Source organism: Salmonirosea aquatica (assembly GCF_009296315.1).
GTDB lineage: Bacteria > Bacteroidota > Bacteroidia > Cytophagales > Spirosomataceae > Salmonirosea > Salmonirosea aquatica.
Genome location: NZ_WHLY01000002.1, coordinates 5,672,643 through 5,787,985, shown reverse-complemented (window position 1 = coordinate 5,787,985; position 115,343 = coordinate 5,672,643). Strand labels below are relative to the sequence as shown.

The 115,343-nt window shown below is 47.3% G+C and carries 95 protein-coding genes, 4 tRNA genes and 4 pseudogenes (2 of these 103 cut by a window edge); 44 read left to right on the top strand and 59 right to left on the bottom strand.

The window, feature by feature from the left end:
• The 11 genes from dnaK to GBK04_RS24865 all read right to left on the bottom strand — a co-directional run.
• A protein-coding gene (gene dnaK / locus GBK04_RS24915; RefSeq protein WP_152764429.1) for a molecular chaperone DnaK crosses the window boundary here: on the bottom strand, positions 1–767 show its beginning. 1,144 nt of this gene lie to the left of the window's left edge; the window shows 767 of its 1,911 coding nt (coding positions 1–767); the start codon lies at positions 765–767; its stop codon lies off the left edge, out of view.
• Positions 768–1,120: 353 nt separating this feature from the next.
• Positions 1,121–1,645 carry a DUF937 domain-containing protein gene (locus GBK04_RS24910; RefSeq protein WP_152764427.1) on the bottom strand — a complete coding sequence of 175 codons (525 nt, stop codon included), beginning with the start codon at positions 1,643–1,645 and terminating at the stop codon, positions 1,121–1,123.
• 124 nt (positions 1,646–1,769) lie between these two features.
• Positions 1,770–2,114, bottom strand: a complete 345-nt coding sequence (gene rplT, locus GBK04_RS24905) for a 50S ribosomal protein L20 (RefSeq protein WP_152764425.1) — start codon at positions 2,112–2,114, stop codon at positions 1,770–1,772.
• Positions 2,115–2,205: 91 nt separating this feature from the next.
• Positions 2,206–2,403 carry a 50S ribosomal protein L35 gene (rpmI, locus tag GBK04_RS24900; protein WP_152764423.1) on the bottom strand — a complete coding sequence of 66 codons (198 nt, stop codon included), beginning with the start codon at positions 2,401–2,403 and terminating at the stop codon, positions 2,206–2,208.
• 132 nt (positions 2,404–2,535) lie between these two features.
• Positions 2,536–3,087 (bottom strand): translation initiation factor IF-3, encoded by a 552-nt coding sequence (gene infC / locus GBK04_RS24895; RefSeq protein WP_373331486.1) that lies wholly within the window; start codon positions 3,085–3,087, stop codon positions 2,536–2,538.
• A gap of 105 nt (positions 3,088–3,192) precedes the next feature.
• Positions 3,193–5,151 (bottom strand): threonine--tRNA ligase, encoded by a 1,959-nt coding sequence (gene thrS / locus GBK04_RS24890; protein ID WP_152764418.1) that lies wholly within the window; start codon positions 5,149–5,151, stop codon positions 3,193–3,195.
• A gap of 33 nt (positions 5,152–5,184) precedes the next feature.
• A complete protein-coding gene (locus GBK04_RS24885) occupies positions 5,185–6,408 on the bottom strand; it encodes a tetratricopeptide repeat protein (RefSeq protein WP_152764416.1) in 1,224 nt (407 codons plus the stop codon).
• Between the two features lie 65 nt (positions 6,409–6,473).
• Positions 6,474–7,361, bottom strand: a complete 888-nt coding sequence (locus GBK04_RS24880) for an RsmD family RNA methyltransferase (RefSeq protein WP_152764414.1) — start codon at positions 7,359–7,361, stop codon at positions 6,474–6,476.
• A gap of 2 nt (positions 7,362–7,363) precedes the next feature.
• Positions 7,364–8,935 carry a hypothetical protein gene (locus GBK04_RS24875; RefSeq protein WP_373331321.1) on the bottom strand — a complete coding sequence of 524 codons (1,572 nt, stop codon included), beginning with the start codon at positions 8,933–8,935 and terminating at the stop codon, positions 7,364–7,366.
• Positions 8,936–8,945: 10 nt separating this feature from the next.
• Positions 8,946–9,380 carry an EVE domain-containing protein gene (locus GBK04_RS24870; RefSeq protein WP_152764412.1) on the bottom strand — a complete coding sequence of 145 codons (435 nt, stop codon included), beginning with the start codon at positions 9,378–9,380 and terminating at the stop codon, positions 8,946–8,948.
• Positions 9,373–9,822, bottom strand: coding sequence for a DUF2452 domain-containing protein (locus GBK04_RS24865; protein WP_152764410.1), 450 nt, complete (start codon positions 9,820–9,822; stop codon positions 9,373–9,375). The genes GBK04_RS24870 and GBK04_RS24865 overlap by 8 nt, the downstream gene beginning before the upstream one ends.
• 85 nt (positions 9,823–9,907) lie before the next feature.
• On the opposite strand from GBK04_RS24865, the gene GBK04_RS24860 reads away from it, so the two are divergent.
• Both GBK04_RS24860 and GBK04_RS24855 read left to right on the top strand, forming a co-directional pair.
• Complete coding sequence (locus GBK04_RS24860) at positions 9,908–10,987, top strand: AMP-binding protein (protein ID WP_152764408.1); 1,080 nt, start codon at positions 9,908–9,910, stop codon at positions 10,985–10,987.
• Positions 10,980–11,765 (top strand): hypothetical protein, encoded by a 786-nt coding sequence (locus tag GBK04_RS24855; protein WP_152764405.1) that lies wholly within the window; start codon positions 10,980–10,982, stop codon positions 11,763–11,765. The genes GBK04_RS24860 and GBK04_RS24855 overlap by 8 nt, the downstream gene beginning before the upstream one ends.
• Here the strand turns inward: GBK04_RS24855 and GBK04_RS24850 are convergent.
• The 5 genes from GBK04_RS24850 to topA form a co-directional block, all read right to left on the bottom strand.
• Positions 11,742–12,752, bottom strand: a complete 1,011-nt coding sequence (locus GBK04_RS24850; protein WP_152764403.1) for a helix-turn-helix domain-containing protein — start codon at positions 12,750–12,752, stop codon at positions 11,742–11,744. The genes GBK04_RS24855 and GBK04_RS24850 overlap by 24 nt on opposite strands.
• 178 nt (positions 12,753–12,930) lie before the next feature.
• Positions 12,931–13,812: a bifunctional methylenetetrahydrofolate dehydrogenase/methenyltetrahydrofolate cyclohydrolase FolD gene (gene folD / locus GBK04_RS24845; protein ID WP_152764401.1), complete on the bottom strand. Its 882-nt coding sequence runs from the start codon at positions 13,810–13,812 to the stop codon at positions 12,931–12,933.
• 71 nt (positions 13,813–13,883) lie between these two features.
• On the bottom strand, positions 13,884–14,699 hold the full coding sequence (locus GBK04_RS24840; RefSeq protein ID WP_373331320.1) for an aldo/keto reductase: 816 nt from the start codon (positions 14,697–14,699) through the stop codon (positions 13,884–13,886).
• Positions 14,700–14,705: 6 nt separating this feature from the next.
• Complete coding sequence (locus GBK04_RS24835) at positions 14,706–15,398, bottom strand: SIR2 family NAD-dependent protein deacylase (protein ID WP_152764399.1); 693 nt, start codon at positions 15,396–15,398, stop codon at positions 14,706–14,708.
• 81 nt (positions 15,399–15,479) lie between these two features.
• Entirely contained in the window at positions 15,480–17,828 is a 2,349-nt protein-coding gene (topA, locus tag GBK04_RS24830; RefSeq protein WP_152764397.1) for a type I DNA topoisomerase, read from the bottom strand.
• Between the two features lie 321 nt (positions 17,829–18,149).
• Here topA and GBK04_RS24825 point away from each other — a divergent pair, with 321 nt between their 5' ends.
• Together GBK04_RS24825 and GBK04_RS24820 are read left to right on the top strand one after the other, a co-directional pair.
• A complete protein-coding gene (locus tag GBK04_RS24825; RefSeq protein WP_152764395.1) occupies positions 18,150–20,417 on the top strand; it encodes an aconitate hydratase in 2,268 nt (755 codons plus the stop codon).
• A gap of 124 nt (positions 20,418–20,541) precedes the next feature.
• Complete coding sequence (locus GBK04_RS24820) at positions 20,542–22,590, top strand: TonB-dependent receptor (protein WP_152764393.1); 2,049 nt, start codon at positions 20,542–20,544, stop codon at positions 22,588–22,590.
• Positions 22,591–22,609: 19 nt separating this feature from the next.
• On the opposite strand, the gene GBK04_RS24815 is transcribed toward GBK04_RS24820, so the two are convergent.
• Genes GBK04_RS24815 through GBK04_RS24805 form a run of 3 tightly spaced genes read right to left on the bottom strand, consistent with a single transcriptional unit; the run spans position 22,610 to position 30,102 of the window.
• On the bottom strand, positions 22,610–23,782 hold the full coding sequence (locus GBK04_RS24815; protein ID WP_152764391.1) for an Nramp family divalent metal transporter: 1,173 nt from the start codon (positions 23,780–23,782) through the stop codon (positions 22,610–22,612).
• A 9-nt stretch (positions 23,783–23,791) separates the two neighbouring features.
• The gene (locus GBK04_RS24810; protein ID WP_373331319.1) at positions 23,792–27,562 is read right to left on the bottom strand and encodes a hydantoinase B/oxoprolinase family protein; all 3,771 of its coding nucleotides are present in this window, start codon (positions 27,560–27,562) and stop codon (positions 23,792–23,794) included.
• A gap of 44 nt (positions 27,563–27,606) precedes the next feature.
• Positions 27,607–30,102, bottom strand: a complete 2,496-nt coding sequence (locus GBK04_RS24805) for a PIG-L family deacetylase (protein WP_152764388.1) — start codon at positions 30,100–30,102, stop codon at positions 27,607–27,609.
• 188 nt (positions 30,103–30,290) lie between these two features.
• Between GBK04_RS24805 and GBK04_RS24800 the strand changes: the two genes are divergently transcribed.
• The gene (locus GBK04_RS24800) at positions 30,291–32,930 is read left to right on the top strand and encodes a sodium-translocating pyrophosphatase (protein ID WP_152764386.1); all 2,640 of its coding nucleotides are present in this window, start codon (positions 30,291–30,293) and stop codon (positions 32,928–32,930) included.
• A gap of 57 nt (positions 32,931–32,987) precedes the next feature.
• Here GBK04_RS24800 and GBK04_RS24795 read toward each other — a convergent pair whose 3' ends face one another.
• The 5 genes and pseudogenes from GBK04_RS24795 to trpS form a co-directional block, all read right to left on the bottom strand.
• A complete protein-coding gene (locus GBK04_RS24795) occupies positions 32,988–33,752 on the bottom strand; it encodes an SDR family NAD(P)-dependent oxidoreductase (RefSeq protein WP_152764384.1) in 765 nt (254 codons plus the stop codon).
• A 109-nt stretch (positions 33,753–33,861) separates the two neighbouring features.
• Positions 33,862–34,428 carry a 50S ribosomal protein L25/general stress protein Ctc gene (locus GBK04_RS24790; RefSeq protein ID WP_152764382.1) on the bottom strand — a complete coding sequence of 189 codons (567 nt, stop codon included), beginning with the start codon at positions 34,426–34,428 and terminating at the stop codon, positions 33,862–33,864.
• A 36-nt stretch (positions 34,429–34,464) separates the two neighbouring features.
• Positions 34,465–35,409 (bottom strand): ribose-phosphate pyrophosphokinase, encoded by a 945-nt coding sequence (locus tag GBK04_RS24785; protein WP_152764380.1) that lies wholly within the window; start codon positions 35,407–35,409, stop codon positions 34,465–34,467.
• Between the two features lie 72 nt (positions 35,410–35,481).
• The gene (locus tag GBK04_RS24780; RefSeq protein WP_152764378.1) at positions 35,482–36,063 is read right to left on the bottom strand and encodes a phosphatase PAP2 family protein; all 582 of its coding nucleotides are present in this window, start codon (positions 36,061–36,063) and stop codon (positions 35,482–35,484) included.
• Positions 36,060–37,033 (bottom strand): annotated as a pseudogene (trpS, locus tag GBK04_RS24775) (tryptophan--tRNA ligase). The gene GBK04_RS24780 and the pseudogene trpS overlap by 4 nt, the downstream one beginning before the upstream one ends.
• Before the next feature lie 223 nt (positions 37,034–37,256).
• On the opposite strand from trpS, the gene GBK04_RS24770 reads away from it, so the two are divergent.
• From GBK04_RS24770 to trxA, 3 genes are all read left to right on the top strand, one after another.
• Positions 37,257–37,943, top strand: a complete 687-nt coding sequence (locus tag GBK04_RS24770) for a DUF2461 domain-containing protein (protein ID WP_152764376.1) — start codon at positions 37,257–37,259, stop codon at positions 37,941–37,943.
• A 28-nt stretch (positions 37,944–37,971) separates the two neighbouring features.
• Positions 37,972–41,622, top strand: coding sequence for a DNA polymerase III subunit alpha (gene dnaE, locus GBK04_RS24765; RefSeq protein WP_373331318.1), 3,651 nt, complete (start codon positions 37,972–37,974; stop codon positions 41,620–41,622).
• Between the two features lie 86 nt (positions 41,623–41,708).
• Positions 41,709–42,041 carry a thioredoxin gene (trxA, locus tag GBK04_RS24760; protein WP_152764374.1) on the top strand — a complete coding sequence of 111 codons (333 nt, stop codon included), beginning with the start codon at positions 41,709–41,711 and terminating at the stop codon, positions 42,039–42,041.
• A gap of 289 nt (positions 42,042–42,330) precedes the next feature.
• On the opposite strand, the gene GBK04_RS24755 is transcribed toward trxA, so the two are convergent.
• The 6 genes from GBK04_RS24755 to GBK04_RS24730 are packed head-to-tail and all read right to left on the bottom strand — an operon-like array spanning position 42,331 to position 48,638.
• Positions 42,331–43,539, bottom strand: a complete 1,209-nt coding sequence (locus GBK04_RS24755; RefSeq protein ID WP_152764372.1) for an aspartate aminotransferase family protein — start codon at positions 43,537–43,539, stop codon at positions 42,331–42,333.
• A 3-nt stretch (positions 43,540–43,542) separates the two neighbouring features.
• Entirely contained in the window at positions 43,543–44,736 is a 1,194-nt protein-coding gene (locus tag GBK04_RS24750; RefSeq protein ID WP_152764370.1) for a hypothetical protein, read from the bottom strand.
• A gap of 28 nt (positions 44,737–44,764) precedes the next feature.
• Complete coding sequence (locus GBK04_RS24745; RefSeq protein WP_152764368.1) at positions 44,765–45,604, bottom strand: type 1 glutamine amidotransferase; 840 nt, start codon at positions 45,602–45,604, stop codon at positions 44,765–44,767.
• 45 nt (positions 45,605–45,649) lie between these two features.
• Positions 45,650–46,756, bottom strand: a complete 1,107-nt coding sequence (locus GBK04_RS24740) for a carboxylate-amine ligase (protein ID WP_152764366.1) — start codon at positions 46,754–46,756, stop codon at positions 45,650–45,652.
• Positions 46,757–46,811: 55 nt separating this feature from the next.
• Positions 46,812–47,876 carry an ATP-grasp domain-containing protein gene (locus GBK04_RS24735; RefSeq protein ID WP_152764364.1) on the bottom strand — a complete coding sequence of 355 codons (1,065 nt, stop codon included), beginning with the start codon at positions 47,874–47,876 and terminating at the stop codon, positions 46,812–46,814.
• Positions 47,877–47,930: 54 nt separating this feature from the next.
• On the bottom strand, positions 47,931–48,638 hold the full coding sequence (locus GBK04_RS24730) for an esterase family protein (protein WP_152764361.1): 708 nt from the start codon (positions 48,636–48,638) through the stop codon (positions 47,931–47,933).
• Between the two features lie 147 nt (positions 48,639–48,785).
• Here GBK04_RS24730 and GBK04_RS24725 point away from each other — a divergent pair, with 147 nt between their 5' ends.
• The 3 genes from GBK04_RS24725 (at position 48,786) to GBK04_RS24715 (ending at position 52,238) form a co-directional block, all read left to right on the top strand.
• Complete coding sequence (locus GBK04_RS24725) at positions 48,786–49,613, top strand: alpha/beta hydrolase (RefSeq protein WP_373331317.1); 828 nt, start codon at positions 48,786–48,788, stop codon at positions 49,611–49,613.
• 28 nt (positions 49,614–49,641) lie between these two features.
• Positions 49,642–51,369, top strand: a complete 1,728-nt coding sequence (locus GBK04_RS24720; protein WP_152764359.1) for an alpha/beta hydrolase — start codon at positions 49,642–49,644, stop codon at positions 51,367–51,369.
• 338 nt (positions 51,370–51,707) lie between these two features.
• Entirely contained in the window at positions 51,708–52,238 is a 531-nt protein-coding gene (locus GBK04_RS24715) for a DUF4142 domain-containing protein (protein ID WP_152764358.1), read from the top strand.
• Between the two features lie 216 nt (positions 52,239–52,454).
• On the opposite strand, the gene GBK04_RS24710 is transcribed toward GBK04_RS24715, so the two are convergent.
• Entirely contained in the window at positions 52,455–53,474 is a 1,020-nt protein-coding gene (locus tag GBK04_RS24710) for an acyl-CoA reductase (RefSeq protein ID WP_152764356.1), read from the bottom strand.
• 131 nt (positions 53,475–53,605) lie between these two features.
• Here GBK04_RS24710 and GBK04_RS24705 point away from each other — a divergent pair, with 131 nt between their 5' ends.
• The 3 genes from GBK04_RS24705 (at position 53,606) to GBK04_RS24695 (ending at position 56,933) form a co-directional block, all read left to right on the top strand.
• Complete coding sequence (locus GBK04_RS24705; protein ID WP_152764354.1) at positions 53,606–53,953, top strand: 4Fe-4S binding protein; 348 nt, start codon at positions 53,606–53,608, stop codon at positions 53,951–53,953.
• Positions 53,954–54,305: 352 nt separating this feature from the next.
• Complete coding sequence (locus GBK04_RS24700; protein ID WP_152764352.1) at positions 54,306–55,529, top strand: porin; 1,224 nt, start codon at positions 54,306–54,308, stop codon at positions 55,527–55,529.
• Between the two features lie 75 nt (positions 55,530–55,604).
• On the top strand, positions 55,605–56,933 hold the full coding sequence (locus GBK04_RS24695; RefSeq protein WP_152764350.1) for an ammonium transporter: 1,329 nt from the start codon (positions 55,605–55,607) through the stop codon (positions 56,931–56,933).
• Between the two features lie 144 nt (positions 56,934–57,077).
• Here the strand turns inward: GBK04_RS24695 and mtaB are convergent, their stop codons facing one another.
• Both mtaB and GBK04_RS24685 read right to left on the bottom strand, forming a co-directional pair.
• Positions 57,078–58,418, bottom strand: a complete 1,341-nt coding sequence (gene mtaB, locus GBK04_RS24690) for a tRNA (N(6)-L-threonylcarbamoyladenosine(37)-C(2))-methylthiotransferase MtaB (RefSeq protein ID WP_152764348.1) — start codon at positions 58,416–58,418, stop codon at positions 57,078–57,080.
• A 25-nt stretch (positions 58,419–58,443) separates the two neighbouring features.
• Positions 58,444–60,306, bottom strand: a complete 1,863-nt coding sequence (locus tag GBK04_RS24685) for an LTA synthase family protein (protein ID WP_152764345.1) — start codon at positions 60,304–60,306, stop codon at positions 58,444–58,446.
• Between the two features lie 82 nt (positions 60,307–60,388).
• Between GBK04_RS24685 and GBK04_RS24680 the strand changes: the two genes are divergently transcribed.
• The gene (locus GBK04_RS24680; protein ID WP_152764343.1) at positions 60,389–62,575 is read left to right on the top strand and encodes a glutamine synthetase III family protein; all 2,187 of its coding nucleotides are present in this window, start codon (positions 60,389–60,391) and stop codon (positions 62,573–62,575) included.
• 265 nt (positions 62,576–62,840) lie between these two features.
• Positions 62,841–63,401 carry a hypothetical protein gene (locus tag GBK04_RS24675; RefSeq protein WP_152764342.1) on the top strand — a complete coding sequence of 187 codons (561 nt, stop codon included), beginning with the start codon at positions 62,841–62,843 and terminating at the stop codon, positions 63,399–63,401.
• Positions 63,402–63,493: 92 nt separating this feature from the next.
• On the opposite strand, the gene GBK04_RS24670 is transcribed toward GBK04_RS24675, so the two are convergent.
• Positions 63,494–64,507: a glutamine synthetase beta-grasp domain-containing protein gene (locus GBK04_RS24670; RefSeq protein WP_152764340.1), complete on the bottom strand. Its 1,014-nt coding sequence runs from the start codon at positions 64,505–64,507 to the stop codon at positions 63,494–63,496.
• A gap of 396 nt (positions 64,508–64,903) precedes the next feature.
• Between GBK04_RS24670 and GBK04_RS24665 the strand changes: the two genes are divergently transcribed.
• The 3 genes from GBK04_RS24665 to GBK04_RS24655 all read left to right on the top strand — a co-directional run bounded on the left by GBK04_RS24665 (position 64,904) and on the right by GBK04_RS24655 (position 67,150).
• Positions 64,904–65,614, top strand: coding sequence for an RsmE family RNA methyltransferase (locus tag GBK04_RS24665; RefSeq protein WP_152764338.1), 711 nt, complete (start codon positions 64,904–64,906; stop codon positions 65,612–65,614).
• Between the two features lie 40 nt (positions 65,615–65,654).
• Positions 65,655–66,323 carry a DUF4159 domain-containing protein gene (locus tag GBK04_RS24660; protein ID WP_152764336.1) on the top strand — a complete coding sequence of 223 codons (669 nt, stop codon included), beginning with the start codon at positions 65,655–65,657 and terminating at the stop codon, positions 66,321–66,323.
• Positions 66,324–66,403: 80 nt separating this feature from the next.
• Entirely contained in the window at positions 66,404–67,150 is a 747-nt protein-coding gene (locus GBK04_RS24655) for an acyl-CoA desaturase (protein WP_152764334.1), read from the top strand.
• Between the two features lie 247 nt (positions 67,151–67,397).
• Here GBK04_RS24655 and GBK04_RS24650 read toward each other — a convergent pair whose 3' ends face one another.
• The 5 genes from GBK04_RS24650 to GBK04_RS24630 are packed head-to-tail and all read right to left on the bottom strand — an operon-like array spanning position 67,398 to position 72,658.
• Positions 67,398–68,765: a sensor histidine kinase gene (locus tag GBK04_RS24650; RefSeq protein WP_152764332.1), complete on the bottom strand. Its 1,368-nt coding sequence runs from the start codon at positions 68,763–68,765 to the stop codon at positions 67,398–67,400.
• A gap of 3 nt (positions 68,766–68,768) precedes the next feature.
• Complete coding sequence (locus tag GBK04_RS24645; RefSeq protein ID WP_152764330.1) at positions 68,769–69,446, bottom strand: response regulator; 678 nt, start codon at positions 69,444–69,446, stop codon at positions 68,769–68,771.
• Positions 69,443–69,979: a 5' nucleotidase, NT5C type gene (locus GBK04_RS24640; RefSeq protein ID WP_373331316.1), complete on the bottom strand. Its 537-nt coding sequence runs from the start codon at positions 69,977–69,979 to the stop codon at positions 69,443–69,445. The genes GBK04_RS24645 and GBK04_RS24640 overlap by 4 nt, the downstream gene beginning before the upstream one ends.
• Positions 69,976–71,364 carry a dihydrolipoamide acetyltransferase family protein gene (locus tag GBK04_RS24635; protein WP_152764328.1) on the bottom strand — a complete coding sequence of 463 codons (1,389 nt, stop codon included), beginning with the start codon at positions 71,362–71,364 and terminating at the stop codon, positions 69,976–69,978. Before GBK04_RS24635 ends, GBK04_RS24640 begins: the two co-directional genes overlap by 4 nt.
• 31 nt (positions 71,365–71,395) lie before the next feature.
• Positions 71,396–72,658: a competence/damage-inducible protein A gene (locus GBK04_RS24630; RefSeq protein WP_152764327.1), complete on the bottom strand. Its 1,263-nt coding sequence runs from the start codon at positions 72,656–72,658 to the stop codon at positions 71,396–71,398.
• A 109-nt stretch (positions 72,659–72,767) separates the two neighbouring features.
• Between GBK04_RS24630 and GBK04_RS24625 the strand changes: the two genes are divergently transcribed.
• The 3 genes from GBK04_RS24625 to GBK04_RS24615 all read left to right on the top strand — a co-directional run bounded on the left by GBK04_RS24625 (position 72,768) and on the right by GBK04_RS24615 (position 75,091).
• Positions 72,768–73,502: a DUF4197 domain-containing protein gene (locus GBK04_RS24625; RefSeq protein ID WP_152764325.1), complete on the top strand. Its 735-nt coding sequence runs from the start codon at positions 72,768–72,770 to the stop codon at positions 73,500–73,502.
• Positions 73,503–73,538: 36 nt separating this feature from the next.
• Positions 73,539–73,880 (top strand): gliding motility protein GldC, encoded by a 342-nt coding sequence (gldC, locus tag GBK04_RS24620; RefSeq protein ID WP_152764323.1) that lies wholly within the window; start codon positions 73,539–73,541, stop codon positions 73,878–73,880.
• A 155-nt stretch (positions 73,881–74,035) separates the two neighbouring features.
• Positions 74,036–75,091 carry a DUF255 domain-containing protein gene (locus tag GBK04_RS24615; protein WP_373331315.1) on the top strand — a complete coding sequence of 352 codons (1,056 nt, stop codon included), beginning with the start codon at positions 74,036–74,038 and terminating at the stop codon, positions 75,089–75,091.
• Between the two features lie 37 nt (positions 75,092–75,128).
• On the opposite strand, the gene GBK04_RS24610 is transcribed toward GBK04_RS24615, so the two are convergent.
• The 6 genes and pseudogenes from GBK04_RS24610 to GBK04_RS24585 all read right to left on the bottom strand — a co-directional run bounded on the left by GBK04_RS24610 (position 75,129) and on the right by GBK04_RS24585 (position 80,997).
• Positions 75,129–75,680 (bottom strand): tetratricopeptide repeat protein, encoded by a 552-nt coding sequence (locus tag GBK04_RS24610; RefSeq protein ID WP_152764319.1) that lies wholly within the window; start codon positions 75,678–75,680, stop codon positions 75,129–75,131.
• 15 nt (positions 75,681–75,695) lie between these two features.
• On the bottom strand, positions 75,696–76,055 hold the full coding sequence (locus tag GBK04_RS24605) for an MmcQ/YjbR family DNA-binding protein (RefSeq protein ID WP_152764317.1): 360 nt from the start codon (positions 76,053–76,055) through the stop codon (positions 75,696–75,698).
• On the bottom strand, positions 76,052–76,240 hold the full coding sequence (locus GBK04_RS24600) for a DUF6728 family protein (protein ID WP_152764315.1): 189 nt from the start codon (positions 76,238–76,240) through the stop codon (positions 76,052–76,054). The genes GBK04_RS24605 and GBK04_RS24600 overlap by 4 nt, the downstream gene beginning before the upstream one ends.
• A gap of 89 nt (positions 76,241–76,329) precedes the next feature.
• On the bottom strand, positions 76,330–78,357 hold the full coding sequence (gene ispG / locus GBK04_RS24595; protein ID WP_152764314.1) for a (E)-4-hydroxy-3-methylbut-2-enyl-diphosphate synthase: 2,028 nt from the start codon (positions 78,355–78,357) through the stop codon (positions 76,330–76,332).
• 148 nt (positions 78,358–78,505) lie between these two features.
• Complete coding sequence (locus GBK04_RS24590) at positions 78,506–79,735, bottom strand: sugar MFS transporter (RefSeq protein WP_152764312.1); 1,230 nt, start codon at positions 79,733–79,735, stop codon at positions 78,506–78,508.
• 66 nt (positions 79,736–79,801) lie between these two features.
• Positions 79,802–80,997, bottom strand: a pseudogene (locus GBK04_RS24585) (Gfo/Idh/MocA family protein).
• A 459-nt stretch (positions 80,998–81,456) separates the two neighbouring features.
• On the opposite strand from GBK04_RS24585, the gene GBK04_RS24580 reads away from it, so the two are divergent.
• From GBK04_RS24580 to GBK04_RS24570, 3 genes and pseudogenes are all read left to right on the top strand, one after another.
• Positions 81,457–81,882 carry a 6-pyruvoyl trahydropterin synthase family protein gene (locus GBK04_RS24580; protein ID WP_152764310.1) on the top strand — a complete coding sequence of 142 codons (426 nt, stop codon included), beginning with the start codon at positions 81,457–81,459 and terminating at the stop codon, positions 81,880–81,882.
• Positions 81,857–82,542: pseudogene (folE, locus tag GBK04_RS24575) on the top strand (GTP cyclohydrolase I FolE). The gene GBK04_RS24580 and the pseudogene folE overlap by 26 nt, the downstream one beginning before the upstream one ends.
• Positions 82,543–82,562: 20 nt before the next feature.
• Positions 82,563–83,270 (top strand): SDR family NAD(P)-dependent oxidoreductase, encoded by a 708-nt coding sequence (locus GBK04_RS24570; protein ID WP_152764308.1) that lies wholly within the window; start codon positions 82,563–82,565, stop codon positions 83,268–83,270.
• A 76-nt stretch (positions 83,271–83,346) separates the two neighbouring features.
• On the opposite strand, the gene GBK04_RS24565 is transcribed toward GBK04_RS24570, so the two are convergent.
• The 3 genes from GBK04_RS24565 to GBK04_RS24555 all read right to left on the bottom strand — a co-directional run bounded on the left by GBK04_RS24565 (position 83,347) and on the right by GBK04_RS24555 (position 86,310).
• Entirely contained in the window at positions 83,347–84,153 is an 807-nt protein-coding gene (locus GBK04_RS24565) for a transposase (RefSeq protein ID WP_152764306.1), read from the bottom strand.
• Positions 84,154–84,299: 146 nt separating this feature from the next.
• Positions 84,300–85,232 (bottom strand): sugar phosphate isomerase/epimerase family protein, encoded by a 933-nt coding sequence (locus GBK04_RS24560; RefSeq protein WP_152764304.1) that lies wholly within the window; start codon positions 85,230–85,232, stop codon positions 84,300–84,302.
• 55 nt (positions 85,233–85,287) lie between these two features.
• Complete coding sequence (locus GBK04_RS24555; protein ID WP_152764302.1) at positions 85,288–86,310, bottom strand: cation diffusion facilitator family transporter; 1,023 nt, start codon at positions 86,308–86,310, stop codon at positions 85,288–85,290.
• Between the two features lie 48 nt (positions 86,311–86,358).
• Between GBK04_RS24555 and GBK04_RS24550 the strand changes: the two genes are divergently transcribed.
• Positions 86,359–86,904, top strand: coding sequence for an NUDIX domain-containing protein (locus GBK04_RS24550; RefSeq protein WP_152764300.1), 546 nt, complete (start codon positions 86,359–86,361; stop codon positions 86,902–86,904).
• 1 nt (position 86,905) lies between these two features.
• Positions 86,906–87,520: a LysE family translocator gene (locus GBK04_RS24545; RefSeq protein WP_152764298.1), complete on the top strand. Its 615-nt coding sequence runs from the start codon at positions 86,906–86,908 to the stop codon at positions 87,518–87,520.
• Between the two features lie 59 nt (positions 87,521–87,579).
• Here the strand turns inward: GBK04_RS24545 and GBK04_RS24540 are convergent, their stop codons facing one another.
• The 3 genes from GBK04_RS24540 to trhO all read right to left on the bottom strand — a co-directional run bounded on the left by GBK04_RS24540 (position 87,580) and on the right by trhO (position 91,022).
• On the bottom strand, positions 87,580–89,136 hold the full coding sequence (locus tag GBK04_RS24540) for a GH3 family acyl-acid amido synthetase (protein ID WP_152764296.1): 1,557 nt from the start codon (positions 89,134–89,136) through the stop codon (positions 87,580–87,582).
• A gap of 78 nt (positions 89,137–89,214) precedes the next feature.
• A complete protein-coding gene (surE, locus tag GBK04_RS24535) occupies positions 89,215–90,015 on the bottom strand; it encodes a 5'/3'-nucleotidase SurE (RefSeq protein WP_152764294.1) in 801 nt (266 codons plus the stop codon).
• 11 nt (positions 90,016–90,026) lie between these two features.
• Complete coding sequence (gene trhO / locus GBK04_RS24530; RefSeq protein WP_152764292.1) at positions 90,027–91,022, bottom strand: oxygen-dependent tRNA uridine(34) hydroxylase TrhO; 996 nt, start codon at positions 91,020–91,022, stop codon at positions 90,027–90,029.
• Between the two features lie 192 nt (positions 91,023–91,214).
• Between trhO and GBK04_RS24525 the strand changes: the two genes are divergently transcribed.
• The gene (locus GBK04_RS24525) at positions 91,215–91,829 is read left to right on the top strand and encodes a deoxynucleoside kinase (protein ID WP_152764290.1); all 615 of its coding nucleotides are present in this window, start codon (positions 91,215–91,217) and stop codon (positions 91,827–91,829) included.
• A gap of 46 nt (positions 91,830–91,875) precedes the next feature.
• Here the strand turns inward: GBK04_RS24525 and GBK04_RS24520 are convergent.
• The 3 genes from GBK04_RS24520 to GBK04_RS24510 all read right to left on the bottom strand — a co-directional run bounded on the left by GBK04_RS24520 (position 91,876) and on the right by GBK04_RS24510 (position 92,219).
• Positions 91,876–91,959 (bottom strand) — tRNA-Leu (locus tag GBK04_RS24520).
• Between the two features lie 41 nt (positions 91,960–92,000).
• Positions 92,001–92,073: transfer RNA gene (locus GBK04_RS24515), tRNA-Lys, on the bottom strand.
• Positions 92,074–92,143: 70 nt separating this feature from the next.
• Positions 92,144–92,219 (bottom strand) — tRNA-Lys (locus GBK04_RS24510).
• A 373-nt stretch (positions 92,220–92,592) separates the two neighbouring features.
• On the opposite strand from GBK04_RS24510, the gene GBK04_RS24505 reads away from it, so the two are divergent.
• Both GBK04_RS24505 and GBK04_RS24500 read left to right on the top strand, forming a co-directional pair.
• Positions 92,593–93,024 carry an SH3 domain-containing protein gene (locus GBK04_RS24505; protein ID WP_152764288.1) on the top strand — a complete coding sequence of 144 codons (432 nt, stop codon included), beginning with the start codon at positions 92,593–92,595 and terminating at the stop codon, positions 93,022–93,024.
• 138 nt (positions 93,025–93,162) lie between these two features.
• Positions 93,163–93,624: a CHRD domain-containing protein gene (locus GBK04_RS24500; protein WP_152764286.1), complete on the top strand. Its 462-nt coding sequence runs from the start codon at positions 93,163–93,165 to the stop codon at positions 93,622–93,624.
• A gap of 69 nt (positions 93,625–93,693) precedes the next feature.
• Here GBK04_RS24500 and GBK04_RS24495 read toward each other — a convergent pair whose 3' ends face one another.
• Positions 93,694–95,907, bottom strand: a complete 2,214-nt coding sequence (locus tag GBK04_RS24495) for a T9SS type B sorting domain-containing protein (protein WP_152764284.1) — start codon at positions 95,905–95,907, stop codon at positions 93,694–93,696.
• Positions 95,908–95,957: 50 nt separating this feature from the next.
• Here GBK04_RS24495 and rlmD point away from each other — a divergent pair, with 50 nt between their 5' ends.
• Positions 95,958–97,358, top strand: a complete 1,401-nt coding sequence (gene rlmD / locus GBK04_RS24490) for a 23S rRNA (uracil(1939)-C(5))-methyltransferase RlmD (RefSeq protein WP_152764282.1) — start codon at positions 95,958–95,960, stop codon at positions 97,356–97,358.
• A 46-nt stretch (positions 97,359–97,404) separates the two neighbouring features.
• On the opposite strand, the gene dnaB is transcribed toward rlmD, so the two are convergent.
• Positions 97,405–98,886, bottom strand: a complete 1,482-nt coding sequence (dnaB, locus tag GBK04_RS24485; protein WP_152764280.1) for a replicative DNA helicase — start codon at positions 98,884–98,886, stop codon at positions 97,405–97,407.
• Between the two features lie 374 nt (positions 98,887–99,260).
• On the opposite strand from dnaB, the gene GBK04_RS24480 reads away from it, so the two are divergent.
• The 5 genes from GBK04_RS24480 to GBK04_RS24460 all read left to right on the top strand — a co-directional run bounded on the left by GBK04_RS24480 (position 99,261) and on the right by GBK04_RS24460 (position 105,617).
• Positions 99,261–100,217 (top strand): PhoH family protein, encoded by a 957-nt coding sequence (locus GBK04_RS24480; RefSeq protein WP_152764278.1) that lies wholly within the window; start codon positions 99,261–99,263, stop codon positions 100,215–100,217.
• On the top strand, positions 100,198–101,523 hold the full coding sequence (locus tag GBK04_RS24475; RefSeq protein WP_373331314.1) for a M43 family zinc metalloprotease: 1,326 nt from the start codon (positions 100,198–100,200) through the stop codon (positions 101,521–101,523). Before GBK04_RS24480 ends, GBK04_RS24475 begins: the two co-directional genes overlap by 20 nt.
• Before the next feature lie 10 nt (positions 101,524–101,533).
• On the top strand, positions 101,534–103,588 hold the full coding sequence (locus GBK04_RS24470) for a ComEC/Rec2 family competence protein (protein WP_152764273.1): 2,055 nt from the start codon (positions 101,534–101,536) through the stop codon (positions 103,586–103,588).
• Positions 103,589–103,653: 65 nt separating this feature from the next.
• Entirely contained in the window at positions 103,654–104,292 is a 639-nt protein-coding gene (locus GBK04_RS24465; RefSeq protein ID WP_152764271.1) for a TetR/AcrR family transcriptional regulator, read from the top strand.
• Positions 104,289–105,617, top strand: coding sequence for an ABC1 kinase family protein (locus tag GBK04_RS24460; protein WP_152764269.1), 1,329 nt, complete (start codon positions 104,289–104,291; stop codon positions 105,615–105,617). Before GBK04_RS24465 ends, GBK04_RS24460 begins: the two co-directional genes overlap by 4 nt.
• Before the next feature lie 69 nt (positions 105,618–105,686).
• Here the strand turns inward: GBK04_RS24460 and GBK04_RS24455 are convergent, their stop codons facing one another.
• A complete protein-coding gene (locus GBK04_RS24455) occupies positions 105,687–106,805 on the bottom strand; it encodes a DUF922 domain-containing protein (protein WP_152764267.1) in 1,119 nt (372 codons plus the stop codon).
• A 45-nt stretch (positions 106,806–106,850) separates the two neighbouring features.
• On the opposite strand from GBK04_RS24455, the gene GBK04_RS24450 reads away from it, so the two are divergent.
• Positions 106,851–107,339: a deoxycytidylate deaminase gene (locus tag GBK04_RS24450; RefSeq protein ID WP_152764265.1), complete on the top strand. Its 489-nt coding sequence runs from the start codon at positions 106,851–106,853 to the stop codon at positions 107,337–107,339.
• Between the two features lie 92 nt (positions 107,340–107,431).
• Here the strand turns inward: GBK04_RS24450 and GBK04_RS24445 are convergent, their stop codons facing one another.
• Positions 107,432–107,944, bottom strand: a complete 513-nt coding sequence (locus GBK04_RS24445; RefSeq protein ID WP_152764263.1) for an FKBP-type peptidyl-prolyl cis-trans isomerase — start codon at positions 107,942–107,944, stop codon at positions 107,432–107,434.
• Between the two features lie 107 nt (positions 107,945–108,051).
• On the opposite strand from GBK04_RS24445, the gene GBK04_RS24440 reads away from it, so the two are divergent.
• Together GBK04_RS24440 and holA are read left to right on the top strand one after the other, a co-directional pair.
• Positions 108,052–108,654 carry an acyl carrier protein phosphodiesterase gene (locus GBK04_RS24440; protein WP_152764261.1) on the top strand — a complete coding sequence of 201 codons (603 nt, stop codon included), beginning with the start codon at positions 108,052–108,054 and terminating at the stop codon, positions 108,652–108,654.
• A 54-nt stretch (positions 108,655–108,708) separates the two neighbouring features.
• The gene (gene holA / locus GBK04_RS24435) at positions 108,709–109,728 is read left to right on the top strand and encodes a DNA polymerase III subunit delta (RefSeq protein ID WP_152764259.1); all 1,020 of its coding nucleotides are present in this window, start codon (positions 108,709–108,711) and stop codon (positions 109,726–109,728) included.
• A 40-nt stretch (positions 109,729–109,768) separates the two neighbouring features.
• Here holA and GBK04_RS24430 read toward each other — a convergent pair.
• Positions 109,769–109,842, bottom strand: a tRNA-Met gene (locus GBK04_RS24430).
• A gap of 216 nt (positions 109,843–110,058) precedes the next feature.
• Here GBK04_RS24430 and GBK04_RS24425 point away from each other — a divergent pair.
• The 5 genes and pseudogenes from GBK04_RS24425 to GBK04_RS24405 all read left to right on the top strand — a co-directional run.
• On the top strand, positions 110,059–110,451 hold the full coding sequence (locus tag GBK04_RS24425) for an START-like domain-containing protein (protein ID WP_152764257.1): 393 nt from the start codon (positions 110,059–110,061) through the stop codon (positions 110,449–110,451).
• Positions 110,452–111,951 (top strand): LptF/LptG family permease, encoded by a 1,500-nt coding sequence (locus GBK04_RS24420; protein ID WP_152764255.1) that lies wholly within the window; start codon positions 110,452–110,454, stop codon positions 111,949–111,951.
• 137 nt (positions 111,952–112,088) lie between these two features.
• Positions 112,089–112,364 (top strand): 30S ribosomal protein S15, encoded by a 276-nt coding sequence (rpsO, locus tag GBK04_RS24415; protein WP_152764253.1) that lies wholly within the window; start codon positions 112,089–112,091, stop codon positions 112,362–112,364.
• A 215-nt stretch (positions 112,365–112,579) separates the two neighbouring features.
• Positions 112,580–114,714, top strand: a pseudogene (pnp, locus tag GBK04_RS24410) (polyribonucleotide nucleotidyltransferase).
• 74 nt (positions 114,715–114,788) lie between these two features.
• Positions 114,789–115,343, top strand: partial view of a sigma-70 family RNA polymerase sigma factor gene (locus GBK04_RS24405; RefSeq protein ID WP_132116133.1) — the 5' portion only. The gene runs 309 nt beyond the window's last position; only the first 555 of its 864 coding nucleotides appear in the window; its start codon is at positions 114,789–114,791; the stop codon falls past the right edge of the window.

Genomic DNA, 115,343 nt, shown 5'->3' with positions numbered 1-115,343 from the left:
TGCAAAGCCATTGGGTCCTGCGTCAGGTCAATACCTTCATCTTTTTTAAATTCTTCAGCCAACCAGTTGATAATAACCTGATCGAAGTCGTCACCACCCAGATGAGTATCACCGTCGGTAGCTTTTACTTCAAAAACGCCATCACCCAGTTCCAGGATCGAGATATCAAAGGTACCCCCACCCAAGTCGAATACAGCGATTTTCATATCGTGGTCCTGCTTGTCGAGTCCGTAAGCCAGCGCAGCTGCGGTAGGCTCATTGATGATGCGTTTCACATCCAGTCCCGCAATCTGACCAGCCTCTTTGGTAGCCTGACGCTCGGCGTCGTTAAAATAAGCAGGTACCGTAATAACCGCCTCCTTAACTTCCTGACCAAGGTAATCCTCGGCCGTTTGCTTCATCTTTTGCAGAATCAGCGCCGAGATTTCTTGCGGAGTATACTGCCGATCGCCAATCCGCACCCGAGGCGTATTATTAGGGCCCTTCTCTACATCGTAGGCCACGGTTTTCATTTCATTCGAGACCTCAGCGAAGCGCTTACCCATGAAACGCTTGATGGAGCTAATGGTGTGCTTGGGATTCGTAATCGCCTGACGTTTGGCCGGGGCTCCTACTTTACGTTCGCCGTTGCCATTGTCCATAAACGCCACCACAGAGGGAGTGGTACGCGCGCCCTCGCTGTTCGCAATCACAACGGGCTCATTGCCCTCCATGACAGCTACACAGGAATTGGTTGTTCCTAGGTCTATGCCAATAATTTTTCCCATTTTTATTTATAGTTTACTGTTACGATTTAATTCTGTTCAATAAGCCTAAAAGCTTATACCAAACTGTTTGATTGGACAGGACTCTGACAAATTGACAGAAAGGGTTTCCTTAACAGTATCGGCATTGTGAGAAGTTAAGCTTGACGGTCTTGTTAAGTCGAGCGATAAAAAAAGGGAACCTATCGGATGGATAGGTTCCCTGACCAGCTACTCGATGGGTAGCGGAGTTCTGAAATTACAAGGTATTTACCAGAAGAATCATTTGTTATTGCCAAACAGACCTCCCAGCAAACCTCCCAAATCAAGACCTTCTTGTTGCTTTGGAGTAGTGGAGGAGTGTGTACTACCTCCCATCATACTACCCCCATGCGCATTAAATCGCTCATATCCAGTTTGCCATCGGCCAAAGCGTACCCTAACTGATTGAAATCAAAACCGCTGCTTTGGGGACTGCCCGTAGTAGTACCTCCCAGGAGGCTACCCAGGATGCTATTGAAGTCGAGACTATTATCGGTAGGATTACTGGTTTTGTTGATGAAACTACTGAGTACGGAGGGAAGTACACTGGCAACGATGCTACTGGCAGTTGAATTGGACATGCCAAATTTTTCCATAATGCTTTGAATGGCATTTCTAGCAATGCCCGCCACTATCGGGTTATTCATCAGACCCGAACTACCGGGTTGAGCAGCTTTTCCTGACAATAGCCCCATCAGGCCACTGATATTGCCACTCTGAGCTTCCTGTTGCATACCTCCCATGATAGATCCCATGAGTGTTTGCATAACATCGCTGTTATGCTGATTAGGAATGGCGGGGTTGTTGACAATGGCGTCCTGGGAGTGGTCTTGAATGAGACCCATTAGTTGTTCGAGCATGAGCAGTTGGGAATAGAGATGAATACGTACTTACCTAGCTATACGACCCCACTATGTGAAATAGGTAACGGTTTTTCGGAAGGGTACTAAAAATAAACCCCCGCTGGGGCGGGGGTTGCTGTTATCACTTTACTTTATCAACAATAGCCTTGAAGGCTTCCGGATGGTTCATTGCCAGGTCCGCAAGTACCTTACGGTTCAACTCAATGCCTCCGGCGTGGAGCTTACCCATGAAGACGGAGTAAGACATGCCATACTGCCGGGTACCTGCGTTGATCCGCTGAATCCAGAGCGCGCGGAAATTACGCTTCTTCTGCTTGCGGCCAATGTATGCGTAGCCCATAGCCTTTTCAACGGCATTCTTGGCTACGGTCCATACGTTTTTACGACGTCCAAAGTACCCTTTGGCCATCTTTAAGACTTTCTTGCGTCTTGCACGCGACGCGACGTGATTTACTGAACGAGGCATAATTGTGTTGTTTTTTGAAGGCCGGTGCTTGGTTGATTAAGACTTAGTTACCGGCAATCGGGTTGAAACTAAAACCAAAAAATGGGCTGAACTATTTCAGCGCCAGTAACAGGAGCGTGCGCTTGTGGTTGGTTTCATCCACCAGCGTCGATTTTACCAGATTCCGCTTCCGCTTAGTCGACTTCTTGGTCAGAATGTGGCTGTGGAAAGCGTGTTTCCGCTTGATTTTTCCAGTGCCCGTCAGCTTGAACCGCTTCTTGGCGCCAGAATTTGTTTTCATTTTAGGCATAATACATTGATTAGTAAGGGTGATAAAATTTTAACAGCCCGCAAAAATACGAGGATTTTATCTAAAACAAAAGTCCGAACGGGACATACATCCCATTCGGACTTCCATCCAATCGCCCTTTGTCGGCAGTATCTATTTTTTAGGAGGTAATGGCGCCAGAATAATAGTCATGCGCTTACCTTCCAACTTGGGTTCCATTTCTACCTTACCGTATTCAGACAAGGCATCCGAGAATCGGTTTAGCAGATCTACACCTCTCTCTTTAAAGACAATCGTACGTCCCACAAAATGCACGTAGGCTTTTACCTTTGAACCCTCTTTCAGAAAATTCATGGCGTGCTTCAGCTTGAAATCGAAATCGTGATCATCAGTATTGGGACCAAATCGAATTTCCTTAATGACCACTTTCTGGGCCTTTGCCTTGATCTCCTTTTGTTTCTTCTTCTGTTCGTATTTGAACTTGGAGTAATCCACTATTTTGCAGACTGGCGGGGTGGCAGTAGGGGCGATCTCAACCAGGTCGAGGCTCTGGGCCTCGGCCATGGCCCGTGCTTTGCCAATTTCAAATACGCCGGGTTCTACATTATCACCTACCAAGCGTACTTCCCGCGCAGTGATGCGCTCATTAATTTTATAAGGTTCTTCGGGTACTCTAAATCTGCCGCGTGCGCGGGGGGTCTTAATGCCATAGGGTATTATTGAGTAAAAAAATGTATTTAAGGCTGAAAAACTAGTACTTGAAACATAACAGGTTTAAAAATAGTGCCAGCAGGCCGGAATAATAAGGAATTATGAAAAATTCGCCAAATTATTTCGGATTTCTTTCTGGAAAAAATCCGAAAACTCATCCAAGCTCATCGATCCCAGATCTCCTTCTCCTTTACGGCGCACCGAAACCATCCGATCATTCTGCTCCTTTTCACCGACGATCAGCATAAAGGGTACCTTGGTAACTTCGGCATCCCGGATTTTGCGGCCGATTTTTTCATCACGATGGTCCACAAAACCCCGGATGTCGGCATCCTGTAGAGTGAGAAAAACCTCATCCGCATAGTCAGAATATTTCTCAGAAATGGGCAAAATCGCAATTTGCTCAGGCGAAAGCCACAGTGGGAACTGCCCGGCCGTATTTTCGATAAGAATGGCAATGAACCGTTCCATGGAACCGAAAGGCGCGCGGTGAATCATCACAGGCTGGTACCTTTGGTTGTCTGAACCAATATATTCCAGGCCAAACCGCTGAGGCATCTGATAATCTACCTGAATGGTACCCAACTGCCACTTACGGCCAAGAGCATCGCGAACCATAAAATCAAGTTTGGGACCATAAAAGGCCGCTTCCCCCAGCTCAGTTACGGTTTGCAGATTCCGCTCCGCAGAGGCTTCGATGATCGCCCGCTCGGCTTTTTCCCAGTCTTCGTCGCTTCCGATGTACTTCGCTTTGTTGTTTGGGTCCCGCAGGGAGATCTGCGCGCTATATTCATCGAAACCCAACGTTTTGAAAACGTAAAGTACCAGGTCGATGACCCGCAAAAATTCTTCTTTCACCTGATCGGTCCGGCAGAAAATGTGAGCATCATCCTGCGTAAATCCCCGCACACGGGTTAACCCGTGAAGTTCGCCACTTTGCTCATAGCGGTACACGGTACCAAATTCGGCAAAACGTAGGGGAAGGTCACGGTAGGAGCGGGGGCGGGCTTTATAAATTTCACAATGATGAGGGCAATTCATGGGTTTGAGCATGAATTCCTCATCGGAATCAGGGGTTCGGATCGGTTGAAACGAATCCTTTCCGTATTTCTCCCAGTGTCCCGATGTTTCGTAGAGGGCTTTGCTTCCAATATGAGGCGTAACCACCGGCTGGTAGCCCGCCCTCAATTGAGCTTTGCGTAGGAAACTCTCCAAACGCTCGCGTAGCATGGCGCCCTTAGGTAGCCACAAAGGTAGCCCTTGACCTACCTTCTCCGAAAAAGTGAACAGGTCGAGCTCTTTGCCTAATTTTCGGTGGTCACGCTTTTTGGCTTCTTCAACCTGGAATAGGTACTCATCCAATTCCTTCTGCTTAGGAAATGTAATACCATAGATTCGAGTCAATTGCTTGTTATCCTGATTGTTACGCCAATAGGCACCCGCAATATTGGTGAGTTTCACCGCTTTAATGCTACCAGTATTGGGTAGGTGCGGACCACGGCACAAGTCAGTAAAATTCCCTTGGGTATACAGAGTGATCTGGCCGTCCTGCAGGCCATCGATGAGTTCAAGTTTGTACTCATCGCCCTTCTGAGTGAAATAATCGTGAGCTTCGGCCTTGCTGATTGGTTTGCGGACGAATTCATTCTTTTGCCGGGCCAGTTCCTGCATTTTGGCTTCAATGGCGGCGAAGTCTTCATTCGACAGCGATTTATCGCCCAGATCCACATCATAGTAGAATCCTTTTTCAATAGCTGGCCCCGTGCCAAATTTTACGCCGGGATAGAGTGCTTCAAGAGCTTCTGCCAATAAGTGGGCTGAGGAATGCCAGAAGGTTGCCTTTCCTTCGGCATCATTCCAGGTCAACAGTTTGACTTGGGCGTCACTTTCAATTGGACGGTTGGCATCCCATACTTCACCATTCACTTGGGCCGACAAAACGTTGCGGGCCAGACCTTCGCTTATGCTGGATGCAATGCCATAGCCGGAAGTTCCTTTGGGATAATCCCGAACTGACCCATCGGGTAGGGTAATTTTTATTATTTCTTGGTCACTCATGCAATGAAAGCGATAATAGCCTGTTTTGTAAGATTATTTTATGGTCATTTTCAAGGTCGTGTCTCGACCCAGGTCGAGTGTTCGCCGTGGCTCGATGGTAGTGATTTTTATGCGGGACGAATCAAGCGTCCTAGGAACCGGGAGCCGGGGTACCTTGGAATCAGGCTGGCTGGTAAATAGCCCGGCCGGATCGTATTTTCTCATTTTCCGGTTCTGTATGCGGGCGATTCCTGCGGCCGCCAGGGCATCGTCAGGGTTACGACTGATTTCCAAAGTGTAATATTCAGCTGCTTTATCGTCATTGCCCAGCCGTTCGTAACAAATCCCCATCAGGTAACTGGCTTCCGGAAAATTCTCCCGGTACTTAAGTACATTTTCGTAAGCCCTGATCGCCGCCGGATAACTCTTCCATTTAAGCCAAATGTTTCCAGTAAGAAAGTGGGCCCGAACCAGCGAAGAATCACGCCGGGTTGCTTGCTGATAACTGAATAAGGCGCTGTCAAGCTGATATTTATTCTGGTATATCTCGCCGCGTTCTAGATGAAGGACGGCATTGCCCGGGAAGCGTTTAAGCGCCAGGGTATTATATTGGAGTGCCAGATCGTGATTGCCTAGCCGTGTATTGAGCAAACTGATCTGTTGGTAAGTCCTCAGCATCCGGGGATTAAGTGCCAACGCGTGTTTGAGACTTGCCAAAGCGGCCAGGGTATCGGCCATTTTACTCTGAAGCATTCCTTTAACATAATACGCATTGCCCTGGTATGGAGCCATTTGCATGGCGGTTGCCAGATAGCGTTGCGAATCGCGGTACTGTTTTTTCTCCTGCATCAGATCGGCCAGCAAAACATACAATTCGGGTAGGTCCTGTTGCAGTACCTCGGCTCGCTGGGCGTCTTCCAGGGCTTTTTCGGTCTGTCCCATTTCACGGTGCACTTTCCCGCGTAACATATAGTATTCCCCGACATTTTCCTTAAGACTAATGGCCTGACTTACATCGGCAGCAGCCTCGGGGTATTTTTCCTGGTCAAAGTAAATTCTGGCCCGTTTGAAGTAGCTCTGGTCCAAGTCGATCCGACGGGCAATCAATCGGGATAGTGCATCAACAGCATCTTTCTGCCAATTCGTTTTCACCAGGGATGAAGGAATTGGTGGGATACGTGTGTTGTTGCGGGCATCACTTTGGCAGGCACTCAGTGTCATCAGTAACGCCGGCAAACAAAACAGAAGTCGGATGTAAGATACTTGGGAAATGGGCATTCTAGTCAGAAAGGTTGTTTACTACTGCCTTTCTAAAACACAAAATTGGGGATAATATCGCTATTTTACACAGAAATATCTGAAAAACGGGAAAATACGCCCAGAGGTAATTTTTTAGCAAAGGAATCCTGCAGGTAAAGCTCGCCGGACTGGTAGTTCATGATTTTTCCAAAGTGACTTTCCACCAGATTGTCCAGGATGAGGGCAGAAAACCCCAGAGAATACAGATTGATGACAAAAAAGTAGTTGTCTTTTTCAAGAAGTAAAGCACACAAGCCCAGCAATTCATTAATCTGTTCTTCTAAGAGCCATTTTTCTCCATCGGGGCCCCGGCCGTACGCGGGCGGATCAAGAATCAGCCCATTGTATTTTTTTCCCCGGCGTACCTCACGCTTTACAAATTTCAAAGCGTCCTCAACTACCCAACGGATTCCATCCAGACCACTAAGCTCCATATTTTCCCGCGACCAGGTGATAACTGGTTTCACTGCATCCACATGCGTGACATCCGCACCGTGGGATTTCGCAGCCAGCGATGCCAGCCCCGTATAGGCAAAAAGATTGAGCACGGTAGGTTTATCAACGGACATGGTCCGTGTGATATCGGCGATATAATCCCAGTTGACAGCTTGCTCGGGAAAAATACCTACATGCTTGAAAGAGGACAAAGCCAGTTTTGCTTTTAAAGCAAGTAATGGGGTAGCGTATGAAAAGGTCCAGCGTTCGGGCATTTTGGCCTGCAGCCGCCAGTTCCCTTTCTCCTGAGACCCCTTGTCACGACTAAAGATGGCGTGCGCCTGATCATTCCATTGAGCGTCAGTAAGCGATTTGTCCCAAACGGCCTGAGGTTCGGGACGTGCTAAAACGTAAGAACCGAATCGTTCGAGTTTTTCAAAATTACCGCAATCCAGCAGTTCGTAGTCGGTGTGTAGGGTAGGGGTGAGTAGGATCAAAGTCAGAAGGAGATTTTATTCAGGTAATATACATTGCGGCGTCCCCGAGTCTGCACATCCCCGGCCGGATTTACGATGCGCTGCACTCCCCAGGCAAGATAATAGTTACCAAACCAGTATTCTACATCATCAGTAGTGGTTTTACGGACCTTGTCTCCCTCTACTCCGGTGGGTAGTTCCACTTTTTTCCCTCCGTCGATCACTTCATCGGCTTTTATTATCTTACTGGTAATGGCGCCATCCTTGCTATAGACCAGTTGCGTGCGTCCCTGGTCGGATACCTGTATGTTTACTTTCTCTTTCAATTCCATGCTTTTGACATGATCGAAGCTAATACTATTGTCCCAGATGAGTTTGCCGTTCTTATCAAAATCGGCCACAATGGCGTGTGTATAGACGAATCCGTCAAAAATCTGATTAGAGTACCCCCCGCGCGATCCGTACATGGGATTCCAAAGGTAGGGGTTGTAGAGGCCCGATCCGAAGGGTGAGCCATATAGCCAGGGGTTTCCGTAGAACGAGTTCATGCCCATTAGGTTGTTGGTATTGCTTCGGTATTCAGGGTAGAAAACCTCCGAAACCAAAATGAACTGGTCGTCTTTCTGCACAATATCGTGCACCAGTAAACGGTAGTTGAGTTTCAAATCGCTGCCGCCATCTTTCTTTTTTTTGATCCGTCGCTCCATCTTCTCCTGCTGACGATCATTCATGAATGAGAAGAAATTGCTGAAATCGGTAAAACTGTGATAACGGGTAAAAACGACTTCGTCCTCAACGATTTTTGTAATAAACAATCCCTGTGAAGCCGCATTATTGGCACTCTGCATATTGCGGTATCCATAGGTACCGATCATCAACTTCACGGAATCATTCAGGACCTGTAGGCGGCCATTCAAAAACGAATAGTCGTCATCGGGCTGCACGACTACCTGACTGTACAACTGACCCGTTTCGTAATAAGACCGGGCCACAATTTGAATCTGTTTACGGTTTTTAACGGCAAAACTCACGTTGACCAGACGATGAGTAGTGTCTATTTCAATGGACTGAATGGCATTGGAGCCTTTAATGGCCGTGGGAAGTACCTTGGTCTGGAGAGTGGTGAGATCGGTATGGATCAGGATAGGCTCATCCCGTACGGTACCCGCCATGAAAAGACCATAACCCATCGTTTTAAAATCGGTAATCTGAAAACGGTCCAGCGTATTGATCGTAAAAGTCTCTACGAAACCGGGACCGATATTGACTTTGACGATTTGGTAAATGGAACTACGGTAGCGGCTGAACAGCAAAAACACCGACCCGCCATCGTAAGTAGAGGTCACGTAATCGAGGTTGTTCTCAATAGTACCATCGATTGACCAAAGCCGTTCCAGATTGGTGTCAAACCGCTGCACATTATAAGAATTACGGCCCGGCTGTGAAATCAAAAGTACTCCCTTCTCGCCCAGCGGTACGGTCTGGTACGCTTCATTACTGGTGGGTAGGGGTAGTTCGATACGCTTGATTTCCTGAGCTTCAAGCCGCCCAAAAGAAACAACGAGACATGCCAATAAGATCAAGGCACGTGCCATTCCAATGTGATTATTCATAGGCAATACCAACGAGTATGTCAAATTCCGCACGGTGCAGGGGTAGAACGGAAAGGCGCGACTGCCGCACCAGGGAAAGTTCCTGTAGGCGCGAATCGGCTTTAATTCGGGCCAAAGGTACGGTTTTAGGAAAACGTTCGACGGGTTCCAAATCCACTACAACCCAGCGTGAATCGTCCGTAGTAGGATCGGGATAGTGTTCCCGCACGACCCGCGCCAGACCAACAATCTCTTTGCCTTCATTACTATGGTAAAAAAGCACCAGATCGTTTAGGTGCATGGCCATCAAATTATTCCTGGCCTGATAGTTCCTTACCCCTTCCCATACACTTCGCTTTTCATTAACGAAGTCATCCCACGAATATTTGAAAGGCTCGGATTTGACAATCCAGTATTTTAAAGTGGGTTCAACCGAGGGTTCATCCATGGACAGACGTTGAATTTTCTTGTGAAAAATGCACATCCCAGGTGTGGTCGGCAAGAAGAGTGGCTGAGGCTACAAAAGCTCTGAAGGGCTGGGAACGACGCCATTCCTGAGGTGCGATGATCGAAAGGGCGTCCTGACCATCTTTTTGTTCGTACAGATAGTAAATGTTACCAACCAGGGGCTCGAAGTTCATCCGGGCGGCGTAGATACGTTCAGAAATTTCAACGCGTTGACTGATGAGCCTGGCCTGATCGGCCAAAAGCTGCATTTGTTGGTAAAGTTGGGCCAGTTGGATGTCCGTCTGTTGCCGCATGGCCAGCAGTGAACGGCTTTTGACCTTCCCCATATCCTCGGGTCGGATCACGGCTCCCCCCACGGTATGAGCATATCCGAGCAGTCCGGGGTTCAGGGCTATCTTTTCGTTGGTGTCTTCCGAATCCATGCTGTTTTCTTGATATGGGCAAAATTACGGATAGTTTGCCGTAGCTTCAAAACCTATTGCCGAACTTTGCCCTTAAAGTACCCGTATGAATAGCTGGATCACCGATCGTCACCGCCTTATCAAGGAGCCGCCTCCGACCATACCCTACTTTCGGGAGGCTTACAACTTTGCCCTGGCCTGGATGCAAGGGGAAACGGATTTTGTGATGAATACATCAGGCTCTACCGGGGTACCTAAGCCAATCAGGGTAAAAAGGACCCAAATGGAGGCCTCGGCTACCATGACGGGGGCTGCGCTGGATCTTCCTGCCCGTACCCGAGCCCTGGTTTGCCTCAACACCGATTACATCGCAGGCCGAATGATGCTGGTACGCGCCATGGTGCTGGACTGGGAGATCGTGGTGATAGAGCCTGTCGCTAACCCCTTGGCTGCCTTGGGTTCAGGCATTCCCATTGACTTTGTAGCTATGGTACCCATGCAATTGGCCACTTGCTTGCAGGAAAATTCAACTCGATTTCAGGTGGATCGATGCGGCAAAATTCTATTGGGGGGCGCGCCAATTTCCCTGACATTGGAATCTGAAATCCAGCAATTGCAGGTACCTGTATACCAAAGTTACGGTATGACTGAAACGGTATCGCACGTGGCGCTCCGACGGGTCAACGGTCCGAACCGGACTGTGGCTTACCAGGTACTTGCGGGAGTAGAGTACGGGGTAGACGTACGGGGGTGCTTGTGGGTGCGGGGATCGGTGACGAATAATGAAACTATCCAGACCAACGACCTAGTATCTTTGGAGCCAGGACGTTCGTTTTTATGGCTGGGCCGGGCCGATTCGGTCATCAATTCGGGGGGCATCAAAATACAACTCGACAAACTCGACCGGGTAGTCGAGGAAATTCTGGCTGGGATGAATAGAATGAATTCTATTTTTCACTGGTATGAACAGGATGAAAAACTTGGACAGAAATTAGTGCTTTTTATTGAAAATAAACCATCAGTGGTGAACATTACCGATCTTTTGGCCAAATTTGCCACCCGGGTGAGCACCTACGAGGTACCCAAGGCGGTGTACGGGGTGGACAATTTTACACGAACTGCCACGGACAAAATTGACCGGAGAGCAACGGCTCATTCCTATTTTTTTCCTGATTCCTATGAATGATCCTATGAAGGATTGGAAATCCATTCGGATAAAATTTCAGACTGCCGCCGGGCTGCCGGCTCCGTATAGCTATTTTTATACCCTTCAACTTACCTTTGAAGGAAAAAAACTTGGGATAGATCTGGAGCTGCATTACCTGGACCGCGATGAGCTGGACGAAGAAATGATTCTGGAAGAGGGCTTTTCCCTAAACGATGATTATAGCTGGGTAAGTACCCTTCCGCAAACCTGGCAAACTGAACTGACCACGATGATGGACAAATTGGTGCCTATGACATCCGAGGAGGTTGGGGAAAACGAGAACTACCTAGTAGTCGAAATTCAGCTACGTACGGACAAAGTGGCCGTTTTTACACCCAACGACCGGCCCGCATGGGACTACTTTCAGCAGGAATTGATTCAGGCTATTTATGAAGCTTCGGGCAAAGAACGTGCTTTTGAAATGGAGTACCTGGAAATTGAGGCCAGGAACGAACTCCGGATCCAAGTCGATGCTTCCTTTGTGAATCGGAACTTTTCGGTGAAAATCAATGATGCACCAGCCAGTTCATTAAATTGGAAATGGACAAAAGAGGTAATGGAAACGGTTTTCAAAGCGGATTTTCTGCCTGTGCAAAATCCTGATGAAGAGCCTCGCTTTAGCGGAAAGTACCTGGCAGTAGGCGATGGCGTATGGTACGAGTTTAATGAAACTCTGGTGGAGCCCACACCCAAGAGTAAAGTTTTGCCCAAGATCGTACTGCTAATGGACCAGCTACGAGAGGAGGCGGTCCGTTAGTTCGGTCCGGTTCAGTTCCTCCCGCAACTCACCGAGCAAATGCATGAGCTTTGGGAAAGTAGGCCTTGCTTCGGGCATGGCTTGACTGAGGAAAGCTTTTATCTCCCACACCTCGAGCACATCCCGCAGAGGTACCTCCAGATCGGGAACAGCCTCATGGTCCGAACGAAGCAACAGCACCCCCCGGGCCTTTACGTGATTGAAAACCCGGCGCGATACGATACCGGTCGTCTTAATCAGAATCACATACGGTTGCCCATCCTTAATGTCGTACCAGTTCCGCACGAAAGTACCGATTAGAAGTGCGCCGGGGTAGGTAAAGTCCTGACCCGCTTCAAACGCCCGGTAGTGCCCCGACGGCAGCGAAGGTAGCTGGAAGTAGGGTAGCCTTTGAAGGTAAGCAGCGTTTTGATGATTGGCCAGGTACTCATTAACGTCACTCCGCTTAACCCATTGAATGGTTTGCTCGGGTGTCTTTGGCTCTTCCCGGGGCATGGGCCTGTCGGGGGAGGTAGGTTCGTAATGATTGTTAAAACGAAGCGGAGCAGAAGCGGAGGAGGAAGGTACCGGTGCCGCCCCACGGGTAAAATGTTCCCGATGAATGGGCTTCAGGGCAATAGGTCGGGCCACCAGGCGTAAGGTCGGCTTTGGAGGCTGGAATTTAGTGACGATGGCCGCCAATGGCTGGGGCTGGATGGTAGCTACCTCGCGCATGAGGGGAGCCGGCGGGGCAGGGGCTGCCGGGTTGAAGGGTAGTCCTAAATCAGGAGTTTCCCGTAATCTGCGCAGATCATTTTTCAGTAACTGGTCCACCGAAACCCCAAAAGCATGGGCCATGTTTTTAAGATTGGTAAGATTCGGGTTTGCCCTGGCTTCTTCGTAAGCACCCAGCAAGGATCGTTTGATCCCGATTTTTCGGGAGAACTGCTCCTGGGTCAAACCATTCAGACGACGAAGGTACTTGATGTTATTGCTGACAATGCTCATACCGGCCTTTGGAAAACTTTATACTACCACTTTTGTCAAAAATAATAGTAAAAAGCACGTGAAAGGACTTATTCCGGTATTTTTGACGGATTAAATCGTACTTTTCAGATTTCCCATGGCTTAATTGCGGCCATTCAGTTTAGTATTTGGCTGGGTGGAGGAAACATCCTAGGATTTTTTAAAATTGGATCTCTCTTTTGGCTGCTTTTAAAGTATTGGTAAGCAGGCCACAAATCGTCATCAATCCTACTCCTCCAGGTACGGGAGTTATATAACTGCATTGGGGAGCCACTTCGTCAAATTTTACGTCGCCCTTGATGGCAAAACCACTTTTCTTGGTTGAATCCTCCACACGGGTAATTCCTACGTCGATCACGACCGCGCCAGTTTTTACATAGTCAGCGGTCACGAATTCAGGACGCCCTAATGCGACGATGAGAATGTCGGCATCCCGGCAAATTTCTTTCAAATTGTGGGTTTTGGAATGACAAATCGTCACGGTGGCGTTGCCAGGGTAGGTATTGCGCTGCATCAGGATGCTCATGGGAAGGCCGACGATTTGGCTTCGCCCGATTACGACACAGTGCTTGCCGCTGGTTTCGATTTGAGCTCTTTCCAACATTTCCAAAATTCCAAAGGGGGTAGCCGAAAGGTAAGCTGGTAATCCCTTACACATGCGGCCCACATTGACCGGATGGAACCCATCGACATCTTTGGCTGGGTTGACGGCTTCCATAATTCTGTTTTCTGATATACGGGGAGGCAAAGGAAGCTGTACGATAAAGCCATCCACGTCGGCATCTTGGTTCAAGGATTCGACTGCCGAAAGTACCTCGGCTTCGGTAGCCGTGGCTGCCAGGCGAATAAGAGTAGAGGTAAAGCCTACTTGCTCACAGCTTCGTATTTTTGAAGCCACGTAGGTTTCACTGGCTCCGTCGTTTCCGACCAGAATAGCGGCCAGATGGGGCTTCTTGCCCCCCTGAGCGGTCCATTCTTCTACCTGTTGCTTTATTTCCGCTTTAATTTGGCTGGAAAGAATTTTGCCGTCCAGTAGCTGCATTGTGGTATACTATTGAATGATTGAATAAGTTAATGCCTAAATGGTTGTTGATTTAGCAACCAGAACTTCTATTAATAATCCATGGGATCATCAGCAACGCGAACATCGGCATTGAGCGCGTTGAGCTGCTGCATATCGCCCTCCGACAGTTCAAAATCCCATACGTCAAAATTTTCCTGAATCCGTTTCTGGTTCGTAGATTTTGGAATGGTGACAAGGCCCTGCTGCAAACCCCATCGAATGAGAACCTGGTAGGTAGACTTCTCATACTGGGTGGCAATGGATTCGAGTACCTCGTTCGATTCTTTCCGTCCGCGGACGAGCGGTGAGTACCCTTCGGGTTGAATGTGTTTTTCCCGGCAATAAGCCAGCAATTCGGGGCGGTATAGAAAGGGGCTTTGCTCAAACTGATTGACCGCCGGAACCACCGAAGCATACGCGAAGAGCTCTTCCAGATGCGGTTGGTAATAGTTGGAAACCCCGATGGCCCGTACCCGTTTTTCATTGTACAGAGTTTCGAGCGCCCGCCAGGTTTCCTTCCGGGTATCCCGTATGGGCCAATGTACCAGGTACAGGTCCAGATAATCGGTTTGAAGCCGCTTTAGGCTTTGGTCATAGGCACGCAACGTCTGATCGTAGCCTTGTTCATCATTTCCAACCTTGGAAGTTATAAACACTTCACTTCGTTGGATCCCACTGTCCTTCATTCCACGGCCTACCTCTTCTTCATTTTGGTACACGCTAGCTGTATCAATGAGGCGGTAACCGGTTTCTAACGCCCAGCGCACCGCCCGGCTCACTTCATTTTTCTCGCCGGGAGCATAGATACCCAGTCCCAGACGAGGCATTTCAACGCCATTATTCAGTAATACCTTATTCTCAATCATAGGGGCTCAGGTTATTTCCTTCAATAGTTTTTCGAACAGGATTTTCGCTCCTACGGTAGCTTTCTCCTGGATGAAAGTCATATTTTTAGTTAACCTAATGTCGGGTCGGGCCGGATCGATGAGGTAGATCGGGGTACCCGGCTGCACGTAGTAAACCAATCCGGCAGCCGGATAGACGGCTAAGGAGGTACCTATAACTACAAATACATCGGCTTGTTCAGTGAGGTACGTAGCCTCGGTCATCATAGGTACCTCTTCTCCGAACCATACGATATGCGGACGGAGCTGGCTGCCTTCCTCACAATAATCCCCCTCTTTCAACTCCCAGCCCTTCATCTCATAGATCAGATTGGGATTGCTGCTGCTGCGTGATTTGAATAATTCACCATGCAGATGTACCACCCGGGTCGAACCCGCCTTCTCGTGGAGGTGATCCACATTCTGGGTGATGATCGTGACTTCGAAGTACTCTTCGAGCTCTTTGAGGATGCGGTGCGCTTCATTAGGCTCAACGGATAGGGCCTGCTTCCGGCGTTGATTATAAAATTCCAGCACCAATCGGGGATTCCGCGCCCAGGCTTGCGGAGTGGCCACATCCTCCACCCGGTGATTTTCCCATAGGCCACCACTGTCACGGAAAGTTTTGATCCCGCTTTCAGCGCTGATGCCCGCTCCGGAAAGTACCACGAGCTTTTTCATCTTTAGTTACTGACAGCTACTGGTTTGTAGCCGTTTCCATTATGATTATTTAGTTGGTCGTCAAGTGGCGTTACCTGCGGTTTAGCCTTTCTTGGCTTTTTTGGGAGCCGCCTTTTTTTTAGGTTTGGTCGCTTTGGCGGTTGGCTTTTCTTCGGTACCTTCTGCTAATTTCAGTACGTCCTCATAAGTAAGTTCCGCGGGTTCGGTTCCGCGCGGTATCTTAATGTTGCGCTTACCAAACGAAATGTAGGGGCCGTATTTTCCGTTCAGTACCTTTGCATTAGGATTTTCGTCATATTCGCGAATTACCTTATTGCTATCCAGTTTCCGCTTTTCGCCAATGATCTCAATGAGCCGCTCGGTCGTAACCGCCATCGGGTCGTCTGTTGGGGCAAGCGAATAGAACTTGCCATCATGCTTCACGTAGGGCCCGTACTTGCCGATATTGACTACAAGTGCCTGATCTTCGTACATACCTACCTCGCGGGGTAGCTTGAATAGTTCCAGGGCCTCTTCCAGCGTGATGGTTTCCATGAGTTGGCCTTTCAGCAAACTGGCAAATTTTGGTTTTTCCTCATCCTCCGCATCGCCAATCTGCACGTAAGGACCGTAGCGGCCAATGCGGGCACTGATTGGTTTTCCCGAATTAGGGTCTTCCCCCAGCAGGCGGGTCGTCAGGCTTTTGTCAATTTTCTCCCCTTCGGCGTCGGATACTTTCTGGTGGAAATTTTTGTAAAAGCGGTCGATCATGTCCTGCCACTGAACCTTGCCTTCCGCAATGTTGTCAAAATCCTTCTCGACATTGGCCGTAAAAGAAAAGTCGACGATATCCTCGAAGTGATTGACCAGGAAGTCATTCACGATCATCCCGGCGCTGGTAGGGAACAGTTTGGCTTTTTCCGTCCCGAACGTTTCAGTATTGACCTTGGTCTTGATCTGATTATCTTTAAGGGTGATTTCATTGTATTCCCTTTCTTGTCCTTGGCGATCTTCCTTTACCACATATTCGCGCCGAATAATGGTCGAGATCGTGGGAGCGTAGGTAGATGGACGACCGATGCCCATTTCTTCCAGTTTTTTAACCAGACTTGCTTCCGTGTAGCGGGGCGGGTTCCGGCTGAATCGCTCTGTAGCTTTCAAATGATCCAGGTTCAGGACCTGATTTATATTCAAGGGAGGTAGCATGCCTTTCTGCTCTTCATCCTCCTCATCGCTTGATTCAAGGTACACCTTTAGGAACCCTTCAAACTTTATGACTTCTCCCTGGGCGACTAGCTGTTCGGTGGTAGTTGAGATTCCGATCGTCGCAGTGGTACGTTCAAGCTGAGCGTCGGCCATCTGGGAGGCAATTGCCCGTTTCCAAATTAGCTCGTACAGGCGCTGCTCATTCCGGTCCCGACTGGCGACGAGAGTCGAAAAATCGGTAGGCCGAACGGCTTCATGTGCTTCCTGGGCCGACTCCGATTTTGTTTTGAAGACCCGACGGTGGTGGTATTCAGGACCGTATTCCTGGCTGATCTGATCCTTCGCTTTGCCCATGGCCTCCTCGGAAAGATTCGTCGAATCCGTCCGCATGTAGGAGATTTTTCCGGCTTCGTAAAGCTTTTGGGCCACGGTCATGGTTTGAGAAACCGAAAAACTCAGTTTGCGGGAGGCTTCCTGTTGTAAGGTAGAGGTTGTAAAAGGTGGGGCAGGCGTTTTCTTGGCGGGTTTAGTTTCAAGGTTTTTGATTTGAAAAATCGCACCTACACACTTCCGGACAAAATCTTCGGCTTGGGCCTGCGTTTCGAAGTTTTTAGGTAATTCGGCATTCAGGATTTTACCATTTCCCAAATCAAAGAGGGCAGTAATCTTGTAGCTGCTCTTACTTTGGAAAGCTTCAATTTCACGTTCCCGATCTACAATGACCCGTACCGCCACCGATTGGACACGGCCAGCGGAAAGAGATGATTTGCCAATCCTGATTTTTTTCCACAAAACCGGAGAGAGCTCGTACCCTACCAGCCGATCCAGTATCCGGCGGGCTTGCTGGGCATTCACCAGGTCGATGTCGATGGTCCGGGGCTTGCTGATGGCATTTTGCAGAGCGGATTTGGTGATTTCCCGGAACACGATTCGTTTGGTGGCATCCGGCAAGCCCAGCGCCTCTTTCAAATGCCAGGAAATGGCTTCCCCTTCGCGGTCATCATCCGTGGCCAGCCATACTTCCGATGATTTGGCAAGTTTTTTTAATTCATTGATTACCTTTACTTTATCGCCTGAAATTTCGTAAACGGGCGCATATCTGTTTTCGGTATCGACACCCATGTCGTGTTCAGGAAGGTCACGTACGTGGCCGTAACTTGACATGACGGTATAATCGGTTCCAAGGTATTTTTCTATGGTTTTGGCCTTCGCCGGTGATTCAACGATCACCAGATTTTTAGACATAGTAGGGTCGTTTTATTTATTAGAAAATGGTGCTTTGCCTGCTTCAAAGATAGAATAGATTCCTGCGAAAGATAAACAGAGAGTATAAATGGATTGTTGCATGATACAATTTTGGCAGGTACCTTAAGATAACAATAAATTGTACTTTTCTGTTTTCGATATTAAAAATAACGATTCATTATAGTTTTAGTATAGTACAAATTTAAGAAGAATCTTATGAAAGTCACAGGGCTTAGAAAAATGAAAAAGCCGAAAATTGCTGAAATTTTGTACTTTTAACCGTTTTTGAAACCTAACATCCAATAGAAGCAAACCAAACGTATGGCATTTGACTTAGACATGATCAAGGGCGTATATGCCCGCATGGAAGAACGTATCAACGCTGCCCGCCAGGTAGTAGGGCGTCCCCTTACTCAGGCAGAAAAAATATTGTACTCACACCTTTGGGAGGGGACTGCTACGACACCTTATGAGCGGGGGAAGGCTTATGTGGATTTTGCTCCCGACCGCGTAGCTATGCAGGACGCAACGGCGCAAATGGCCCTCTTGCAATTCATGCAGGCCGGCCGGCCCCAGGTGGCGGTACCTTCTACTGTGCACTGCGATCACCTGATTCAGGCGGAGGTAGGTGCGGAGAAGGACCTTGAAATTGCTAAAAATAGAAATAAGGAAGTTTATGATTTTCTGGCCTCCGTATCCAACAAGTACGGCATTGGCTTCTGGAAGCCCGGTGCGGGTATTATTCACCAGGTGGTACTTGAAAACTACGCATTTCCGGGCGGTATGATGATCGGCACCGATTCACATACGCCGAATGCGGGTGGCCTGGGGATGATCGCTATTGGGGTCGGCGGTGCCGATGCCAGCGATGTGATGTCGGGCCTGGCCTGGGAATTGAAAATGCCCCGCCTGATTGGGGTAAAACTGACAGGTAAGCTCTCAGGCTGGACTTCCGCTAAGGATGTGATACTGTGGGTGGCGGGCCAACTGACTGTAAAAGGTGGTACGGGCTATGTCGTCGAATATTTTGGCGAGGGCGCCGAAAGCATGTCGTGTACCGGAAAGGGTACCATTTGTAATATGGGAGCAGAAATCGGGGCTACGACATCTCTCTTTACGTATGATGATAAAATGGCCGATTACCTGCGTTCCACCGAACGCGCCGATATTGCTGATGCTGCCGATGAAGTACGGACCCACTTACGGGCCGATGAAGAAGTATACGAAAATCCCGAAGAATATTACGATCAGGTGATCCACCTGGATCTATCAACGCTTGAACCCCATATTAACGGACCTTTTACCCCCGATTTGGCTTGGCCGTTGTCCAAGTTTGCCCAAGCCGTACGGGAAAACAATTGGCCTGAGCGGCTGGAAGTGGGTTTGATTGGTTCCTGCACGAACTCTTCCTACGAAGACATGACCCGGGCTGCCTCCGTGGCGGGTCAGGCTTCTAAAAAGAACATCAAAGCGAAGGCGGAATTTACGATCACTCCCGGATCTGAAATGGTTCGCTTTACCGCCGAGCGCGATGGAATTCTGGATACTTTTGAGAAAATCGGTGGGGTTGTACTGGCGAACGCCTGCGGACCTTGCATCGGGCAGTGGGCACGCCATATGGACGATCCTTCCCGCAAGAATTCGATTATCACTTCCTTCAACCGGAATTTTGCCAAACGTAACGACGGAAATATCAGTACTCACGCTTTTGTGGCCTCGCCCGAAATCGTAACGGCCTTCGCAATCGCGGGCGATCTGACTTTTAACCCGATGAAGGATTCGTTGACTAACGAAGACGGGCAGAACGTCATGCTGGACGAACCCAAGGGAATCGAATTGCCTATTCAGGGTTTTGAGGTAGAGGACGCAGGGTACCAGTCACCAGCCGAAGATGGAAGTCAGGTGCAGGTAGCGGTCGATCCGGATTCAGACCGCCTCCAATTGCTCGATCCCTTCAAGGAGTGGGAAGGTACCGATTTGCTCGGATTGAAACTGTTGATCAAAGCCAAAGGCAAGTGTACAACCGACCATATTTCGATGGCCGGACCCTGGCTTAAGTACCGCGGACACCTGGACAATATTTCCAACAATATGCTCATTGGGGCGATCAATTACTTTAACGATAAGTCCAATTCAGTAAAAAACCAGCTATCGGGAGAATACGGTGAGGTACCTGCTACCCAGCGTATTTACAAAGCTGAGGGTATTGGAACCGTTGTGGTAGGGGATGAAAACTACGGTGAGGGCTCTTCACGCGAACACGCCGCCATGGAGCCACGTCACCTTGGGGTACGCGCGATTCTGGTTAAATCATTCGCCCGTATTCACGAGACCAATTTGAAAAAGCAAGGTATGCTGGCCCTGACTTTTGCCAGTCCGTCGGACTACGAAAAAGTACTGGAAGACGACACTATAGACATAAAAGGATTGACATCCTTTGCTCCGGGTAGCCCGTTGACAGTGGTACTGCACCATGCAGACGGTACTACTGAGGATATTCTGGTTAATCATACTTACAACGCCCAACAAATCGAATGGTTCAAGGCAGGTTCGGCGCTGAATATCATTCGTCGTTCGGTAGGCGCCTAAGGTACCCCTGGAATAACCTTTTTATAAAAGACCCTGATGTATTCGTATCGGGGTCTTTTTTTAATACCAACGATCCCTACGAGCAAGGTACCTTCTAAACCTTTGAGGAAATATTAGCTTATTTATGAAAAATCATATACCCCTTTTCCTTTCAACTTCTATTCTGCTTTTGCCGTACCTGACGGTAGCCCAAAGTGATACCCTGGAAGTCAATCAGCTAGAAGAAGTGAAGGTCACTGCTTTTGAATCGAAACGTACCGTGCTGGAAACTACCGCCTCTGTCGGTATCATTAGTCCCCGCACCCTGGAACGATTCGCTGCAACTACGTTTACCAATGCAGTCAACACGGTACCGGGGGTACGGATGGAGGAGCGCTCGCCGGGAAGTTACCGCTTTTCGGTACGGGGTAGCCTGTTGCGTTCCCCATTTGGGGTTCGGAACGTGAAGTTTTATTGGAATGGAATTCCCTTCACGGATGCCAATGGCAACACACCCCTGAATTCCCTTGACTTTAATTCGGTAGGCCGCATGGAAATCATCAAAGGTCCGGGCAGCAGTATCTATGGCGCGGGAACCGGAGGGGTGGTATTGCTTTCTACGTCCGGAGTGGCTGAATCCAATAAAATTGAGCAGTCACTGGGTTATGGGAAATATGGCTACCAAAGTCGGAATACGGAGGTGAAAGTGGGTGATGTGGCCGTACGGTACGGTCATCAGCAGCAGGAGGGGTACCGTGAGCAGAGTAGTATGGTTCGGGATGTTTTTCAGTTTAACTCCACATCCCACATCGGTGAGAAATCCAGTTTATCTCTCTTGGGTATTTATTCAGACTTGCATTACCAGACTCCCGGGGGTATCAACCTGGCCCAATACCAGAAAGATCCAACACTGGCCCGCCAACCTACCCCGACCTTGCCGGGGAGTGTGATTCAGAATGCGGGCATTTACACGCGGTATACGCTTTTGGGAGTCCAGCACCGATACGCTCTGTCCACTCATTGGGATCAGTCTCTGTCGCTCTACGTGAGTGCGAATGATTTTGCCAATCCATTTATTTCAAACTATGAAAAACGGGATGAGCAGGGTTTTGGTGGGCGGAATGTATGGACGTTTTCAAAAGATTTTGGCAAAACCGACTTGCAATGGACCAGCGGATTCGAGTGGCAATACGGGAAATCGGCCCAGCGGAATTATGAAAACGCCCAGGGTACCCCCGCCGGTTTCCAGACTTCCGAAGATATCCGAAGCGCCAATGCATCGGCATTCACTCAGGCCGAGTTGCAGTTCTTGCAGTCTTTCACTCTGAATGCGGGCATTAGTCTGAATGCGTATCAGTTTTCCTACGAGCGCTTTTTCCCAGCCCCCTATGAAAATCAGCAACTGAAATTCAATGAGGTCGTCAGTCCCCGATTGGCACTAAACAAGACTTTCCTCCAAAACTGGTCCCTGACAGCTTCGCTGAGTTCGGGCTATTCGCCTCCTACCTTGCAGGAAATTCGCCCGTCCGCCGGAGGATTCCGGGCCGATCTGCAACCTGAAGTAGGCCTAAACAAGGAGCTATCATTGCGTCGGGTAGGGAATCGTTTCCAGGTGGAGGTAAATGCTTACCAATTTTCGCTCAATCAAATGATTGTCCGGCGATCGGATGCGCAGGGGGCCGAATTCTTTATCAATGCCGGTAAAACCAACCAGAAAGGCCTCGAATGGCGATTTGACTACGAGGTACTTCAAAATCTGGGATTTGTGCAAAGTCTGAAAATATGGAATGCAGGTAACCTGACCAACTATCGCTTCCGGAACTATCAACAGGCCGATACTGATTTGAACGGAAACCGATTGCCCGGTATCCCCGCCTTTTCACAAAATACTGGGCTGGATTTGGGATTGAGGAAAGGGATTGCCCTGTATGCTACCTATCAATTCGTCGATAAAGTATTCCTGAACGACGCCAATTCTGTAGAAGCGCCCTCGTATGATCAAATTTCGCTCCGGATCGTCTGGAAGAAAAACTGGGGACAGCACCTGTATTCCGAGCTATCAGCATCTGCAGACTACGTTTCTGCTGATATTTATAGTTTGGGCTATGATTTGAATGCTTTCGGAAACCGCTATTATAATGGTGCGCCGAAGCAGAATCAGTGGATGGGTATAAAAGCGGGATGGCGCTGGTGAACCAAAATAGCGGATTTTACTATTTCAAAACGGCATACAGGGTATTGCCACTCAAATAGAGCGTAACCAAAAAAATCAGTAAGAAAAGTATATTCTGTATCCTGGAATTGATAAATGCTTCCGGTAAGATTTGCCGGTCGTTCAGACAACGGAAGAGTTGCCAGGTAACGAAGGGAAGTAACAATCCGTTAGCAACCTGCGCCGCTAAGATGACCGGTACCGGTTTGAATTGGGCAATTCCAAATATGACTCCGAGGAGTAGCACTCCCTTCCAAACATAAGAAGTTTGCCTGTCCGTGGTAGAAAGCAGGGTTTTGGCGGTTATGGAAGCGGCCAGAGGAGCTGTCACTAAGGAAGTGAAGCCCGCCCCGAACAATCCCAAGGCGTAGAGCCATTCACCCCAGGTACCCAGGCGCTCTCCCAGCACCTGGGCGGCGTTCGGAAAACTGAACTCACCTTCAATCAGGGTACCTGCAACCACGATGGCCATTGAAACCAGACCACCAATCACAATGGCCGGAATCAATCCCTGGCGCATCTCGGACACGGTCTGTCCTTGCCCGATGCCTGAACCAAGAAACAGATTGTAAGGTACGATGGTGGTACCGATCAGTCCGGTAATCAGCAGGGCTGATCCCTGAGGAAATTGCGGAAGAACCGTATTGGCCACGATATCCAACGGATTCTCAGGTACCCCCAGACTCACCACAATAAAAGCGAAACCAAGGATGAAAACCAGCACACCCAGGAGGCGGGTGAGAAGCGAAATGTTACGAATACTCAACATGAAGTAGGCCGCAATTCCCAAAACGAGACTAATGCTCCAGATGGGAATAGCAAGAATCAACCTTACCCCGGCCACTGCTCCCAGCAGATTCCCCGCCTCGTAAGCTCCACATCCCAGAATGACTCCACCCGCCAGCAGACGATTGAGCCAGCGGCCGCGCAGCCCGTGGCGTTGAACCAGGATTTCTCCCAGGCTCTGGGTTGAGGCAAGGGTGAGGCGAGCGGCCGCCTCCTGCAAAACAATGGTGGCAAGGGTGGAAAAGGTAAGTGCCCAGAGCAGCGAAGTGCCGAATGTAGCTCCGGCCAGCGAACAGGTCGTGACTGTACCTGGCCCAATGAAAGCCGCCGAGATAACCGACCAGAACAGGAGACGCGAAAAACCATTTTTGAAGGAGAGCGATTTCATACGGGCGGGTCAGTGAGGTTCACCGTAACCGCCCCCACCGGGGGTTTCGATCAGCAGTCGGTCGTTCTTTTTCACGTGGGCACTACACACGCCCGGACACTTTTCGATTTTTCCGCTGGCTCGGATCAGGGTATGGTCGGACGACTTGCCATTTTCGCCTCCCGCCATGCCATAGGGCGCAAAATAACGGTGCTGGGTCAGGAGCGTAATGTCCAGATCATCTAGAAATTCGATTTCGCGCACAATCCCTTCGCCACCATGCCATTGCCCTTTTCCCCCCGAATCACTCCTCAATTCAAATCGGGGAATCCGAACCGGATAGCGCCTTTCGAGTTCTTCCGTATCGGTGATGCGGGTATTGGTCATGTGCTGATGAACCCCGGACCGGCCATGAAACCCCGGGCCGGCTCCGGCACCTCCCCCAATGGTTTCATAGTAGCCCAGGTGGTCGTTACCAAATAGAAAATTGTTCATGGTACCCTGGCTACAGGCGGCTAGTTCAAGGGCTTTGAGGAGGGTATCCACCAACCGCTGGCTTACCTCGGTGTTACCACCCACCACCGCCGGGCAGAGGGCGGGATCATCTTCAAAATGGGGGTTGAGCAGGGAATTCTCGGGAAGGCAAATATGCACATCCTTCATTAGTCCATCATTTAGCGGTATTTCCTTGTCCACCAGAATCCGGAGTACATACAGGATGGCACTGTGGAGAATGGAGAGGTTGGCGTTCAGGTTATGAGGATGTACGTGGGAGGTACTCTTAAAGTCGAAAAGGATTCGGCCCGGTTGAACTTCGATCTGAACGGCAATTCGGTGGCCGTCGTCCAGGAATTCCGAAGCCATCATTTTTTTATTTTCGTAGGGGCGAAGCGCTATTTGGAGTTGGGCATGGGCATTGCTCTTCAATTTGCCCATATAATACCGGACCGATGTGAGGCCGAATCGGGAAACAAGAGCGAGTAAATCGGTCTGCCCTTTACGCAGGCTAGAGAGCGCGGCTATCATGTCCGCTTCATTTTCGACCCACATCCGGGTAGGGTAGGTACCCTCCGTAAAAAGCGCACGCATGGAATCCCATTGGGGTACCCCTTTTTTAACCAGATATTGTGGCAAAATGGTGACGCCTTCTTCGGCCAGTGAGTTCGCATCGGGTGGCATAGAACCAGGCCGGGTACCTCCAATTTCGGCATGATGTGCCCGATTCATTACGTACCCTACCAGCTGGGCATCGACGGTATAAACCCCGGCCAGTAAAGTGACATCGGGCAAGTGCGAGCCACCGTATTTGGGGTGATTAGTAATAACGACATCCCCTGGTCCAATCGTAATTTTTTCTCGAACCAACCGGGCGCAAAGTCCCAGGCTTCCCAGATGTACGGGTATGTGGGGGGCATTGACCAGTAACTCGGCGTCGGCGTCGAGCAGGGCGCAGGAGAAATCCAGACGCTCCTTCACATTGACCGAAAAGGCTGTTCGTTGCAATTGTACGCCCATTTCTTCGGCTATCGCGTAAAATCGGTTGGTAAATAGCTCCAATTCTACCTCTTCGGGTCGTTCTTCCAAAACCGAATGTTCCGCTGGATTGGTATGGGATATGATCAAATCCCCTGAACTCTGGACTGAAAACTGCCAGCCCGGGGGAACATAAGTCGTGGAATTGCTTTCGGTAATCACACAGGGACCCATAGCAAAATGACCCGGCATCAGGTCGGCCCGATGATAGATTGGCCAGGAATTGCCCCCGGAAAACGGTGCCGATGCTTTGCGCACCGAAGGGGCTTGGATAGGTATGAATTCAAAGGCACCTTGGCTTGGAAACTCTTTTTTCTCCTGCATCATCAGGCGAATACTTTCCAGTTCGATCGATTTATTGGTAGGTAGGTACCCGTACAGATTGAGATATGATTGCCGGAAAATCTCTTGGGATTCGGTGGCATGGTAGGGGATTTCCAGAGTCGTTTCTTGCCCGGTAAAACGGAGAAACAGAGAACAGAAACCAAGTTCGACAACTGCTGCTCCTTCCGTATCTAGTTCTTGCGATAATCGGTCCTCCATTTCCAGAATCCAGGAAGGTATTTTTTCATGGCAATCCTTCCAGGGTTGAAGTACCTGCCGGGTGGCGATCCGGCTTAGCTGCGCCTGTCCAATTCCGACGGCACTGAACAAACCAGCCTCGCGGGGAATGATCACCCGATCAATATTCAGGAGTTGGGCCAGCTGACACCCGTGCTGGCCACCCGCTCCCCCGAAAGTCATCAGGGCATATTCGGATGGGTTGACCCCCTGACTGACTGAAATTTTGCGGATGGCCTCCGCCATTTTTTCATTGGCAATCCGTTCCAGTCCTTTCAAAACTTCTCTTCCCCCCAAGGTGCTGCCGGTCTTGTGGGCAATATCCTCAATCAGCTTGTGGAGTGCATCCATCGCATCACCGGGGCTGATGGGAATTTCAAATTGGCTGGTTTCCAACTTGCCCAGTAACAAATTGACATCCGTAACCGTCAGGGGACCACCCGCCCCGTAGCAGGCGGGACCCGGGGTTGCGCCTGCACTATGCGGGCCAACCCGTAAGGTATAGCCATCGTACCAGCAGACGGAACCACCACCTGCCGCGACCGTCTCGATGGCAAAGGATGGATTGAGGAGTTCGTAGTTGTTGATTTTAGTAATATAGCTCAGTTGGGGGCGGCCGTCGATACGAGCCGTATCAGTACTCGTACCTCCCATATCAAAAGTCAATATCTTACTTATCCCGAGCACTTCGGCCAACCGGGTAGCAGCGATCATCCCACCAGCCGGGCCACTGAGCAAACTATCTTTGGCATGGTAATGAGCACTATTGACCAACCCCCCAGCACTGGTTGCTACCTGAATGCCGGTACCTTTCAGGCTTTTCCGTATTCTATTCAGGTACGAATCTATAATCGGAGACAAATAGGCATCTATGGCGGCCGTCTGGGTGCGGCGCAGGTAATTGATCTGAGGGAAAAGTTCCACGGCCGACGAAACGTAGAGATCGGTATTGTTCCTCACAAAATCCGTGAGCAGATTTTCGTGGGCCGGGTTTTTGTAAGCGTTCAGAAGCGATACGGCGACTGCCTCAAAGTCAGATTCCTGGATGTGGGCTAACAAACGATCGAGCTCGGTAGGAGAGAGGTGCGTGAGCGAATCGCCTTTTGCATCAATCCGCTCGTCCACTTCGAAGACGTCAGCATACTGGAGCTCCGGATCGGGAATAGCAAGTTGGAAAAGGTGTGGGCGCTGCTGGGTGCCGATGCGCAACAGGTCACGGTACCCTTTGGTGACCACCAACAGGCTTTTTGCCCCTTTTTTCTCGAGCAGCGCATTCGTCCCCTTCGTAGTGCCGAGTCGCAAATGGATAGGAGGGAAGGGGCTTCCGATTTTGGTACGGGTAGCCAGCCGAATAGCCAACACGGGGGCTTCTTCTTGGGTGGTAAGGTCGAAATCGCAGTTGCTGAGTGCCGGTATATTATTTTCCAGCGTTAGAATATGATTTCGGTAGTCAATGGCGAGCAATTTGGATTGGATGCCCCGAGAAGGTACCAGTATCGTATATCCTTCGAGTAATAAGCCCGGATAATTCCAGGGAGCTTCGAACGAATAATTATAAGGGTCGATCTTACGAATGATCCTACCCCTCAGACTACTACTGCTCAGTACCTTAACCCGGTGAATTTCACCCTCGGGATCTTCGGCGATACAATCTGTGAAGGTACCCCCCGTATCGATATGAATATGCCATTGGCCAGAATTTGTCACAAAAGACTGAATTTTCGTTGGATAGGTTTACAGATTCTCATCAATCACTTACCCGCCGAAATCAGGTTGGCGAACAGGCGGTAGGCGCCCGGCACACCGGCGGGTAGCTCCCGGAAAAAGGACAGGCCGGTGTAAATGTAGTACCCCTTCCCATACTTCGAATAAATCAGCCCACCCCGTTGTGCGTCCTCACCAGGGTCGTGCGCCGCGATCAGGGGCGTATAATTTTTTTCGTAGTCAGCCGCAAAATAGAGACCCCTTTCCTGAATCCAACCCTTGAAGTCGTTGGGAGAGATCGTATTAGGCGTATTCAGAAGCGGATCATTGGGAGCCAGGATTTGCATTTCTGCCGTTTCGTCCGTGACCCGGTCGCGGCTGATCGTGAACGGGTAGGGCCCCATGTTTTCTACTTTGAGCCCATTGTTGAGGAAACCATTCCGGGCGGTAACATACTGCACTACCATGGTACCTCCTTGTTTGACATACTCCATCAGTTTTTTCTGGTAAAATCCGAGCCGATCTTCGGTGTTGTAGGCCCTGACCCCTACGACAATGGCGTCAAAGACGGATAGGTCTTTGCCCAGTTCTTTTTCATCGAGCATGGTGACCTGGCATCCCATCTGGCGTAGGGCTGTAGGTACGTCATCGCCCGCCCCGGCGATGTAGCCAATGTTTTTGGCTGAATTCTTGATATCGAGTTTGACCAGTTCAGTCACTGCTGGAGGAAATAGCGTCTGGGTAGGGATATGCCTGAATTCTACGCTACGTAAGCTGTACGAGGAAGAACCCAGATTGGTCTGGACCCGTACCTGCAGTTTTCCCTCGCTATTCTGGGCAGGGGGCGTCACTTTTACTGAAAGCACTTTTTCTTCGTATTTGTCCTGAGTCAAGAATTCCAGCTCGGAAGGCTCTAACTTCCAGCCCTTTGGGGCGTCGAAGGTGATTTTTCCCTGCATACCTGGCTGATTGGCTTTCAGAAGGAGGTTGACATCCTTACTTTGCTGATCGGCAAAAACAAAAACGGGTTCAGATAGATTGACGGTTACGGCCGGACGTACTTCGAAGGGCCGGTATATTTCTCCCTCCGACGGATCGACGGACTTGTATTTCCAGGGTGAACTGTATGTAAAGGCGGTACCTTCTATAAAGAAGGTGTATTCGGTCCGAAGTTCCTGATTGTTTTCAGGCAGACCCACCAATTCTTGTTCATCAAACTGAAACACCTTGCGGTCTTTGATCGGCTTACGCAACCAATAGGGTTGCGTGAGGGGTACATCCTTGGGAATGGAAAAAGATTTGTTAAAAACAAGGGCTTCGTATGTATTGAGGGATTTGTTCAACGTGCTGTCGAATTTCACGCCGGGCATCACGACCCGTTGTAGCGTCACGGGCGTCGTGGTCCGGTTCACGACTTTTACCTGTACGGATGCTTTGCCACCCGGAGAAGTGGAATAATCCTCGGGATTGGTTTCAAACCAAAGTCCTAGGCATTGCTGAATCAGCTCTTCAATCTCACTTTTTTTCTTTTTAACGTAGTAATCCGTGGCGTCAAGCTTGCTCAGTTCCTTATAGATACCCACCAGGGCCGGTACTGAGGCCGCGGGGAGATTTACATCGAAATCACTGATTGCCTTTTGAATTAGCTGCCGTACTTTCTCACTATTTTTGACCCGGTTCCAAGTCAGATCCACATCATCGAACAAATCGTTTTGGGCGGGTACCCCATCGGTATGCAGGAAGTAATCCTTTCGTAAGCCAATGTTGGGCGCTGAACCGAATCCCTGGGTCTTATGCATGCTCCTGCTGGAAGCGGCAATTTCACTGTATGATTTTCCAAGGATAGGGTTATACCCGCTTAGGTCAATACTGATAAAACTACCGCCGTCGGTTGGGGCGTTGTTCTGAAAGCCCCGGGAGAAGGAGTTCCAGACGATGCGTTTGGGTTGCCAGGGTTTGACGTATTTGAGTTGTTCAGGAAACTTGGTTGGGTCGCCGCACAGTTTGAAGGCTTCCTCTGCCAGGAAAGCCGAGGAGTTGTGGTGGCCGTGTCCGGCGCGTTCATCGGGCGGAAACCGGGTAATCAGTACGTCTGGACGGTATTTACGAATCAGGTACACCACATCGGCCAGAATCGTCTTCTCACCCCAGAAATCCAGCGTTTCTTCTCGTGTCTTGGAAAATCCAAAATCATAAGCATGCGTAAAAAGCTGCTGAGCACCGTCGGTGCGGCGGGCTGCTAGGAGTTCCTGAGTACGGATTACGCCAATGTACTCCCCTTGTTCGGAACCAATGAGATTTTGCCCCCCATCCCCGCGGGTGAGCGATAGATAATACGTATTGATAAGGCGATCTTTTGCCAGGTAGGCAAGTAGAAGACTGTTTTCGTCGTCGGGGTGTGCCCCAATGTGCATGGCACTACCGAGAACGTTGAGTTTTTTCAGATTTAGAAGAATTTCTCCGGAGGTTGGATTAGGACTTTGGGCATTCAGCTGAAAGAGGGTACCTACCAATAGACAGAGAAAGAGTACTATTTTTTTCATATCGGAAATCAAAAATCAATAAGGAAGCAAACTACGTCCAAAGAAGGTAGGTTCAAACAGCCTGCCCTAAAATATCCTACAATCTATAAAAATAATCATTGTGAATAAAAAATTGATTGGGCAAGTGTGCGCCAATCCGCTATATTTGCCCGATTTTTCACCACAAAAAAACATAAATTCAACTTCGCATGGATAGTATTATTTACCTGGTGCCCGCCTTCGGTTTGGTGGGATTGATCTATACCGCCTGGCGGTTTAGCTGGGTCTCCAAACAACCTGCTGGAACGGAAAACATGCAGAAACTGTCGGGCTACATTGCCGATGGTGCCATTGCTTTTCTAAAAGCGGAGTGGAAAGTCCTCGCTTTTTTTGCCATACCCACTGCGGTACTTCTTTTTTGGTTGGGTTCCGACCAGGGTACCCCCGAGCACCCCATCCATTCGTCGCCCCTCATTGCCGTTGCTTTTCTGATTGGGGCCGTTTTCTCGGCCACTGCGGGGTACATCGGTATGAAAATCGCAACCAAGGCTAACGTTCGTACCGCTGAGGCGGCGCGGACTTCGCTATCCAAGGCCTTGCAGGTGTCATTTACCGGTGGTTCGGTAATGGGCATGGGCGTGGCCGGTCTGGCCGTCTTGGGTTTGGGTGGCTTGTTCATCGTGCTTTACCATTTGTTCGCTTTTGGTCAACCCCTTACCTCCGACGATATGCGGAAAGCGATTGAGGTACTGGCCGGTTTTTCGCTGGGTGCTGAATCCATCGCGCTTTTTGCCCGGGTAGGTGGTGGAATCTATACGAAGGCGGCCGACGTTGGCGCTGATTTGGTGGGGAAAGTCGAAGCGGGTATTCCTGAGGATGACGTGCGCAACCCTGCTACCATTGCCGATAACGTAGGTGATAACGTCGGTGACGTCGCCGGTATGGGTGCCGACTTGTTCGGGTCGTACGTAGCGACTATCCTGGCTACGATGGTTCTGGGGCAGGAAATTAACGTAGTTGATTCCTACGGGGGGTACTCACCCATTCTGCTTCCCATGCTGATCGCCGCGGTTGGCTTGCTGGCATCGTTAGTCTCTACCTTCTTTGTACGGATCAGTAAAGAGACTTCTTCCGTTCAGAATGCTTTGAACCTGGGGAACTGGGCATCGGTGATCATTACGTTTATTGCTTCGTATTTCCTGGTAAAGAATATCCTGCCCGAAAACCTCAAGCTGCGAGGTTTTGAATTTACCTCCAATGGTGTTTTTCTGGCCATTGTGGTAGGGTTGATCGTGGGAGCCCTCATGTCAATCATCACCGAATACTACACGGCAATGGGTAAACGTCCGGTGAATTCAATCGTACAAAAATCAGGGACGGGCCACGCTACGAATATCATTGGCGGTTTGGCCGTGGGGATGGAATCTACTGTGCTTCCCATTTTGGTGCTGGCTGCGGGGATCATCATGTCATATAAGTTTGCCGGGCTTTACGGCGTATCCATTGCCGCTGCGGGTATGATGGCTACAACGGCTATGCAGTTGGCGATTGACGCATTCGGACCTATTGCAGACAACGCGGGCGGTATTGCCGAAATGTCGCAGCTACCTCCCGAAGTGCGGGAACGTACCGATAACCTGGACGCCGTGGGAAATACCACCGCTGCAACCGGAAAAGGCTTTGCCATTGCTTCTGCCGCTCTTACATCGTTGGCCCTTTTCGCGGCTTTTGTAGGAATCGCGGGCATTACAGCCATTGATATTTATAAAGCCGATGTGTTGGCGGGGCTGTTCGTGGGCGGAATGATACCCTTTATTTTTAGTGCACTGGCTATTTCGGCCGTTGGTAAGGCGGCCATGGAAATGGTAAACGAGGTACGTCGCCAGTTCCGGGAAATACCGGGCATCATGGAATATAAAGCCGAGCCTGAATACGAAAAATGTGTGGCTATTTCGACTCAAGCTTCGCTGAAACAAATGATTCTGCCCGGTGCTATTGCACTGATAAGTCCAGTACTGGTAGGCTTCACAATGGGGCCAGAGGTACTCGGTGGTTTGCTAGCCGGTGTTACCGTGTCGGGTGTTTTGATGGGGATTTTCCAATCCAATGCCGGCGGTGCCTGGGATAATGCGAAAAAATCTTTTGAAAAGGGCGTCAACATCGACGGACAGATGTATTATAAGAAATCAGAGCCCCACAAGGCTTCGGTAACGGGTGATACTGTGGGTGATCCTTTCAAAGATACCTCAGGACCTTCGATGAATATCTTGATCAAGCTGATGTCTATCGTTTCACTGGTTATCGCTCCTTACATCGCAGTTGAATCCAGTGAGCTCAATATGTCTCAAAATGATGCAATCGAGGTACCTTCCGCAGACAAGAGCTTCTCGTCGACCGAAGTACTTGAACTGGAAAATGGGTTGAAAATGAAGATTGCGGACAGTGGACGTCCCGTTGAACGTGAATTGGTTGACTTCATTGCGTCGGAGCAGGCCGTTAATAAAGATACCTGGTTTGACTTTGACCGGTTAATGTTTGCCTCGGGAAATACGACGCTTCGTCCCGAGTCGCAGGATCAATTGAGAAACGTAGCGGATATTCTGGGAGCTTATCCAGACGTCAATATTAAATTGGGCGGCTACACCGATAATACCGGTGATCCCAGCATGAACCTCCAACTCTCGGCCGACCGGGCCGCATCAGTCAAACAATCCCTGGTGGCAATGGGTGTTGACGCATCCCGATTGGAATCCGAAGGGTACGGCGAGCAATACCCTATTGCTTCAAACGATACGGAAGAAGGCCGGGCCCAAAACCGGCGCACTTCAATCCGGGTCACCCAGAAATAAAGGTACCCTTACACAAAAAAAACGGAGCAGGTACCTGCTCCGTTTTTTTTGTGTAAATTACAAACTCATACCTCCATCCACATAGAAATTTTGGCCCGTGATGAATTTTCCGGCTTCGGAGCAAAGGAGCAGGGCCATTGCTGCACAGTCGAGCGGTTGCCCTACATCGCCTACAGGGGTCATCATACGTTGGTTGATTCGTTCATCGATTTCCGGGACTGGCTCGTCCAGGCGGGGTGTAGCAATGACGCCCGGGGCCAAGTTATTGACCGTCACGCCCTGGTCGGCTATCTGCATGGCGATATTCCTGACCATGTTATCCACTGCGGCCTTGGTGGCGGCGTAGACGATCATAGCGGGGTGGGGTTTTTCCTGCTGTACGCTTCCGATAGTAAGAACGCGCCCCCAACCTTTTTCCAGCATAGACGGAATAAATTTCTGAAACAGATTTAGGGTGGCTTTGAAATTGGTACTGACCTGATAATCAAAATCTTTATCAGTCATATCGTCCCAGTTTTTAGCTACCTGCACGGAGGCATTGATAACCACTATATCAGGTTGAAGTTTTTGGGAAGCAAGGGATTTATACAATTTTTCGACCGAATGGGCTTTGGAAAGATCGCATTGAAATACATGGGCTTTTTGACCCATTTCCTTTATTTCTTTGCCTACCTGTTCCGCTTCTTTTTTGCCAGAATGGTAAAGGATAATCACTTCCGCGCCAAATTCCGCCAGTCCGAGGGCAATTCCCTTGCCGATACCCTGGCTCGATCCGGTTACCAGGGCTAATTTTCCGTGTAAATCAAACTGTTCTTTGAGCATACGATTTATTTCTTAGTTTCGGTCGCTAACAAAAATAGCATGCCCAAAAACAAATATGCCGACCAGAGGTCGGCACGTTTGCATCTATTAGCCATGAAAAATAAACAAATTAGGCAGTCAGTGTACCGCGCAGTGCCCGTGGGATATCCACCGATGCAACGGGAATGGCTGACTGGGAAAGGATTGTGAATCCCTTCTGTTCGATTGCCGATACCTTGACGGATTTACCCAGGTCAAGATCTTTTACATTCAGATCGATATAATCAGGAATGTTTTCGGCTAATCCTTGCACTCGCAATTTACGCAATTTTTGGTTAAGTTTTCCACCTTTGATTACACCCGAGGCCGTTCCGGACAATTTTATGGGTACATCAACCTTGATTTGCTTCCCAGGAACGATCTCCAGGAAGTCGGCATGAAGAATCATATCGCTCACCGGATGAAATTGCGTTTCCTGAAGGATAGCTTTGAAAATCTCACCTTCAATATTCAAAGTGACTTCAAAAACATCACCTGAGGTAATCAAATCCCTGAATAACATGGCAGGAGCGTGGAAATGCACCTGCTCTTTGCCTCCGTACAACACCGAAGGAACATAGCCCTGAGCGCGTAAATCCTGCGCTTCGGTTCTACCGAGATTCGCTCTTCGATACCCTACAATCTCTAATTTTTTCATAATAAACGAAAATTAAAAAAATAAATAAAATAAAAACTACTGATTATTTAAAAAAAGTGAACTAATAGATTCATGATCACGAATTCGGCCGATGGCCTTGGCAAAAAGAGAGGCAACCGAAATCACCTTGATTTTGCTACTTTTCTGACGTAGAGGGAGTGTATCGGTAACGATCAACTCCTCTAGCATCGAATTTTCAATATTCTCGTACGCCTTGCCTGACATGATGGGGTGGGTACAGATAGCGCGCACGGATTTCGCTCCTTTGTCCAGAATGATTTCCGCAGCCTTACACATGGTACCTCCCGTATCGATCAGGTCGTCGAACAACACCACATTGGCACCTTCCACGTCACCAATTACCTGCATAGAAGCGATTTCATTGGCACGTTTGCGATACTTGTCACAAATCACCATGTCCGCATTGAGGAATTTGGCAAAATTCCGGGCTCGTGCCGCGCCACCCACGTCGGGTGAGGCAATCAGAAGATTATCCAGTCCTAGGGCTTTCACATAGGGCACAAATACGGAGGTACCTTCCAGGTGATCCACGGGTTTATCGAAGAATCCCTGTATCTGGCCCGCATGCAGGTCAATAGTCATCAGACGGTCTACGCCTGCGGCAGTAAGTAAGTTAGCTACTAGTTTGGCCGCAATGGCCACTCGGGGCTTGTCTTTCCGATCCTGACGGGCATAGCCAAAGTAAGGAAGCACCACCGTTACATAGTGTGCCGAAGCCCGCCGGGCCGCATCGACCATCAGCAGCAGTTCCAGCAAATTATCGGCGGGGGGAGGTGTGGACTGAATCAGAAAGACATCGCAGCCCCGGACGGATTCATCGTACACTGGAGAAATCTCACCATCACTGAAGGTACGGCAGGTGTAGCCTCCCAAAGGTCGGCCATACTCTTTGGCGATCTGTTCGGCGAGGTAGGATGAATTACTGCCAGAGAAGATTTTGACGGTGTTTAAGGCTGCCATTTAATCACAAAATTTGCGCAAAATTAGAAAGAAACCCTTGTATAAGCGAGAGTTATAGGAAATAAATATGAATTAAAAATAGGGTGAATGTGAATTCCGAGTGGACCAGCGATAGGCTGCTACCAGCAATAAGCCTACGAGAACGCCAACAATCGCTCCTATCGCAATATCCAGTGGGTAGTGGACTCCGACATATATACGGCTGTAAGAATAGAGAAATGCCCATCCATACAGCCAGGAGGCATGGCTTATTTTGGTGAATGGTAGCTTGTTGAAACTGGTGGCAATTCCAAAACCAGTAGCGGCGTGGGAAGAAACAAATCCGTATTTTCCACCGCAACCCTTTACCAAATGGACTAGTGCGCCGATGACCGGATCATGACAGGGCCGCAGACGCATGAAATAAGGCTTGAACAATCCGGAGGCAATCTGGTCAGAAAGTGCAACCACAGCAATGATACACAGAAGGTACCCGAAAGCCTTTGTTTTGAAATGGGAGATAAGAATGTAAATCAATGCGAAATAAAGGGGTACCCAGGTGAATTTATAGGTGATAGCCGCCATCACAGCATCCCAGAACGGAGAGTGCCACCCATTCAACCATAGGAAGAATTCCTGATCGGCTTGAAGCAGGCCGTCCAGCATAGCGCTCATGATCCAAAACCCAGGGCTTCCCGCATTCGACTAATAGTTTTTTGGGCCACAACCCGTGCTTTTTCCTCGCCCTCCACGAGTTTACGTTCCAAGGCATCATTATTTGACATATAAAAGTCAAAAATCTCGCGCGGCTCCTGATACTTCTCCAGAATCACCTCATGAAGTGCCTTCTTGGCGTGTCCATAGCCGTAGCCACCTCGTTGGTAGTTTTCCCTCATTTCTGCAGTCTGTTCGGGAGCGGCGATGAGGGAATACAGCTGAAATGTTATGTCCAGGTGGGGGTTCTTAGGGTCTTCCAGCGGGGTAGAATCGGAAACTATCTTTTTTATCACCTTCAACAGTTCTTTCTCAGGCTGAAAAATATCAATATAGTTTCCGTACGATTTACTCATCTTCAGTCCATCAATGCCCGGAATCACCATCAGCCGTTCATCGATACGAGGCTCGGGAAGTACCAGAATTTCGCGACCTACCTGCTTGTTCACCGAAGTGGCAATATCTTTTGACATTTCCAGATGTTGTTTCTGGTCTTTTCCAACGGGAACGAGATTGGCGTCATAAAGCAGAATGTCAGCGGCCTGTAACACAGGGTAGGTGAATAGCCCGGCGTTGACATCCGAAAGCTTTTCGGACTTATCCTTGAATGAGTGGGCATTGGCCAACATCGGGTAGGGAGTAAAGCAACTAAGGTACCAGGCCATTTCGGTATGCTCCGGTACCCGCGATTGCCGCCAAAATACGTTCCGATCGGTATCGAACCCGAAAGCCAGCCAGGTGGCGGCAATGGCCCGTACGTACTCCTCGCGCAATTTGCTGTCTTTGATGGTTATGAGTGAATGCAGGTCAGCAATGAAAAAAATGATTCATTGGCCGGGTCACGCGAGAGTTCGATGGCGGGCTGGATGGCGCCGAGAATATTGCCCAGGTGTGGACGGCCGCTACTTTGAATGCCAGTCAGGATACGCATTGTCAATGGGGTATTGTGGGTAGGAATTGGATGATTCGTTGGCACAGGGTAGGGTGAATTTCATTAGGAAATTTGCCGCTGTTAGATTTACTTTTTTGTCAACCGCATGCTTCGATTGACGCCAAAATTCGGTAAATTGGAGCGGAAAATAGAAGTTTTCGAATAAATTCTTCCCCTTCCTGGTTTTTATATCCATTGCACTTAACCCGTCTATTAGTAGAAAATGCTAACAGCCAATACCCTACGTTTCCTGGTAGACCTGGCCGAAAACAACAACCGGGAGTGGTTTCAAGAAAATCGCAAGCGGTATGAAGAAGCAAAAGCCGATTTCACGCATCTCGTGTCGAATTTATTGAAGGAAATCAGCCAGACCGAAGATTTAGGGAATACGGAGCCCAAAGATTGCATTTTCCGGATCAACCGCGATATACGTTTTGCAAAAGACAAGCGACCTTACAAGAAAAATTTTAGTGCTGCCTTCGGGCCGGGGGGCCGACATTCGGGCCGAGTGGATTACTACCTGCACATTCAGCCGGGCAATGAATCGTTCTTAGGAGCGGGTATGTGGAGCCCGGCTGCGGCACAACTCGCTAAGTACCGTCAGGAGGTTGATTACAATGCCGCTGAATTGAAAAAAATAATTCATGCTGAGGATTTTAGGACCTATTTTCCCGAAATCCACGGTGAAAGCATCAAGACTACCCCGAAGGGATTCAGTAAAGACCATCCCGAAATAGAACTCTTGCGAAGAAAAGAATTGTTCTTTTCGCATCGTTTCACTGATAAGGAGGTATTGTCAAAAAATCTTATTCCCGAGGTTCTTAAGGGCGTTACGCTTATCAAACCTTACTGTGATTTCCTGAACTACATCTTCCATGACGAACCGGAAGCGGACACGATAATTACATAAATCATTTCACATAAGACAAAATTCAAAAGTGCAATTCTCACACCTACACTGCCATACCCAATTTTCGCTGCTCGACGGCGCGGCGGATATAAAAAAGCTCTTCAAAAAAGCCAAGGCCGATAACATGCCCGCGGTGGCCATTACGGACCACGGCAATATGTTCGGCGTGTTTGAGTTCGTGGCCGAAGGCAACAAGCAGGGCATCAAACCCATCGTAGGATGCGAGTTCTATGTGGTCGAGGATCGCCGCAAACAGCAGTTTACCAAGGAAAACAAGGATGTCCGTTATCATCAGCTTTTGTTGGCCAAAGACGAAATCGGGTACAAGAATCTGGTGAAACTCTGTTCGTTGGGTTTCATTGAAGGCATGTATGGCAAGTACCCCCGCATCGATAAGGAACTGGTATTGAGGTACCACGAAGGGCTCATTGCCACCACTTGCTGCATCGGAGCGTCGGTTCCCAAGGCGATCTTGAAAAAAGGCGAGGAGCAGGGCGAGAAAGAGTTCAAGTGGTGGCTCGATGTGTTCGGGGAAGATTATTATGTGGAATTGCAGCGCCACGACATTCGGGAACAATTGATTGTCAACGAGGTACTGGTCCGATTTGCCCGGAAGCATAATGTAAAGATCATTGCTTCCAACGATTCACATTATGTTGACCAGGAAGATTGGAATGCCCACGATATCTTGCTGTGTATCAATACGGGTGATAAAAAAAGTACCCCTTCGGCCAAGGATTTCGACGACGAGGTAGGTATCCCTAAAGGATCTCGTTTCGCCTTCTACAACGATCAGTTCTACTTCAAGAACACCAGCGAAATGCTGACCCTGTTCCATGACCTGCCCGAGTCGCTGGACAATACGAACGAAATTGTCGATAAGATCAAGAATCTGGAGCTGAAAAAGGATATCCTGCTGCCCAATTTTCCGATTCCTGAACAATTCAAAACCCATACCCTGTCCGAGATGTCGGGCAAAAAGGAACTGACGGCCGATGTGCTGAACCAGTGGGAGTACCTCAAACACCTGACCTTCGAAGGTGCCCGGAAAAAGTACGGTACTATCACCGCCGAGATCGAAGAACGTCTGAATTTTGAACTGCAGACCATCCGCAGCATGGGATTTCCGGGGTACTTCCTCATCGTAGCCGACTTCATCGACGCCGGGCGGAAGATGGGCGTATTCATCGGGCCGGGCCGGGGATCGGCGGCGGGTTCGGTGGTGGCTTACTGTACGGGAATTACGAATATCGATCCAATCAAGTACGATTTGCTGTTCGAGCGTTTCCTCAATCCCGACCGTATTTCACTCCCCGATATCGACACTGACTTTGATGACGAAGGTCGGCAGAAAGTGATTGATTATGTGGTAAAAAAATATGGCTACAATCAGGTGGCACAGATCGTCACCTACGGTACCATGGCGGCCAAGTCGGCCATTAAGGATGTGGCACGGGTCATGGACTATCCGCTTTCCGATGCCAATGCGCTGGTGAAGTTGGTACCCGACAAGCCCGCTTACAACATGACCCTGAATCGCATTTTCAATGCGCCATTGGATGGGGACATGAGCCTGATGAAAAAAGAAGGCATCACGTACGACGAGATGGAAAACGTCAAGAAAATGCGGGCGGCAGCGAAAGGAAAAGATATGGCCGCCCAGGTACTTCAGGAAGCACAACGCCTCGAAGGTACCGTACGCAACACGGGCATCCACGCGGCAGGAATCATCATCGCCCCCAGTGATTTGACCGAAATCATCCCGGTCGCTACTTCCAAAGAATCAGAGTTTTTGATTACCCAGTATCAGGGGAAAATCATTGAAGATGCCGGGGTAATCAAGATGGACTTCCTGGGCTTGCGAAACCTGACCATTATTAAAGAAGCGCTTCGACTGATCAAGCAAAATCACGGTATCGAGATCGAGATTGATGAAATTCCGCTGGACGATATGAAAGTGTACGAGCTTTTCCAGCGGGGTGAAACCAATGCGATTTTCCAGTTTGAATCGGACGGCATGAAGAAGTACATGCGCGATCTGGTACCCGACCGATTTGAAGATTTGATTGCCATGAACGCCCTGTACCGTCCGGGGCCGTTGGCGTACATTCCCAACTTTATCCGGCGGAAGCATGGCCTCGAACCCATCGAGTACGATTTACCTGAGTTAGAGGAGTATCTGGGTGATACTTATGGCATCACGGTGTATCAGGAGCAGGTGATGTTGTTGTCCCAAAAACTGGCCGGGTTTACCAAAGGGCAGGCCGATACCCTGAGGAAGGCCATGGGGAAAAAGCAGATCGAAACCCTGAACAAATTGAAGGGTGACTTCATGAATGGCGGTGAAGAACGCGGCCTGGACAAGAAAAAACTCAACAAGATCTGGACTGATTGGGAAGCATTTGCGTCCTATGCCTTCAACAAGTCACACTCGACCTGTTACGCCTTCGTGGCCTATCAGACGGCCTATCTCAAAACGCACTACAAGGCCGAGTATATGTCGGCGGTATTGACAAGTTCGTTGGGAAACATTGATAAAATCACCTTCTTTCTGGAAGAATGTAAAAGTATCGGCATACCTGTTTTGGGGCCTGATATCAATGAATCGGACCGGCAGTTCAATGTCAATAAGCGCGGTGAAATCCGATTTGGACTGGCGGGTATCAAAGGTACCGGCGATGCGGCCGTAGAGTCGATCATTTCTGAGCGAAGCGAAAACGGTCCCTTTGCTGATATTTTCGAATTCATGACCCGCATCAATTTGCGGACGGTCAATAAGAAAACCCTGGAAAGCCTGGCTTATGCGGGTGCTTTTGATTGCTACGAAGACCTACACCGGGCGCAGTTCTTTGAGCAGGAAGCAGGGGAGAACACCAATTTTATCGAAAAACTCATCAAGTACGCTAACAACTACCATGCAGAAAAAGAATCGGCCCAAGCCTCGCTTTTTGGGGCATTTGGTGGAAACGACGCCCTGATGGCTAAACCTAAGGTACCCGATGTGGAAGCCTGGGGCGATCTGCAAAAACTCCGCCACGAACAGGAAGTGGTGGGCTTTTATATTTCGGGCCATCCCCTGGATACCTTCCGGATGGAAATGGACAATTTCTGCACCTGTACCCTGGATAAGGTGTTGGAGGTACCCGAGGAAATGAATCATCCTGTCTATCTCGGTAAGGAGATAAACATCGCAGGCATCGTGACGAGTGTGCAGGAACGGATGTCCAAGCGGGGGAGTCCCTTTGTGATTTTCAAAATCGAAGATTATCGGGGCTCGCTTGAAATGCTACTGGGCGGCGATGACATGGTACGTCTTAAGAATTACCTGCAGATAGGTAGTTTTCTGTACATCAAGGGTAAAGTGCAGAGTCGGTACTATAATGAGGATCAGTTTGAGTTCAAGATCATCAACATCCAATTGCTCACCGAAATACGGGAAAAAATGTGCAACGAAGTGAAGATGAAATGCTCGCTGGATACCATAGATACTCGGTTTGTGGAAACACTCAACGAAACCCTGAAGGTATATCCCGGAAAATGCGCATTAAGTGTGTCGGTGATTGACCCGGAGAGCCGGGTGGAGTTACAAATGGTTTCCCGGACCTATCGCGTAGATGCTTCCAATGAACTCTTCAATAGTTTGAAATTACTGGAGGGTGTGGAGTTCTCGCTCAATTGATTGAAGGCCTGGCGTGACAGGAACTTTTGCGGGGAGGGTTTGGGTTAATACTCTAAACAGATATATCAATTTTAGAAATTACAATTATGGCAAAAGCACTCGAAGTGACCGACAGCAGTTTCGAAGAACTAATTCAGGGAGATAAACCCGTACTCGTGGATTTTTGGGCCGAATGGTGCGGTCCCTGTAAGATGATCGGACCCGTAGTGGAACAACTGGCCGGTGAATACGAAGGCAAGGCAGTCATTGCCAAAATGGACGTAGATATGAATGCGCAGATTCCCGCTAAATTCGGTATTCGCAGCATTCCTACCCTGATGATTTTCAAAGGCGGCCAACTCGTTGACAAAGTGGTTGGTGCCGTTCCCAAGTCCGTATTAGAGCAGAAATTGAACGAGCAACTGGCGGTTGTCAGTTGATTCCATACACATTTATCGATTGCCAACCCCGATCTCTGATCGGGGTTTTTTGTTTACGGGATAATTGAGAACGGGATGTTTAGTGTCCTAAGGTACCCTGGCTCAGAAAGTTTTCACTAAGTGCACCTCATAGGATACTCCGACGTTTCGGATCTAGAAAAGGTCGTGTATGCATCGTAACATGGTACTTCTGTGTATAGCTAAACCGTGTTGGATGTGGAGATTAGTTTAGCAAATGGTCTAACACTACGAATTAGAACAAATCGTGAGGGTGAAGGGTGCGGGAAGATTAGTCAAGGGCATTGACAATGAGTCCAATGGCTTCCCGAATTTGAGGTTCGGTAATGATTAGAGGGGGAGCGATACGCATAGAATTATCACAAAACAAAAACCAGTCGGTGATTACGCCTGCCCCAATGCAGGTATCGATCAGGGGTTTTAAAATTTCAAACGACTCCATTTCAGCTGCCAGCATCAGTCCCTTTCCCCGTACCTCTTTTATTTTGGGATGAACTAACAATGACTTGATCAGTTCACCTTTGCCATTCGCCTCATCCGCCAGCTTCTGAGATTGAATCACCTGTAATGTAGCCAGTGATGCCGCGCAACATACCGGATGACCACCGAAAGTAGTAATATGCCCCAAAATAGGATTGTTCCTGAAAACCTCCGTCAGGGAAGAAGAAGCCATAAAAGCGCCAATGGGCATTCCTCCCCCCATACCTTTAGCGCTTAACACAATATCGGGGTATACATCAACGCCTTCGAATGCCCAGAAGGTACCTGTACGCCCAAAGCCGGTTTGAATTTCATCAAACACCAGCAACGCGCCTACCTCTGAACAGCGCTTTCGCAATTCTTGGAAGTACTCAGGCGAAGCCATGCGGACACCGGCTTCCCCTCCAATGACTTCAATGAAAACGGCAGCGGTACGAAAGGTAATTTTTTCAAGATCGGAAGATATACCGTGTCGAATTTGGCGAACTCCGGGTAGGAGGGGTCGGAAATTACGTTTGAAGAACTCCGCTCCGGAAATACTCAAAGCTCCCTGGGTAGATCCGTGGTAGGCATTCAGACAGGAAACGATTTCGGTGCGGCCAGTATACCGCTTGGCCAATTTCATGGCCCCTTCGACGGCTTCGGTACCTGAGTTGGTAAAATAAACAGAATCGATCTTGCCAAAAGGGGAGGGGGTAGTGCAGGAAACCGCAAGTGTAGAGACGAGCGCCTCGGCGAGACGTACCTGGGGACTCTGTACAAACTCGCCGTACACCATCAGGTGCATGTAATGTTCCAGCTGCTCATTGATTGCGGCCAGTACTTCGGGGTGCCGATGCCCGACATTGCTCACTGCGATCCCCGATATCAGGTCATAATACCGCCTACCGTCTTTACCGTACATAAAGACACCCTCTGCCTTATCAATTTCAAGGGCAAGGGGGAAATCGGAAGTTTGGGCCAGGTGGTTGAAGAAAAGTTGGCGGTGACTGATGTGCATGACCTAGTTTTCGTAGAAACAGGCACTTCCTCCCACCCACGTAAAGTCTTTGTTGAAACGGACACCCACCATTTCTCCCCGACTCAACCGACTAAGGCTAGTCAATAAACGGGGGCGCGGGGAATCATCCGGCCAAATATAGAGCATACGAATTTCACACTTAATCAAAGCATCAGGGGCTTGTACTACGGGCTCGTATTTGACTTTACGTTGCAGAATGTAATTCTCAGGGTCTGGGATTTTGGCCAGATCCTCGGACGCCACGTGCAGCTGAACGCCAGTGCCGGCAAAGGAGAATAGGGGCTTCAACACATAATTCTCCAGATCAGAAGGGAATTCCCCTTGGTACTTGTCCAAATAGTTTGTTTCGGGTACGTAGGGACTATGCAGTAAGGGAAGTGTAAATTTGCTGATTCGAAAAAACCAGTTGGGATGTCCCACCCACGTCACATCCACGTCATCGGTGAAGATATACTGGCTTTTCAAATCTGGGAAATTTTTCAGATCGTCAAAAATCAACCGGTTGTAAATTCGTTTCACCTGGATTTTCCGGCCGTCTTTCTCGTAAAACAACTTCCGGCCCTCCTTGATCAATTCTGTGTAACCTACGGCCCTTACGCCCAGCATGCGTTCAGTTACGGCAAAGTCTACCCGGGTTTTCTGCTGTTCGGGATAGATTTCCAACAGAATGACATTTTCGGGGTCCTCTTCTCCCACGATCAGTTTCCGCAAGTCTTCAATATACTCTTCATAACTGTTTACACCGAATGAGTAGGTGAATGATTCAGGAATGGGAAAATGAAATTTGAACAATTCAGAAAGGTACCCCTGGTAGGCCATGATGGAGGGGAAGCCCTGTAATTCGATGAGTTGAGGTAGGAGGGTACCTTCCTCATCCCGACAAATCGCAAAATCGATTGCCAGGAAAGAGGTATGTTCGTTCTCATTAGGTACCCTCTGATCTTGGGGAATGGCGCGTTCGGTTTTAGCTTTGAAATCCTCTGCTACGATTACATCCACAAAGCTTTCACACGCCTCAATCAATTTTTTTTTGAGTGCCACGGGAATGAATACCGGGCTTTCAGCTACCCGAAAATCCAATTCATGGGGGAAATCTCTCTCGATATCCGCTTGCATGTTTTGATAAATTTCGTCGCTAAAGGCTTCATTAAAAGCTTCACGGGCGGCTTTGTGCATGGGGTGAGCGGTTTGAATGGGCGAATTATCAGGCCGGTTGCAAGGGAGCCAATTTTTTGTAAGCTTCTTTCAGGAACGTGGGTAGGATGGTCTGCTCCGTTAGCATAATTTTCTCGGGATCATTGAGGTGAGCGATCATATCGAAATATTTCTGCTCGCCATGATTCTTAATGATGGCCTGCTTCTTGTCTTCTCTCAGGAAATACCGTAGCATCCCCTCTGCGTCCGCCTCGGGGTGAAATTGAGTACCGAATATCTCCCTTGAAAAACGGATGGCCATTATGGCGCGTTCAAGAGCTATGTGAGGACGATTTTTTTCAAGACACATGATTTTCGCCCCCATTTGCTCCAATACATTTTGGTTCGGCTGTATTACCTGAAAATCGCGTGAATCAACGGCCCAGAAGGGATCGTCCAATCCTTCAAAAAAAGGTTCATTTTCGGCAAAACGCGTTTGATGAATCGGGAAAGTACCAAATGAGTTGGAACGTCGGTTTCCAACAAAGCCGATTTCCCAATGCACACAGGCCAGTTGAAAAGAGTGGCAAATGAGGAACAGATGTTTTTTTACACGATTGTGGTGACTCCGGTTGTACTTATAAATCTTATCAAGAAAATTGAAGAATTTCCGTTCCCAGGGTAGCCCCTCGGGTTTTGGACTGCCGGGCCCGCCCGACGAAATGTAAATATCGAAGCTGAGGTCAGGTACCTCGTTGCGCTGACGCACATCAAATTCCTGACAACTCAATTGGATTGCTTCTCTTTCGGCAAAATCGTTTACAATTTTTCGGATACAACGCATGCCTTCATTTTGAACACCATTGTTCAGATCCAGAATAGCAACGCGGAGGGTTTTAGTGGGTGTCATTCAGTTTATTATCGAGTCAGATTGTTGATACTAATGTTATAACAACTAAACGACGCCAATCTTGGTTTCCGAAATGATGTAATCCACAACGGCATTCATATCGTTCGTTTTCTCAAAAACGGCCAACTGACGATCCGCGCCAGTACCCATTTCGAGTATCTGGTATACGTACTCAATTTCCTTGCGACTACCCAATTCATCCACGACATCATCAATGAATTCAAGAAGTTCGTCCATCAATTGCCGAAACTCTACTTCCTCCTGAATCCCAAAATCAATGAGTTTGGCCTGGATACCAAAGCGCGCCGCCCGCCACTTATTTTCATTGATCAGGTTTCGCCGGTAAGGTCGGAAATTCAGGTTTTGCCGCTGTAACTTGTAGATTTTCACCACGAGCGCCTGCATGATGGCCGCCAGGCAGATAGTCTCCTCCACCCGCATGGGTACGTCACAAATCCTGAATTCGATGGTATTAAAAAAGGGGTGTACCCGTATATCCCACCATATTTTTTTGGCATTATCGATGCATTTGGTCTTGATCAGCAGGTTGATGTATTCATCATACTCACTGGCACTGGCGAAAAAATCGGGAATACCCGTCCGGGGAAATTTGTCAAACACCTTGGAGCGGTAGGATTTGAAGCCTGTGTTACGCCCACACCAAAACGGCGAATTGGTGGAAAGGGCGTACACGTGGGGCAGAAAGTAACGCACCGCGTTCATGATGGAAATGCCCTCGTTGCGATTGACAATGCCTACATGCACGTGAAGTCCGAAAATCAGATTACCCCGAGCCACATCACGCATTTCGTCGATCAACTCGTCATAGCGCGGATCTGCCGTAATAAGCTGGTCCACCCAGTCGGCGAAGGGGTGTGTCCCGGCGGCGGCCACACACAAATCCTGTTCAGCCGCCAGGTCATGAATCATTTTCCGAAGGTAGGTCACTTCTTCGCGAGCCTCCTGAATATTATGGCAAATGTTGGTACCTACCTCGACTACCGCCTGATGCATTTCGGCCTTGACCCGTTCTTTAAGAATGATTTTACCATCCTCTACGAGTTTAGACATGTGAGAGCGCAGATTGCGGGTTACCGGATCTATAGTTTGGAATTCTTCCTCGATTCCAAGGGTGAATACGCGCTTAGTCATAAAATTGAATGTCGGAATGAGTGATTGGATGAATTTATGACCCTAGCAGATCGGCTTATTCCTGCGTCTCTTTTTTCTTAGGCGATTTGGTGGCTTTGGTAGGGGTACCTTTCTTAGGGGCAGGGGCTTTCTCCTCGCCTTTTTCCTGCATCATTGCAGTTACGGGAATTTCCATCGTAGCTGATTTGATGAAGGTACCCCACGTCAGGTTATTCATGCCTTCTTTGTGGTTTTTGGCTCGTTCGATAGCCATGTTGGCGGCCGCTTCTACCACCCAGTCGAAGTTTTTCTGACCTACCGAATGGATGTCTGCATCGGGGGCGGGATTACAAAAGTCGATAGCAATGGGTATTCCATCCCGAACGGCGAATTCCACCGTGTTGAAATCGTACCCCAGGGCTTTGTTCAGCCGCAGCGTGTATTCATGGATGGTTTTCAGCAGTTTTTCTCCCGCTTCGCCCTTTGTGTTCATCTCGGGAGTATAGCGCTCGTGGAACGGATTGCGGGGTTCGTAAGGCATGATAAGCACATCCTTCTGCCCGATGCAGTAGCAACGGAAATAATCGTCGAATTGAATTTCCTCCTGCAACATCATCACAAGTTGCTGGGTTTCGCCGTGCTTGTTCCAAAGGTCCTGCTGGTCATATACTTTGTAGACGCTTTTCCAGCCACCGCCCGAATGAGGTTTCATGTAGGCAGGAAAGCCCACGTATTCAAATATTTCTTCCCAGGCCAGTGGCGATTTCAGGTTGCGGAAGGAAACATCGTGTGTGTCGGTTGGGCGCTCGTGCGAGGGCAGTAGTACGGTTTTGGGCACAGGTACCCCTATCTTTTCGGCGAGGCAGTTGTTAAAGAACTTCTCGTCGGCGCTCCACCAGAACGGATTGTTGATGACGGCTGTACCACACAGGGCAGCATTCTTCAGATACGCCTTATAAAAGGGTACATCCTGTGAAATACGGTCAATGATAACGGCGTATTCGGTGGGATCGGCCTGAACTACCTTATCGATTGATACAGGTTCGGCCATAATATCTTTTTCACCTTTACTATTGACCCGATCGATGAAAGCCTGCGGGAAGGTGTTCTCCATGCCGAAGAGTATGCCAATTTTTTTCATGAGTTCTGGTTTTTTAGTTTGCGGGATGCTGTAATTACGGTTGAAAATTATTTTTTACAAAATTTTGGATAAATAATCCGGGAACATCGTATGCCATAACGGCCAATCGTGCAATTCCCAGCCTCGGATATCAGACCAGTGGTTGATACCCTTGTTGTTGAGGATGCGAGTCATAGTCAGATTGGCATTCAGACAAATGTCCCACTCCGACGAGCCCAGTACGATTTTCATGTGGTTATAGCGCCATCCCTCTTCGTGAGGAATGTAGTCGACTGGATTGTTGAAATACACATTGTCGTCGTAATAACCACCCATAAACGAACGTATATCGAACGCACCGCTCATACTGATCAGGTGGGCTACCTGCCCGGGGTGGCGGAATGCAAAGTTGAGCGCGTGAAAGCCCCCAAAACTACAGCCGGCTACCCCGATTTTATCCACACTGCAATCGCGTTGAATCATCGGGACTAGTTCATTGGTCAGAAACTTATCGTACTGAATGTGGTTAAGAACTTTCATGCGCGGGGTGAGATGCCGACCGTACCAGGATTCCTTATCGATGCTGTCGATACAGTAGATTTTGAATTGACCCGAATCAACCAAATGCCGTACCGAATCGATAAGTCCCATGTCTTTGGCCTGATAATAATTACCCATAGTAGTGGGAAAAACCAGAATAGGGTACCCCCAGTGGCCAAATACCAGCAGGTCGATGGAGCGACCCAGATGGTGGGAATAATACTGAATATGATTTTCTTGCAACAGAGTAGAGGATTATTTGGAAGAATGAAATCAAGTTTTCTAAATAGTTGCAAATCTAATCATTGTTTATAAAATTAACCTTTCGATTATTCAGTGGCTGCTTCCGTCTACCCTTGAAATTTTTTTTAGCCTTACAATGACTCAACTGTGAATGTGACCCCCGCCGTGGACCGGCTCCAGCCCAGCCTTCCCGATCGAGCGAAGAAAAGTCTGTATTCTGAGAACCTACAGCGGACTGTAACCCTGACAATTCTCAGGCCACGGGATCGTTCTCCGCGAAGTGAGCTTTCTGTACTTATCCTGTTCGATGGACAGGATTTTCCTGCTGTTCGGATACCTGAGGCTTTGGGTGATTTTTCCTTAAGGTATCCCTCAGTTCCACTAATGATTGTAGGGATACACGCCGATAAAGATCGGATATTCGAATATGGCACCGCCTCGCAACCCGATTATGCCTACCGCGGCAACAAAGCGGCCAATACCACACACTTTGTCATTGATGAACTGATTCCCTACCTGAAAGAGAGATATCCGGTATCGTATGACCGGGAGCGCTGGTCAATCGGTGGATTCTCGCTGGGAGGTTTGATGGCGCTCGATCTGGCCTGGCATCATGCGGAAGTATTTAGCAAGGTTGGGGTTTTTTCCGGGTCATTCTGGTGGCGGCAAAGAGCTCTGGACGATAATTATGACGAAAGCGATCGGATCATGCATCGGATCATCAGGAGTACGACGGGTAGCCCGGTGCTGAAATTTTGGTTTCAAACAGGTACCCGGGACGAAGAGGATGATCGCGATAATGACGGTATCATCGACAGCATCGATGATACTCTGGATTTGATTGCTGAATTGGAACGTAAAGGCTATGCCTGGGGAAAGGAAATTGTTTATGAAGAAGTGCTGAACGGAGAACATAACCCCCATACCTGGGCAGAGATTTTTCCCGTATTTTTACACTGGTCGCAGCACCGGTAAAATCCGCAATTACTAACCCTACATCCCTATGATTAAATCTCTGCTTAGTGTACTGCTGCTTTTTACCTCCCTCCTGATTCGGGCGCAAGGGGTCGGGAAATTTGAAATAAAACTACCCTCTGCTCCGGAAGGCCAATTGCTGAATGGACGACTTTTGTTGTTTCTCTCTACCGAGGAGGGAGCCGAGCCCCGTTTCCAAATCAGTGACGAGGTCAGTACGCAGCAGATGTTTGGTATGGATGTAGAAAACGCCAAACCTGGTCAAACGCTCGCATTCGACAGTAAAGCCGAGGGGTACCCCAGGGTAGCATGGGCGGATATACAGGCGGGGGAATATTTCGTTCAGGTACTTCTGCACAAATACGAAACCTTTAAGCGGAGCGATGGGCATACCGTCAAGCTGCCGATGGATCGGGGAGAGGGGCAGAACTGGCGCACGGCACCCGGGAACGTGTATAGCAAACCGGTCAAAATAAAATTTGATGTCCGTTCAAAAAAAGTCCTCACTTTGAATCTGGACCAGATCAACCCGGAATTGCCCGATCCGGCGACAAAACAGACGAAGTACATCAAGTACGTAAAAATAAAATCAAAAAAATTGAGCGAATTCTGGGGCCGTGACATGCATCTGGCAGCCTGGGTACTACTGCCCGAAGGGTTTGATCAACACCCCGAAGCCAGGTACCCCCTTTGTTTGTTTCATGGGCATTTCCCTGCCGAATTCAGCGGTTTCAGCGAAATACCGCCACCTGCCGATATGGATACCTCCGCGTATAATGCCCGATTCGGAATTTATGGCTATAATAAGGTGGTGGCCGAAGAGGCCTATGCGCAATATAAGCAATGGACAAGCCCTGACTTTCCCAGGTACCTGGTGGTGGAAATCCAGCACGCTAACCCATTTTACGACGACTCCTACGCCGTCAATTCGGCCAATATCGGTCCCTATGGCGATGCCATCATGTACGAATTATTACCAGAGATCGAACGGCTCTACCGGGGAATCGGTCAGGGGTGGTCGCGGTTTACCTATGGTGGCTCCACGGGAGGCTGGGAAGCCCTGGCAGCTCAGGTTTTTTATCCCGACGAGTTCAATGGCTGCTTCGCGGCCTGCCCCGACCCCATTACCTTTGAGGCCTACACAATGATTAACCTTTATAAGGATAAGAATGCGTACTTCTGGGATGGTCCTTTTCGACAGACTCCCCGTCCGGGCAAACGCAATTATTTGGGCGAGATACAATGTACCCTGGAAGATGTCAATCGGCGCGAAATGGTATTGGGCAGTAAGGGGCGCTCGGGTGATCAATGGGATATCTGGCAAGCGGTTTACTCTCCGGTGGGCGCCGATGGTTATCCGAAGCCGATCTGGGATAAAAAATCGGGCGTTATTGACCCTTCCGTTGCCCAGTACTGGAAAGAAAACTACGATTTGATGCACATCCTGAAGCGTGATTGGAAAACCCTTGGACCCAAATTGACCGGTAAGATTCATATCTATTGCGGGGATATGGACACTTACTATCTGAATAACGCCGTGTACCTGATGGAAAACTATCTTAAGTCGACCCGTACCCCTCATTATTATGGAGAAGTTGATTATGGCGATCGGGCTGAACATTGCTGGAATGGGGATCATACCCAGCCTAATTACATTTCACGTCTACGTTATAATACGATGTACCTACCTAAAATCCTGAAAAGGATCGAAACTTCCGCCCCAGAAGGAGCGGATTTGACTAGCTGGCGGTATTGAATTGGATATTGGGCTGAAGAGGAGAGAATGATTGAAGATATTCTGCCTTACTATTATGGACGGTAGGTAAAGGGTACGTTCGAAGGAATAATGTGACATCGAAAAGAAGGTCGTAATTGCCTAAACACATCAGGTAATATTCACTGAATTTTTGGAGAATTCCCCAAAAGAATCCTGGTACCTGTGGCAAAATTTCGGCTGGTAGGTAAACAAATCTACTATTTTTTTAAAAGATAATAACCTTATACAAAGTGCAATACAAGGTATGATGGGTTTTGGCATGGTTGTTTATATAACCTTTGCTTAATAATTTTTTTAAACCATTCATACCAACAATTATGAAAAAGATCAAATTGTCAGCCTTGTTGCTAGTAGGCTTGTTTGTGGCGGTTTCCTGTAAAGATGATGATGACGGCTTAACCATGGTTCCTGAAGCGGACCGGAATTTTGCGATGATGGCAGCCGATGGAGGAATGCTGGAAGTACAGCTGGGACAACTTGCCCAAAGCAAGGGGATGACACAGAGCGTGAAGGATTTTGGCCAGATGATGGTGACCGACCATACTAAAGCCAATGCTGAATTGGAGGGGATTGTAAGCTCAAAAGATATTACGCTTCCTACCACGTTGAGTACCGCGAAGAAGCAAAAATATGATTCTTTGGCGGCTATGCAGGGAATGGCTTTCGACAGTGCTTATGTTCGGGTAATGGTAATGTCTCATCAGGAGACGATTGATCTTTTTCAGGAAGAAGCCAATAATGGAAAGGACTCTGAGTTGAAATCCTGGGCATCAGGCAAACTGCCGACGTTAAATCAACATCTGACTAAAGTCGAGGCAATCCAGGATTCTTTGAACATTGGCTTATAAATGGGAGGCGATTTAGCATCCTGTTAATCTAAGAAAGCCGAAGAGAGTCATCATTTTCGCCTGCAAGAAAATAATCGAGTATTTGCAGGTTTGTAAGCTCAAAACTTTCCAAGGCTTTAAAAACCACATCCCCGGAGATAGATAAAATTCTATCTCCGGGGATGTGGTTTTTGAGCAACTAACTAGGGTTGTGGAAGCTAGGGTACCTTATGGGTCTTATAACTCCTGTAAAAAGGCCATAGTGTCTACACCATCGGCAAAATCGTTCAATCCGGGGGATTGGGCTGTTCCAAAAGACACAGCGTGGGGATGTATCTCCTTATCGGCCACCATGCACTGAATTTTATCAGAGAGCTGTTCCAGTTTTTCCAATACGGATTCCATGGACTCATATTCCTCATAGTATACCACACTGAGCGGTGAAACCAATGCTTCATTGGGAGTCACCATCAAAAAGCCATTGTCCTGATGTATGGTTCCGTTGACTAATAGTACAGCCTTGTTGTATTCATAATTGTTAAAATACTTATGGTGATGCGTGAACTCCAACTGCTTGGCTTCCGCACATTCATATAGCTTGGCAAAGTCGTAGCCATTGGGTACGTAGAGTTTTGATACATTCCGGCATCCCAATCCAAAATAAAGAAGAATATCATCCACAAGTCCCGTAAGTTCCTGTTTGGTTTCTTTGCCCGTCAACACGGCAACCGAGGTACGGTTTTTACGGATAATATGAGGTTTAGAAGCAAAATAGTACTCAAAATATCGTGCAGTGTTGTCGCTACCCGTTGCGATAAAGGCCGCGGCGGCATTGATCCGGTCCACAAAGGTGATGCTCTCGGCTATGGCGGGTTCCAATCTTTGTAAAGTGGTCAAGAGGTACATCATCAGAACCGTATCGTCCTTGCTGAGTTTAGCGAGTAGGTGGTGACCACTAATTAACACGCAGAGCGCATCGTGAAATCCTACCGCGGGGATATTGCCTGCCATGACTACCCCGATTTTTTTTGGAGATTGAGGTTCTTCATATTGGCTGGCGAAATCTCTTAAAAGCTGAGGATCGAGATAGTTCCGGGCAATGGATTCCAACGATATGAGGCAATTCGTTGGAGTAAACCAGCCATTTTTACTACGGGCCAACCGCGCCACCTCTTCATTCTCTATGGAATTAGTAGGATCAAGAAGATAAGTTCCTAATTTTGTAAGGGCATTTATTCGATTAATTCTGTTTAACATACTAGTTTTTGTCAGTATAATGCCATTCAGTAAGCTAATTCTGAATATACCAATTGTTGTGAAACTATAAATAATTATATTTGTTACTTCCTTCAAAGGAAAGTCGAACAAATATAAACAATCCGACGACCATGGCTATTACGATCACAGATGAATGCATTAACTGCGGTGCCTGCGAGCCCGAATGCCCCAATACCGCTATCTATGAAGGCGGAGTTGAATGGGCTTGGGGTGATGGAACCAGCCTCGACGAAGTAGATTTCGGCGATGGTACCGTAGTCAGTGGTAAAGAAAAACAAGTTCCGGTATCCGATGAATTCTACTATATAGTGTCAGATAAATGTACTGAGTGCATGGGCTTTCATGAGGAACCTCAGTGCGCGGCAGTATGTCCGGTAGACTGTTGTGTTCCCGACCCCGACCATGTTGAGGATGAGGAAACTCTGCTGGCTAAAAAATCCTGGATGCACGCAGAATAGAAGGTATTATACATTATGGAAAGGGCTCATTTTGAGCCCTTTTTTTGTACCAAATTTTATTGGACGGCCGAATGAAAGTATAACTTAATATATAAAATTTTTTAAAAACCGGAATAGTATACACGTTATACATTTGGTATTATTCAGTAAATACAAAATATAATTTCAATAAGAAAATAAGAGACAGAACTGGATTTATATTCAGATTACAACTACTTATTATATTTTTTTGTGAAAAATAGGCTTATAGGGCTAATATTTCATTCCTACTATTTGATGTTAATCATTTATAGTCAATATTTGTCATGTAAAAAGTAGTAGTTCTCCCTTTTCATCTAAACAAAATAAAATTATGAAAAAAGTTTATTTCACGGTATTATCTATTCTTGTTCCGTTTTTGGGTTTTACCAAGGCGGATGACAAAAAAAATAGTCAGACCGAAGAGGTAAAGAAGACCACAGAAGCCAAGGAGGACGGTGATACCAAGAGCCCTTTCACCTTTTCAGGGTACCTTGATTCGTACTACATTGGAAACTTCAACAAGCCGCTATCCCGCTCCAATACCGGGGTGGCCAACGCCCGCGCTTTTGACATTACTTCGGGGCAGTTTCAATTGGGTCTGGTGCAAACCAAAATGACCTATGCCAATGATAAATCGGAGGCAGTTGTTGATTTGACCTTTGGACCCAATGCCGATTTAGGTAATTATGGTAATCTGGTCAGTGTTCTCAATCCCGACTATACCGGTATGGCCCTAGCCATCAAACAGGCCTATTTTACTTACAACTTCACGGATAAGTTTTCCATGACCGCCGGCCAGTTCGGTACTCATATTGGTTATGAAGTAATTGACGCTCCCGTCAATTTCAATTATTCCCTCTCCAATCTGTTTAACAATGGTCCTTTCTACCATACGGGTTTGAAGGCTACTTATGCTTTTTCGGATCGGGCATCGCTGATGCTTGGAATCGTGAATAATGTGGATGGACTGGGTGATAACAACCGTCAGAAAGGTTTTATTAGCCAGTTGTTCTTTGCACCTGTCGAAAACTGGAATGTATACCTCAATTATATGGGGAGTAATGAAGCCAGCCAGGATGTTCCGTCGGTTCCTCAGGATAAAGCCTTCTATAGTATATTTGATTTGACTACCAGCTATCAGATCACCGAAAAATTCCTCTTGGGTCTCAATGCCGCCTACGGATCTCAAAAGGGTGATTTTCAAGGAGGAGGTGGTCCATCGTCTGCCCAAACCTGGGGAGGTGCCGCAGTATATGCTAACGTGGCTCTATCTGATGTTTTCGCCATCGGCGCCCGTTACGAAAACTTCAACAATACGGATGGTCCTCGGGGCTTGGTCAACAGTGCCGGAGTAGGTACCAAAGTAAATTCCTTCACACTGACCGGTAACTTTACGTTGGCGGATGGCCATGTTCTACTCAAGCCTGAGCTGCGTATCGATAGCTATCCAAAATTCGGTAATTCGAGCGAAGGTCAACAATTTGAGGATTCTGATGGCAGGTACACCAATAACAGCCAAACTACCCTGGGAATGGCCTTTATCTATTCCTTCTGATTCCCGTATTCTTTTGCACAATCTCTGTGAACCTTTCCTATACAAAAAGTACAACCAAAACCATCTTTAAAAAAAATGCAAAAGCCAAATTACGTGCCACTTTTGATCCTGCTGGCTATTAGCTTGTTAGGAGTGTTTTTGCCCGCTGTGCCTTCCCAAATCATTACGGAGGGTTTGGATACCGGCGACATCGCCTGGATGTTAGTTGCTAGTGCCATGGTATTGCTGATGACCCCGGGTCTGGCGTATTTCTATGGCGGAATGGTCAATAACAAAAATGTGATTTCTACGATGCTCCAAAGCTTCATCGCCATGGGGGTGATCAGTGTACTTTGGGTGACCGTAGGATTCAGCCTTGCCTTTGGCGATTCTGTCGGAGGGTTTTTCGGAAACCCTACTACCTACTTTATGTTCAACGGGGTATTGGACAGTACTCCCTGGTCACTGGCTCCGACCATTCCCTTAGCGTTGTTTGCGTTTTTTCAACTGAAATTTGCCGTTATCACGCCAGCATTAGTCACGGGTTCAATGGCTGAGCGGGTCAACTTTCGTTCGTACGTACTGTTTATTATCTTGTTCAGCCTGTTCGTATACGCACCTTTGGCCCACTGGACCTGGCATCCCGAAGGATTGCTATTCAAGATGGGCGTACTTGATTTTGCCGGAGGTACCGTAGTGCACATGTCGGCAGGTTGGGCGGCATTGGCAGGAGCTTTGTATCTCAAACGCCGTAAATCACATCTGGAAGCCAGTGTATTACCTCCCGCTAATATTCCTTTTGTGTTGTTAGGTACCGGTTTGCTGTGGTTTGGCTGGTTTGGTTTCAATGCGGGTTCGGCAGTAGGCGCCTCGGCTTTGGCAGTTTCTGCCTTTGCTACTACGAATACTGCTGCCGGTGCGGCGGGAATAGCCTGGATTCTTTTCGATGTTGCTAAAGGTAAGAAAGTCTCGGCATTAGGATTCTGTATCGGTGCGGTGGTAGGGCTGGTGGCCATTACCCCAGCGGCGGGCTTCGTTACCATTCCCTCCTCGATCTTCATCGGGGTAGTTGCTGCCATGACGAGCAATTATATCGCTCATCTGCGTACCAAGTCTACATTGGACGATACCCTGGATGTTTTTCCCTGCCACGGAGTAGGGGGCATGGTGGGTATGATTATGACGGGAATTTTTGCCAATAGCGGTGTAAACAGTGGAGTAGTCGATCAGGGATTGGCTTATGGCGAAACTACCCTGTTTATCAACCACATGATTGCTCTGGTGCTGGTGTCGGCTTTTGCTTTTGGAATGTCTTTTGCCCTTTTGAAAATCACCGATATGATTCTTCCTCTGCGTGTATCTGAAGAAGATGAGAAAGTCGGCCTGGATATCAGCCAACACGATGAGTTCTTAGTAGAAGCCTAAACTACATTGAGTAATAAGTGGGTATACAACAAAACCACAGTGGTTCTGTGGTTTTGTTGTACTTTAAGAAGTTGTCTGCTACTGGCGGGCAGCTTCTTTGTTATTAGAGGCAATCCGGAAATGTTACATGGTAAATGTAAAGAATCAATGGAATGAATATTCCATATTTTCAGAGACTTCAACCAATCCATTGTCATTGAGCGAACTCAGGTAAAGAATTTTAGTCTCATTGATCAGTAGTGGATCGTACTTAGCCACCACCCGTACGTAATTTTCAGTGAATCCCTGCATTTGCCCGGCCGTAACATCGTCCTCGAACAATACGGTATGAGTAGTATTGAGTTGGGATTGATAAAAGGCGCGCTTCTTTTTCTCAGAAAGAATATGCAACATTTTTGAACGCTCTGCCCGTTCTTGCTTGGGAACAATCGGACCCATATCGAGGGCAGCCGTATGATCACGTTCCGAGTAAGTAAATACGTGAAAGTAGGCCACATCAAGTTCATTCAGAAATTCGTAAGTATTCAAAAACTCCTCATGGGTTTCGCCGGGATGTCCTACAATCACATCAACCCCAATGCAGCAGTCCGGCATCAGGTTTTTGATTTTTCGAACCCTATCCTGATAAAGTTCCCGCCGATAGCGCCGTCGCATCAAGCCTAGGACAGTATTGGAACCCGATTGTAGGGGAATATGAAAATGAGGTACAAAACGCTTCGATTGGGCCACAAACTCAATTATATCATCGGAAAGAAGATTCGGTTCAATCGAAGAAATGCGAAACCGTTCGATGCCAGTAACTTCATCGAGCGCCTGAATGAGCTGAAGGAAATTGTCACGCCGGACTCCTTCCTGAATACCAAAATCTCCAATATTGACACCAGTTAGAACAATTTCTTTTACTCCCTTTTCCGCAATTTCGTGGGCATTCCTTACACAATTCTCAATGGTATCGGACCGGCTTTTGCCCCGGGCCAGCGGTATGGTACAGTAAGCACAGGGGTAGTCGCAGCCATCCTGCACTTTCAGGAAGGTACGGGTGCGATCGTTGAGAGAAAAGGAGGCGTGATAGGCAAGTGGCTCACCAATCGAAGAAGCCAGCACACGGGCATGTTGTCCGTATGGGGATTTCTGAAAGGTACCTAATAGCTCGATCAGCCTGAATTTTTCTGCGGCGCCCAACACGGCATCCACGCCGGGAATTTCAGAAATTTCCCTGGGTTTAAGCTGAGCGTAACAGCCAATTACTGCCACATAGGCGTTGGGATTGATTTGCTGAGCTTCCCGCACAATCTTGCGGCATTTCTTGTCAGCATTCTCTGTGACCGAACAAGTATTGATGATAAATATGTCGGGATTCTGATTGAATTCCACCTTAAGGTACCCCCCTTGTTCGAACATCCGGGAAATGGAGGATGTTTCCGAGTAATTGAGTTTGCATCCCAGAGTGTAGAAGGCAACTCGTTTCGTACTAGTATTATTCATAATGCAAAGGTACGTTATTTCGAAATTAACGCTTCAAATAATCCCCAAACAACGATTGGAGATAGGCTTTTCCTGTTTCCTTATCATTGGGATTCAGGTTTCCGCTGCTTTCAACTTCCCGTTTACCAATATTGTCATAGACCAGGGTACCCCTGGGTCTCACCCATCCAAATCCATTATTAAATGAATAAAACGCGTAGGGAATACGCCCCTTTCGTAGTAGACCATTGCTCCATGAAAATCCGGTGGAATCATAACCGAGTTGGTCCAACAGGGTTGCTGCTAAATCGGTTTGCGATCCTAAGGTATCTACCTTGATACCTTTTTGTTCAACAGGTCCACCGAGCCAAAGCATAGGGATGCGGAACTCTGACGACCGATCACTAGCGGTTTTGGGGAGCGGATGGCCGTGATCTGCCACGATGACAATCAAAGTATTTCTCCACCAGGGCTTCGTTTGAGCTTGCCGTATAAAATTCCCCAAGCTTGCATCCGTGTAGTGAAGGGAGTTCAGGAACTTATGCTCGATATCCTGGCCTGGAATGGCAGTTTTTTCAGGCACCTCAAATGGTTCGTGACTGCTTAACGTAAAAAGGGTAGTGAAAAAAGGAGTTTTCTGACTATTAAGATCTACCAGTAAACGATTGAATACTATATGATCGTGAGCTCCCCATTTAGAGTTTTTCTCAGAAGATGCAAAGTTATTGTGGTCTATGATGCGATCGAATCCGTGCTGTAAAAGGTAGGATTTAATGTTGGCAAATTCAGTTTCACCACCGTAATAAAACGAGTTTTGGTATCCGTGCTCTTTTAGTGTGCGAGGTAAGGAGGAGAGGGATGCTGTTTTGGTAGGAAAGGATATGATCGAGGTAGTAGGCTGGGCGGGATAGCCGCTTAATATTGCTACGATCCCCTTCGGACTACGGTCGCCGCTGGCATACAGGTTTGTAAAGAGTACTCCCTGCCTGGTAAGCGAGTCAAAATTAGGTGTAATGCCAGGTAGTCCGCCGAGAGACGATACGACCTTGGCGGTTAAGCTTTCCCAGATAATTAGCAGGACATTAATTTTTTGTTTCGGTTCAATGATTTGCACAATCCCACTTGACACAGGCCGTAAAGAATTCAGTCGGGTATGCGCAACCTCGGGAGACATAGAGATAAAGGGGTTATTCTTTCTGCCCGTTCCCTTTACGGCGGAACTGAAAAAGTTCCAGGTGGCATTTACTGCCAGTTGATTGGCGAAATTATCGCTTGAGTAATATACCCGGCTTTGGTTCATGGGGGCCAATCCAAGTCCGCCCCGGATCGGGATAATGAGAGTAGCAGTAATGAATAGGAAAAGGAGCGGAGTCAGCCAGGGAGATGAAGGTTCAAAAGAGACAAGTAGATGTTTAATAATCTTTGCCTGAAATAGCGAGATCAGGGTAATCAGAATAAGCAGAATGAAAAGTAACAATAAAAGTGGAGAGGAACTGGCCGAGGCAAACGCCTCGTTGGGGTGTTCCAGAAAATACAAGGGGGTAGTGTCGAGTCGAAAGTGCCAGGCTTTGAACACTTCCAAATCAGCGGTAACAATTAGGGAAACGATTAAAGATATGAAATACGAATAATATAACATTCCACGAAGGTACCAGAGCCACTTGCGGGCGGTAAATGATAGCAGTAGCGTGGGGAGTAGCATCAGGTAGGAGGCCATAGAGAGATCCATAGACAGCCCATGCCAGGCGGATTGAAGAAGCACGGTGGGGGTATCGGCATTACCCGAAAAATACTGATACCCAAAAAAAATACAGCGTAACAGCTGGAAAACCACTACCCAGGCAAGGATCAGGAAAAAGGGTACATTTAAACGGTAAAGTAAAGAAGGAAGGCAATTTCGTATAAACATGGTAATTATCTTGGTCCGGCAATTATTTTTGAGTCCATTTGGCCTTATAGTTGAAATTAACTACTAACATATTACATTTTCTATGTCATACAGATCGAAAGCAATCGAAGTTTCCTTGAGTCGGCAGGCTTTGCCCCTGGTACCTCCAGCCGAGAAAATAACAGAGCTATATGGTATCAACACCTTCAAAGAAGAAACCATGCGGACTCTGCTTTCGCCCGAAGCCTATATAAAAATATCCAACGCCATTCGTTCAGGGTCACACATTGACCGCGAGGTAGCCGAAGAGGTAGCCACCGCCATGAAATCATGGGCTATTTCACGCGGCGCAACCCATTATACGCACTGGTTTCAACCTCTGACCGGAACAACCGCCGAAAAACACGATTCGTTCTTTGATCTTACTTCAAACGGTAAGGCAATTGAGAAATTCAAGGGCAGCGCCCTGGTACAACAGGAACCCGATGCCTCTTCGTTTCCCAGCGGCGGTATCAGGGCTACCTTTGAAGCAAGGGGGTACACAGGCTGGGATCCAAGCTCCCCTGCTTTTTTGATGGATAATGGAGCGGGGGGGAAAACTTTGTGCGTGCCCTCGGTCTTTATTGCCTACACAGGCGAGGCACTGGATTATAAAGCGCCACTATTGAGGGCACTGAATGTTTTGGATAAAGCGGCTACCAGTGTTTGCCAGTATTTCAATCGTGATGTTACCAAGGTGACCGCCACTCTTGGAATAGAACAGGAATATTTTTTGGTTGATAAAGCGTTGTATTATGCCCGTCCTGATCTGGTGATGGCGGGACGTACGGTATTTGGACATGGCCCGGCCAGAGGCCAACAGTTAGAAGATCACTACTTTGGCTCTATTTCCCCCCGCGTCAATGCGTTCATGGTTGATTTTGAGTTTGAAGCCCTCAAGCTAGGAATTCCAGTCCGCACCCGTCACAATGAGGTAGCTCCCGGGCAATTTGAGTGTGCACCTACCTTTGAAGAGGTTAACCTGGCGATCGATCATAATGCTTTATTGATGGATCTGATGCAGAAAGTAGCCGAAAAGCATAGTTTTAAGGTACTTTTTCACGAAAAACCTTTTGCCGGGATCAACGGAAGTGGCAAACATAACAACTGGGCCATTGCCACCGATACGGGAATCAATCTGCTGGCACCTACCTCCAAACCTAAAGAGAATCTGCGGTTTCTGACTTTCCTGGTGAATGTAATCAAAGCGGTCCACGATAACGCCGATCTATTGCGGGCGTCAATCGCTTCGGCGGGCAATGAACACCGTTTGGGGGCTAATGAGGCTCCTCCTGCCATCGTTTCGGTATTTTTAGGCGCTCAACTGACCCGCATGCTGGAAGATTTGGTGGATAGTGGGGAGATCACGCTGGAAAAGGGCGAAAATTTTTATTATAAGCTCGGAATTAACCGGATACCTCAACTTTTCCGGGACAATACGGACCGGAACCGTACCTCACCCTTCGCATTTACCGGAAATAAGTTTGAATACCGGGCCGTTGGGGGCAATGCTAACAGCGCTTCCCCCATGATTGTATTGAACACCATTGTGGCCAATCAATTGTTTGCTTTCAAAAAAGAACTTGACGAACGACTTGCTACGGGTGAAGAGAAAAAAATCGCGGTTGTGGAAATCCTGAAGAAGTACTACACTGATTCCAAACGCATTCTCTTCGAAGGCAATGGGTACTCTGATGATTGGGTCGAGGAAGCTCAAAAACGCGGCTTGTCCAATATCAAAACCACTTATGAGGCGCTGGGAGTATATACCCACAATGCTACGATGTCATTATTTGAAAAGCTAGAGGTACTCAATAGCCGTGAATTGCACGCCCGTTATGATATCGAACTGGAAAACTTTATCAAGAAAATCCAGATCGAATCTCGGGTAATTGGTGATTTGGCTCTTAACCACATTGTATCGACCGCGGTCAAGTACCAATTTAAACTAGCTCAAACGGCCCGCTCCCTATCAGATCTTGACATGCACGACGAAGCTGCCCCAATTCGGGAAATCATTAGCGAAATTTCCAGTCACGTAATCATTATTAAAAAGCTAGTGTATGAAATGACTGAGAGCCGGAAAACTGCTAACTCTTTGGAAGACCTGGTTGAGAAAGCAAGATCCTATACGGAGAACGTCAAAGGCTATTTTGATCGTATTCGGTACCATGTAGACAAACTTGAGCTCGTAATTGACGACGAAGACTGGCCACTAGTCAAGTATCGGGAAATGCTTTTCATCCGTTGACAGGAGGGATGCTAATTCAAGTTAGCATCCCTTTTTTATTCAATATTCATGGTACGATATGAATTTCTTTCAAATTACCTTTCCAAAAATTGGTATATTGTGATAGAAACTTCCTTCATCTACGCATGGCATTACCCGCCAGAAAATGAAGTTTGGATATTTTTTGACAAATTATTGGGTGATAAGTCATATTTGGTGATAAATCGTAAATTTGCCCGTTGAATTTTTTAATGGAGATCAATCTAAACAACAATTAATCAGCATTATGAATCCCGGTTTCGATCCCGAAGAAATTGCCCAACTAAAAAAGGAATGCAGGGCTGAAGGCATGAATTTCATATACGTCGAAGATGAATTTGATGAAGATGAGTACGAAAATAATGAGCATGCACATGTGCAATTCATAGGGTACCATAATTCACGTGAGGTCGTATACGATGCCCTGATTTATACACTGCGGCTCCACCATTCTACATTAGTGTATGATATGGCCTTGGAACGCGTACAGAAGCAAATACCAGGGTACCTTCCTCCTGATGAACGGGGGCTAGACATGGCCGAGGATCCTGACAAGGACGAAGAAGCTGAGCTACTTCTTACTGAATTTATTGAAGAAATTGAAGAGGACGAGGAGATTAAGGTTTCTGAGCACGTAGAAATCGATACTGATTTTGAATATGGAATCGGTTTGGAAGTTGGATTAAATAAGGATGAAATCTCAGAAAAGGTTATCAACGATTTTATTGCCCATTTTAATGCCGGTCGTCTGAATCTTGATAAAGGGGTTTATTCTTTTAGAAGTAGCGAGGAAGAAGAAGAGGATTGATCATCAGGAATATATACTTTATGTATCGTATAAAACAAAAGAGCTCCCGGTTTCCACCGGGAGCTCTTTTGTTTTATACACAATTGCAAACGCTATACTTTCGCCGATTTAACAGTTTTAATAATTCGGGCAGCAACTTTATAAGGATCAGCAGCCGAATTGGGGCGACGGTCTTCCAGCCAACCTTTCCAGCCGCGCTCAACCGTCGCGATGGGAATGCGGATGGAGGCACCACGGTCAGAAATACCGTAGCTGAACTGATCAATAGATTGCGTTTCGTGCTTACCGGTGAGACGTAGGTGATTATCGGCTCCGTACACGGCGATATGTTCAGCCACAACGGGTGCAAAAGATTTGCAAATGGCGTCGTAAGTTTCTTTGTTTCCGGCCGTACGCAACACTGAGTTAGAGAAGTTGGCGTGCATACCTGAGCCATTCCAGTCGGTAGCACCCAGAGGCTTGCAGTGCCAGTTGATTGCAACTCCATATTTCTCACCGATACGCTCCAGAAGATAACGGGCAATCCAGATTTGATCACCAGCTTCCGCAGCTCCTTTAGCAAAAATCTGGAATTCCCATTGGCCCGCTGCCACTTCGGCATTGATACCTTCCACATTCAAGCCTGCATCGAGACAAACGTCCAGATGTTCTTCAACGATCTCACGACCAAAGGCGTTCTTGGCACCTACTGAGCAATAGTAAGGGCCTTGGGGAGCGGGGTAGCCGTTAGCAGGAAAACCTAAAGGCATATTAGTCTCAGGATCCCATAGGAAATACTCCTGCTCGAAACCAAACCAAAAATCGTTATCATCGTCTTCGATGGAGGCACGACCATTGGATTCATGAGCCGTTCCATCGGCATTAAGCACTTCGCACATCACCAGAAATCCATCTTTACGCTGTGGATCGGGGCAGATGTATACCGGCTTTAACAAACAGTCGGAAGATCCGCCGGCGGCTTGTTCTGTCGATGATCCGTCAAATGACCACATGGGGCAGTCTTCGAGATTTCCGCTGAAATCATTTTCAATTTTTGTTTTACTGCGTAGGCTTTGGGTAGGCTTATAACCATCCAGCCAGATGTACTCAAGTTTAGCTTTTGCCATGATCGTACCGAGAAGAGATATTTTATACTATTTTATAAACTACATCACAATAATAGTGGATATAGTTAATTTTATAAAATTTTCTTGAACAAAAATTCAAATTGGCAGTGATATAATTATGTTTATTGTAATATTTCTAGTTTTTTGTGTGTATTTTAACTATAAATTAGAAAGAACCACTTTTTCTTAAATAAGCCCTTTATTTCGGATTAAAGCATAAAATTGGTAGGTTTTTTAGCCAAAAAGGACTAGAAACAGGGGAAGTTGACTAAAATACAGTTTTTCAATATTTTGATAAATCCTCTATAGATGGGTATTGAACTACTTCATTGAATAATCCAAACCTTACCTTTGTTTGGATAGCTTCCACGCTTTGTCTCATTTTGATCAATTGTTATGCATGTCTTTTACCAGCCCGATAATAAAAAACACTTTTTGGAAACTGATGAAGCCCATCATTGTATAAAAGTTCTACGGGCAAGGCCAGGGGATGAGCTTGTGGTGACTGATGGGCGGGGAGGAGTTTCCAAGGGTACAATTGTCAGTATCAATCCAAAGCGGGTGGAATATCAGGTACGCGATTTTTATCAGGTACCCTTGCCAGACTATCGAATCCATATGGCCATCTGTCCAACCCGGAAAGCGGAGAGAAACGAATGGATGGTTGAAAAAATGACTGAGTTGGGGGTTCACAAAATACAGTTTGTTATTTCCGAGCATACGCATCGGGAAACAATGAAACGGGTGCTAAATCCTGAGCGGCTAATCAGAGTGGCGCTGTCGGCTATGAAGCAGTCACAACAATTTCATTTGCCAGAGTTCGCGTATTTTTTAAATTTAGATACTTATTTAGGTCAGGTCGAGGCAAAGGAACGTTATATAGCTTATGTGGCTTCTGAGGATATTCCTAGGCATTTGATACAGCAATTATCTCCTGTACGTCCAGTCGAAATTCTGATCGGACCCGAAGGAGATTTTAGTACTGCGGAAATTGAGGCAGCACAGGCAGCGGATTTTAAGCCAGTTTCGCTTGGAGATACCCGCTTACGCACCGAAACCGCCGCCGTAGTTGCTTGTCATAGTGCTGTATTGGCTCAGATTCAATAAATTAATAAACAAAATCCATCGGTTAATTGTACAGTATCGTATGAACTATTGGAAACTACTATTCGGACTTATTGTGTGCCTGGCACTCACTACGCAGGGAACCTTAGCACAGTCATCCTACAAGATTGCCAGGCTCAAGTATGGGGGAGGAGGGGACTGGTACGCAAACAAGACCTCGTTGCCTAATCTGATAAAATTCACTAACGCTCAGCTTAAAATGAACATTTATCCTGAGGAGGATGTGGTTGAGGTAGGTAGCAATGATATTTTTCAGTACCCATTTGTGCATATGACGGGCCACGGAAATGTCGTTTTTACTGAATCTGAAGCCAGGAATTTACGCAATTACCTATTGGCAGGTGGTTTTCTGCACGTTGACGACAATTATGGTCTTGATCAGTTCATACGTAGGGAAATGAAAAAGGTGTTTCCAGAATTGAGCTTTGTGGAGCTACCCTTTGACCATCCGGTTTACCACCAGAAATTCAATTTCCCCAATGGCCTTCCCAAGGTACATTTACACGATGAAAAGGCCGCTCAGGGTTTTGGGATAATTTATCAAGGGAGATTGTTGTGCTTTTATTCCTATGAATGTGACTTGGGAAATGGCTGGGAAGACCAGAGTGTGTACAACGATCCGGAAGAACTGCGCCAGCAAGCATTGCGCATGGGTGCCAATCTGCTTGATTATGCTACGACGGTGTTCTAGTAAAAATTATATATGGATTCCTAAGGTTTTCCCCCTATTTTTGTCAGTATTAATTTGAATTCCTAATTATTTTCTTTTGTATGTACGCAGTTATTGCCGTTTTTGCCGGGCATTGGTATCTTTCACTATTTTGTCAAACTTTTTTTCTACACCGTTATTCTGCTCACAAAATGTTCAAAATGAACAAGTTCTGGGAGCGTTTCTTTTATCTGCTTACGTATATTTCACAAGGATCGTCCTATCTTAGTCCCCGGGCATATGCCATTCTTCATCGCATGCATCATGCCTTTAGCGACACCGAGAAAGATCCGCACTCTCCCCATCACACCAAAAACGTATTTACAATGATGTGGGAAACTAAGGATATTTATAATGCTGTACTCAATCGGAAGCGGGCGATTGAGAGTCAATTTGAACGAAACTATCCTGAGTGGAACTTCATCGAGAAATTAGGCGATTCCTGGAGTTCACGTATTGGCTGGGGTTTGATTTATGCCGCATTCTATATCCTGGCTTATCTATATCTGGATATGCACTGGATATTCTTCTTCCTGCTGCCCATTCACTTTTTAATGGGCCCAATTCATGGGGCAATAGTTAATTGGAGTGGTCACAAGTATGGCTACCAGAATTTTGATAATCAGGATAAATCGAAGAATTCACTGATTGTGGATTTCTTGATGATGGGAGAATTATTTCAGAATAATCACCATAAACGCCCCAACTCAATTAATTTCGGCTCCAAATGGTTTGAAGTAGATCCCACCTACCCGGTTATAAAGATGCTGGCCCGTTTGAAGATTATTGAGATTCGGAAAAAAGGGTAAAGTTATTATTTCATTTGTAGTATGAAGCAAAAAGCCACCTTCTAAAGAAGGTGGCTTTTTGCTTGAAAAAAACTTTGGCAGGTGTGAAGAACACCTGCCAAGTTTGAGATTAACACCACAAAAATAAAAATCTATATAAGTACCATTTCAAACAATCGATTTAAAGTAAAAGGATTTAGGAAATCGCCTTTGGTACAAATTAATCTACCAATACTTAAAATGGAGTTAAGAACTTATTAGAAATTCATTAGACCCGTAAAAAATCTAAAATGAACTTAGTACCAGTAGGTAAGTTTTGACGGATGGAGATGGTACCGTTGTGCAGCTTGATTATTCGCTCCACTAGCGAGAGGCCTATTCCCGATCCTTTGACGGTAGCGGTGCTGACACCCCGGTAGAAAGGCTGAAAAATCATACTCTGATCTTCCTGAGATATGCCCTTTCCATTGTCGATAAATTCAATCGTAGTACTTTTTTCATTGGCTGACAAATTAACCTTTACGGTTGAATCATCAGAGAATTTACAAGCATTTTCCATCAGATTGATAAAGGCTGTCTTCAGCAGAGTAGGGTTGCCAGTAATTTCCAGCCACGTGTCGTCCTCGGGCAACTCATGTAATTGAAAAACTATTTTATACGATTTGTTAGACTGTGCCAGGCTCGTACGGGTATCCCATAGAATTTCGTCCAACCGTACCCGATCCGTTAGCATTTCCCGCTGATTCTCACTCACTTTGGCAAGCTCCATCAGTGAGTTTGAAAGCTGTGACAATTCCTGGATGTCTTCTAGAACCGACCGGATGGTAGACTGATAATCCTCTTTTTCTCTTTCTTTCAGTAAACTCACCTCCAACTGAGAACTAATCTTGGTTAATGGGTTTTTGAGTTCGTGCGAAACATTAGCCACAAATGTTTTCTGGATACGGAAGGCGTACTCAATACGATCGAGTAGTTTATTGAAGGTCAGAGTAAGACGACCAATTTCGTCATTCTGATTGGGTACTTCCAGGCGGGTATCCAGCTTTTGGGGTAAAATTCCCTCTACCTCATTCATAATTCTTGATATAGGTACCAATGCCCGTTGCGAAAACACCAGACCCGCAAAAGCTACAATGGTGGTGACCACAAGGAAAATTATAGCTAACATTTGTCTTAGGTTATCGAGGTTGGCTTTTCCGTATTCGTCGTGGGCTCCCAAAATGACTACGGCTTTACCAAACCGATGGGCATAGGCGATACACACTACGTTGAAATCGCCGTCCTTGTATCGAATCAGGTCAGACCGACGGATTTGGTTGAGCCAATAGTTGGAAATATGCAGGGAAGTTGAGTCGGTATTTGCGTAGATGAGCTTATTTCGATGATCAAAAATCAAAAGATTCTTGTCGTAGATAAGATCCCGGTTCGATTTGTCAAAAATTTCCAGAAGTTCTGTGTCAATTTGATCTACCTCGAGTAATAGTTTAGCGGTAGTTTCTGCCTTGAGACGTAACCGGACGTAAAAATCTTCAATCGTATATACGTAGGTATAATAGTAGATTGCCAAAAAGGAAACCAGCAGAATGCCACTTACCAGCAGGGCAAATTGGATGGTCAACCGGGTTCGGATCTGCATGACTTACTCCGTTTTGAGCACATAACCCATCCCAAACTGAGTGTGAATCAGTTTAGTGGCAAAATCGCGGTCTATTTTTTTACGGAGATAATTGACATAAACTTCAATGATATTAGTACCTGTATCAAAGTCTATTTCCCACACTTGTTCGGCAATCTCCGCCTTCGAGATGACCCGCCCCTGATTTCGGATGAGGTAAACCAGTAGATTAAATTCTCGGGCGGTAAGCTCAATTTTTTTTTCGTCCCGAAATACAGTCTTAGCATCTATATTGACTTCCAGATCGGCGAATCGAAGCGTCTGGGCAGTCTGGCTTACCAGCCCGCCTCGTTTGGTTAAGGCACGCACGCGAGCTAAAAACTCCTTGAATTCAAAAGGTTTTACCAGATAATCATCGGCACCGGCGTCAAAACCTACAACTTTATCGTCAGTAGTTCCCAGTGCAGTCAGCATCAGGATGGGAGTCTGGTTTCCTGCTTGGCGCAGTTCCCGGCATAGCTCCAGACCATTTAGTCCGGGCATGATGATGTCGCTGATAATGAGCTGGTAATTGTTTCGTACTGCCAGCTGTTTACCCAAAAGGCCATCATAGGCAATGTCGACCGAATAACCATTTTCTTCAAGTCCTTGGCGTAAGGATTGGACCGTTTTGGGCTCATCCTCAATTAGCAATAAGTTCATGTTGTGGGCAGGAATAGGTCCGCAACTTCTGCCCAATTATTCACCCGTTGAAAATTTGTCTCTTTCAAATTATGGGGGGCTGAAAATAGTATGGGTTTTCCCTTAAAGGCAACCAGGTTCTTGATATGATCGTCTATCAGGTAATCGGACGATATAATACTCTTGTCTCCACAAAAAACAATATTGGTCCAGGGAATAAAAGGCAGATGGGTACCTAGCCAGTCGAATTTTTCACGAAATGAATTAGGAAACTCCATGGCGGCAGTGGCAATGTAGATTTCGTAATAGTATGACAGACGCGTGACTACTTCTACTGCTCCTTCGATGGCGGGGATATCTGCAAAAAAGCCCGGCTGCTGGATGATCGCATACAATTTTTTCATTTGCTTGGCATGCAGCAATTCATGGAGCCCCTTTTTTTTGAAGTCATGGAGGGTGTGATTGGTAGAAAATTCGTTAAGTGCAATAGAAACGAGCTTACCGTGGGTATCGGCTAGCACGTCATCCATATCCAGCGTGATTCGCTTCATCATACAATAGGTCGTTTAGGATCGAAATTGGCAAGGTGATCCGATACCCGTTTTAGAAATATTCCTCCCAGTGACCCATCCACCACGCGATGGTCATACGAGTGAGATATGAACATTTTTTGACGAATACCAAGCAGGTCACCTTGGGGTGTCTCGACCACAGCAGGTTTTTTCTGGATGGCTCCAAATGCCATGATGGCTACCTGGGGCTGTACAATGATCGGAGTTCCCATCAGATTACCAAAAGTACCAATGTTGGATACCGTGTAGGTACCCCCCGCCAGATCGTCGGGTTTTAATTTATTTTCGCGGGCTTTGTGGGCAAGTTCGTTTACTTTCTTAGCCAGACCTACCAGGTTATACTGATCAGCCTGGTGAATGACCGGTACAATCAGGTTTCCATCGGGTAAGGCTACAGCCATGCCAATATTGATCGATTTTTTGATGAGGAGTTTATCACCTTCCACTGATACATTGATTAAGGGAAATTCTTTTATGGCACGAATTACGGCCTCAATCAAAATAGGGGTGTAGGTAATAGAAGTCCCGGTTTGTTGCCTGAAGGTGGATTTTACTTGTTCACGCCATTGGACGATAGTAGTCATATCGGTCTCAATGAATGACGTTACATGAGCCGAAATATTCTTTGAATCCTGCATCCGTTGAGCAATCATACGACGCATCCGATCCATTTCGATAATTTCAACGCTTCCATTTACCCGGGTTACGGGTTGAGAAGAAGTACCGGGAGGTACATGAGGGCCTGACTCAGTTTTTTGTCCAATAAACCTGAGAAGATCCTTTTTTGTAACACGGCTTTCGGCCCCTGTGCCCTCAATGCTTAGTAATTCTTCCATACTTACCCCCTCTTCCCGGGCAATACTCAAAACCAGCGGTGAGAAAAAACCATTGTTCTGTTCATGCTCGGGAGTGGGATTAGAGGACACAGCCTTACTACCGTAGCGTAAGGTAGGTAAGCCGAATGAAGCCATGTGCTCTTCCAGATTTAATGCCTTGTCATTGTTTTCAGAAGCCTCGACGGTGTCAGCATCCAAGTTATCGGATTTTTCAGAATCTGTATGGGCTACTGCTTCCTGATGTACGGTATCAGTAGGAGATTCTACATGATTTCCCGTCACAACCTCATCATTAACCCGCAGTCGGGCTACCGTTGCTCCAATTTCAACTACATCACCCTCCTTTACCAATATTTCTTCCAAGGTACCCGAGTAAGGGGAGGGGACCTCGGTATCCACCTTATCGGTAGCTACCTCAAGAATCGAATCGTCCGCTTCCACGCTGTCACCCGGCTGCTTCAACCATCCCAGGACCGTACATTCCATGATGCTTTCGCCCATCTGGGGCATGACCATATCAATTATTTTCATAGGGTATTCAAATTGTACCGCATTTTGCTTCTCAATTTTGCGCGGTTTGCATAATATTTTTTCGTACTAAATCAAGAACATACGTGGTGGTAAGCTCAATGTTAACCGACCGGTGGTTAGAGAGCTTGAGCAGCCGGGTAACGGTTCGGTCCGGAGTAGCACAGGCGATCCAGATGGTACCTACAGGTTTGTCGGCAGTGCCCCCCTCAGGACCCGCGATGCCACTGGTGGCTATCGCATAGGTAGTGTGTAACAGTTTCCGGGCTCCTTCGGCCATGGCCGTCACCACCTGCTCACTTACGGCACCATATTCCCTTACCATAGATTCAGGTACCCCCAGCGTATTTATTTTAACGGCATTATCATAGGCAACCACTGAACCCGTATAGTACCGGGATGCTCCGGGTACACTCGTTATACGATGGGCAACAAAACCACCTGTGCAGCTTTCAGCGGTACTGAGTGTAGCGTTTTCGGCCATCAGCAGTTTTCCGATCACATCCTCAAGCTCATCGTTATCAAATCCGTAAACAAACTTGTCGATCAACGGAAGGACGCGGCTCACCTCGTATTCGAGCTCACTGTTCAACTGATCTTCGTCCCTACCTGTGGCGGTCAAGCGTAGCCTTACCTGCCCGAAATGCGGCAGATAAGCCAATTTGATATGGGCGGGAAGACTGTCTTCCCAGGCTTCAATGGTTTCAGCCAGAAAAGATTCCCCGATCCCAATAGTCCTAATGATTTTGTGCTTAATGATCGGGACATCGAAAAGGGCCTTGAGTCGAGGCAGCACGCGGTGCGTCATCAGGTTTTTCATCTCGAAGGGTACCCCCGGAAGTGAAACCACCACTTTGCCATTCTGTTCGAACCACATGCCGGGTGCCGTACCCCAGTCGTTTTGTAAATAAGTACAGGTTTTGGGTAAAGCAGCCTGCTGACGGTTCAATTCGGTCATTTCGCGGCCCCTTTTATTAAAGAATTCGGTAATCAGCGCCAGGGCGTCCTCGTTGATTTCCAATTCGGTGTCAAAAAAACGGCAGAGGGTGTGTTTGGTGATATCATCCTTAGTCGGCCCCAGTCCCCCCGTAATGATCAGAATATCGACGCGTTGTAACGACTCGCCTAAGGCAGTTAGGATGGCCTCCGCCTGGTCGCCGACTGATGTTTTCCGGAGGGGACGAATGCCTGCACTGGTAAGCTCAGTCCCAATCCATTGTGTATTGGTATCCGTGATTTGTCCAAAAAGAATCTCGTCGCCGATAGTCAGAATTTCAGCGTAAATCGAATCGTGCATGATTAGGTTTTTCAGGATAAAACGGCTAGATTCTCCCAAAAATACGTAAAATTTATCGGGAATGATTACGTTTGAGGAGTAGTTAGAATTTCAATTAAAGCCTATGAGTATGCATAAGAAATGGTTTATAGTGCCAATTTTCGTCCTGTTGACAGGATGTTCGTCACAGGCGCAGTTTGGTAAAACAAAATTGGGTAAAGCTCTTGAAAAAATACAAACCCAAACGGGCGGTCTCTCGGAAAGTGAAATTGCCAATGGATTAAAAGAAGCGTTGAAGGTAGGTATCGATAATGGTTCCACGGAGGCCTCACGGACCGATGGGTACCTTAAGAATGAATTTATCAAGATTTTGTTTCCGCCCGATGCCCAGAAAGTAGAGGAAACATTGCGACGGATAGGACTGGGAAATGAAGTGGACCGTTTTATTATGTCCCTGAATCGGGCGGCCGAAGATGCAGCGAAGAAATCGAAACCTATTTTCGTTAAAGCTATCACTTCAATGACTATTACCGATGCGGTTGGAATCCTGAAAGGCCCCGATGATGCAGCGACGTCTTATTTAAAAAGAACCACGAATGAGGAATTGTACGATACGTTTTTCCCCGTTGTGGATAGCACTTTGAATCTCAATCAGGCCACGAAGTATTACGCCGATCTGGTGAACACCTACAATAAGGTACCCTTCGTGCAAAAGGTAAACCCCGATTTAAAACAATACGCAACACAAAAAGCTATGGATGGGTTGTATTTTCTGATTGCACAGGAAGAAAAGAAAATCAGGGAAAACCCTGCGGCGCGGGTCAACGAGATTTTGCGCCGGGTATTTGGGCAGGCTGGTCCCTAGTATGTACTTTTGTCGGAATACTCCAAATACTACCTTATGAAAAAATCAGAAATTAATTTTTCCATTGAACTCGATCAGCAAAACGTCCCGGAGAAAATTCATTGGGATGCTACCGATAATCCAAACGAAGGAATAAATGATACCCGCGCCATTGCGGTTGCCGTATGGGACCACTACCACCGGGGTACCCTGAAAATCGATCTGTGGACAAAGGATATGGAAGTATTCGACATGAAGCGGTTTTACATCGAGATCATGAGCGGCATCGCCGATACACTGCTTACAGCCACCAATGACAAGAAAATGGCGGATGGAATAGAAGGGTTGTGTCAGCAGTTGAGCAAGTCTTTGGAAGAAGAGATAAAAGCAGCCCAATAACCACAAATAATCCAGCCATGTGCTGTAAATCCACTTTTCTGTCTAAAATTCTGGCTTTGTTCGTTTTTCTAACACTGTTAATTGGGTGTAAAAAGAACAAAGAAAATCAACAATCATCCTCTGTTGAGGGAAGCAGTTCTGCGGATGCTACCCCAATGGTACCTGTGACCAATGAAGGGGTAATTTTTTACGCCAACAACATCGATCAGGCATTTGTCAAAGCCAAAGCAGAAAACAAACCCGTTTTTATTGAGATTTATTCGGAATCCTGCCACGTTTGTCAGAGCTTCATTCCGATTTTTAAAGAGCAGACAGTTAGCGATTTTTACAACAAGAATTTCCTAAATTATAAAATCGAGGTTACGTCGCCCGAATTTCAAAGCTTCCTGCTAGCAGAGAAAATTTTCGTACCCTCCCTGCCGCTGCTTTTGTATTTCGACCAAAACCGGAACTTGGTACATCTGGGAGTCATCGAAGCCAAGGGTGAAAAACTGGTGGAGCAGGGGAAGTTAGCTCTTGACCCAGGCCAGCGGGCGGCATCCATGAAAAAGCGATTCGAAAAAGGCGAAACCAATAATCAATTTCTCATTGATTATGCGATGTACAGCCGTGTGACCATGGATACGATTATGAACCGGAAGGCAATGGAAGTATACGCCCGGCAGCAACCCGAGGGTACCTATACCTCCGAAACAAATTATCTGGCGGTTCAAAAGCTGCTGATGGACGTTGAAAACCCTTTGGGTACCTATTTTGTCAATCATTTGCCTGCCTACCGGCAGCAGCATGACCCGACTGAAGTAAAGAATGTGGCAGAAAATCTGATTATGTCCTCTCTCTATAGTAGTTTCGGGAGCGCTTATTCTTCAGATAAGATCAAGCAGATGCGGGATTATATGATCAAGGCCGAAATTGATCCCCAGGTGGCCCGAAACAGGGTCCTTTTGCCTTTGATCAATGCTTATTTTCGTGAAAACACCCCGAAGCGAGCGGTTGATTTGGTCAATGTACACACAACCCAGGTACCTCTGAAGGTACCTGACTATTTGTACTTGTTAAAGTACTTCAATGAGCATTCTCCTGATGCCAGCTATGTACCCTCCGCTGAAACTTGGGCAGCTAATGCCCTGAATATGGTGAAGAAGAATTCTGCTGACGAAGCCGCTATCCGAATGGAACTGGCTGCGGCCAAGCGCAGAAGCGCTAAGTAGTGTCTATATTTTTGGGTTTAGAAGAGAGAAGCTTAGCTTACTGCTTGAATTCCACTTTATAGAAAGGAGCCTGCGAAAGTATATATCGGGAGTCTTCGTCGCCTAGCTCCATGGCTCGTAGAAAATCCCGTTCGGATTGGACGAATTGCTGCATTCGCAGACGCGCCAACCCCCGAAGGCGAATAGCTTCTGGATTTTCATTTCTGAAAAACCAGACCGCTTTATCAAATTCCCTGAAAGCCTCCCCGAATTCATATAAGGCAAGATGCACTTTCCCTTTATCGATATAGCACTCGGCCAGGGTATTGTCAAAACTGATGGCTTGGGAAAGATCGTAAAGTGCCGAGTAGAAATTTTCATCGTGCAGATTGCATTTGCCCCGATAGGCGTACGCAGTCGCTGATTTTGGATGATTCTTAACCTGCTGATCAAAATAGTTGAAAGCTTGCTCAAACTTTTTGTTCTGTAAAAGTTCTATACCTTCCTTGAAACGGGCCAAATCTTTTTCGGCCTTGGTTTCATGATCCGTGAAATAATATTTCAGGAAAAGATAAGGAATGAAAAGTAGAACAATGAGGCAGATTTCCATAGGCTGTAATCAATACTATTGATTCGTGAGAAGTTCGGCCCTTTGTTTGCTGGGTAAACCCGCTACCACGCGATCGTAGGAATGCCTGATCCAGTCCAGGTACAGGTCATCGTGCACAGAACTTTCGGCGGTAATGGTGTTCCAGTGTTTTTTGTTCATATGGTACCCTGGTTGCACGAAGGGATACCGTTCCCGGAGTTCCTGGGCTTTTTCCGGTTCACACTTCACATTGAACGACAACTTTTCGGCATCAAGGGATGTAAGCAGAAATATCTTGTCCTTCACCTTGAAAACCAAAGTTTCTTCCCCAAAAGGCATGGCTTCTGTGGTACCGGGCAAAGCCAGACAAAAATCACGCAGCTGCTCAAGATTCATCGCGTACAGGCCCTAATTATCATGACAACGACACAAAATAGAAACATGACAATAGAGATTCTGTTAATCCCGTGCATCATGCGGAGGTTGAATGAACTTGGATCGTTGGGGTCGGGCTTTTTGAAAACCCTGATGAAGTACCTGAAGACATCACCAAGCTGAAAATATCTCTTGAAATCACTCATTTCGAAATATAGCGGTTGAATACGTTTGTTTTAGTGGGTTGTTTATGATCGCTTGGTAAGAACAATACCTGCTGACCAGTATAACCAATTTAGTAGTTTTTGCTGACAACCATTGGCTCGCCAGGCTCAGGATCAAGCCATCGACCATCCTCCTGGATCAATTTGATTAACTCGAAGACGGCCTGGTCGGTCTTTACCGAACGTTTGACGACTTCCTGACCTCGATACAACGCAATTTTGTCTTTTCCCATGCCTACGTACCCATAATCAGCGTCGGCCATCTCGCCGGGGCCATTGACGATACATCCCATAATTCCTATTTTAAGCCCTTTTAGATGTTCGGTTTGTTTGCGAATCATCGCGGTCGTTTCCTGTAAATCAAACAAGGTACGTCCGCATGAAGGGCAGGATATATATTCCGTTTTAGACATGCGGGTACGCGCGGCCTGTAGAACTCCAAAGGAAATAGAGTTGAACTCGGATGCCGTTTTCAGAAGCGTTTCTTTTGAAACAGTCCCGGAAATTTGGGGAGCAAGCCAGATCCCGTCGCCCAATCCGTCTACCAGCAACCCGCCTACATCGGTGGCGGCCTGTAATACAGTTTCGGCAGAATCTCCTGGGTAGGTACGTTTGATGATTACCGGAACAGAAATTTTAAGTTCGATCAGCCGGAAAAAGAATCTGCGCATTTCGGCCATCGCATGTTTATTGCCGGAGGTTAGAACCAGCACCACGCTTGAATGATGTGCGAGCTTATTGAGTACATTTTCAGTAAAGCGATGGATATCACCTTCCACAAAAGTAAGGGTAGGGTGTAGCTCGGAATCGCGGGATGCCAAAAACTCCTCCACCGATACCAGAGGAAACGTATTGGATTGGTCAGAATGTGCCTGCCATTGGGGATAGTCAACAATTTCCTTCAGGCCATTCGGTAGCATGAAAGAAATGGGGCGGCTACCCGAATAAATGAAATCAACCCCTTGGTCGTTCATGCGCCACTTATCAGGTACGGGTAGGAAAAAGTGCCCCACGCTGCGCAGATCTTCGTGTGACGTTACAGAGATTTGTGAATAATCGGCAATGACCCGCGGTACATTAATACCCCCTAGATTGTATGTTTCTTTAGTCTGACGACGGGAGTATTGAAAGGGATTGATGGGTACCCGATCGATTGGTTCGATTGGTTCATGAGGAGAACGGTGGGTGTAACGTTCTATAAGTGCACGGGCTACGGGTACCTCGTTTTCAGGGGCCTCCGTCAAGGACACCCGCACCGTATCGCCCAGTCCGTCCTCGAGTAGGGTACCTATCCCCACTGCTGACTTTATGCGGCCATCCTCAGCTTCCCCCGCTTCGGTCACCCCCAGATGCAATGGGTAAGCCTTCAGTCCTTCCTCATCGAGTCGCTGTACCAGGAGGCGGTAGGCTTCTACCATAACCTGGGTGTTGCTGGACTTCATTGAGAGGACGATCTGATAGTAGTTCATTTCCTCACAAATGCGTAGAAATTCCAGCGCTGACTCCACCATGCCCAGCGGTGTGTCACCGTAGCGACTCAATATACGGTCGGAAAGGGAGCCATGATTGGTTCCGATCCGCATGGCGGTTCCGTATTCTTTGCAAATGGATACCAACGGAATAAATTTTTCCCTAATTCTTTCTAATTCATCCGCGTACGATCGATCGGTATACTCAATGGTTTCAAAGCGCTTACGATCCGCGTAATTGCCGGGATTGATCCGCACTTTCTCCACGATTCGAGCGGCCAATTCGGCGGCATTGGGTGTGAAATGAATATCCGCAATCAGGGGTACCTTGATTCCCCTTTGGATCAATCCTTTTTTAATGTTTTCAAGATTCTGTGCCTCCTTGACGCTAGGGGCCGTGATTCTGACGTATTCACAACCTGCATTCACCATCCGAATCACTTCCTCGATCGACCCATCCGTATCCATCGTATCGACAGTGGTCATCGATTGCACCCGAATTGGATAATCGGAACCTAAAGGCAAATCGCCAATGAAAACGGGAATCGTAGAGCGGCGGATGTATTGGGTAAGGGAAGGGCAGTAATGTGAATCAACAGCGGGCAGGATGTTGGATGAATTGGCTTCCATGCGATGTATATTTCTAAAAAACGAATACAGCACAAAAGTACCGTATTCGTTTTCTTTTACCATACAACGCACCGATCATTGCAAATGTTCAGTCTATCCGATCATTACCGGATGAGAATTCACTTCTGGAATTCGGTCAGGAGAGAGGCTACCAAATCCGTTTCTTATGCCCCCAGATGGAGTAGTAGTATATGAACATATATAAAGGTACCATCAGCACGTAAGCATTTTGGGTGCTTTCCATAGAATCAGCCAGGGCACCGTACACAAGCGGCAAAATGGCGCCCCCGGAGATTCCCATTACCAATAAAGCGGCACCCGTTTTAATAAATCGTCCGATCCCCTCGATGGCCAGCGGCCAGATGGCTCCCCACATGATGGCATGCGATAAGCCGAGCAAAGCGATACATATTACGGAGGTGAAACCGGTAGTGAAAATGGCGATAATGGTTAGTACTATCCCGAAAAGTGCGGAAAATTTGAGCCAGACCTGTTGTGATACGAACTTAGGAATCAGTACAATACCTGTTACGTAACCAATCATCATCGCAGTTAAAGTGTAAGTTCCGAACAACCGGGCTTCTTCCTGAGGAAAACCCAGCGAAACCCCATAGCTGATGATCGTATCTCCGGCAATTACTTCAACGCCTACATAACAAAAAAGTGCGATGACGCCCAGAATGAGATTAGGAAATTGAAAAATACTGGTTTTCGTTGCGGCAGTACTGCCATCTGCCATCATGGTAGGTTCCTCTTCCTGTTGTTCGACCTCGGGCAATCCTTTCGATAGTTTGATCAGTACTGCCATGCCTACCAAAACAGCCGTAAGGATCAGGTAGGGGCCAACTACTTTATCTAGCTCCTCGGCCTGACTGGTGACGGTTGACCCGGCAAGGAGCAGTCCACCAAAAACCACCTGACTGATAATGCCCGCCCCTTTGTTAGCAATTCCCATGAAACTGATGCGGGCCGCCGCGCTTTCTTTGGGACCCAGAATGGTCACGTAAGGGTTGATCGCCGTTTGTAATATGGTCAGGCCGATGCCGATAGTGAATAGTCCGACAAGAAAAAGAATATAAGAGGCGGATTTGGCAGCAGGCACGAATATGACCGTTCCCACAGCCATTACCAGCAGACCCACCGCCATGCCGTTTTTAAAACCAACCCGCTTCAGTACTTCCGAAGAAGGCAACGCCATCAGCGTGTAGGAAATGAAAAAAGCGAATGTGACCAGATACGAACTGGTATTATCCAAATCGAAAGCTTTCTGAAAAAAGGTGATAAGGGTACCATTTACCCAGGTAACGAAACCCAGAATAAAAAACAGAACCCCGATTATAATGAGGGGACCCAGGTAGTTTTCTTTTTTTTGTGTCATTGAGGTCGAAGGAGAAGAGGAGTTTGAAAATAGGATTGTGTTTGCAGCATGCCCTGGGTACCCGGATCAGTACTCGTCATTTAATCCAAATATACGGGGATTCGTTTTCCACCTGCCTCGGGTAAAATCCGGAATTTCTACTGGGGAGCTACCCCGGGCAATCGAAAGTTCGGACAAGGGGCTTACGGCGCTCCAGGCGGCCGCATCGTACACGTCGATGGGGGGGCGGTTTTCCGCTTTATAGCTTCAATGAATCCCCTGAGTACAAAATAGTCGATACCCCCATGGCCGGCGTTTTCCGCTTCGCCTGCATTTTTTTTCCAGATTGGATGATCATATTTATCCAGTACGGGCCCAGCGGGCTGCCATTGATGCTTTTTGAGTGCTTCGTCTTCGATGTAAATGGTATGGCCATCGTCCATCCACACTCCCTCCGTGCCTTGGGCCCGAAAGCCGAGCGAGTAGGGGCGGGGCGAGTTCGTGTCGTGTATAATGACAATATTCTCGCCATTATGGCATTGGATGACCGTGGTGACGATATCGCCTAACTTAAAATTGACTTTGGCATTGGGATGGTCTGGACCGCCATTGTCTACAATGTACTTATGCAGTCCCCTTGATTTGGTAGCTGTGGAGGTAAGGTAGGTGAAGCGGTTGCCCCGATTGATGTCGAGCCAATGGGCCACAGGTCCCAGGCCGTGTGTAGGATAAATATCCCCGTTACGATCAATGGAATGCTGGGTGCGCCAGCGGGCTTCGGAAAAACCTTTGGCCCCGAACTCAACCCCTCCACCATAGGGTTGCTTGCCGTTGTTGAATTTTACCTCACGCAAATCGTGCTGGTATCCGCAGTGGGCATACAGCATTTCACCAAACATGCCTTTTCTAATCATATTGAGTACGGCCATCACATCACGTCGGTAGCATACGTTTTCCAAAATCATACAATGGGAACCCGTTTGCTCGTGAGTATTGACCAAATCCCAGGACTCTTCGAGGGTGACAGTAGCGGAGACTTCTACAGCGGCGTACTTACCCCCTTTCATGACCGCTACGGCCATCGGTACGTGCCATTCCCAGGGAGTCGCAATCACAACGCCATCCAGATCGTCGCGTTTGACCATATTCAGAAAATCCTCATCCCCCGACGAATAAACTACCGGCGCTTTCCGACCGGCTTTTTTTATCATAGCTAGAGTTTCGTTGACGGAGCTGGGGTCGATGTCACAAATCGCATTGATGTCCACATCGGATCGGAACATGGCCTGTTCAACATGATTACGTCCGCGCATACCTACCCCGATGAAACCCAGACGTACCCTGTCGGCGGGAGCAGAATCAGTAAAACGGAGAGAAGGTAGTACCCCGCCCGCCGTAGTGGCCAGGGTGGCTTTGTGTAAAAAATTGCGTCGGTTCATAGTATGGAGCAGGGGTTGGGGGGCGCAAAATAATTCTTATTGCCTGAATATTAAATTTATTTATGAATTAAAAACCCTCACTAAACAACCAAGGTACCTTATGACGTAGCTGAATATAGGAAATCCACCCGAACCAGCTTCCTTAAACGGCATACTGTTGGGGGTGAACAATATTGCAAAACGCGCTGTTATACCCTTGCATTTAGATTCCAAAGAGCAGGTGGATCAACGCTCGGCGGCCTTGAATGTGTTGTACACAAACTTTGTAACGACATTTAAGACCCATACTTTATACAGCAATTCATGTCTCAAAATCCAAGAGTTTCGGTGTTCCGAAAGGAACATTTCAATGCAGCACATCGCCTGAATAATCCGGACTGGTCGGATGATAAAAACGAGCGGGTGTATGGAAAGTGTAACAACTACAATTTCCATGGGCATAATTATGATCTGATCGTTCGGCTCACCGGCGAGGTGGACCCCGAAACGGGATATGTATTCGATATGAAAGTATTGAGTGATGTGATTAAGGAAAATGTACTGGATCGGTTCGACCATAAGAACCTCAATCTGGATACGGAAGAATTCAAGGATTTGAATCCTTCCGCCGAGAACATTGCCTTGGTAATCCATAGAATTCTCCGTGAAATAATTGACCCCCAATTTGAATTGCAAATCCGTTTGTACGAAACCGAAAGAAATTATGTTGAATACCCCACCGAAAAATAATGTACCCTCTTCCGAGCAAGAAATCGACGATATCGGTCATGACCACATACTGACTTCCTACGATACCCCTTTGCGTGTGGATGCCTTCGAAATGGACGATGACATCAAAATTGAGCTCATCGAAAAACATTTCCAGCACATCATGGAGATCCTGGGTCTGGATATGACTGACGATAGTCTGCAGGGTACCCCCGCCGCGTGGCCAAGATGTTTGTGCAGGAAAATTTCAGTGGCCTCAACCCTGACAATAAACCCGCCGTTACTCTGTTCGATAACAAGTACAATTACAATCAGATGCTGGTGGAAAAAGATATCACGGTTTTTTCGAACTGTGAGCATCATTTTGTACCTATCTACGGAAAAGCCCACGTGGCTTATATTTCCAGCGGACAGGTGATTGGACTATCCAAGTTGAACCGGATTGTTCAATACTATTCCAAACGTCCTCAGGTTCAGGAGCGCTTGACCGTGCAAATTGCCAACGAGTTGCGGGAAGTGCTGAAAACGGACGATGTGGCCGTGGTGATCGATGCCCAGCACATGTGCGTTCAGTCGCGTGGAATACAGGATACCTGTAGTTCGACGATCACCTCCTACTATGGCGGGAAATTCGAGAATGAGGGAACAAAGAAGGAGTTTCTGAGTTATCTGGGCATGTAATTAACCAACATTCTCACTACATGCAATCCAGATACACCTCAAAAAACATCCTTATAATCGGAGCCAGCAGTGGAATTGGCTACGCAATTGCCAAACGGATTCTGGAGGAGGGGGGTAGGGTATTTGTAGGGGGGCGGCACAAGCCAGACCTTGAGGTGGAGTTTTTTGAATGGGACGCGCTTCATCCTGATGAAAGTGTTTTCCAGGATCTACCTGAGGTACTTCATGGAATCATTTATTGTGCCGGTACCATCAATCTGAAACCGTTTGGTCGATTGACCCTTGAAAATTTTACTACTGATTGGCAGATAAACGCCCTGGGTGCCGCGGCGGCCATTCAACCCAATATAAAGCGATTGATAAAAGCCAAAGGCGCCGGTGTGGTACTCCTCAGCAGTGTGGCCGCTAACACCGGATTCAGTTTTCATACGTCGATTTCTATGGCGAAGGGTGGTTTACAGGGTTTGGCCATTGCTTTGGCGGCTGAATATGCATCTTCTTCAATCCGCTTTAATGTAATAGCTCCTTCGCTGACTGATACCCCGCTGGCAGATCATCTATTATCTTCGGATGATAAACGCATCTCATCAGCAAAACGGCATCCTCTGGGGCGCTTCGGTGAACCATCCGATATTGCTGCTGCGGCCACCTACCTTGCCAGTGATGAAGCCAGCTGGATTACCAGACAAGTACTAGGTGTAGATGGCGGCCTTGGTAATCTTAAATAATTCAAGTTGCTAGATAAAAGCTTTGGTCAAAGTGTGCGCGAATAAGGTTAAAATGACCTTCAAGATGAAGCCCTGATCAGTGACAGCGTGTACCTTTTTCAGAAACAGGGCAGTTATCTCGCTGAATGTGGTCTCGATCGCAGCGGCGAACCGTCGGCTTACGATGGTGGCGTATCAGAAAGTCAACCGAGGGGTGGTGAGGCCTATGGGAGTTTTTCCTTCGGGCCACCCAGAAATTCAGGTTTTCAGCCTCTTTCAGCTCGTCCTCCATCCAATAGTCCGTGAAGCCACTGTCGAGGTAGACTTCCGAGCCCGGCGGCAGGTCGAGGGGCATCTGGCGCAAGCCGTCGATCTCGGCCCATGAGCCGGGCGTGAAACAGTACTCGACGGGGCGGTTGGCCTCGTCAGTCATCACGAAGACCTTGATACCGTAAAACGGGGTCGCCCGGCGATACTGCCGCTTGGAGGCGTTGCGCCCCCGGTACTGTTCGTGTTTGAAAAGGCGGCTGCGGGGGATGCGGATATTGTGGCAGGAGTTGAGCGGAAAGCTGTCGATTCGATACACCATACTCTCACTGAGGGATTTGAACACGTGCCCCAGTTGAAGAAACAGGTCCGCCACCAGTTCACCCAGCCGATGGATGCGCCGCGAGAAGCGGCTGGCCTCGACCATGCCGGGCATCAAACCAGTCTGTTGGACGAAGCCGTTGGCGTCGCAGTGGTTGCTGCCGAAATGAAGGGCCGCCGCCACGGCCGTGGTGATCACCTCGCTGTCGCTGCACGCGCAGGCGGGATGATCGCGGTGGCCCAGGCTTTTGAGAATATCGTCAATGATCACGTACAAGTAGGTGGTTTCCGTGACTATTTTTACCGTGTCGGACATGGGGAGTGTTGGTTTTGGTTCGCAACACTAAGCTAGCGCTTCCCTGTCCGGCTTTCTATAACTAGCAACTTGAATTATTTATTAAAATAGGAGGGGTAGGTTGGAACAATCCAAATAAATTATTCCAACCTACTCACCCGTCTTTTTTATGACAAAGCCATTCCGACTTTCTCCAGAATAGCTTTGGTTTTTCTAATTCCCTCGTATTCATCGAGCTTGCTACCTTCGTATTCGATGCCCACAATCCCTTTGAATCCGCTGTCCTGTACAATCTTCATGATCTTCATGTAATCGGTTTCAACCACATCACCATTTTCCTTGAAATCATAGGTCTTGGCGCTTGCTCCTTTGGCGTAGGGCATCAATTCCTTGGTACCCTGGTAGCGGTCATATTCTTTTACACATTCGTTGGAGCCGGGCTTTCGTTCAAGGCAGAAATTGCCGAAATCGGGTAGGGTACCTACGTTATTACGACCTACCTGCTTCATGACCCCCGAGAGCCACTGGCCGTCCGAAGAGTAGCCCCCGTGGTTTTCGACAATGACATTGATTTTCATGGTACCGGCGAATTCACCCAGTTTCCCCAGGCCGTCTACGGCGGCTTTTGCCACTTCCTCAGCGGTACCTTTGCCGAAGGCATTGACCCGGATGGTTTTGCAACCCAGGTACTTGGCTGCCTCTACCCATTGGTAGTGGTTCTCAACGGCCTTGTTGCGAGTGTTATCGTCCAGTTCCCCCAAGCCACCCTCGCCGTCGATCATAATAAGATGGTTTTTTATTCCATTGTCCTTGCAGCGCTTCAACAGATCGTTGAGGTAGGTTGTGTCACGGGCTTTGTCCTTAAAAAACTGGTTGACGTATTCCACAATCCCAATGTCGAACTCCTTCCGGGCGATTGCAGGAAAATCCAGGTTGGTTATTTTTTTAGCGAATAAGGCTTTATGAAGTGACCATTCTGCCAGTGAAATGTCAAAGAATGGTTTCTTGGCCACATTTCCGGCCATACTATGGCTAAGTGGGGTTATGGCCAAAGCGCCAACTCCAAGTTGTCTGAAAAAATCTCTGCGTGATTGCGACATGATAGGGAATGGATTGGTTGATTTGTGAGCGTAAAAGCGAGCAGGGGATCAGCTTCTAATCATGATCCTGTTTAATTTTCAACTGGGCTTCGGTAAAGAGCTTCTGATTCTTGGCCAGGTTGACGACATCCCAGTCGATGTCGTGCTGAAAGGCGTGGCTGCGTACGTGGCATCCCTTTAAACGACAGAAATAGCAACATTGGGGTAAACAGGGGTCCGAGTGAACAAATATTTCTGTTTCGCCGGGATGATTTTCTTTCAACACATCCTCGAACTCCCGGATCGTGTCGTGGGATTTCTGGAGTTCCCAAAAGTAGGGTAGGGTCAAATGGCAATCGATGTGTAAGTCGGAGCCGTATTGCTGCACCCGTAGATTGTGCACATCGATCCAATAATTTTTTTTGTGGGCCCGAATCGCTTCAACGACCTGCTGCATCAAAAGCGGGTCACTCTCATCCATCAGACCGGCCACCGATTTCCGGGTAAGTTGATAGCCATTGTAGGCTATGAGCAATCCGAATACCAGCGAAGCCACACTGTCGATCCATTCCAGACCCGTCCAAAGTACCAGTAATACACTGATTAAGAGCAGGATGCTACTTACACTATCTGAGAGCAAGTGCTTGCCATCGGCGGTGAGAGCCAGAGAATTATACTTTTTGCCTTCGCGCACCAGCAGCAATCCAACCGCGGAATTGAGGATTACCGTAACGAATATAAGTCCTGAACCCAGGGTCAGATTGGCAAGCGGCTGGGGATTGAGGAGTCGAGTTAAGGCTCCGTAAGCGATGACCACCGAGGCGATGATGATGAGGGCTCCTTCAAAACCAGCGGAAAAGAATTCGACTTTGCCATGGCCATAGGGGTGGTTGGAGTCCTTGGGTAGAGCTGAAAGTCGGATGCTGTACAAGGCGAATCCACTGGCAAATACATTGATTATGGATTCCAGGGCATCGCTCAGAATCGCGTTTGAATCAGTGAGGTAATAAGCCAGGAATTTCAGCCCCGAGAGCAGCAGGCTCATCACGAAAGACAGCAGGATGAGCCGAATTTTACGCTTATTGTGGTTTATTTGCATTTTCAATGGAAAAACTATCCGGACAAAGGTATTAAGAATATAAGTACTATGACTACCGAAAATAATTGGGAGACGCTGACCGATGTGGTCGTTTATGACAATCCCTGGCTGAAACTCCATCACCGCGATGTTATCAATCCGGCCGGGAAACCGGGTATCTACGGTCTGGTGAGTTTCAAAAACAAGGCCATTGGAATTGTACCCCTCGATGCCGAAAATAATGTATATCTGGTGGGACAGTTCAGGTACACTCTCAACGAATACTCGTGGGAAATACCGGAAGGGGGCGGCCCGCTGGATGAAGAACCGCTGGAAGCAGCCCGTCGCGAACTAAAGGAAGAAACGGGGCTTGTGGCCGAATCCTGGCAGCAGTTTGCCCGGATACATACGTCTAATTCCGCGACTGACGAGGAGGGCTTTCTCTACCTGGCCGAAGGGTTGACTCAATTCGAGCAGGAACCAGAAGACACCGAGGAGCTGCAAGTCAGGAAGGTACCCCTGGCCGAGGCCGTAGAAATGGTGATGCGGTCGGAGATCACAGATGCTCTCTCCGTGTGTGGAATTATGATGGTAGCGCGTTTGAAAGGAATCTGATATGGTGCTTGCTCTTTTTTACGGACTTATTACCGGAGTACTGCTCTGCCTGACATTTGGTACTGTATTCTTTTCTCTGGTTCAGAATAGTGTCGATAATGGTTATAGAAGTGGGATTAAAATTGCCTTCGGGGTAGTGGTTTGCGATGCTATCTTTGTGTTTTTTGCCATCTTTGGTACCGCCCTACTTCCACATATCGAAAATTTTGAGAAATGGATGGCCGGAGCCGGTGTGATTTTCCTGCTGATACTCGGGATCAATAATCTGGTGCAAAACCAGCCCAAAATTGTTTACCCCAAATCGAAGTTTGGTGACTTTCTGTTTTATTTCACTACTGGATTCCTCCTGAATGGACTAAACCCCGTAAATTTTATCAGCTGGGTCACGATTGCAACCTATGTTCGTTCTACCCTACATTATGATATCAACCAGATCAGTCTGTTTTTTCTTGCCAGTTTGTTAGCTGTATTCCTCACCGAGTCGGGCATTGCACTCTCTGCCCATCGGCTGAAACGTATTTTCACTCCCCGAACCGTTAAGGTATTCAACCAGGTAACCGGGGTTGTATTCGTACTGATCGCAGGTCAAATCGCTTATTTCAATTTCTTGAAGTAGCTCACAAAAGAAGAATCAGATCACTACCTTAAAAAATCATTGGGATCAGCCAGTAAAATTTATTGATACCCGTTCAATTTCAGGTAGGTTTCCCAATCGCCGATCAGATTTTTCTTCATCACGCGCGGAAATTTATGCTGGCCTCCCATTTTGCCTTTTGACTCCATCCAGCCATAAAAGGCTTCATTGGGCAATACCGTGATAAAAATGTCTTTCAGGGCGTGCTTCCGTTCTACAGCATAGTCGTCATTGACTTCATTGAGTTTTTCATCGATCAACCTCTTGATCGTTACCGGATCTACCGCAATGTCGCTACCGATGTACCAATGATGAGCGAAGAGGGAGCCGTGCGAGATACCCGCCACGGTAAATTCTTTCACGGTAATACCCAATTCATGCGATACCAGATCAATGGCTTTATTCATGTTGTCCACTGAAAGATGCTCGCCGCATAGACTAAGGAAGTGTTTCGTACGCCCGGTGATTACAATTTCTGCCTTTTCCTTATCCACAAATTTGATCGTGTCACCAATCAGATAGCGCCAGGCTCCCGCGCAGGTCGAAATCAGCAATGCGTATTCCTTTCCTTCTTCCACTTCATCCACCATCAAGGTTTCGGGATTCTCCTTTATTTCGCCCTCCGTGTTGAAATTCAAATCATTAAAAGGGACAAACTCAAAAAAAATGCCGTTGTCCATTACCAGTTGCATACCCGCTGCACTGGGCCGGGGCTGATAAGCCAGAAAGCCTTCGGATGCCAGGTAGGTGTCGATATAAATCAGGGGTTTGCCCAGCAGGCGTTCAAACCCTTTTTTGTAGGGTTCAAAGGCTACCCCCCCGTGCCCGAATACCAGGAGGTTCGGCCAGATTTCGTGAATATTCTTAAGTTTATAATGAGCGATGATTTTCTCCATCAGCAGTTGGATCCAGGCAGGTACCCCCACCACAAAACCGATGTCCCAGTCTTTGGCTTGCAGGGTAATTTCTTCCAGCTTCAGACTCCAATCCTTTTCCGCTGCAATTTTTCCACCGGGTTTATAATAGGGTTTGAACCAAAAGGGAATCTGACTGGCGTTAATTCCACTCAAATCTCCTTCAAAATAATTCTCTTTCTTGTTCAAACTCGTGCTGCCCCCCAGCATCAGAAAACCTTTCTCGTATAGATTGTCAGGTAAGTTTTTGTATTTTCCCAGGCTGAGAATTTGCCGGATACTAGCGCGCTGCATGGCCTTTGACATCGCGTTGGTGACCGGTATGTACTTAGACGAGGCTTCAGAGGTACCCGAACTCAGGGCGAAATATTTGACCCGACCTGGCCAGGTAATATTTTTCTCTCCTTCCAGTAACTGATTCCACCATTCCTTATAGATCTTATTGTAGTCGTATACAGGAACAGAGGCTTTGTATTTTTCGTAAAATTCGCGGGGTTCTCCAAAAAGAGAACTGCTGAGTATTGATTCAAAGTTGTATTTTTCTCCGAATTGGGTGTATCGTGCCCGGGACAAAAGTTTGGAAAGGGTTCGCTTTTGCTGTTTGAAGGCATTGATTTTCCGGCGTGAGGTCACCAGACTCCCCACCCGGATTCCTCTTTTGAGCAAACTTCCTATAATGGCCATAGGGTATTGAACTTTGATGAAGTAGTTAAACTGAGTTGAGTGGAATACGAACGTGTAAGCTGTTCTCCTGAATTTTAATCAAAATTCCCAATGTGTAATGGATTCGAGTGCCTGATAAGCAGTCAGGTCGTACTGACAGGGTACCACCGACACATAATTCTGCGAAAGAGCCCATTCGTCCGTATCCTCTTTGTCATGGTCGTAGTTAACAAAATCTCCCGCCATCCAAAGGTATCCCCTTCCGTAGGGATCTTTCCGATAATCGAATTTTTCCTGCCATTTGGCATTGGCCTGACGACAGATTTTGATACCCCGGATGGGTTGCTCCGATTCCGCGGGAAGGTTGACATTGAGGGCCACACCCTTGGGAATGCCATTTTTCAGGGCTGACTGGACTATTGAAAGTACCAACTCCTTTACGTGGTCAAATCCCGCTTTTTCCCGGAAATCGCAAAGTGAAAACCCGATGGCGGGAATACCCTCAATAGCCGCCTCGATGGCGGCTGACATGGTACCTGAGTATAAAACACTAATGGAACTGTTACTACCATGGTTGATACCGCTCACAACGAGGTCAGGGGCACGGTCCTTAAGTACATAGTGTTTGGCTAGTTTTACGCAATCCGCCGGGGTACCTGAGCACTCATATTCATCAACATCCTGAAAAATTTCGGTGGAATAGAGTCGGAGCGGTTCACCAATTGTGATGGCATGGCCCATACCAGACTGCGGACTGTTCGGTGCAACAACAACGACCTCGCCGAGGGTTTTCATAAGTTCAACGAGGGTACGGATACCTAAGGAGGTAATGCCATCGTCGTTTGTGACCAAAATAAGAGGTTTTTTTGATTGGGTTTGTAAATCGGTTTGGTCAGACATTGACACAGCGTTTAGTTGGAATTTGATGAAGTACGAAGTAGTGGGCTCTGTGGGCTGGTTTCTTTCTTTCGCTGACTTGTGAAGCCCTGCCTGGGATTATAATGATTGCTTTGGGTACTGTAATTGCCCGTGCCATCATAAGGTCGGATATTGGGGTGTGTTAGGCATTCGTCAGAACAGGCTCCTGATAATTTTTGGCCACAAGACGCGCATATGGGTACATGTCGGTTGCAATCTGGATTGGCACAGTTTACCATCCGTTCACAAGGTTCACTGCAAACGTAGCAAGTGGAGATAACCTCGGGGTTCACCCGGTTTACTTCCACGGCCACCCTGTTGTCGAACACATAACATTTGCCATCGAAATTCTCTCCACCTGCTTCCAGCCCGTAGCGGATTATTCCACCGTGAAGCTGGTATACATTCTCAAATCCCCGATCTAGCAGGTACGCACTGGCTTTTTCACATTTGATTCCCCCCGTGCAATAGGTGATAACTTTCTTGTTTCTCAAATGAACAATTTCATCGATGTGTTCGGGAAGTTCGCGTAGATTTTCCATGTCAAATGTTATGGCGCCCTTAAATCGACCTACTTCATGTTCGTATCGCGAGCGCATATCCACCAGAACCACATCCGGATCGTGCATCATTTCTTTAAACTCAGAAGGTTCGATATGCCGTCCAGTGCGGCGGGTGGGATCGACCGGTAGGTCGGAATTTACGATTTCATCCTTGACCCTCACATGTAGCTTATTGAAGGCATGGGCATCGTGTTCTTCAATTTTAAACTGAGTGGCTGCAAACCGGGGGTCGGAACGAATGTATGCCATATAAGCTTCGCAATCTTCCACCAGTCCTGATACCGTACCATTGAGACCCTCCCGGGAGACTATGATACGGCCGAGCAAATTATTTTCAATGCAAAATAGATGGTGCTCATCCCGATAGGTTTCAGGATCATTGATCCTGACGTAGATATAATATAAAAGGACGCGGTATTTTTTCATGCCAATGGAACTTGGTTATAGCCCACAAAGATACGAAATGGTACAAAACATCGGGTGAAGAGCTGGGCGACTACCAGGATTTATAGGAAATCAGTCCGGATGAAGGAATGTTTTTATATATTTCGGTGTGTCCGTTCGGGCTGGTCTCTTTAACTAATTATTCTGTTCACCAAATTAACAGGCTCATTTATTATGCACATTGCCATTACCGGAAATATTGGAGCGGGGAAAACCACATTGACCCAAATGTTGGGGCAACATTACGGGTGGGGGGTACTTTATGAGGCTGTGGAAGGAAATCCATACCTGAATGACTTCTATAAGGATATGGAACGTTGGGCGTTCAACCTGCAAATCTATTTTCTCAATAGCCGGTTCGCCCAGGTACAGAAAATCCGCTCCCTCACGTATACAACCGTAATTCAGGATCGCACCATTTATGAGGATGCTTATATTTTTGCCCGAAATCTGTATGATTCCAAAATCCTCACGGAGCGCGATTACCGTAGCTACCTGATGCTTTTCGACACGATGATTCAATCCGTTTCAGCCCCGGATCTTATGATCTACCTTCAGGCTGACATTCCCAAACTCAAGCAACAGATCAAGAAACGAGGCCGAGATTTTGAAGCAGACATTTCGGAGGAATATTTACAAAATCTGAATACCTACTACGAAACCTTTGCCAATAGTTACGAGCATGGTAAGCTGTTAGTCATTGATGTCAATAGTATGGATTTTGCTAATAATCCTGATGATTTCCAGGCCATTGTGGAAGTGGTGGACAGGGAATTATTTTATCATTAAGTAAAAAAGCTGCATCTCATATGATGAGATGCAGCTTTTAGGAGAGTATCCGGAAGGAGAGTCGAACTCCTACACCCGTAAGGGCACTACCCCCTCAAAGTAGCGTGTCTACCAATTCCACCACCCGGACAAATTTCGCATCTGAGCTGCCTATATTATTTTTTAAAATCGTGATCCCGCTGGGATTCGAACCCAGGACCCATACATTAAAAGTGTATTGCTCTACCAGCTGAGCTACAGAATCGTTTTATGCTTTACTCTATCAGAGTGCCAAATAGCAGCAAAACTGCTTATTCGGATAATGTTACCTATTTTGGTGATCCCGCTGGGATTCGAACCCAGGACCCATACATTAAAAGTGTATTGCTCTACCAGCTGAGCTACAGAATCATACAATTCATTGGAGAGGATAGTACCTTTTCCGTAATTGCGATGCAAAATTAGAATTCCTCCCTGTACTATGCAAGTAACACTTCGTAAATACCCAATTTTTCTAGCGCTTTATACCTGTATTTTATATACAAATACCGTGCTTTACGGCCAATCAAAAAGGCTTAATCAGGCTGATTCTCTGTTTACTATCGGAAAGTACACCCAGGCCTACAAAATTTACCAAAAAAATATTGAAAATGACCCTGCTTTCAATCCCAATTTGTTGATAAAACTCTCCTACCTGGCTGAGAAAGCGAAACAGCCGGCCGAGAGTTTGTATTATTTAAGCATATTAGCCCAGAAGGAACCTAGCGTTGCACTGTTGGAAAAAATGAACCAAATAGCCTTAGCCAATAATCTTGAAGGATACCAGTTCAATGATTTTAGCTATTTTCTGATATTCTACCGACGGTACGGGGGATATATTCCAATTCTGTTGCTCACTCTGGGGGTTTATGTAGTGGCAGTCATGATTATCAAACTCAGAAATGGGGAAAAAATCCAGAAACGGCATAAATGGGCAACAATTTTTTATTTGACCGCTCTATTCGGGCTCCTCAACATACCTAACAACTACACCACCGGGGTGATCAGAAACGAATTGTCATTCATCAGGTCGTTCCCGTCGGCGGCGGCTCCGGTGGTGGACGTGATACGCCGGGGCAACAAACTGACCATCATAGGTACCCGTGACCACTGGAACCGGGTAATATGGGAAGGGCGTATCGTATTCATAAAACAAAGTGATATGTGGACAATCTGACTGCATTGACATTTACTGGAAAATTTTAAGTGTGTGTTCAGGAAAAAAACTTAAAAAGTGAAACAACACGATCTGCTGGCACGGTTATAAAAGTGAATTGACGTATATTTCGGCATTAATCCAAAACAGCTTAATTTTATGAAAAAGATGATGAGACATTTTGCATTTGTATTGATCGGCGCGACTTTGCTTAGCAGCCTGATTTCCTGCGAAAATGATGGGCCCGATGAGAGCGATATCGTCAAATACCAGGCTACCATCAACAGCCAGAATACTATTCCAAGGTCTACCTCATCCGCCCAGGGGTCGGCGGTACTGGAGTACAATAAGGTGACGAAAGTCCTGACTTACAATGTCACCTACCAGGGACTGACGCCAACTGCGGGTCATATTCATAAAGCAGAACCCGCCTGGGAAACTGGCCCGGTCATTATTCCGTTCGCCAATGTAGGTACCTCACCCATTACTGGCTCCGCCACATTGACACCTGAACAAGAAGACTTGTTGAGTTTTGGCAATCTTTACATCAATCTCCATACCACTCAATATCCACAAGGAGAAATTCGGGGCCAAATCCTACCAGTTGCATTTGGGGATTAATAAATAACATACAGAAAGTATGTAGCAACGGCAGCAAAGCTTCATGCCCATGAAGCTTTGCTGCCGTTGCTATTTCAGTAGATTCAAGGTCCCTTTGTATTGATGAATCGAATACCTGATTTGGTAGAAGTAAGTACCCATGGGGGCATCCAGCGGACACCAATCCTGGGTGCGATCGCTGGTTCGGTACACCAGGCCACCCCAACGGTTATAGATTAGTAATTCTTCAAATCGCTCATTGCAGTTGTCGAGGGGTAGGGCCTGAATATCAAAGCAGTCATTCTTGCCATCCTGGTTGGGCGTTATGACGTTCGGGAGCTTGACTATCGATTCGGCGATGCGATCCTTGATGAGAATAAAAATAGTGGAAGTATCCCGGGCGGCCTGACAACTCTTATCTTCACAAATGAAATCCAGGGCGAACAAGCGTTCGGATTTTCCACCCAGTAGGCTACAATCGGGTACCCAGGCGAAGGGACTAAGTACCTCCCTTACCCCAACCCTGTTCAAAAAATCCATACCGGCTTCACCCATTGAAAATCCTCTCCCAATTCCAAACAAGGACAGTTGGGTCGTATCCAAGTCGTTGGCGATTACGTCAAATATAAGTTGTTCGGGAAGATCCGGATTCAGTTGTATGACTACCGTATCCTTGGGAAGGGTAGTTCGGATCTTTGGCGGGTTATTCAGTGACTGCTGCAACGCAAAAAACACCCGGGTGGTATTTGATAGTGAATTAGTACCACAGCGCAAGTCGGTGATTCGAAAATCAACGGCAATTGTGTCAGAATTGGACAGGGTACAGGGAGGCTTCCAGCTAAAAACCTGCGAAATGTCGCCTTTTCCCCGGACTGGGGGAAAACTGAAACCGTACTTATCGAGCGAAAATCCCACACCCGATGCGCTGAGGAGAATGCTGTCGGGATCGGTATCCTTGCCTAAAACGTCAAATTCCACCAATTGATCCGGGATTGCTGACACCCGAGGCTGTTCAAGGGAAGTGGATACCGTTGGTGGTGCATTGGGGGTACCCTGCCGGTATATGGTGAGATGCAGGGTATCGGTCAGGGGCACGGGGCAACTTTCGTCTTCCGCGATGAGATCCAAGCGAATGGGACGATTATCATCCGTTATAAAACAGTCATCCAGACAAAACTGAAAAGATAAAGTATCATTGCTTTTTCGGGTGCGGAACTGGGATGGGAGCAGAAAAAAATCGCTACGGTTGGAGTTGACGGCTCTCCCTTTTACACGAATCAACTGGTTAAAGTTTGGATCTGTGACCTGAACAGTAAAACAGGCTGAATCACGCTGCGTTAACCGAATCACGCTGTTATTTTTGATTTGTTCTTTTTTTGAATTCTGCACTACCAGAATCTTAGGCGGGAAAGCTTCAAAGCATTCGATTACCTTCAATTGAAAATCGCGGGTCACTGAGCCGATCAACTCACCCTTTCGATATTCGCTCACCCGCACGGAAAACACGAAAAGCCCTAGTTTATTCGCCGTAACGGAAAGTCGTCCAGTCTGGGCATTAATCCGTAATGGACGTATTCCTGGTATGGCATTGTTCAATGATATTCCATCCACCCACAACACGGTTGGGTAGTTGCTGGTCCCGACGGGTTGTGGGGAGGGTACCGTACGGCTACTGTAACCCGTAAGAGGGGTAGTTAAGCTATATACCAAACTATCACCATCGGCATCGGTAGCCCCGAAATCCAGATAATAATCAGCATTTATGCATGCGTAGTCCCCTTGTACTTCACCAAATTCAGGGGCAGAATTCCGAAAAACACTTCCGTTTTTGGTCAATGGAGGAAAATGAAGGAAAAACAAGCTACCCACATCCCCAGGTGTGCGGATATTGTCAATCACGTTGTTACGACAGCACCGGTCCCACACGATATAGTAGCCGCCTGGATCGCTGAAGTCACTGGCATTCAGTAAAATATCCAATGAGTAGGTAATGAAAAGCGTCCGAAGGCCCGAATTGCCGCATTCAGGATTGGTATAGGTTATATTTTTTCGGCTTACTTTTGGGACTTGAACCGAGCCAATGCGGCGGTTGTCGGAGGTTTGGAAAAAAAACAAATTGACAAACTGATCTTCGGCCTGGGGCGATCCATTGATTTGATCAAAGTACAGGTTGAGTCCCACCCGGTGACTGGCACTGCCTCCGGCGGGTAGGGCTTTGAATACAAGTTCGCCCCCGACAATATGGGTACTATGTGCAGTTAAGTAAATGAATAGTAATAAGATACATAGTAGAAGTCGCCTCATGCCATCACACGGTATAGGTATAAAAGATCAATTTTACTCTATTTCAGTCTATGCCTGTCACTAAAAGGTACGAAAATATTACAATTACTGATTTTGCCGCCGAGGGGAAGTGCATTTATAAGTCGGACGAAGGGGTAGTGTTCATTCAGGGAAACGTGGCGCCTGGTGATGTGGTGGATCTCGAAATCACCAATAAGCGCAAAAAATTTCGGGAAGCCATTGTCACACGTGTTCATTCACTATCCCCACTTCGAAACACTCCTTATTGCCAACATTTCGAAGTTTGCGGGGGGTGCCGCTGGCAACACATAGACTATGCCGAGCAATTAAAATTCAAGCAGCGCCAGGTACTCGACCATTTTGAACGTATTGGCAAACTGAGGAATGTGGAATACCAGGAAATCGTGGCTGCCCAAACTCAGTTGTACTACCGGAACAAATTAGAATTTACTTTCTCAGACTATCGCTGGCTGACTAATGAAGAGGTGCAGCGGGCAGACCAGTACTCCCGCAATGCTTTGGGCTACCACGTACCAAAACGGTTCGACCGCATATTTCAGGTCGAAAAGTGTCATCTACAGCCCGATCCTTCCAATGCGATCCGGAATGCCCTGCATGCGTATGCTGAATCTAAAGGCTATGTATATTACGACATCAAACGTAATGTAGGTATGATGCGCAATGTCGTGATCCGTACCTCCAACACCGGCGATGTACTGGTCATTGTACAATTTGCCGAACCCCAGTTAGAAATTATCGAAGATGTTTTAAGGTTTTTAAAAAACGAGTTTTCTGAGATTACCTCGCTCTATTACATCGTAAATCAAAAAGGAAATGATTCCTACCAGGATCAGGAGGCGATTCATTTCTATGGAGAACGGTACATTAAAGAACGCATGGAGGACCTTACGTTTATGATAGGTCCCAAATCGTTCTACCAGACTAACTCGGAGCAAGCTTATCAACTCTACTCATTGACGCGGTCTTTTGCCGAACTCACGGGATCTGAGCGAGTGTATGACCTCTATACGGGTACGGGTACCATTGCCAATTTTGTGGCCCGACAGGCCCGCTCGGTCGTGGGTGTGGAGTATGTGGAAGAAGCTGTGGCCGATGCACGGTTGAATTCTGCCCAAAATGGCATCACCAACACCCGGTTTTTTGCGGGAGATATGAAACGGATACTGAATTCTGAGTTTTTGGTTCAACATGGAAAACCCGATGTCATCATCACCGACCCTCCCAGAGCCGGTATGGACCCGGCTGTAATCCAGACAATCCAAGCGGCGCTTCCCCAACGAATCGTGTATGTAAGTTGTAACACAGCTACCCAGGCACGGGATCTGGAACTACTTTCAGTGAGGTACCAGGTGGTAAAAACCCGGCCGGTTGATATGTTTCCCCATACCCATCATGTCGAAAATGTAACACAACTCGTGCTCAGGAGGTAGGGGTACCTTCTAATAAAAAGGATTGAGAATAATTCAAGAAAGAAATTTAGAAAGGCGGTTCTTCACCAGGACCTTTGTAATCAAAATTTGAGAGATTATTAGCCTTGCTCTTGAAGATGGCCGGTTCCCGGCCACCACCGCTGTTTTCAAACGATGTAAGCGGATCTGTACTAGGAGGGGGTAGGGGACGTGATGCGGGGGTAGGAGCTGGTGCGTAGAAAGCGTCCAGATCGGAGAACTTGGTGAATTTCCCCACAAACCGCAATTGTACCGTATCTAGTGAACCACCCCGGTTTTTGGCTACAATCACTTCACCAATACCGGCCACGGAATTGCCCGTGTCATCCTGCGTGATTCCGTAGTATTCTGGACGGTAGAGGAAAAGCACCATATCCGCATCCTGCTCAATAGATCCTGATTCCCGAAGGTCAGAAAGTTGAGGACGTTTTTCACCGCCCCGTGTTTCTACTGCCCGGCTCAACTGCGAAAGAGCAATTACGGGTACATCCAACTCTTTCGCCAGATTTTTCAGCGAGCGGGATATGGAAGCAATTTCCTGCTCTCGGTTTCCACTTTGCTTGCCGCCAGTCTCGCCCGACATCAGTTGAAGGTAGTCGATTACGATCATTTGAATATCGTGCTGAGCTTTCAATCGGCGACATTTGGCCCTTAGTTCCAAAATAGAAAGTGCCGGGGTGTCGTCTATGAAAATAGGAGCATTGGTGAGGCGGCTGATGCGGTGGTGAATCTGCGCCCACTCGTGAGGGGCCAGGTTGCCTTTCCTGATTTTTTCGCTGTCAATTTCGGCTTCGGCGGAAATAAGACGATTGACTAGCTGGACGGACGACATTTCCAGCGAAAAAATGGCTACCGGCATATTGAACTCTACCGCGGCATTGCGTAGGGCCGAAACCACGAAGGCCGTCTTACCCATACCGGGCCGGGCCGCTAGAATTACCAGTTCAGTTTTCTGCCAGCCCGATGTCAACCGATCCAGGCTACTGAAACCTGAAGGTACCCCCGTCAGTCCATCCTGATTATTTTTCTTTTTATCGAGCTCATCGAGCGCTATACGCATCAACGCGCCCATGTCGGCGTAATTCTTTTTGATGTTAGACTCTGAAATCTGGAACAATGCCTGTTCGGTACGATCTAGAAGCTTGAAGACATCGGTGGTGTCTTCAAACGCTTCTTTCTGAATTTCAGAAGAAATGGTAATCAATTCACGTTTGATGGCAGCCTGTGAGATGATGCGGGCATGGTACTCGATATTTGCTGCCGAATTGATTTTTGATGTGAGTTCGGTAATAAATGCGGCTCCCCCTATAATCTCGAGCTCCCCGGTACTCCTGAGTTTTGAAGTAACGGTCAACAAATCAATGGGTTCGGAATTAACGAAAAGGTTCAAAATTGCGCTATAAATGCGCTGATGGGCTTCTTTATAGAAACTTTCGGGTTTAAGAATATCCGCCACCGTCGAAAGCGCATCCTTCTCGATCATCAGGGCCCCCAGCACAGCTTCCTCCATGTCAACGGCTTGGGGGGCAATTTTCCCATTCCCGATGAAGAAGAATCAGCCCCCAGCCAGCGGTTGGCACTGGCCGGACGCCCGGGCGACTGGGAAGAGTTGCCTGATTTTTTGAGGAAATTGAATGTCTTTTCGTTATCCATATATGAACACAATATTACGAATTGCGGTGGAGGATGAAAAGTGCCTCGGATAAGTATTTTTTTGACTCTATCTTACTCCGCTTGATTATGAACGGATTGAACTTCATATATTTATTTAACGTTGATAGATTCTTGACTTTTTGTAAAAAAAGCCAATCATTAGTCTAAATTATCAGTTTAAATTACTACTTTTTATCCGGTATTATCATTCATTTTAACATTTTCACTCATTTGGTAGAAAAAGTAATTACACTCGAAGATGTGTCGCTAGTTGACTTTTTAGGCGTCCATAATGCCAACATCCGTGAAGTAGCCGCCGCTTTCCCCGAAAGCAAAATACTCTCGCGAGGAAATGAAATTCGAATTCAGGGCAGTGCTCCTGAAATTGTCAAGATCACCGATGTGTTGGAGTCTCTGCTTCAACACTATCAAAAATATGGCCGAATTACCAACGACAATGTCACCCGCTACCTCAATGGCCACCTCAATGCTGCAAAAAGTGGAAGTGCCCCGCTGGAAAATGATGAAGATGTAATAATCTACGGCAATAAGGGGATAGTGGTAAAAGCGAAGACCCCCAATCAGAAACGTCTTGTTGAGGCAGCTGCCAAGCACGATCTGGTGTTTGCAGTAGGCCCGGCGGGTACCGGTAAGACCTATACAGCCGTGGCCATAGCGGTTCGGGCGCTTAAGAATAAAGAAGTTCGGAAAATCATCATAACCCGGCCAGCGGTGGAGGCGGGTGAAAACCTGGGATTTTTACCGGGTGATCTGAAAGAAAAGATCGATCCCTACCTCAGGCCTATATATGATGCACTGGATGACATGATTGCGCCTGAAAAGCTGAAATTTTATCAGGATAATCGCATTGTAGAAATCGCCCCGCTGGCATATATGCGGGGAAGAACGCTGAATAATGCCTTCATTCTGTTGGATGAGGCACAGAACACCACACCCATGCAAATGAAAATGTTCCTGACCCGCATGGGCCCGAGCTCAAAAGCCATCATCACCGGAGATAAGTCACAAGTAGATTTGCCGAAAAATCAGAAATCGGGGCTAATCGAATCGCTCACGGTTTTAAAGGATATCAAAGGAATATCGTTTGTGGAGCTTGATGGTACGGATGTGGTGCGCCACCGCTTGGTTAAAGACATTCTGGCGGCCTATGAGATTCACGAAAAGTAGGGTGCGGCATACGATTCTGATGTTCTTGGCTTTTTGGGCGGTCGGAGCGACTGCCCAAATTATTCCTGACAGTCAGGTAAATCGTTGTGGAAGTTACGAGCGTGACCAGCAAATGATGTTACGCTCCGCAGAATGGCGAAGTCGGCGTGCTCGTATGGACACGCTCATAAGTACCTACCTCAAAGACCGGAAAAAGCTCCGGCTTACCGCCGAAGAAGTGATACGCATTCCGGTGGTGGTCCATGTTATCCATGATCAGGCAGAAACGTCCATAGGAGGGGTAAATAATCCGAATATTTCCGATGAGCAAATCCGCTCACAGATCGAGGTACTTAACGAAGATTACCGACGCAAACCTGGAACCCTGGGTTATAACACCAATCCAGTTGGGGCCGATGCCTACATCGAGTTCTATCTGGCCGAGTTTGATCCCGACGGCAGGAGTACTACCGGGATTACCCGACACAAGTACCTTGACAAAACCAGTTTCAATCCTTTTTCAGACGATCTGTTGCTTGCCAATGTTGCCTATTGGCCATCGGATAAGTACCTTAACATCTGGACCTGCCGCTTGACGAACAGCTATCTGGGTATTGCGCAGTTTCCATCGGTTGATAAAGTTGATGGGCTGGATACGGCCAATCAACCCAATTACCTGACCGATGGCGTTATTATAGATTTCAGGTACTTTGGTCGTAAAACTGGAGCTATTACGAGCCGGGTATATAACCTGGGCCGAACCACAACCCATGAGGTAGCGCATTGGCTGGGACTGATCCATACCTGGGGGGATGCCGTTTGTGGCAATGATTTTTGTGCAGATACTCCGCCCACCGAGGAACCCAACCGGACGACGCTTTGCGTGGAAAAATTTTCAAATTGTAATGGCGTGCGTACCCGGAATATGATTGAAAACTATCTCGACTACTCTCCCGATTCATGCATGAATGTGTTCACTATGGACCAAGTAGGTCGAATGAGGGCTGTACTCGCCCTATCGCCCCGTAGGGTCAGTTTGGTGGAATATTCCAAGGAGGGGCGGTTAGACCCTTCCGACAATCTGGTCGTTGAGTTGTATCCCAATCCCGCCCGGGTTGAATTGAACGTGGATGTTCGGTTTGCGGATTTTCAGGATTTCAACTATTCGATTTTTGATTTGACGGGCCGGTTATTGGCCCGTGTAGCTTATCAAAATGTCTACAGCAGGCGCCTGAAACTCGATGTTAGTCTATTACCGCCCGGAAATTATATGATGCAGGTTACTACCCAAAGCGAGACTATTACGAAGCGATTCGTGGTCAATTGAAAATGCACTCATGTACCCTACCCAACCGTTTGTCAGATTTCTGATTCCCTTGGTGGGTGGGATCTTGGGTACCATTTTTCTTAATGACAGGCACTGGTTACTACCCGGTAGCCTGTCGTTTTTTTTAAGTGGTTTACTGGTAGTATGTTGGGTTGCCATACGGCTGGCTCCGCGATACCGGCTTGGCACATCCGGTTTTGTGTTCTTTGCATTATTTTGTTTAGGCATACTGGCGGCTACCCTAAAATATAGTGCCTTCCAGAAACAGATTAGCCAAGTTGAGAACAGGGAGTATGACGCATATGTTCTGGAAGTCAGATCTTTGGGTGAAAAAAGAAAAGCTTCGGTGCGCTATGATGCACAACTTACCTCCCTGCGGGTAAACGGGGAGTGGCAGCAAACTGACGCCCGGGTAATAGTTTCGACGGAGGAAAGGAAGAATTTACTATCCCCGGGTACCCGTATCCTTATCAAAGGCAGGCCACTTAGTCGGCCTGCCCGTCCTTTGAACCCCAATGAGTTCGACTATCAGAAATATCTGGAACGCAAAGGGGTAGCTTGGACGGTTTTTCTACCCGAGGGTACCTATGCCCAATTACCGTCCATCCCCGCAAAGAGCTTGGCTATGTGGGCTACCCGTTTTTCCGAATGGGCCGACACTGAATTGCGGACCCATATAAAAACGGATGCTTCATACGGTCTGGTAAAAGCCATGGTACTGGCTCGACGGGACGATTTGGGGGCTGATTTGCTCAACTCATACATTCAGGCTGGTGCAGTACATATATTGGCTGTGTCGGGCCTGCATGTAGGTGTACTATTTTTATTACTTTCATGGGTATTGGGCGATCTGCGGAAACACCAAAAGGGGCGTTTTCTATACCTGGGCTTAATTATCGGGTTCATATCTTTCTATGCGCTCATCACGGGGCTCTCACCTTCTGTGGTTCGAGCGTCGCTCATGTGCGTTACGTTTGCTGTTTCGCAAACTTTCAGGCGAACCCACGACGGAGTCAACACGTTGGCTATCTCGGCGTTTATTATTCTTTTATTCGATCCACTGGCCCTTTTTGCGGTAGGCTTTCAACTTTCCTATGCCGCGGTACTGGGTATTTTGCTTTTTTATCCCCTCGTCAAAGAAACCGTCGATTCAAAATATAGAGTGATCAAGTGGGTAGGGCAGATTACGCTGGTGAGTCTAGCGGCTCAAGTTTTTACGTTTCCGATCAGTATCTACTATTTTCACCAATTTCCTTCCTATTTCTTGTTGGTCAATCCATTCGTGATTAGCCTGACTCCCATCCTTATTTATAGTGCCATAGCCATACTCGCTTTCAGCTGGATAGGATGGAGCCAGCTGAATGATCTACTGGCTTTATGGACCGATGGGGTAGCCAAGGCAATGAATTACGTCGTCCAGTGGCCGAGATTGCTACCACATTACTTGCTTGAAAACCTTGATTTCGACTTTTTGGAGCTATGCTTTTTGATGATCGCGATGCTTGTGTTATATCAACTACTGAAAAGCCGGAACTACACCTACCTACGGCTATTTTTTGTCATGTGCCTGCTTTTCTGTACCTACGCGACAGCCCGATCATTGAACCAGTTTACGTCCTCGCGGTTGATCATCCACGCTGTTTCGAAACATACGGTCTTATCCATTTCGGAGGGACAAAAAGGCTATGTGATTGCCGACCCGGAATTTAAAACCGATTCGCTGGCCTATAACTTTCATTTGAAAAATTACTTCATAACGCATGGTATAGCCACCGTGCAGTTTCTTGAACTCCCCAATAAAGCACTTTCCCGGCCCGTGCGGATTGACTATATACATTATCCGATCGTTTTTGACTCTTCTGTGCCTGCCCATGAAAAAGGCTTGACCATTCTACGGGAAAAACGCTTTCCCCGCATGAGTAGCCTGGCCACCTACCCCAATTCGCTCTTTGTCGTTAGTCAGGAACTGGGTTTCAAAACAAAAAACCAATGGTTGAATCTACTGGACCGGTCAGGTAATCGCGTCGTCGACCCTTCTGAATCGGGGGCGTTGGAGGTACCCTGATGGGCGGTCGAACTAATTCCTTTCCTGTAGAAACTTTTTGGCAAACGGGTGGTTGTTATAGGTATATGGAACAGATAGAAAAAATCCAAAAAGCGTACAAGGACTACGTACTGGAAAATGGGACCCAACCGCCTTCGGTTTATGTTTTTGCCAAAAAACTTAAAATGCCCGAAACCGAATTCTACGAATACTACAATAGTTTTGAAGCCATCGAGTCAGATGCATGGCTCGATTATCTGCGGCAAGCCCTAACGGCCGTCGAATCGGAGGAAGTGTACGCCCAGTATTCAGTGCGCGAGAAACTTTTGGCATTTTACTATACCTGGATCGAAATCCTGAAAAAAGACCGGAGCTTTGTAGTATTCAGCTACAAGCAGTTGCGCCAGCCGATTGCCCGGTACACCGGGCCGCTTCAGCCGTTCAAAAACGGTTTTTACAATTTTGCCACCGAATTGATGATGGAAGGCCGTGAGAGTCGGGAGGTAGTTATCCGGCCCGTAGTATCCGACCGCTACGTGGATGGCCTGTGGATGCAATGTCTGTACCTGCTCGATTTTTGGGTTAATGACCTGAGTCGAGGATTTGAGAATACCGATACAGCCATTGAGAAATCGGTTAACACCTCCTTTGATCTGATGGGCAAATCAGTAGTGGATTCGGTGCTTGATCTTGCCAAATTTATGTATCAAAACCGTAAGCCATGAAAGAACAGCAATCCATACCTACCTCCAAGGTAGCCCGCGCCACGCAGTTCGTCAAAACAGGCGTTAAAATCGGTGGTAATTATTTGAAATACAATGTCAAGAAAATGGTCGACCCCAACTTGACAAAAGAACAGCTCCATACTGATAATGCCACGGATATATATGATTCGCTTAGCCAACTGAAGGGTTCGGCTCTGAAGGTAGCTCAAATGCTGAGCATGGACCGTAATGTACTACCCCGGGCCTACGTGGATCGTTTTCAGATGTCCCAATACTCGGCTCCGCCGCTTTCGGGGCCCCTTGTAGTGAAAACCTTTCGGAACCAGTTTGGTAAAACGCCCGGTGAACTATTCGATACCTTTGAAATGCAGGCTCTCAATGCGGCCTCCATCGGACAGGTACATCTGGCGACCAAAGACGGTAAAAAACTAGCCGTAAAAATTCAGTACCCCGGCGTGGCCAATAGCATTAGTTCGGATTTGAAAATGGTGAAACCGATGGCCGTACGGTTGTTTGGCCTGAATGAAACCGACATAGAACGCTACATGGGCGAGGTAGAGTCCAAGCTGCTGGAAGAAACTGACTATGAGTTGGAATTGAAACGGTCGGTGGAAATTTCGGAAGCCTGCGCTCACATTCCCGATCTGGTATTTCCGGCTTACTACCCCGAGTGGTCCGGAAGCCGTATTCTGACGATGGATTGGCTGGAAGGACAGCATTTAAAAGATTTTCTGCTGACGAACCCTTCGCAAGAGGTGAGGAACAAAATAGGGCAGGCCCTGTGGGATTTTTACGATTTCCAGGTACACCAACTGCGCCAGGTACATGCCGATCCGCATCCAGGGAACTTCCTGATGCGGGCGGACGGTACCATGGGCGTCATTGACTTCGGCTGTGTGAAAGTCATTCCTGACTTTTTCTACGACAATTATTTCGCCCTCATCAATCCTGATACGGTAGAAGATGAGCAAAAGACGCAGGCGATATTTTATAATCTCGAATTTCTGGTCAATGAAGATACTGAGGCGGACAAACGAATGTTCTCGGATCTTTTCAAAACCATGATTGGGCTTTTGGGAAAACCTTTTGCCGTGGATGAGTTCGACTTCGGCGATGAAACCTACTTCGATTCGGTTTATGCCTTTGCCGACGAACTGGCTAAGGTCGAGGAGCTCAAAAATTCCAAGGTAGCGCGGGGCTCACAGCATGGCTTGTATATCAACCGGACCTACTTTGGCCTGTACTCGTTACTCAATGAACTAAAAGCTAAAGTAAAGACTACCAAACCCGAGTGGCTGATTAGTAAGAAAAAAATTGAGGTATGAAGGTAGGGAAGCGCAATCGAGAAGCCTGACCGTGGGAGGGGAGATTGATCTCATGGGGGTACCCTGGCATTAGCTACCCTGATAGAGCCGTGTTATTTCGGCCTGTACCTTCCGGTTCCATTCGTCCTGGACTGAAGTGTTGAGCCCATGGTGTGACTCGGCATCGTACTTTTCCTGTTCCTTGTTCATTTCCCGGAAAATTTCTAAAAACTCATACTGGATCTGGCTGTCGTAATCTTCGATGGTCAGATCCATTGTTTTCAGGCGTTCCCGGAAACGTTCCGCCATGAGACGGGTAATGTTGAAATGGGTCTGTTCATGTGCCAAGGTGCTGGAATTACGGGCTTCCGAGCGTCCCCAGGACATGCTTTTCACCATAAATACTTTCAGTCCAATCGTTGCCTGAAGGTATTTACCGGCCATTTTGGAGCTTCCTTCGTAAGATAGGCTTGAAAATACCGCTGCGGCATATTTACTGCCCGGTCGGTTTGAATTGCCCTGAAAATCGTCCCATGTCAGTTTTCGAGCCGGGTCATAAAAGACGGTATCGGATTGTTCTCCCTGGTTTAAGTTTTCAAATACCAGCTTGACGCCCCGGGCCAGCAACGGATTTTTATTCTCATTTAGCCCTATCCATTGGTCGAAATTTCGGATCGCTCCGTCAAGAAGTCGGCGTAGAGCTGCCTCGTGGTCGTAGGAAGTTTCGGGGCGGGTGTAGGTACTTGCCGTGGAATAGCCCGTCAGAAAAACGGTTGTCGCTGCTCGCGTCCACTGGAAAGTGATCTTGACCTTCATCTCACCCGAAATTTTGTTAGGGGCAATTTTTCGTTCGCTGACCGAAACTTCATCCAATTGAATTTCCAGGGGGAGACTTTCTTCAGTTTTAGGGCGCAGGGAGGATGACCAGTGCTCAAAAAGTTCGCGTTCAAGAGGTTGGTTCAGTAAAAGTGGTACAGCGGTTCCATACAGTACCACCGTACCTAACTGATTGGGTTTCATTTTTCGCTTGTCCGCCACATCGAGGATATAAAAAGATCTGGCGTTGGCTAGTGCTATTTTTTCTTTTTTAAAAATCAGACCTGATGAGGCAGGTTGCCCCAAACCGGGAGTGAGAGCTAACACCCAACACCAGATGCTTGCCATTACAGCGAGGTAGGTACCTTTCAATGGGTTTTTTGGAATGATCATGAACCTTTGTCTACTTTGCATATTCTCATCTAAGTACAAACTAGTATGTCCATAACGAATCCCAAGCCGAATTTTGATGACATCTACATGGAATTGGCAAAAAATTTGGCCAAAAGATCACATTGCATCAAGGCGCAAGTAGGAGCGGTGCTAGTCAAGGATACCCGCATCATCTCGATTGGCTATAATGGCCCACCTTCGGGTACCCACAACTGCGATGAGGAATTTCCTGAAACAGGCTGCCCGCGTGATTCAAAAGGTAGCTGCTCGCTGGCCTTACACGCCGAACAGAATGCGATATTATACGCTGTCAAAAATGGATCGAACATAGAAGGGGCTACCCTATACGTCACATTGGCGCCATGCATTGCCTGTGCACGGGTGATATATACCATGAAAATCAGCAAAGTGATTTTTCTTGATTCCTATGCAGCCTACAAAGGCATTGGTGTAGAGGAAGGAGCGGAGTTTCTTAAAACCTTTGGGGTGGAAGTGGAGCAATATGGTATGGGTACCGGGGGGCTGGTGTTGTAATGGTTGTTGAAGGGTTGAAGGATAATAGTTGAAATGTCCGAATAGACACGCAGTAAAGAAAAATGTTATAATCCTTCAACCCTTCAGCAAACCTAGTCTTCCATTTCGCCAGCAGCGCCATGTACATGGCCATGTTCAAGTTCCGTTTCAGTGGCCTCCCGGATGGAGAGTACCTTGCCCTCGAAGTGCATGGTTTTGCCGGCCAGAGGATGATTGAAATCCATGATCACATTCTCATCACCCACTTCCACGAGTTGACCTTGCAGGCTTTCACCTTCTTCGTTAGTCATCGGAATAATGCTACCTACAGTCAGAAGGTCTTCCTGCTCGACTCCCTCGATCACAAACATCGACTTGGGTAGTTCCACCACGGCCTCGGCGTCATAATCACCATAGCCTTCCTCTGGGTCGATGCTGAAATCAAACGTGTCGCCTTCGGAGAGACCCGCCAGCTTCTGCTCGAATTTTTCGGGCAACCCACTCATATCATATATAAAGTAAAGGGGATCATCCTCGTTGACGACCTCTACGATGGTCATGTCGTCAGGATCCGGTATACTAAGGGAATAGGTAAGGCCTACCACTTTGTTTTTCTCAATAATCATTTGCTAGTTTGGATAAGTAAGTCCTGAATAAAAGTTGCCTGCGGGCCAATTTCATAGGCCTGCTAGTAACAAAACTACGGTATTTTTACCATACAAACCCCGCGATTATGAATTTTCTGGCCCATCTGGCCCTTTCCGGGAACAACGAAGATATACTAATGGGCAACTTTACCGGGGATTTTATCAAAGGCAAACTTACCCCGTTACGAACCGCTTCATGGTCAGCAGAATACCGGGTAGGTGTAGAATTACACCGGTTCATTGATTCCTATACCGATACGCATCCAACGGTGCTGCGGGCCAAAAGGACGCTCGCCTTTGCCCATTCCAAGGTAGCAGGCGTAGCGCTGGATATTTTTTTTGATTATTTTTTGGCCAACCATTTTTCCAGATTCTACCCACAGGCACTTGACGAATATGCCAACAAAGCCTACGCGATCATTCTGCGGAATAAAACGCTGATTCCTATCGCTATGCTGCCGATGGCTGAGGCGATGATTCGGCACGACTGGCTAACCAATTACCAGACGATTCCGGGTATCAAACGATCTTTCGATGGCCTGGCCCGTCGCTTTGCCTTTATGAGCGCAATACACGGAGCTGAAGATGAACTGCTGCGAAATGAAACTCTTTACGAAAAGGCTTTTATAGAATTTTACCCTGATTTGAAAACAGTAGCGGATGAATATATACGAAATGCACTTCAATAAAGCAGGGTACCTCACCAATCAACTTATTTCAGAAAAGACTATTTATTAAAAAGAATGGCCCAAACACCTGAATCCGTCCTGAAAGAAATCAGAGGGAAAGATTTCAAACCAGTTTATTTTCTGTATGGTGACGAACCATACTACATCGATTTGATTGCCGAGGAATTGGAAAAACGTGTCGTCTCGGAAGCAGAAAAAGGATTTAATCAATTTGTGATCTATGGAAAAGACACCGATATCGCCAGTATTTTGGGGTATGCCAAACGTTATCCATTCATGGCTGAACGCCAGCTGGTTCTGGTAAAGGAAGCCAACAAACTGTCAGGCATGGATCAAAAAGAACAACTGGCCCGCCTCGAAGAATACGCACTGAATCCATTGGCCAGCACAGTACTTGTGTTCTGCTATCACGATAAAGCCGATGAACGCCGCACACATATTAAGGCATTTTCCAAGAAGGGTACCCTGGTCCAGTCCAAGCGGTTGTACGACAATAAGTTGCCCGAATGGGTGACGAGCTATTGCCATACCCATGGGGTTAAAATAAGTCCCAAGGCTGTGCAGATGCTGGTTAGTAACATCGGAAATGACTTAAAGCGGATCGTGAGTGAAATCCAGAAAATCCTGATCAATTTGAAAGCCGGAGAGGGGGTGGATGCCGATCTGATCGAAAAGTATGTGGGAATAAGCAAAGAATACAACGTATTCGAATTTCAGAAAGCCCTGATGCATCGGGATGTGGAGAAAGCCAACCGAATAGCTACGTATTTTGCTGCGAATCTGCGGGATAATCCCCTGGCCCCAATCCTGATTATTCTGTACGGATTTTTCAGTAAGGTACTACTTACTCATGCTTCCAGCGACCGCTCGGAACAGGGACTGGCCTCACTCTTGGGAGTCAATCCGTTTTTTGTGAAAGACTATACGCTGGCCACCCGGAATTATCCAGTGGCGAAGGTGGCAGACATTATCCATTCCCTGCGGCAGACCGATGCCCAGATGAAAGGAGTCGAATCGGGCAGTGTTCAGGATGGAGAACTGCTTAGGGAACTGGTGTTTACGATCATCCATTGACCCGAAAACAAAAAAAGCAAGTCCAGGGACTTGCTTCGGGTAGCGGGGAGCAGGATCGAACTGCCGACCTTAGGGTTATGAATCCTACGCTCTAACCATCTGAGCTACCCCGCCGAATTGTGGTGCAAAGCTAAGCTGAAAAAAAATATACTGCAACAAATTTTGTTTATTTCGGGGTAGTAGCCTAAATTACCGAATGAAGTCTGGGTACCCTGTCCTAAGGGAAAAGAACCTGGATTTTGTTTGTTTAGAAGTACTTTCTCAGGAAAGTGGGCTTCAATATACCTCATTTACCTGGATATTTAACTGGTAATAAACCCTGATCGACCAATGGAAAAGCACAAGTTTACCACCGAGTTTGAATTACGGTCTTCTCCAAAGGTACTTTTCCCGTACATCAGCACCGCCTCTGGCCTGGAGCAGTGGTTTGCCGAGAAGGTCACCATCATGCCTGACCATCGATTTGACTTTCAGTGGGATGGCAGTAGTCATTTTGCCCGCCAGACTTCGCACCGCCTTAATAAGGCCGTGCGGTATGAGTTTGAGGATGATGGCGAATCGTCGGAGGATACCAATTACGTTGAAATGAAGCTCGAGGTGAGTGATTTGACTCAAGCTACCTACCTTCGAATAATAGATTATTCCCAAACTATGGATGAAGATGAACTTTCTTCGTTATGGAATGGCTTAATGGATAGTCTGAAAGAAATTGTGGGTAGTTAAATGAAGAAGCTTGATAAGCTGGTACTGAAATCGTTCTGGGGGCCTTTCCTGATCACTTTGTCAGTCGTTGTGTTCATATTCCTGATGCGGATTATGATCTCGTATATCGACGAATTTGTCTCCAAAGATGTAGGGCTTTCGGAATATGCCCGCCTGTTTTCTTACTTCGCTATGAGTACCATCCCCATCGCCCTTCCTTTGGCGATGCTTCTCTCTTCCTTGATGGCATTTGGCAACTTGGGAGAGTTTTTTGAGTTGACCGCACTCAAAAGTGCCGGCATATCGGTGGTACGGGTTATGGTACCTCTCTTCGTAATCGCCATTCTGGTCAGTATTTTTTCCTTTTTCTTTAACGATCGGGTGGTACCCTGGGCTAACCTAAAGGGGTATAGTCTGCTGTATGATATCAAGACTACCAAGGCAACCCTGAAAATAAAAGAAGGAATTTTTTACAATGATTTGCCGGGCTATAGCATCAAAGTGGATAAGAAAGTGCCGAACTCCAATACCATGCTTGGGATGATTATCTACAAGCATGACAATCGTTCCTTCGAACGCGGTAATACACAGGTAATCCTGGCCGACTCGGGAAAAATGTATACCATCAATAACAATGGCTATCTGGTGATAGAGCTGTTTCATGGCAACAATTACCAGGAAGTGCAAAATGCCGCCGGGGACCGTTCCATGGCTTATATCTCCAATGGACCGACTAATAGCCAGGCCAATGCCAATTTTATGCGCAATGGATTTGATGAGTACAAGCTGGTGGTAAGTATGGAGTCGTTTGGCTTGAAGCGTACCGATGAGGATATGTTCAAGTACCATGAGTATATGAAAAATATCGATGACCTGACTCAGACCACCGATTCACTGAGGAAGGATTACAACAGAACCCGCGAAAATCTGATCCCCAACAGCCAGCAATATTATTCGTATAAATTCAGGGTGGATAGTCCGTTTCCTACGAAACTGACCGCGGGGAAATGGGTAGATTCACTGATGACCCGATCTGTCAGTGATAGTACGAAAGGAGTGATTCTATCGAATGCCAAAAGTGCGGCGGCTAGTATGCGAAGTTTTGCGAAGTCCAACGCCGAGTACCTCGAAAACAAACGCAAAGAAGGTAACCGCTACGAACTGGAAAAATTGCATAAGTACACCCAAGCCTTTTCATGTTTCGTCATGTTCCTCATCGGGGCACCTCTGGGAGCAATAATCAAGAAAGGGGGATTTGGAGTACCCGTGCTGGTGTCAATCATTTTTTTTATTTTACTATATGTACTGACGATTCAGGGCGATAAATACGTCAAAGACGGCCTGCTAAACGTGATGATTGGAGCTTGGCTTGCCAATTCAATCCTATTCTTGATTGGACTTTATTTTGTCGAAAGAGCCCGAAAGGATTCCCGGATTTTTGAAAAAGACGTGTACCAAATGCATTGGAACCGACTGAAAAAAAGATTCTTCACGCCGAGAACCGTTGTTGAACCTGCCTAGAATCTCGAGCTGGACGAAGAGATGGTTCAATTATGGATTTGCAAAAATCTTAGAATCCCTTACTCATATCTGATAATTATTCCGTACTTTTGCGGCTGTTTTATTTATACATTCATTTTTAATCTGTTGTTACAATCATGTATTTAACCACGGACAAGAAGAAAGAAATCTTCGAAAACCAGGGATTCAAGAAATCGGCGGAAGATACGGGTTCAGCCGAATCACAAATTGCGCTTTTCACGTACCGCATCAACTACCTGACCGAGCACCTCAAAACGCACAAGAAGGATAATGACACGCGTCGGGGACTGCTCAAAATGGTAGGTAAACGTCGTCGTTTGCTGGATTATCTCCACAAGACTGAAATCACCCGCTACCGGGCCATTATTGCTGAGTTAGGCCTCAGAAAGTAGCCAAAAAAAATAGAATCAGGGAATTTGCAGCTACGCGAATTCCCTGATTTTTGTTAAACGATCTTCAATATTTGTCCCAATCAGGACCATTCACGAATAAATCGAACAATTTCGTCAGGTAGACAGATATATATAGGAAGCAGTGTGCTTTCTATTCAATAATCATTGTAGCGGTTTATATCAAGCGGTCATTCATCCAATCTATCCAACACTTTATGCAATTCAATGTCGTAACGAAGACAATCACATTACCCGATAACAGAACAATAACGCTAGAAACTGGTAAGTTGGCCAAGCAAGCCGATGGCTCGGTACTTGTCCGGATGGGCGATACGATGCTTCTGGCAACCGTGGTGGCACGGACAGAGATCAAACCAGGCACTGATTTCCTACCGCTTTCGGTGGATTATCAGGAGAAATTTGCCTCAGCGGGCCGGATTCCCGGTAGCTTCATGCGCCGTGAAGGCCGCCTTTCGGATCACGAAGTACTCGTTTGTCGTATTGTAGACCGTGCGCTACGCCCTCTATTTCCGGATGATTACCACGCAGATACACAAATAAATATCATGCTGGCTTCTGCTGATGCGGAAGTATTGCCTGACGCGTTGGCTTGTCTGGCGGCATCGGCAGCCCTGATCGTTTCTGATATTCCCTATCTGGGACCTGCTTCCGAAGTGCGGGTAGCTAAGATTGACGGTCAGTATGTAGTGAACCCCAAAACTTCCGATCTAGCCCGAGCAACGCTTGAGCTGATGGTAGGGGCTACGGAGAAAGATATTACAATGGTAGAGGGTGAACTTGAGGAAGCTCAGGAAGAAGAGATCATCGAGGCCCTGAAGGTAGCCCACGAAGCGATTAAAGTGCAGTGCCGCGTACTGAAAGAACTAGAAGCGGCAGTGGGTAAAACCGAAAAGCGCGAATATGAAGGTGATGCGAGCGACCCTGAATTGCAAGCCAGGATCCGGGCATTCTGCTATGACAAAATTTATGCCGTAGCTGCCAAGGGATCTTCCAATAAGCAGGTTAGGAAAGAAGGAGCCAAGGCCATTCTACAAGATTTTATGGCCACAATAGGCGAGGAGGAAGAAGTGGATGAAAGTCTGATCAAACGCTACTTCCATGATTTGGAATACGAGGCTTCCCGTCGGCTTGTACTTGACGAGCGGGTTCGACTTGATGGCCGTAAACTCAATGAAATACGTCCGATTGCCAGTGAGGTTGATTTTCTTCCCGGCGCACATGGTTCAGCACTCTTCACACGGGGTGAAACCCAATCGCTTACCACTGTGACTCTGGGAACCAAAATGGATGAACAGATAGTGGATACGGCTATGTACTATGGATATAGCAAATTCATGCTTCATTATAACTTCCCCGGCTTTTCTACCGGCGAAGTAAAGCCTAACCGAGGGCCCGGCCGTCGGGAGGTAGGACATGGAAACCTGGCCCTGCGTGCTTTGAAAAAGGTTCTTCCCGCCCAGGAAGATAATCCGTATACGATTCGTATAGTTTCTGATATTCTAGAGTCCAACGGATCGTCGTCGATGGCCACGGTTTGTGCGGGTTCGTTAGCGCTGATGGACTCGGGTTTGAAAATCAAAGCTCCGGTTTCGGGTATCGCCATGGGGTTGATATCTGATCCTGAAACAGGGAAATACGCAGTTCTGTCAGACATACTGGGTGACGAAGACCACCTGGGGGATATGGACTTCAAAGTCACGGGTACTGCCAAAGGCATTACAGCTTGCCAGATGGACATCAAGGTAGATGGCCTATCCTATGAAGTGTTAACCGAAGCCCTTATGCAGGCCAAAGAAGGCCGCTTGCACATTTTGAACGAAATGAGCAAGGCCATTGCTGAGCCTCGTCCGGATTTGAAACCCCATACCCCCGAGCCATTGTGATCAAAATCGAACGCGAAATGATTGGTGCAGTAATTGGTCCAGGAGGTAAAGTAGTACAGGATATTCAGAAAGAGTCCGGCGCTACAGTATCGATAGAAGAAAAAGACAATGCAGGTTTTGTGAGTGTCTTCTCAGCCAATAAAGAAGCGATGGACAAGGCTGTAGCGCGTATCAAGGGTATTGTGATGGTACCGGAAGTAGGAGAGGAGTACACTGGAAAAGTGAAAACGATTATGCCATTTGGGGCGTTTGTAGAATTCCTGCCAGGAAAGGACGGTTTATTGCACATTTCTGAGATTAAATGGGAACGTCTTGAAAACATGGACGGTGTACTGGAAGTAGGGGAAGAAGTTCGTGTGAAGCTTGTAGATGTAGACAAAAAGACGGGTAAGTACCGTTTGTCGCGCAAAGTCCTGCTACCAAAACCGGAAAATAAAAATTCTTAATATATTATTTTTCCGATGTGAAATGATTTCCACGCACTTCGCGTTATACATTCAATAGACATATAACACAATAGATGAGACAGCTAAAAATCAGCAAACAGATTACCAACCGGGAAAGCCAGTCCCTTGACAAATATTTGCAGGAGATCGGTAAGGTGGATTTGTTAACTCCTGACGAAGAGGTAACGTTGGCTCAAAAAATTCGGGACGGTGATCAACTTGCACTCGAACGGCTGACTAAAGCGAACCTGAGGTTCGTGGTGTCGGTAGCCAAGCAGTACCAGAATCAGGGGCTATCGCTGGGAGACTTAATTAATGAGGGGAATTTGGGATTGATAAAAGCTGCTCAACGCTTTGATGAGACCCGGGGATTCAAATTCATTTCATACGCCGTATGGTGGATTCGTCAGTCCATTCTGCAGGCTTTGGCGGAGCAGTCGCGGATTGTACGTTTGCCATTGAATCGAGTAGGATCCCTGAATAAAATATCCAAGACATTTTCTGAACTCGAACAAAGGTTCGAACGTGAACCCTCCCCTGAAGAATTGGCGGAAGTGCTCGAAATATCGTCTTCGGAGGTAGTAGATACCATGAAGATTTCGGGCCGCCATGTTTCTATGGATGCTCCC

Coding starts and splice junctions, on each gene's coding strand:
- folD (WP_152764401.1), bottom strand. CDS start 13,812: ATGCAGCTACTGGACGGCAAAATTCTTTCCAGCCAAATTAAAGCGGAA.
- GBK04_RS24805 (WP_152764388.1), bottom strand. CDS start 30,102: ATGAAAAAAATAGTACTCTTTCTCTGTCTATTGGTAGGTACCCTCTTT.
- GBK04_RS24555 (WP_152764302.1), bottom strand. CDS start 86,310: ATGCAAATAAACCACAATAAGCGTAAAATTCGGCTCATCCTGCTGTCT.
- GBK04_RS24750 (WP_152764370.1), bottom strand. CDS start 44,736: ATGCACAAAGCCGCCCGTGAAGCTTTTAATGAAGCCTTTAGCGACGAA.
- GBK04_RS24500 (WP_152764286.1), top strand. CDS start 93,163: ATGAAAAAGATGATGAGACATTTTGCATTTGTATTGATCGGCGCGACT.
- GBK04_RS24560 (WP_152764304.1), bottom strand. CDS start 85,232: ATGTCGCAATCACGCAGAGATTTTTTCAGACAACTTGGAGTTGGCGCT.
- GBK04_RS24660 (WP_152764336.1), top strand. CDS start 65,655: ATGAACTATTGGAAACTACTATTCGGACTTATTGTGTGCCTGGCACTC.
- GBK04_RS24820 (WP_152764393.1), top strand. CDS start 20,542: ATGAAAAATCATATACCCCTTTTCCTTTCAACTTCTATTCTGCTTTTG.
- GBK04_RS24705 (WP_152764354.1), top strand. CDS start 53,606: ATGGCTATTACGATCACAGATGAATGCATTAACTGCGGTGCCTGCGAG.
- GBK04_RS24875 (WP_373331321.1), bottom strand. CDS start 8,935: ATGGCACGTGCCTTGATCTTATTGGCATGTCTCGTTGTTTCTTTTGGG.
- GBK04_RS24795 (WP_152764384.1), bottom strand. CDS start 33,752: ATGCTCAAAGAACAGTTTGATTTACACGGAAAATTAGCCCTGGTAACC.
- GBK04_RS24695 (WP_152764350.1), top strand. CDS start 55,605: ATGCAAAAGCCAAATTACGTGCCACTTTTGATCCTGCTGGCTATTAGC.
- GBK04_RS24790 (WP_152764382.1), bottom strand. CDS start 34,428: ATGAAAAAATTAGAGATTGTAGGGTATCGAAGAGCGAATCTCGGTAGA.
- GBK04_RS24780 (WP_152764378.1), bottom strand. CDS start 36,063: ATGAGCGCTATGCTGGACGGCCTGCTTCAAGCCGATCAGGAATTCTTC.
- GBK04_RS24910 (WP_152764427.1), bottom strand. CDS start 1,645: ATGCTCGAACAACTAATGGGTCTCATTCAAGACCACTCCCAGGACGCC.
- GBK04_RS24550 (WP_152764300.1), top strand. CDS start 86,359: ATGACTACCGAAAATAATTGGGAGACGCTGACCGATGTGGTCGTTTAT.
- GBK04_RS24655 (WP_152764334.1), top strand. CDS start 66,404: ATGTACGCAGTTATTGCCGTTTTTGCCGGGCATTGGTATCTTTCACTA.
- rpmI (WP_152764423.1), bottom strand. CDS start 2,403: ATGCCTAAAATGAAAACAAATTCTGGCGCCAAGAAGCGGTTCAAGCTG.
- GBK04_RS24590 (WP_152764312.1), bottom strand. CDS start 79,735: ATGACACAAAAAAAAGAAAACTACCTGGGTCCCCTCATTATAATCGGG.
- GBK04_RS24640 (WP_373331316.1), bottom strand. CDS start 69,979: ATGATGAAGCGAATCACGCTGGATATGGATGACGTGCTAGCCGATACC.
- GBK04_RS24525 (WP_152764290.1), top strand. CDS start 91,215: ATGCACATTGCCATTACCGGAAATATTGGAGCGGGGAAAACCACATTG.
- topA (WP_152764397.1), bottom strand. CDS start 17,828: ATGTCTAAAAATCTGGTGATCGTTGAATCACCGGCGAAGGCCAAAACC.
- holA (WP_152764259.1), top strand. CDS start 108,709: ATGGCCCAAACACCTGAATCCGTCCTGAAAGAAATCAGAGGGAAAGAT.
- GBK04_RS24450 (WP_152764265.1), top strand. CDS start 106,851: ATGTCCATAACGAATCCCAAGCCGAATTTTGATGACATCTACATGGAA.
- GBK04_RS24720 (WP_152764359.1), top strand. CDS start 49,642: ATGATTAAATCTCTGCTTAGTGTACTGCTGCTTTTTACCTCCCTCCTG.
- ispG (WP_152764314.1), bottom strand. CDS start 78,357: ATGGAAGCCAATTCATCCAACATCCTGCCCGCTGTTGATTCACATTAC.
- GBK04_RS24630 (WP_152764327.1), bottom strand. CDS start 72,658: ATGCACGATTCGATTTACGCTGAAATTCTGACTATCGGCGACGAGATT.
- GBK04_RS24505 (WP_152764288.1), top strand. CDS start 92,593: ATGAACCAAATAGCCTTAGCCAATAATCTTGAAGGATACCAGTTCAAT.
- GBK04_RS24570 (WP_152764308.1), top strand. CDS start 82,563: ATGCAATCCAGATACACCTCAAAAAACATCCTTATAATCGGAGCCAGC.
- GBK04_RS24755 (WP_152764372.1), bottom strand. CDS start 43,539: ATGCACATCAGTCACCGCCAACTTTTCTTCAACCACCTGGCCCAAACT.
- trhO (WP_152764292.1), bottom strand. CDS start 91,022: ATGAAAAAATACCGCGTCCTTTTATATTATATCTACGTCAGGATCAAT.
- GBK04_RS24835 (WP_152764399.1), bottom strand. CDS start 15,398: ATGAAAAAGCTCGTGGTACTTTCCGGAGCGGGCATCAGCGCTGAAAGC.
- GBK04_RS24455 (WP_152764267.1), bottom strand. CDS start 106,805: ATGATCATTCCAAAAAACCCATTGAAAGGTACCTACCTCGCTGTAATG.
- GBK04_RS24420 (WP_152764255.1), top strand. CDS start 110,452: ATGAAGAAGCTTGATAAGCTGGTACTGAAATCGTTCTGGGGGCCTTTC.
- GBK04_RS24855 (WP_152764405.1), top strand. CDS start 10,980: ATGAATGATCCTATGAAGGATTGGAAATCCATTCGGATAAAATTTCAG.
- GBK04_RS24800 (WP_152764386.1), top strand. CDS start 30,291: ATGGATAGTATTATTTACCTGGTGCCCGCCTTCGGTTTGGTGGGATTG.
- GBK04_RS24615 (WP_373331315.1), top strand. CDS start 74,036: ATGGTACCTGTGACCAATGAAGGGGTAATTTTTTACGCCAACAACATC.
- GBK04_RS24475 (WP_373331314.1), top strand. CDS start 100,198: ATGAGATTCACGAAAAGTAGGGTGCGGCATACGATTCTGATGTTCTTG.
- dnaB (WP_152764280.1), bottom strand. CDS start 98,886: ATGGAGGAAGCTGTGCTGGGGGCCCTGATGATCGAGAAGGATGCGCTT.
- GBK04_RS24785 (WP_152764380.1), bottom strand. CDS start 35,409: ATGGCAGCCTTAAACACCGTCAAAATCTTCTCTGGCAGTAATTCATCC.
- GBK04_RS24735 (WP_152764364.1), bottom strand. CDS start 47,876: ATGAAAAAAATTGGCATACTCTTCGGCATGGAGAACACCTTCCCGCAG.
- thrS (WP_152764418.1), bottom strand. CDS start 5,151: ATGAGTGACCAAGAAATAATAAAAATTACCCTACCCGATGGGTCAGTT.
- GBK04_RS24670 (WP_152764340.1), bottom strand. CDS start 64,507: ATGGCAAAAGCTAAACTTGAGTACATCTGGCTGGATGGTTATAAGCCT.
- GBK04_RS24645 (WP_152764330.1), bottom strand. CDS start 69,446: ATGAACTTATTGCTAATTGAGGATGAGCCCAAAACGGTCCAATCCTTA.
- GBK04_RS24610 (WP_152764319.1), bottom strand. CDS start 75,680: ATGGAAATCTGCCTCATTGTTCTACTTTTCATTCCTTATCTTTTCCTG.
- GBK04_RS24600 (WP_152764315.1), bottom strand. CDS start 76,240: ATGAGTGATTTCAAGAGATATTTTCAGCTTGGTGATGTCTTCAGGTAC.
- GBK04_RS24870 (WP_152764412.1), bottom strand. CDS start 9,380: ATGGATGAACCCTCGGTTGAACCCACTTTAAAATACTGGATTGTCAAA.
- GBK04_RS24540 (WP_152764296.1), bottom strand. CDS start 89,136: ATGGCCATTATAGGAAGTTTGCTCAAAAGAGGAATCCGGGTGGGGAGT.
- GBK04_RS24605 (WP_152764317.1), bottom strand. CDS start 76,055: ATGAATCTTGAGCAGCTGCGTGATTTTTGTCTGGCTTTGCCCGGTACC.
- GBK04_RS24465 (WP_152764271.1), top strand. CDS start 103,654: ATGGAACAGATAGAAAAAATCCAAAAAGCGTACAAGGACTACGTACTG.
- rlmD (WP_152764282.1), top strand. CDS start 95,958: ATGCCTGTCACTAAAAGGTACGAAAATATTACAATTACTGATTTTGCC.
- GBK04_RS24440 (WP_152764261.1), top strand. CDS start 108,052: ATGAATTTTCTGGCCCATCTGGCCCTTTCCGGGAACAACGAAGATATA.
- GBK04_RS24770 (WP_152764376.1), top strand. CDS start 37,257: ATGCTAACAGCCAATACCCTACGTTTCCTGGTAGACCTGGCCGAAAAC.
- GBK04_RS24860 (WP_152764408.1), top strand. CDS start 9,908: ATGAATAGCTGGATCACCGATCGTCACCGCCTTATCAAGGAGCCGCCT.
- GBK04_RS24665 (WP_152764338.1), top strand. CDS start 64,904: ATGCATGTCTTTTACCAGCCCGATAATAAAAAACACTTTTTGGAAACT.
- surE (WP_152764294.1), bottom strand. CDS start 90,015: ATGTCTGACCAAACCGATTTACAAACCCAATCAAAAAAACCTCTTATT.
- GBK04_RS24745 (WP_152764368.1), bottom strand. CDS start 45,604: ATGACACCCACTAAAACCCTCCGCGTTGCTATTCTGGATCTGAACAAT.
- GBK04_RS24545 (WP_152764298.1), top strand. CDS start 86,906: ATGGTGCTTGCTCTTTTTTACGGACTTATTACCGGAGTACTGCTCTGC.
- GBK04_RS24715 (WP_152764358.1), top strand. CDS start 51,708: ATGAAAAAGATCAAATTGTCAGCCTTGTTGCTAGTAGGCTTGTTTGTG.
- GBK04_RS24650 (WP_152764332.1), bottom strand. CDS start 68,765: ATGCAGATCCGAACCCGGTTGACCATCCAATTTGCCCTGCTGGTAAGT.
- GBK04_RS24680 (WP_152764343.1), top strand. CDS start 60,389: ATGTCATACAGATCGAAAGCAATCGAAGTTTCCTTGAGTCGGCAGGCT.
- rpsO (WP_152764253.1), top strand. CDS start 112,089: ATGTATTTAACCACGGACAAGAAGAAAGAAATCTTCGAAAACCAGGGA.
- GBK04_RS24840 (WP_373331320.1), bottom strand. CDS start 14,699: ATGATTGAGAATAAGGTATTACTGAATAATGGCGTTGAAATGCCTCGT.
- GBK04_RS24675 (WP_152764342.1), top strand. CDS start 62,841: ATGAATCCCGGTTTCGATCCCGAAGAAATTGCCCAACTAAAAAAGGAA.
- GBK04_RS24885 (WP_152764416.1), bottom strand. CDS start 6,408: ATGCCCATTTCCCAAGTATCTTACATCCGACTTCTGTTTTGTTTGCCG.
- GBK04_RS24685 (WP_152764345.1), bottom strand. CDS start 60,306: ATGTTTATACGAAATTGCCTTCCTTCTTTACTTTACCGTTTAAATGTA.
- gldC (WP_152764323.1), top strand. CDS start 73,539: ATGAAAAAATCAGAAATTAATTTTTCCATTGAACTCGATCAGCAAAAC.
- GBK04_RS24865 (WP_152764410.1), bottom strand. CDS start 9,822: ATGGATTCGGAAGACACCAACGAAAAGATAGCCCTGAACCCCGGACTG.
- GBK04_RS24815 (WP_152764391.1), bottom strand. CDS start 23,782: ATGAAATCGCTCTCCTTCAAAAATGGTTTTTCGCGTCTCCTGTTCTGG.
- GBK04_RS24495 (WP_152764284.1), bottom strand. CDS start 95,907: ATGAGGCGACTTCTACTATGTATCTTATTACTATTCATTTACTTAACT.
- GBK04_RS24825 (WP_152764395.1), top strand. CDS start 18,150: ATGGCATTTGACTTAGACATGATCAAGGGCGTATATGCCCGCATGGAA.
- GBK04_RS24425 (WP_152764257.1), top strand. CDS start 110,059: ATGGAAAAGCACAAGTTTACCACCGAGTTTGAATTACGGTCTTCTCCA.
- GBK04_RS24470 (WP_152764273.1), top strand. CDS start 101,534: ATGTACCCTACCCAACCGTTTGTCAGATTTCTGATTCCCTTGGTGGGT.
- GBK04_RS24565 (WP_152764306.1), bottom strand. CDS start 84,153: ATGTCCGACACGGTAAAAATAGTCACGGAAACCACCTACTTGTACGTG.
- mtaB (WP_152764348.1), bottom strand. CDS start 58,418: ATGAATAATACTAGTACGAAACGAGTTGCCTTCTACACTCTGGGATGC.
- GBK04_RS24635 (WP_152764328.1), bottom strand. CDS start 71,364: ATGAAAATAATTGATATGGTCATGCCCCAGATGGGCGAAAGCATCATG.
- GBK04_RS24710 (WP_152764356.1), bottom strand. CDS start 53,474: ATGTTAAACAGAATTAATCGAATAAATGCCCTTACAAAATTAGGAACT.
- GBK04_RS24460 (WP_152764269.1), top strand. CDS start 104,289: ATGAAAGAACAGCAATCCATACCTACCTCCAAGGTAGCCCGCGCCACG.
- rplT (WP_152764425.1), bottom strand. CDS start 2,114: ATGCCTCGTTCAGTAAATCACGTCGCGTCGCGTGCAAGACGCAAGAAA.
- trxA (WP_152764374.1), top strand. CDS start 41,709: ATGGCAAAAGCACTCGAAGTGACCGACAGCAGTTTCGAAGAACTAATT.
- GBK04_RS24580 (WP_152764310.1), top strand. CDS start 81,457: ATGTCTCAAAATCCAAGAGTTTCGGTGTTCCGAAAGGAACATTTCAAT.
- GBK04_RS24445 (WP_152764263.1), bottom strand. CDS start 107,944: ATGATTATTGAGAAAAACAAAGTGGTAGGCCTTACCTATTCCCTTAGT.
- GBK04_RS24740 (WP_152764366.1), bottom strand. CDS start 46,756: ATGACTAAGCGCGTATTCACCCTTGGAATCGAGGAAGAATTCCAAACT.
- GBK04_RS24850 (WP_152764403.1), bottom strand. CDS start 12,752: ATGAGCATTGTCAGCAATAACATCAAGTACCTTCGTCGTCTGAATGGT.
- GBK04_RS24700 (WP_152764352.1), top strand. CDS start 54,306: ATGAAAAAAGTTTATTTCACGGTATTATCTATTCTTGTTCCGTTTTTG.
- GBK04_RS24625 (WP_152764325.1), top strand. CDS start 72,768: ATGCATAAGAAATGGTTTATAGTGCCAATTTTCGTCCTGTTGACAGGA.